At 59.2% G+C, this 115,343-nt stretch carries 94 protein-coding genes and 6 pseudogenes (2 of these 100 only partly in view); 55 read left to right on the forward strand and 45 right to left on the reverse strand.

Annotated features, from left to right (window positions below; genetic code table 11):
* From L1P09_RS12715 to L1P09_RS12725, 3 genes are all read right to left on the reverse strand, one after another.
* Positions 1-401, reverse strand: the 5' end (the start) of a protein-coding gene (locus L1P09_RS12715; RefSeq protein WP_119369893.1) for a TIR domain-containing protein. 439 nt of this gene lie to the left of the window's left edge; only the first 401 of its 840 coding nucleotides appear in the window; its start codon is at positions 399-401; the stop codon falls past the left edge of the window.
* Between the two features lie 53 nt (positions 402-454).
* Positions 455-895: a TIR domain-containing protein gene (locus tag L1P09_RS12720; protein ID WP_119369894.1), complete on the reverse strand. Its 441-nt coding sequence runs from the start codon at positions 893-895 to the stop codon at positions 455-457.
* A 113-nt stretch (positions 896-1,008) separates the two neighbouring features.
* Positions 1,009-1,506 (reverse strand): toll/interleukin-1 receptor domain-containing protein, encoded by a 498-nt coding sequence (locus tag L1P09_RS12725; protein ID WP_119369895.1) that lies wholly within the window; start codon positions 1,504-1,506, stop codon positions 1,009-1,011.
* Positions 1,507-1,833: 327 nt separating this feature from the next.
* Between L1P09_RS12725 and L1P09_RS12730 the strand changes: the two are divergent.
* From L1P09_RS12730 to L1P09_RS12740, 3 genes and pseudogenes are all read left to right on the forward strand, one after another.
* Positions 1,834-3,739 (forward strand): annotated as a pseudogene (locus L1P09_RS12730) (ATP-dependent nuclease).
* Between the two features lie 44 nt (positions 3,740-3,783).
* Positions 3,784-5,535 (forward strand): UvrD-helicase domain-containing protein, encoded by a 1,752-nt coding sequence (locus L1P09_RS12735; protein ID WP_119370072.1) that lies wholly within the window; start codon positions 3,784-3,786, stop codon positions 5,533-5,535.
* A 144-nt stretch (positions 5,536-5,679) separates the two neighbouring features.
* Positions 5,680-7,098, forward strand: coding sequence for a Shedu immune nuclease family protein (locus L1P09_RS12740; RefSeq protein ID WP_235768919.1), 1,419 nt, complete (start codon positions 5,680-5,682; stop codon positions 7,096-7,098).
* Between the two features lie 304 nt (positions 7,099-7,402).
* Here L1P09_RS12740 and L1P09_RS12745 read toward each other — a convergent pair whose 3' ends face one another.
* Complete coding sequence (locus L1P09_RS12745) at positions 7,403-8,155, reverse strand: SIR2 family NAD-dependent protein deacylase (protein WP_119369898.1); 753 nt, start codon at positions 8,153-8,155, stop codon at positions 7,403-7,405.
* Between the two features lie 407 nt (positions 8,156-8,562).
* On the opposite strand from L1P09_RS12745, the gene L1P09_RS12750 reads away from it, so the two are divergent.
* Together L1P09_RS12750 and L1P09_RS12755 are read left to right on the forward strand one after the other, a co-directional pair.
* Entirely contained in the window at positions 8,563-8,904 is a 342-nt protein-coding gene (locus L1P09_RS12750) for a hypothetical protein (RefSeq protein ID WP_119369899.1), read from the forward strand.
* A 757-nt stretch (positions 8,905-9,661) separates the two neighbouring features.
* Positions 9,662-10,858: pseudogene (locus L1P09_RS12755) on the forward strand (MFS transporter); the annotation flags it as partial.
* 96 nt (positions 10,859-10,954) lie between these two features.
* Here the strand turns inward: L1P09_RS12755 and L1P09_RS12760 are convergent.
* The 4 genes from L1P09_RS12760 to L1P09_RS12775 all read right to left on the reverse strand — a co-directional run bounded on the left by L1P09_RS12760 (position 10,955) and on the right by L1P09_RS12775 (position 18,431).
* Positions 10,955-11,848, reverse strand: a complete 894-nt coding sequence (locus L1P09_RS12760) for an RNase H1/viroplasmin domain-containing protein (RefSeq protein ID WP_119369901.1) — start codon at positions 11,846-11,848, stop codon at positions 10,955-10,957.
* 64 nt (positions 11,849-11,912) lie between these two features.
* A complete protein-coding gene (locus tag L1P09_RS12765; RefSeq protein ID WP_182774209.1) occupies positions 11,913-14,270 on the reverse strand; it encodes an RNaseH domain-containing protein in 2,358 nt (785 codons plus the stop codon).
* Positions 14,248-17,409, reverse strand: coding sequence for a hypothetical protein (locus L1P09_RS12770; RefSeq protein ID WP_119369902.1), 3,162 nt, complete (start codon positions 17,407-17,409; stop codon positions 14,248-14,250). The genes L1P09_RS12765 and L1P09_RS12770 overlap by 23 nt, the downstream gene beginning before the upstream one ends.
* On the reverse strand, positions 17,397-18,431 hold the full coding sequence (locus tag L1P09_RS12775) for a restriction endonuclease-related protein (protein ID WP_119369903.1): 1,035 nt from the start codon (positions 18,429-18,431) through the stop codon (positions 17,397-17,399). The genes L1P09_RS12770 and L1P09_RS12775 overlap by 13 nt, the downstream gene beginning before the upstream one ends.
* A gap of 396 nt (positions 18,432-18,827) precedes the next feature.
* On the opposite strand from L1P09_RS12775, the gene L1P09_RS12780 reads away from it, so the two are divergent.
* The 3 genes from L1P09_RS12780 (at position 18,828) to L1P09_RS12790 (ending at position 24,082) form a co-directional block, all read left to right on the forward strand.
* The gene (locus tag L1P09_RS12780; RefSeq protein WP_119369904.1) at positions 18,828-20,894 is read left to right on the forward strand and encodes an ATP-dependent nuclease; all 2,067 of its coding nucleotides are present in this window, start codon (positions 18,828-18,830) and stop codon (positions 20,892-20,894) included.
* Positions 20,891-22,879 (forward strand): UvrD-helicase domain-containing protein, encoded by a 1,989-nt coding sequence (locus L1P09_RS12785; RefSeq protein ID WP_119369905.1) that lies wholly within the window; start codon positions 20,891-20,893, stop codon positions 22,877-22,879. The genes L1P09_RS12780 and L1P09_RS12785 overlap by 4 nt, the downstream gene beginning before the upstream one ends.
* A 93-nt stretch (positions 22,880-22,972) precedes the next feature.
* On the forward strand, positions 22,973-24,082 hold the full coding sequence (locus tag L1P09_RS12790) for a hypothetical protein (RefSeq protein ID WP_119369906.1): 1,110 nt from the start codon (positions 22,973-22,975) through the stop codon (positions 24,080-24,082).
* A 130-nt stretch (positions 24,083-24,212) separates the two neighbouring features.
* Here L1P09_RS12790 and L1P09_RS12795 read toward each other — a convergent pair whose 3' ends face one another.
* Positions 24,213-25,163: a hypothetical protein gene (locus L1P09_RS12795; protein ID WP_119369907.1), complete on the reverse strand. Its 951-nt coding sequence runs from the start codon at positions 25,161-25,163 to the stop codon at positions 24,213-24,215.
* A 274-nt stretch (positions 25,164-25,437) separates the two neighbouring features.
* Between L1P09_RS12795 and L1P09_RS12800 the strand changes: the two genes are divergently transcribed.
* Entirely contained in the window at positions 25,438-26,130 is a 693-nt protein-coding gene (locus L1P09_RS12800; RefSeq protein WP_119369908.1) for an ImmA/IrrE family metallo-endopeptidase, read from the forward strand.
* Positions 26,131-26,262: 132 nt separating this feature from the next.
* Positions 26,263-26,481 carry an MbcA/ParS/Xre antitoxin family protein gene (locus tag L1P09_RS12805; protein WP_119369909.1) on the forward strand — a complete coding sequence of 73 codons (219 nt, stop codon included), beginning with the start codon at positions 26,263-26,265 and terminating at the stop codon, positions 26,479-26,481.
* A gap of 119 nt (positions 26,482-26,600) precedes the next feature.
* On the opposite strand, the pseudogene L1P09_RS12810 reads toward L1P09_RS12805, so the two are convergent.
* A pseudogene (locus L1P09_RS12810) lies at positions 26,601-26,891 on the reverse strand (DUF7693 family protein); the annotation flags it as partial.
* 568 nt (positions 26,892-27,459) lie between these two features.
* Here L1P09_RS12810 and L1P09_RS26160 point away from each other — a divergent pair.
* The 5 genes from L1P09_RS26160 (at position 27,460) to L1P09_RS12830 (ending at position 30,772) form a co-directional block, all read left to right on the forward strand.
* Positions 27,460-27,591: a hypothetical protein gene (locus tag L1P09_RS26160; protein WP_260779435.1), complete on the forward strand. Its 132-nt coding sequence runs from the start codon at positions 27,460-27,462 to the stop codon at positions 27,589-27,591.
* A 127-nt stretch (positions 27,592-27,718) separates the two neighbouring features.
* Positions 27,719-27,901, forward strand: coding sequence for an AbrB/MazE/SpoVT family DNA-binding domain-containing protein (locus L1P09_RS12815; protein WP_119369911.1), 183 nt, complete (start codon positions 27,719-27,721; stop codon positions 27,899-27,901).
* Between the two features lie 409 nt (positions 27,902-28,310).
* Positions 28,311-28,586 carry a hypothetical protein gene (locus L1P09_RS12820; RefSeq protein WP_119369912.1) on the forward strand — a complete coding sequence of 92 codons (276 nt, stop codon included), beginning with the start codon at positions 28,311-28,313 and terminating at the stop codon, positions 28,584-28,586.
* Between the two features lie 134 nt (positions 28,587-28,720).
* Complete coding sequence (locus L1P09_RS12825) at positions 28,721-29,752, forward strand: tetratricopeptide repeat protein (protein WP_233444360.1); 1,032 nt, start codon at positions 28,721-28,723, stop codon at positions 29,750-29,752.
* Positions 29,753-29,917: 165 nt separating this feature from the next.
* Positions 29,918-30,772: a hypothetical protein gene (locus L1P09_RS12830; RefSeq protein WP_119369913.1), complete on the forward strand. Its 855-nt coding sequence runs from the start codon at positions 29,918-29,920 to the stop codon at positions 30,770-30,772.
* Between the two features lie 125 nt (positions 30,773-30,897).
* Here L1P09_RS12830 and L1P09_RS12835 read toward each other — a convergent pair whose 3' ends face one another.
* Both L1P09_RS12835 and L1P09_RS12840 read right to left on the reverse strand, forming a co-directional pair.
* Positions 30,898-35,223 (reverse strand): PIN domain-containing protein, encoded by a 4,326-nt coding sequence (locus L1P09_RS12835; RefSeq protein WP_235768921.1) that lies wholly within the window; start codon positions 35,221-35,223, stop codon positions 30,898-30,900.
* 3,547 nt (positions 35,224-38,770) lie between these two features.
* A complete protein-coding gene (locus L1P09_RS12840) occupies positions 38,771-39,322 on the reverse strand; it encodes a hypothetical protein (protein ID WP_235768922.1) in 552 nt (183 codons plus the stop codon).
* Positions 39,323-39,590: 268 nt separating this feature from the next.
* Between L1P09_RS12840 and L1P09_RS12845 the strand changes: the two are divergent.
* From L1P09_RS12845 to L1P09_RS12855, 3 genes and pseudogenes are all read left to right on the forward strand, one after another.
* Positions 39,591-40,365: pseudogene (locus L1P09_RS12845) on the forward strand (site-specific integrase); the annotation flags it as partial.
* Between the two features lie 59 nt (positions 40,366-40,424).
* Positions 40,425-40,676, forward strand: coding sequence for a hypothetical protein (locus L1P09_RS12850; RefSeq protein ID WP_235768923.1), 252 nt, complete (start codon positions 40,425-40,427; stop codon positions 40,674-40,676).
* A 410-nt stretch (positions 40,677-41,086) separates the two neighbouring features.
* On the forward strand, positions 41,087-41,647 hold the full coding sequence (locus L1P09_RS12855; protein ID WP_235768924.1) for a TetR/AcrR family transcriptional regulator: 561 nt from the start codon (positions 41,087-41,089) through the stop codon (positions 41,645-41,647).
* Positions 41,648-41,728: 81 nt separating this feature from the next.
* Here the strand turns inward: L1P09_RS12855 and L1P09_RS12860 are convergent, their stop codons facing one another.
* The 3 genes from L1P09_RS12860 to L1P09_RS12870 are packed head-to-tail and all read right to left on the reverse strand — an operon-like array spanning position 41,729 to position 47,418.
* On the reverse strand, positions 41,729-43,132 hold the full coding sequence (locus L1P09_RS12860; RefSeq protein WP_235768925.1) for an efflux transporter outer membrane subunit: 1,404 nt from the start codon (positions 43,130-43,132) through the stop codon (positions 41,729-41,731).
* The gene (locus tag L1P09_RS12865; protein ID WP_235768926.1) at positions 43,132-46,260 is read right to left on the reverse strand and encodes a multidrug efflux RND transporter permease subunit; all 3,129 of its coding nucleotides are present in this window, start codon (positions 46,258-46,260) and stop codon (positions 43,132-43,134) included. The genes L1P09_RS12860 and L1P09_RS12865 overlap by 1 nt, the downstream gene beginning before the upstream one ends.
* Positions 46,261-46,275: 15 nt before the next feature.
* Positions 46,276-47,418 carry a MexC family multidrug efflux RND transporter periplasmic adaptor subunit gene (locus L1P09_RS12870; RefSeq protein WP_235768960.1) on the reverse strand — a complete coding sequence of 381 codons (1,143 nt, stop codon included), beginning with the start codon at positions 47,416-47,418 and terminating at the stop codon, positions 46,276-46,278.
* 261 nt (positions 47,419-47,679) lie between these two features.
* Here L1P09_RS12870 and L1P09_RS12875 point away from each other — a divergent pair, with 261 nt between their 5' ends.
* The 3 genes and pseudogenes from L1P09_RS12875 to L1P09_RS12885 all read left to right on the forward strand — a co-directional run bounded on the left by L1P09_RS12875 (position 47,680) and on the right by L1P09_RS12885 (position 49,027).
* The gene (locus L1P09_RS12875) at positions 47,680-47,838 is read left to right on the forward strand and encodes a hypothetical protein (protein WP_235768961.1); all 159 of its coding nucleotides are present in this window, start codon (positions 47,680-47,682) and stop codon (positions 47,836-47,838) included.
* Positions 47,819-48,142, forward strand: a pseudogene (locus tag L1P09_RS12880) (TolC family protein); the annotation flags it as partial. The gene L1P09_RS12875 and the pseudogene L1P09_RS12880, both read left to right, overlap by 20 nt.
* 279 nt (positions 48,143-48,421) lie before the next feature.
* Positions 48,422-49,027 (forward strand): TetR/AcrR family transcriptional regulator, encoded by a 606-nt coding sequence (locus L1P09_RS12885; RefSeq protein ID WP_235768927.1) that lies wholly within the window; start codon positions 48,422-48,424, stop codon positions 49,025-49,027.
* 98 nt (positions 49,028-49,125) lie between these two features.
* On the opposite strand, the gene L1P09_RS12890 is transcribed toward L1P09_RS12885, so the two are convergent.
* Positions 49,126-49,398, reverse strand: a complete 273-nt coding sequence (locus L1P09_RS12890; protein ID WP_235768928.1) for a hypothetical protein — start codon at positions 49,396-49,398, stop codon at positions 49,126-49,128.
* Positions 49,399-49,776: 378 nt separating this feature from the next.
* Between L1P09_RS12890 and L1P09_RS26230 the strand changes: the two are divergent.
* The 6 genes and pseudogenes from L1P09_RS26230 to L1P09_RS12915 form a co-directional block, all read left to right on the forward strand.
* Positions 49,777-50,115, forward strand: a pseudogene (locus L1P09_RS26230) (amine oxidase); the annotation flags it as partial.
* A 40-nt stretch (positions 50,116-50,155) separates the two neighbouring features.
* Positions 50,156-50,722 carry a c-type cytochrome gene (locus tag L1P09_RS12895; RefSeq protein ID WP_235768929.1) on the forward strand — a complete coding sequence of 189 codons (567 nt, stop codon included), beginning with the start codon at positions 50,156-50,158 and terminating at the stop codon, positions 50,720-50,722.
* A gap of 325 nt (positions 50,723-51,047) precedes the next feature.
* Positions 51,048-52,547, forward strand: coding sequence for a flavin-containing monooxygenase (locus L1P09_RS12900; protein WP_235768930.1), 1,500 nt, complete (start codon positions 51,048-51,050; stop codon positions 52,545-52,547).
* A 75-nt stretch (positions 52,548-52,622) separates the two neighbouring features.
* Positions 52,623-54,254 (forward strand): 3-(methylthio)propionyl-CoA ligase, encoded by a 1,632-nt coding sequence (locus L1P09_RS12905; protein ID WP_290129213.1) that lies wholly within the window; start codon positions 52,623-52,625, stop codon positions 54,252-54,254.
* Entirely contained in the window at positions 54,251-55,210 is a 960-nt protein-coding gene (locus L1P09_RS12910) for an alpha/beta hydrolase (RefSeq protein ID WP_235768932.1), read from the forward strand. The genes L1P09_RS12905 and L1P09_RS12910 overlap by 4 nt, the downstream gene beginning before the upstream one ends.
* 55 nt (positions 55,211-55,265) lie before the next feature.
* Positions 55,266-56,846: a GMC family oxidoreductase gene (locus L1P09_RS12915; RefSeq protein ID WP_235768933.1), complete on the forward strand. Its 1,581-nt coding sequence runs from the start codon at positions 55,266-55,268 to the stop codon at positions 56,844-56,846.
* A gap of 318 nt (positions 56,847-57,164) precedes the next feature.
* Here the strand turns inward: L1P09_RS12915 and L1P09_RS12920 are convergent, their stop codons facing one another.
* From L1P09_RS12920 to L1P09_RS12965, 10 genes are all read right to left on the reverse strand, one after another.
* Positions 57,165-58,589, reverse strand: coding sequence for a coniferyl aldehyde dehydrogenase (locus L1P09_RS12920; RefSeq protein ID WP_235768962.1), 1,425 nt, complete (start codon positions 58,587-58,589; stop codon positions 57,165-57,167).
* An 88-nt stretch (positions 58,590-58,677) separates the two neighbouring features.
* Positions 58,678-59,328 (reverse strand): hypothetical protein, encoded by a 651-nt coding sequence (locus tag L1P09_RS12925; protein ID WP_235767689.1) that lies wholly within the window; start codon positions 59,326-59,328, stop codon positions 58,678-58,680.
* Positions 59,329-59,361: 33 nt separating this feature from the next.
* Positions 59,362-60,015 carry a c-type cytochrome gene (locus tag L1P09_RS12930; protein ID WP_235767690.1) on the reverse strand — a complete coding sequence of 218 codons (654 nt, stop codon included), beginning with the start codon at positions 60,013-60,015 and terminating at the stop codon, positions 59,362-59,364.
* Between the two features lie 9 nt (positions 60,016-60,024).
* Complete coding sequence (locus tag L1P09_RS12935) at positions 60,025-61,494, reverse strand: flavin monoamine oxidase family protein (protein WP_235767691.1); 1,470 nt, start codon at positions 61,492-61,494, stop codon at positions 60,025-60,027.
* 89 nt (positions 61,495-61,583) lie between these two features.
* Positions 61,584-62,348: a hypothetical protein gene (locus L1P09_RS12940; RefSeq protein ID WP_235767692.1), complete on the reverse strand. Its 765-nt coding sequence runs from the start codon at positions 62,346-62,348 to the stop codon at positions 61,584-61,586.
* A gap of 21 nt (positions 62,349-62,369) precedes the next feature.
* Positions 62,370-63,704, reverse strand: coding sequence for an NAD(P)/FAD-dependent oxidoreductase (locus tag L1P09_RS12945; RefSeq protein ID WP_235767693.1), 1,335 nt, complete (start codon positions 63,702-63,704; stop codon positions 62,370-62,372).
* A gap of 171 nt (positions 63,705-63,875) precedes the next feature.
* Positions 63,876-64,853, reverse strand: coding sequence for a WD40/YVTN/BNR-like repeat-containing protein (locus L1P09_RS12950; protein WP_235767694.1), 978 nt, complete (start codon positions 64,851-64,853; stop codon positions 63,876-63,878).
* 10 nt (positions 64,854-64,863) lie between these two features.
* Complete coding sequence (locus tag L1P09_RS12955; protein WP_235767695.1) at positions 64,864-67,266, reverse strand: efflux RND transporter permease subunit; 2,403 nt, start codon at positions 67,264-67,266, stop codon at positions 64,864-64,866.
* A 14-nt stretch (positions 67,267-67,280) separates the two neighbouring features.
* Positions 67,281-68,927 carry a DUF1302 domain-containing protein gene (locus L1P09_RS12960; RefSeq protein ID WP_313903902.1) on the reverse strand — a complete coding sequence of 549 codons (1,647 nt, stop codon included), beginning with the start codon at positions 68,925-68,927 and terminating at the stop codon, positions 67,281-67,283.
* A gap of 23 nt (positions 68,928-68,950) precedes the next feature.
* Positions 68,951-70,375: a DUF1329 domain-containing protein gene (locus tag L1P09_RS12965; RefSeq protein ID WP_235767696.1), complete on the reverse strand. Its 1,425-nt coding sequence runs from the start codon at positions 70,373-70,375 to the stop codon at positions 68,951-68,953.
* Positions 70,376-70,724: 349 nt separating this feature from the next.
* Between L1P09_RS12965 and L1P09_RS12970 the strand changes: the two genes are divergently transcribed.
* Genes L1P09_RS12970 through L1P09_RS12980 form a run of 3 tightly spaced genes read left to right on the forward strand, consistent with a single transcriptional unit; the run spans position 70,725 to position 73,296 of the window.
* Positions 70,725-71,165 carry a hypothetical protein gene (locus L1P09_RS12970; protein ID WP_235767697.1) on the forward strand — a complete coding sequence of 147 codons (441 nt, stop codon included), beginning with the start codon at positions 70,725-70,727 and terminating at the stop codon, positions 71,163-71,165.
* Entirely contained in the window at positions 71,162-72,196 is a 1,035-nt protein-coding gene (locus tag L1P09_RS12975; RefSeq protein ID WP_235767698.1) for an AraC family transcriptional regulator, read from the forward strand. Before L1P09_RS12970 ends, L1P09_RS12975 begins: the two co-directional genes overlap by 4 nt.
* Positions 72,193-73,296 carry an AraC family transcriptional regulator gene (locus L1P09_RS12980; RefSeq protein WP_235767699.1) on the forward strand — a complete coding sequence of 368 codons (1,104 nt, stop codon included), beginning with the start codon at positions 72,193-72,195 and terminating at the stop codon, positions 73,294-73,296. Before L1P09_RS12975 ends, L1P09_RS12980 begins: the two co-directional genes overlap by 4 nt.
* A gap of 35 nt (positions 73,297-73,331) precedes the next feature.
* Here L1P09_RS12980 and L1P09_RS12985 read toward each other — a convergent pair whose 3' ends face one another.
* Positions 73,332-75,110 carry an acyl-CoA dehydrogenase C-terminal domain-containing protein gene (locus L1P09_RS12985; protein WP_235767700.1) on the reverse strand — a complete coding sequence of 593 codons (1,779 nt, stop codon included), beginning with the start codon at positions 75,108-75,110 and terminating at the stop codon, positions 73,332-73,334.
* 619 nt (positions 75,111-75,729) lie between these two features.
* On the opposite strand from L1P09_RS12985, the gene L1P09_RS12990 reads away from it, so the two are divergent.
* The 3 genes from L1P09_RS12990 to L1P09_RS13000 all read left to right on the forward strand — a co-directional run bounded on the left by L1P09_RS12990 (position 75,730) and on the right by L1P09_RS13000 (position 77,395).
* On the forward strand, positions 75,730-76,023 hold the full coding sequence (locus L1P09_RS12990) for a c-type cytochrome (RefSeq protein WP_235767701.1): 294 nt from the start codon (positions 75,730-75,732) through the stop codon (positions 76,021-76,023).
* A gap of 109 nt (positions 76,024-76,132) precedes the next feature.
* Positions 76,133-76,966, forward strand: a complete 834-nt coding sequence (locus L1P09_RS12995) for a phytanoyl-CoA dioxygenase family protein (protein ID WP_235767702.1) — start codon at positions 76,133-76,135, stop codon at positions 76,964-76,966.
* Between the two features lie 12 nt (positions 76,967-76,978).
* Entirely contained in the window at positions 76,979-77,395 is a 417-nt protein-coding gene (locus L1P09_RS13000) for a RidA family protein (protein WP_235767703.1), read from the forward strand.
* Positions 77,396-77,600: 205 nt separating this feature from the next.
* Here L1P09_RS13000 and L1P09_RS13005 read toward each other — a convergent pair whose 3' ends face one another.
* Complete coding sequence (locus L1P09_RS13005) at positions 77,601-77,873, reverse strand: hypothetical protein (protein ID WP_235767704.1); 273 nt, start codon at positions 77,871-77,873, stop codon at positions 77,601-77,603.
* Positions 77,874-78,696: 823 nt separating this feature from the next.
* Here L1P09_RS13005 and L1P09_RS13010 point away from each other — a divergent pair.
* From L1P09_RS13010 to L1P09_RS13035, 6 genes are all read left to right on the forward strand, one after another.
* Entirely contained in the window at positions 78,697-79,908 is a 1,212-nt protein-coding gene (locus L1P09_RS13010; RefSeq protein WP_235767705.1) for an acyl-CoA dehydrogenase family protein, read from the forward strand.
* Between the two features lie 13 nt (positions 79,909-79,921).
* Complete coding sequence (locus L1P09_RS13015; protein WP_235767706.1) at positions 79,922-80,977, forward strand: phosphotransferase; 1,056 nt, start codon at positions 79,922-79,924, stop codon at positions 80,975-80,977.
* Positions 80,974-81,117, forward strand: coding sequence for a hypothetical protein (locus L1P09_RS13020; protein ID WP_235767707.1), 144 nt, complete (start codon positions 80,974-80,976; stop codon positions 81,115-81,117). The genes L1P09_RS13015 and L1P09_RS13020 overlap by 4 nt, the downstream gene beginning before the upstream one ends.
* A 447-nt stretch (positions 81,118-81,564) precedes the next feature.
* Entirely contained in the window at positions 81,565-82,092 is a 528-nt protein-coding gene (locus L1P09_RS13025; protein WP_054904686.1) for a (2Fe-2S)-binding protein, read from the forward strand.
* Entirely contained in the window at positions 82,089-83,084 is a 996-nt protein-coding gene (locus L1P09_RS13030; RefSeq protein ID WP_054904687.1) for an FAD binding domain-containing protein, read from the forward strand. The genes L1P09_RS13025 and L1P09_RS13030 overlap by 4 nt, the downstream gene beginning before the upstream one ends.
* Complete coding sequence (locus L1P09_RS13035; protein ID WP_390898614.1) at positions 83,081-85,285, forward strand: xanthine dehydrogenase family protein molybdopterin-binding subunit; 2,205 nt, start codon at positions 83,081-83,083, stop codon at positions 85,283-85,285. The genes L1P09_RS13030 and L1P09_RS13035 overlap by 4 nt, the downstream gene beginning before the upstream one ends.
* A 121-nt stretch (positions 85,286-85,406) precedes the next feature.
* Here L1P09_RS13035 and L1P09_RS13040 read toward each other — a convergent pair whose 3' ends face one another.
* Together L1P09_RS13040 and L1P09_RS13045 are read right to left on the reverse strand one after the other, a co-directional pair.
* Entirely contained in the window at positions 85,407-85,682 is a 276-nt protein-coding gene (locus L1P09_RS13040; protein ID WP_235767708.1) for a DUF6555 family protein, read from the reverse strand.
* A gap of 141 nt (positions 85,683-85,823) precedes the next feature.
* The gene (locus L1P09_RS13045; RefSeq protein ID WP_054904688.1) at positions 85,824-86,030 is read right to left on the reverse strand and encodes a con-10 family general stress protein; all 207 of its coding nucleotides are present in this window, start codon (positions 86,028-86,030) and stop codon (positions 85,824-85,826) included.
* A gap of 308 nt (positions 86,031-86,338) precedes the next feature.
* Between L1P09_RS13045 and L1P09_RS13050 the strand changes: the two genes are divergently transcribed.
* Positions 86,339-90,118, forward strand: coding sequence for a CheR family methyltransferase (locus L1P09_RS13050; protein WP_235767709.1), 3,780 nt, complete (start codon positions 86,339-86,341; stop codon positions 90,116-90,118).
* Positions 90,119-90,137: 19 nt separating this feature from the next.
* On the opposite strand, the gene L1P09_RS13055 is transcribed toward L1P09_RS13050, so the two are convergent.
* Positions 90,138-90,689 (reverse strand): ATP-dependent Clp protease proteolytic subunit, encoded by a 552-nt coding sequence (locus L1P09_RS13055; protein ID WP_054904690.1) that lies wholly within the window; start codon positions 90,687-90,689, stop codon positions 90,138-90,140.
* 195 nt (positions 90,690-90,884) lie between these two features.
* Here L1P09_RS13055 and L1P09_RS13060 point away from each other — a divergent pair, with 195 nt between their 5' ends.
* From L1P09_RS13060 to L1P09_RS13075, 4 genes are read left to right on the forward strand one after another with little or no spacing between them, the layout of a single operon-like run.
* Positions 90,885-91,802, forward strand: coding sequence for a DUF72 domain-containing protein (locus L1P09_RS13060; RefSeq protein WP_054904691.1), 918 nt, complete (start codon positions 90,885-90,887; stop codon positions 91,800-91,802).
* An 8-nt stretch (positions 91,803-91,810) separates the two neighbouring features.
* Entirely contained in the window at positions 91,811-92,584 is a 774-nt protein-coding gene (locus L1P09_RS13065) for an endonuclease/exonuclease/phosphatase family protein (RefSeq protein WP_033691360.1), read from the forward strand.
* Positions 92,581-93,786: a cardiolipin synthase ClsB gene (gene clsB / locus L1P09_RS13070; protein ID WP_235767710.1), complete on the forward strand. Its 1,206-nt coding sequence runs from the start codon at positions 92,581-92,583 to the stop codon at positions 93,784-93,786. The genes L1P09_RS13065 and clsB overlap by 4 nt, the downstream gene beginning before the upstream one ends.
* The gene (locus tag L1P09_RS13075; protein ID WP_197879207.1) at positions 93,786-94,739 is read left to right on the forward strand and encodes a lysylphosphatidylglycerol synthase domain-containing protein; all 954 of its coding nucleotides are present in this window, start codon (positions 93,786-93,788) and stop codon (positions 94,737-94,739) included. The genes clsB and L1P09_RS13075 overlap by 1 nt, the downstream gene beginning before the upstream one ends.
* Before the next feature lie 60 nt (positions 94,740-94,799).
* Here L1P09_RS13075 and L1P09_RS13080 read toward each other — a convergent pair whose 3' ends face one another.
* Positions 94,800-95,024, reverse strand: coding sequence for a metallothionein (locus tag L1P09_RS13080; RefSeq protein ID WP_009686889.1), 225 nt, complete (start codon positions 95,022-95,024; stop codon positions 94,800-94,802).
* Positions 95,021-95,485, reverse strand: a complete 465-nt coding sequence (locus tag L1P09_RS13085) for a phosphotransferase system, HPr-related protein (RefSeq protein ID WP_192440071.1) — start codon at positions 95,483-95,485, stop codon at positions 95,021-95,023. Before L1P09_RS13085 ends, L1P09_RS13080 begins: the two co-directional genes overlap by 4 nt.
* Positions 95,486-95,613: 128 nt before the next feature.
* Here L1P09_RS13085 and ligD point away from each other — a divergent pair, with 128 nt between their 5' ends.
* Genes ligD through L1P09_RS13110 form a run of 5 tightly spaced genes read left to right on the forward strand, consistent with a single transcriptional unit; the run spans position 95,614 to position 101,203 of the window.
* Positions 95,614-98,115, forward strand: coding sequence for a DNA ligase D (gene ligD / locus L1P09_RS13090; protein ID WP_235767711.1), 2,502 nt, complete (start codon positions 95,614-95,616; stop codon positions 98,113-98,115).
* Between the two features lie 25 nt (positions 98,116-98,140).
* Positions 98,141-99,184: an acyl-CoA dehydrogenase family protein gene (locus tag L1P09_RS13095; protein ID WP_235767712.1), complete on the forward strand. Its 1,044-nt coding sequence runs from the start codon at positions 98,141-98,143 to the stop codon at positions 99,182-99,184.
* Entirely contained in the window at positions 99,181-99,936 is a 756-nt protein-coding gene (locus L1P09_RS13100; RefSeq protein WP_235767713.1) for a PIG-L deacetylase family protein, read from the forward strand. Before L1P09_RS13095 ends, L1P09_RS13100 begins: the two co-directional genes overlap by 4 nt.
* Positions 99,937-99,947: 11 nt before the next feature.
* A complete protein-coding gene (locus tag L1P09_RS13105) occupies positions 99,948-100,547 on the forward strand; it encodes a class I SAM-dependent methyltransferase (RefSeq protein ID WP_054904697.1) in 600 nt (199 codons plus the stop codon).
* Entirely contained in the window at positions 100,544-101,203 is a 660-nt protein-coding gene (locus L1P09_RS13110) for a glycosyltransferase (protein ID WP_054904698.1), read from the forward strand. Before L1P09_RS13105 ends, L1P09_RS13110 begins: the two co-directional genes overlap by 4 nt.
* A 23-nt stretch (positions 101,204-101,226) precedes the next feature.
* Here the strand turns inward: L1P09_RS13110 and ku are convergent, their stop codons facing one another.
* The 9 genes from ku to L1P09_RS13155 all read right to left on the reverse strand — a co-directional run bounded on the left by ku (position 101,227) and on the right by L1P09_RS13155 (position 108,847).
* Complete coding sequence (ku, locus tag L1P09_RS13115) at positions 101,227-102,048, reverse strand: non-homologous end joining protein Ku (RefSeq protein ID WP_235767714.1); 822 nt, start codon at positions 102,046-102,048, stop codon at positions 101,227-101,229.
* Between the two features lie 95 nt (positions 102,049-102,143).
* Positions 102,144-102,731: a 5'-methylthioadenosine/S-adenosylhomocysteine nucleosidase family protein gene (locus tag L1P09_RS13120; protein ID WP_029886193.1), complete on the reverse strand. Its 588-nt coding sequence runs from the start codon at positions 102,729-102,731 to the stop codon at positions 102,144-102,146.
* Positions 102,732-102,811: 80 nt separating this feature from the next.
* On the reverse strand, positions 102,812-103,765 hold the full coding sequence (locus tag L1P09_RS13125) for a methyltransferase (protein WP_192440073.1): 954 nt from the start codon (positions 103,763-103,765) through the stop codon (positions 102,812-102,814).
* Entirely contained in the window at positions 103,765-105,096 is a 1,332-nt protein-coding gene (locus L1P09_RS13130) for an iron-containing redox enzyme family protein (RefSeq protein ID WP_192440074.1), read from the reverse strand. Before L1P09_RS13130 ends, L1P09_RS13125 begins: the two co-directional genes overlap by 1 nt.
* Positions 105,097-105,116: 20 nt before the next feature.
* Positions 105,117-105,317: a hypothetical protein gene (locus tag L1P09_RS13135; protein ID WP_009686901.1), complete on the reverse strand. Its 201-nt coding sequence runs from the start codon at positions 105,315-105,317 to the stop codon at positions 105,117-105,119.
* A gap of 58 nt (positions 105,318-105,375) precedes the next feature.
* The gene (locus tag L1P09_RS13140) at positions 105,376-105,552 is read right to left on the reverse strand and encodes a con-10 family general stress protein (RefSeq protein ID WP_009686902.1); all 177 of its coding nucleotides are present in this window, start codon (positions 105,550-105,552) and stop codon (positions 105,376-105,378) included.
* Between the two features lie 147 nt (positions 105,553-105,699).
* Complete coding sequence (locus L1P09_RS13145; protein ID WP_235767715.1) at positions 105,700-106,983, reverse strand: NTP/NDP exchange transporter; 1,284 nt, start codon at positions 106,981-106,983, stop codon at positions 105,700-105,702.
* Between the two features lie 4 nt (positions 106,984-106,987).
* Positions 106,988-107,896, reverse strand: a complete 909-nt coding sequence (locus tag L1P09_RS13150; protein WP_192440076.1) for an aldo/keto reductase — start codon at positions 107,894-107,896, stop codon at positions 106,988-106,990.
* 84 nt (positions 107,897-107,980) lie between these two features.
* Entirely contained in the window at positions 107,981-108,847 is an 867-nt protein-coding gene (locus tag L1P09_RS13155; RefSeq protein WP_054904704.1) for a Dyp-type peroxidase, read from the reverse strand.
* A 183-nt stretch (positions 108,848-109,030) separates the two neighbouring features.
* On the opposite strand from L1P09_RS13155, the gene L1P09_RS13160 reads away from it, so the two are divergent.
* Entirely contained in the window at positions 109,031-109,924 is an 894-nt protein-coding gene (locus L1P09_RS13160) for a bile acid:sodium symporter family protein (RefSeq protein WP_154211342.1), read from the forward strand.
* A gap of 11 nt (positions 109,925-109,935) precedes the next feature.
* Here L1P09_RS13160 and L1P09_RS13165 read toward each other — a convergent pair whose 3' ends face one another.
* Complete coding sequence (locus L1P09_RS13165; RefSeq protein ID WP_009686908.1) at positions 109,936-110,403, reverse strand: sterol desaturase family protein; 468 nt, start codon at positions 110,401-110,403, stop codon at positions 109,936-109,938.
* Positions 110,404-110,799: 396 nt separating this feature from the next.
* On the opposite strand from L1P09_RS13165, the gene L1P09_RS13170 reads away from it, so the two are divergent.
* The 3 genes from L1P09_RS13170 (at position 110,800) to L1P09_RS13180 (ending at position 112,387) form a co-directional block, all read left to right on the forward strand.
* A complete protein-coding gene (locus L1P09_RS13170) occupies positions 110,800-111,513 on the forward strand; it encodes an MgtC/SapB family protein (protein ID WP_009686909.1) in 714 nt (237 codons plus the stop codon).
* 107 nt (positions 111,514-111,620) lie between these two features.
* Positions 111,621-112,121: a DUF4142 domain-containing protein gene (locus tag L1P09_RS13175; RefSeq protein WP_054904706.1), complete on the forward strand. Its 501-nt coding sequence runs from the start codon at positions 111,621-111,623 to the stop codon at positions 112,119-112,121.
* 14 nt (positions 112,122-112,135) lie between these two features.
* The gene (locus tag L1P09_RS13180) at positions 112,136-112,387 is read left to right on the forward strand and encodes a hypothetical protein (RefSeq protein WP_054904707.1); all 252 of its coding nucleotides are present in this window, start codon (positions 112,136-112,138) and stop codon (positions 112,385-112,387) included.
* Between the two features lie 98 nt (positions 112,388-112,485).
* On the opposite strand, the gene L1P09_RS13185 is transcribed toward L1P09_RS13180, so the two are convergent.
* Both L1P09_RS13185 and L1P09_RS13190 read right to left on the reverse strand, forming a co-directional pair.
* The gene (locus L1P09_RS13185; RefSeq protein WP_235767716.1) at positions 112,486-112,647 is read right to left on the reverse strand and encodes a DUF6021 family protein; all 162 of its coding nucleotides are present in this window, start codon (positions 112,645-112,647) and stop codon (positions 112,486-112,488) included.
* A gap of 55 nt (positions 112,648-112,702) precedes the next feature.
* Positions 112,703-113,689 (reverse strand): DNA-binding protein, encoded by a 987-nt coding sequence (locus tag L1P09_RS13190; RefSeq protein ID WP_235767717.1) that lies wholly within the window; start codon positions 113,687-113,689, stop codon positions 112,703-112,705.
* 252 nt (positions 113,690-113,941) lie between these two features.
* Here L1P09_RS13190 and L1P09_RS13195 point away from each other — a divergent pair, with 252 nt between their 5' ends.
* Positions 113,942-114,550 (forward strand): helix-turn-helix transcriptional regulator, encoded by a 609-nt coding sequence (locus L1P09_RS13195; RefSeq protein WP_192440080.1) that lies wholly within the window; start codon positions 113,942-113,944, stop codon positions 114,548-114,550.
* A gap of 117 nt (positions 114,551-114,667) precedes the next feature.
* Positions 114,668-115,343, forward strand: the 5' portion of a protein-coding gene (locus L1P09_RS13200) for a threonine/serine dehydratase (protein WP_235767718.1). 326 nt of this gene lie beyond the right edge of the window; the window shows 676 of its 1,002 coding nt (coding positions 1-676); it begins with the start codon at positions 114,668-114,670; its stop codon lies off the right edge, out of view.

Genomic DNA, 115,343 nt, shown 5'->3' on the forward strand with positions numbered 1-115,343 from the left:
ATATGCACATCAGCGTGAATGCGGTGGACATGACTCTCCTTCGTTTCGTACGGCTGTGGGCGTGTCTGCGCAATGATTCGGCTGACCAAGTCGCCGTAGAAACCCCAGACGGTGGAGTCGACGAAAACCTTCAGCCCGTGCTTGCCTAAAGCAAGAGCAAGGTCGATAGCGTTGCGCTGATCGCCGTGAGAGTGAGAAAGGAACACATCATAATCGCCCTCTGGAAAGATCGCCTTCGACAAGGCTTCTGCATCCAAGATGGTGCCTTGGTTGTACGTTCCGATCACATACTGAGTGAGGTCGTCGATCCGCTTTTCAGCTACTTTAAGGTAGCAATGGGAGTTGAGGTTAGGATAATCACTAACCAGCTGGTAGCGTTCTATTTCCAAGCCTATGTACATCTGGCAATCCCTGTTCAGAAAGAAAAGGCGCCATTCGGCGCCTAATCGAATTACTATTTGCCTGCGGCCTTCGCAGCCGCCTCTACCCACTTTCCAAGATTTTCACGCCCGTCATCTTTGTTCCAAAGATAGTGAGTGGCACCCGGGACGCGCAGACTGCAGCAATCTGTGGTGTTGCCTTCGAAGTCGGCGATTTTGCTGATGTCAATTGTTAGAATTCCATTACCACGCGCAATGCTTTGATCGATTTCATACTTCACGTACTTGCTCTGGCTGGTGGTTGCTCCGACCAGAACTACCGTAACGCTCGTGCCGTAGAGCTGGTCGTCGATCCATTTCTTGATAGCGGCATCGCCCTTACGCTCAACCTCTTCAAAATCAGCCTTGTCGATGAAACCCACCTTCTGATCCGAGGCGATGACGTTGCTGTTACGCACGTTCATCGCGCGTTGCACGTCCTCGTACTGAAAGCTGAAAAATACCTTTCTTGCCATGGTTATCTTCCTTAGATGTGGCGCCACAGGTTCGGGAAGACGTCGTGCGCAGAGGAAAGGTTGTTACCTTCCACGCCCAACCCCTGCAGCAAGGGGAGTGAATTGCTTCTGCGCTAGAGGTTCCGTACCCAAGTGCCATTGCCCCTGGTATCAAAGAGCGCAAGACCATAGCCGTGGCTATCGAAATCTATTTTGTTGTAAAGGCTTAGGTACTCGTTGCCATGAAAGTGGCCCTGGTTGTCCGAGGTAGGAATGATGGCAATGCGGTCATGAGCTTTTTTCCCGTCAGCGAAACCGATTTCCCAAGGGCACCATCTCGACGCCATGGAGTTCTGGGTCGCCAGGAAAAGAAACCAGTCAGCCTGAACGATTGCGACCTTGATGTTGAACGCGGTTTCACCATCCGGGATTGCAGGCATCGTGTTGTCCTGCCAATCGATGTAAACGTCCCACCCCGCTTTCTTGAGCATTTCCTGCAGTCCCAAGGCAAGCTGTGCGTCCTGATGGCTGTGGCTCAGGAATGCAGTAGGTTGCCCAGGACGCCGGCTGGAGTAACCTTGGGCAGAGCGATTAAAGCTTGTATTGCGCAAATCTGACTGGCGAATCGGCATAGGGCTTTCCTTGCAGTTGGCCAGCAAAATGCCATCTTTCTGGAGTTGCCTCAAGCATATGCAGTGGGTGGATCAGCACTTGGCGAGGCTGTAACTGGCAAGTAAGCACTGAGGAAAGCCATACGCTTCGCGGGTTGGCGGCGAGGCCATCATTTGCGGTGATAATCGTCCTGCGACCAAAGTATTAGTGCCCCGTTATCCGCTAGCCTGATGGGGGCACACTGATGCATTCCCCAAATTGATGAACGTAGGCTACATTGCCTCCCTCATATCTGTGTCAATTCAACAATCTACCGCCATGCGACCTCCCACTTTGAAAGGACTCACATGTACCTGCGTAGGCTAGACGTCAGCGGTTTTAAATGTTTCGGCGAGCCGTTCACCATCGAGTTCAACGACGGGTTGAACGTCCTCGTCGGCGAAAACGGGGCAGGGAAGACAGGCGTTATCAGCGCCGTAAGGCAGCTGTTCAACGACTCTGAGTCTGGCAAGCGGATGATCAGTGAGCGTGATTTCCATTGCAGCTTTGAGGCTGGTGCCGTTGCATCTGAGCAGATCCACATCCAGGCCACTTTTAGCGATCTGGACGCGACTGATGCGGTGGCGTTCGAAGATTGGTGTGGACACCATGACGAAGCAAGGCTGACGTTCGAAGCTCGAAACCAGGAATCAAGGGGGCGTTTCAAGCATCACTCGTACGGTGGCCATGAATACACCAACCCATTACAAACCGAGACCCTCGACCTCATACACTGCATATACCTGCCACCGCTGCGTGAACGCCGAAACCAAGCTTAGAGAGGGCCGACAGTCCCGGCTGGCCCGGCTTCTCAAAGCCCTGTGTCGCAAGGATCTGGAAACAGCCCGCAAATCGCGTGAACCTCATGCCTTGGAAAAAAGAGTGGGTGAGTTCAACCGCGAGCTTGCGGAAAGCGACGAATTTGCCATCAAGCTTGCAAATCAGCGCATCGGGGAAAGCCTGAAGGCTGCCCTCGGCCTGCACCTGTCCCAGGGCACGGTAATACAGTTTTCGGAGGTGAGCTTCTCGCGGATCGTGGAAGGGTTGCGGCTGTTGTACTTCCCGGATCTCACCCAGGCGGATCCTGCGCAGTTCCGTTCGCTTGAGGAAAATAGCCTCGGTTACAACAACCTTCTGTACATCGCGTCGATTCTGGCAGAGCTGATACTCGAAGAGGACGAGGGGCAGGGCGAAAAGACCTTCCTGCGGTTGTTACTGATCGAGGAGCCAGAGGCGCATTTGCATCCGCAACTCCAGCTGCGTCTGCTTCGACATCTCAAAACCGTCGCAGAGAGAAGGGGCATCCAGGTAATCATCACCACCCACTCGACTGTGCTTTCGGCTGCCGTCTCCATCAATCACATACTCCACATTTCGAATGAGGGCAGACCTCGGGCAGTCTCGCTGCAGGGCTGTGGCCTGCCCGATCCCAGTCGGCGCTTTGTCGATCGGTGGCTGGATGCAACCAAGTCAAATCTGCTTTTCTCCAAAGGCGCGATTCTGGTTGAGGGCATTGCCGAAGCGATTGTCGTGCCAGAGCTCGCACGCATCGTTCTGCGCCAATACGGCGAAGGCAAGGACTCGCTGGACGATTACGGAGTCTCCGTGATCAACCTCGGCGGTATCTATTTCAAGCATTTCATGCAGCTCTTCTGCGACGTCACTGGTGAGCAACCTGGCGAAAACGTGCCCATCAGGTGTGCCGGGCTGACGGACAATGATCCGCCAAAATCCATTGAGTCGATTGATGACGGTAAGGGAGGGAAAAAGGATGTGCCTTACCAGCCACATGCTGATAAATACCAGCTTGGCGAGAATCCTGCGTTAGCACTCCAAGAAGCCATCAACCATTCCGAATTCGCTCGTCTGTTTGCCGGCAAGTACAAAACGTTTGAGTACGACATTGCCCTGGAGGGCAACAACCTCCGATCGATGATGCCCGTTGCAGCCAACCTGTGGCCGGCACAGCACGGCCCATTGGTCAGGAAGCTCAACAGGGACGCTGAGCTTGATTTCGAATCGATGAAGCCAGAAGCGAAGGCGTCGTATGCGCACGCTCTACTGGAGCGGATTGACACGGATCAAATCGGTAAGGGTGTCTACGCGCAAGCCTTCGCCGACAAGCTTGAAACCCTCGAAGGTGAGTTCGTAGTACCGGATTACATTCGCCAGGCTGTTCTCTGGGCCTGCGGCCTGCAGGAAAGGGCAGAGTAATGACTGTGATCGATGATGGGAGAAAGGCCGCAGCTGCTGATCAATTGGATTTAACGCGGGAGCAGCTGGATTACCTCGACGCCCCTCTCGATCAACACGTTTACCTGAAAGCCTGCCCTGGTAGCGGTAAGACCGAGGTGGTTGCCGCCATGGTGTCCAAGGTCGTGAGTGAATGGCCCCACTTCCCCTCAGGTATCGCGGTACTGACTTTTTCGAACAGCGCAACGGACGAGCTCAAAGCTAGGGTACACAAGCACCTACGCGAGCCCATTGGCTACCCGCATAGCATTTCTACTTTTGACAGCTTTGTGTTCACTCGGCTCGTAGGGAAGATCGCACGCGACCTCACTGGCTACAAAGGGAAGAATGGGGATTACCGGATCCGTATCCTTGAAAAATCAGCGAAAATTTTCCCCACGCGTAATCCCATCTGCGGTCGGCGAATCCCTGCGTGCCGGTACAACTATGACCTGGACTCAGCTCGGTTTGTTTTCTCAACCGGGGAGCGGTCGCTAGATCAGAAGCTCAACGACGCCATCATCGACGAAGCTACCAGGCAAGACCTCATAGCTACCAAGAAAAGGCTATGGGAGGCTGGCTTCGCTACCTACGGTGATATCGACATGCTCGCCCTGATGGCGTTCAGGGAAGCCAAGTACGACGCCTACTTCACCCGGGTGGCCCGCCGGTTCCAGCTGGTGATAGTGGATGAGTGCCAGGATCTCTCAGAGGAACAGCTCAGGATCGTCGAAAAGCTCCACGATCGAGGGGTCAAATTTCATTTTGTCGGGGATCTGAATCAGTCGATTTATGGCTTTCGGAGATCAAACCCGGAAAGGGTCGAGAAGCTGATGGCCAAGCTCGATTTCAGGCCATACGAATTGACGGCGAATTGGCGAAGCGGGCAGGCGATCGTTGACTTATGCAGTAACTTACTTGGGATCGGCCGAATCGAAGGCAACCCTAAGATAGCTTCAGTACCTCCGCAAATTCTCGAATATCAGCAGTGTCCGTCGGAGCTGCTGCCCACCATTCGCGACTTGACCCGGCAGTACCAGAGAGTCGTGCTGGTTGCCCGCGGGCATACCACCCTACAGCGTTTACGCAGTGGCGATGCCTTTGAAGGTATCGAGGTACTCGCAGTCGCGTTCATTAGCGCCCGCACCGGCTCGCTCAAGGACATTAAGGAGAGCCTTCGGGCGTTCGCCAAATGGCTTACCGGGAAACTGAAGATGCAGGTAAGCCGAGCAGGGCCTTACTGCCCGGTCGCAATGGAGTCCAAGCTTGCGTGGCGGCAGTTCATCTACGAAAGCCTTAAGTTCATGGCTGCCAATGGAGCAGCAGATCCGGCTATGACTTGGTCTGCATGGGCACGGAATGCCAAGCTTGCGCTGCGCCAGTTACCTGATCAGGCATTCGTTCCCCCAGAGATTCGCGAAGATCTTGAAGACCTACGTGAGCTGAACATAAGTGCCCGGGCCGGAGAGGGACAGAACCAGGTCTCAGTTCGCCTTATGAGTCACGATCGCCAGCAGTACCGCCCGGACAGCCTACGTTACGAGACCATCCACCAGGTGAAAGGCGAAACCCACGATGTCACGGTTCTCGTTTCATCGCAGCAGCCAGGCGTTCATCTCTCGCATTGGCGTGACTGGTTGCGCGATCGCAGTACGGAGGCCGCGCGGTTCGCCTACGTTGCCAGTTCACGGCCACAACACAAATTGTTCTGGGCTGTGAAAAAACTAAAACCCAAGGAGCGAGAAGTGCTGGCACAACTGGGGTTTGAACTCCCATAGCCGGAGCGACTGCCGCTTAGGAGGGAATGGTTCCGAAAGCTTAGGCCAGATAACAGAAGGAGTACAAATGTGCTCTAGCGTCTCGAAGCAAGGGATCACCCCGGAGGGCACGATCCTTCCAGACACCAATATGAGGAAATAACAATGGCGGACGGTGAGCAGCAGCACGACACCCGCTGGACTGATGATGATGTCCTGACTCCCTCCTTCTATCTCGCCCGACTCCCCAACGAGAATGGTTTCTCGGCCAACCTCTATCTCCAAATCTTTGAGCAGGTTGAAGCAGGATCATGGCAATCCCTGCCAGAGGAGCAATGGCATCTGTTGGCCTCAATCGATCCTGGCTGGATCACCATGTACCCGATTTACACGAATCCGCATACTCAGCGCTACCGAAGCCCCAGGCATGGCAACGTAGCATGCATCATCTATGAGACCCGTCTTGTTCATGATGTACCAGACAACGCTGAGGATGCCCTGCTTCATATCGATCTCAACCTCCCTGGCAAGCTGTTCAACTCATGTGATGAGGGCTTAGGGCTAGTAAAGCAACTAGCTCCATTGTGGCGGGGCTTGAGGTTGATTCCCCACGCCCACACCCTCGTTATTTGCAGTGATGGGGGCACATCCGAGGAAGGGGGTGCCGTGTTTGTGCGGGAGGCCGAGGTCGATCAGTGCCGAAGGGCGTGCATGAGGATTTCTAGGGCCAAGCGCAGAAGTGAAACCTCGGCTCAGCTTCACTGGGTCATGCAGGAGGTCTTTGCTGGCCTTGTCCCCAATCTGATCTTCACCGGCCAGCGTATCGAATCACCGAGCAAAGGAGCCAAGACGGTGAGAAGCGCTGTGACGTACGCAGCCAGGCAAGAGCGACGTAGCCAGCTCAACCAGGTCAAGACCAGCGTAGGATTGCTGGCGCAGGAGGCGCCTCGGGAGCTGTATGAGTTACATGCCCAGATTGAGCGGGTAACCCTGGCCAAGATGATCGAGCGCTATCAGCAAATGCTTGGGCAAGAATTGCCCGAGAGCCATTGGCAGCGTTTCTTCGAAGACAACATGTTCATCCTGAGCATGGTGTTCGCACGTCCTGTTTCGCTTTTGCACACGCAATTTCATGCCCGCGGCTCCATGATTCACGGTGCTGGCGCTCACATTGGTGACCTGCTGTTTGCGCAAGGCCGGGAACTGGCGATTGTGGAAATCAAAAAGCCCTCAACACCTCTCATGCAAAGCAGGCCATACCGCAACCAGGACGTGTACGGGCCGCATTTGCAGCTCAGCGGCGCCATCACTCAGGTACTACACCAACAGGGCCTCATGCGCTCGAATTGGCTCTCACACCTTCAAGATAAAGCCATGCGCGACCTGCATCCTGATACCGCCAGGTGTGTCGTGATTGCTGGTACCAAACCCACTGAGGAAAGTCGCCGGCACAGCTTCGAGCTGTTCCGCAATGCCTGTAAGGATGTGGAAGTGGTGACATTTGATGAGCTGCTGGGCAAGCTGCAACTGCTCGCTGAGCACCTTACTCCCGCGGAGCCCAAACCAGTCCCAGATGTGTTCTGAACGGCGAGGGATGAGTGCTAACGCCCAGCCCTGGGTTTCAACGCGACGCAGTCCTTTGTATGAACTCATCCATGGCCTTCAACCTGGGCGGGAGATGTAGCTCTAAGAATTCCACCCACGTCTTGATCTTGGCATCCAGGTACAGCCGGTCGACCTGCTATCTGGAGCTCATACGCATGTCGCTGGAAAAATTCGAATGGCAGTGGTGATGCGCCTATGTCATGACTGGCGTGCGGAGCACGGGAGATACAATGTCTGGGCTGCCGGCTCCACATCGTTGGTGCTCACCCCTAGGCAGCCTTGATCAACCAAACGCTTCTGTAATCAAAGACTGCAGGATGCGAGTGGCTGGCCCCTGCAGGAAGTACTCATCGATACTGACTTCAAACGCTACCGGGTTGATGTGCACCACCGTCGCACCATTACTCAGAGCGCGCAGCGGGAGCTCCGCCGCGGGAAACACCATGCCGGACGTGCCAATGGACAGGAACAGGTCGCAGCCCTCAGCAGCCGCAAGCCCTTCGCTCCAGGCGTGTTCAGGGAGCATCTCACCAAACCACACGACACCAGGACGAATAAGGCCGTTACACGCGCCGCACCGCGGAGGTTCAATGCGACGTCCGTCCTGAGGCAGCTCGCAAACAGGCTGGGCTGGGGCGTAAGCGACGGCGCAGTCGATACACCGTGGAGTATGCAGACTCCCATGAAGGTGGATCACACCCTCACTTCCGGCACGCACGTGAAGATCGTCGACATTTTGAGTAACGATAGTCAGCTTTGGAACGTGATTCGCAAGCTCAGCGATAGCCAGGTGTGCCGCATTCGGGATGGCCTGAAGAACCTTCGCTCGGCGCCATTCGTACCATCCCCAGCAGAGGCTCGGATCGGTTCGATACGCTTCTGCAGTCGCCAGTCGGGCAGGATCGAAGCGCTCCCATAGTCCGGTTAACGCGTCACGGAAGGTGGGGATACCGCTCTCGGCTGATACGCCAGCGCCGGTGAAGACGGTTACATGGTTCGCCTGGCGCAACCGCTCTGCAACGGAATTGACTGGCATGAAGTATCTCCTATCAAGCCATTTGTGCTGTTCAAGTGAACTGGAAGGGTGGCCCTAGCCTGGTCATCCCTATTGCCGCTTTTGGGCTATGAGCCGCAAGAGTACAAATGTACCCCTAGGCCGTTACCCCAATACTAGGCCTGAGTGAAATCAGGTTGCGAGGCATGTTCCAGGGCGTTAGCGAGTGTTTCCAAGGCGTCGGCCAAACGACCATCCTCCCGCGCGTCCCCGCTGGTTGGCGCAAACTCCCGGCAATGCCGGAGCAGGGCGTCGAGGTCGTTGTGGTTCAGATCCAGCTCTACGTACATAAGACGTCCAAAAGGGAGAGAGAGGGCAGCGAAGCTACTGGTATCCAAACACGCTTTAGCCGAATATTGCGCCCGGTTCGGAGAGTCTGGAGTCTAGTGATGAAGGTTGAGCAGGAGACGCAGATCTGGCATTGCGCTGCTGCACATTATGGTGACTCTCTCATCTCTATCGTGAATGGTGCACTGAAAAGCTTTCGCCGGGTTCCCGGCCTGGATGTGCTGACCCGGATCCACAAGGTGGATGTCGGCGCAGCGGCATTTACGATACTTGACCTCGCTATACCCAAAACGGGAATGCCATGGTCAGACGGCAGCTTTATCCATGCTCGGGAGCAGCTCAGATCGCACCTGAGCCGTTATGTGCTGAAAAGGCTGGTCGACGACAACGCGGCGCCCCCTGAGCTCCGGGACAGACTGCTCGCCATCGATCTTGGGCTCTGAGCCCCCCCTGATCCCCCAGTTCCCTCATTCTGGGCCGAAAACCAGGTCGCGAGAAAACTCAATTTACGGGCATTTTTCTTGGAAAAATTGACCTTTACAGGTTGTTTCACTGTATTTTCATTTTTCTAAAGGTGGCACCCTTGAAATTTTTTCGCGAGACGGAGTTCTATATTTGAGGACAAGAAAAAAGCGAGTAGGGAGGCCACTGCCGCTGACCGGCAGGCCATCCACGGTTTTTCCGGATAAGCTTTTTCGCTTTGACGGTCTCTCGATCCTACCTCGTACCTAAGGCTGCCATCTGATCGGCCCCGGAGGGGCTAAAGGGGAATCGCCTTCTTCGCAGCCTTTGGCTGCGCCTATGCTTTGAATACAAACAAACACGTCATTTTTTTAAAAAAATGTGTTTTACATACAAGACTTGGCCAAAGAAAAATTTATTAACCTGCGCTTAAGCAAGTTGCGAGCGAGGTTAATGAAAGAGCCAATCCTATTATATGTGCGGCCCTTATTCACCAATGATTTAGCGAAAGTCTGACTCTACCTTTCTTGACTTAATGGAAACAGGCGTTTGCAATTCCTAAATGGGGCTATTAGCAAATGCAAACGATCCGCCGTAGATATGAATAGGGGTGAGTAATATATTGGGAGCTACATTTTAATGGCTGTATCATTTCAGCCATGCTTGGTTCTGAAGCTTTTGAGGTCTTGCTGTGAAATCTGCACCTGCTGCACCTGAGGGGCTCCCTCCGCGTCCCCACTGTTCATTGAGAAGGGGACGTCAGAATTTGTACGTACGGCGCTGGCGCTGTTTGCGGGTGGTTTCGCCACCTTTGCCTTGCTTTATTGCGTTCAGCCCCTGATGCCCATCCTCTCCCATGATTTTTCCCTCAACGCAGCTCAAGCGAGCCTCTCGCTTTCCATTTCAACAGGCCTGATGGCAATTGGGATGCTGGTCACGGGGCCAATCTCGGACGCTATCGGACGCAAGCCAGTAATGGTCACTGCGCTTTTCAGTGCCGCTCTCTGCACCCTCGTTAGTGCTGTAGTCCCGAGCTGGACGGCGATCCTCATCATGCGCGGGTTGGTCGGCTTGTCTCTGTCCGGCCTGGCCGCTGTGGGCATGGCATATCTCAGCGAGGAAATTCACCCCAAACACATTGGCCTAGCGATGGGGCTGTACATCGGAGGCAATGCCATTGGCGGCATGAGCGGTCGGCTTATCAGTGGAGTACTTGTCGACTTCACCAGCTGGCATGTGGCAGTTCTTGCCATAGGTGCGATAGCACTGGCAGCGGCCATCCTCTTCACTAGATTTCTACCACCGTCTCGTAATTTCCGGCCTACTCAACTGAACACTAGGGCGTTGATCGAGGGATTCACGGTTCACTTCAGGGACGCTGGGCTCCCCTGGCTGTTCCTGGCAGCATTCCTGCTCATGGGCAGCTTCGTCACCCTGTTCAACTACATTGGTTACCGCTTGCTAGCTGAGCCGTACCACATGAGCCAAGCTGTCGTGGCGTTGCTGTCGGTGGTGTATCTGGCAGGTATCTACAGCTCGGCTCAAGTTGGTGCACTGGCTGACAAGTACGGTCGCCGGCCTACCTTCGTGGTGTCTATTCTCGTCATGGCGGCAGGGCTGGCGCTGACGATGGCACCACCGGTTGCCGTCATACTGCCGGGAATGGTGCTCTTCACGTTTGGCTTCTTCGGTGCTCACTCTGTCGCAAGCAGCTGGATTGGCCGTCGTACCGTCCGTGCCAAAGGCCAAGCTTCATCCCTGTACCTTTTTGCCTACTACGCCGGATCCAGCGTCGTCGGCACCCTAGGTGGTTTCGCATACCACGCCGGGGGCTGGAGTGGCGTCGGGTTGTACATGGGGGCTTTCCTTTTGGCCGCCTTGCTGGTCGCGCTTAAGCTGAAGAGATTGCCGACTACTTCGACCGACGCTGGGTAAGTAGCGATGCCGCAATGATGGGGCTATTACTGCCCCATCATCTTCGGCACAGTCAAAACCTACCTTTCCTCAACTCCGACGCAACCAATTTGATGCTCAAGGCAGCCGATCAATCGCGTTGGCGTAATCGAAATCAATGCTGGTGCCGCTGACTAAGTTGGCTTGCAGTCGTGGGCCTTCTTCCGTCGCCTCCGCATAGAAGCTGAGAGCTTCGAGGTCGGCGTGCGTTGCCGCCCAGAGGAGAGCTAGATACTCCTTGGCTTGCGAATTCGACACCAGCCCTGGTGCTTTGAGGCTCAAGTGATCCTTCACGCGACGCTTCAAATGTTCACGGGACGGCTGAAGGTGAGGGCCTAGGTAGACGGGGCCATCGCCAATGGGGGCCGTCAACGGGACTGCCGGCACGTGGTACAACTGATGTATCTCTCGGTGCTCCAGCGTCCGGTTGTACAGCGTCAGCCCCCTCTGGACGTAGAGCTTGTACAGTCTACTCTTGGCGTCCAACGCAGCCTCTTTAGAGTCGACACGTTCAACTACCTGGAACACTGGGGTAATCCCTTGGGCGAGGAGTTCTGCAATTTTCACGCAGACACCTTTGCGTTTTCGGCTGACGGAACCCAGGTAGTGGGCTTCACGGCGCTCAAGGTCTATGGTTTCGCCGACGTAGAAGGGCTCATTGGTCTCAGGGTGGCATATGGTGAAGACGACATGCTGACCAGATGCCATGCCGTCTAGCGATGTCTGGAGCGCCTGGTGCGGCGCCTCAGGCACAATATCGCTTGTTTCGAAATGAATGACGGGGGAGGCGTAGCGTGCCCCATCAGGTACCCTCTGCCGGTACCATTCCAGGGCAAGCTCCAAGGTCGCGAAAGATGCGTGGTCGGCACCAGGAATCCCTTGGGTCGCTTGTGCAGCACCACCTTCCCATGTGTTGAAAATCCCGGTTGGTTTGCCGGACACAACTGCGTAGTAGCGGGTTCTCTTGGCCATCCGTGTAACGCCTTGAAGCTCAACTTATCCGATGGCCAAGTCTACCTACTCAGAAGCATCGCTATCAAAACCTACCTTTCCTCAGTTTCTCGGCAACCGGATGATCCTCTGCGATCTGGCGGGCGGCATGAAGCGGGGAGGGAAGCCGCAAATAGCCGTCCCACAGTGGCGCATTCTTGCACCAGTACCCAGCCTGCAGCGCCACCTGATCTTTGTTCGCAAAGTTTCCTTCCTGGATCATCACAAACTCCGTCACGCCCAATTGCTGCCACGAATCCTTGAGCTGCGCCTGACTGACGTCGTAGCGCGTGTGGTAGCGATGAGACCGCACTTTGTTGAAGGTCTTGGAGTACGACGTGAAGTAGTACACCAGATCCTGGTGCTCGGCCTGATGGACGCCGATGCGGTTACCTATGTACATCGGTGCCAGGGGCGAGAGGGAATGTACGCCTGTCATTTGAGCCGTTTGGTAATCAGAGCGCGTACGGATCAACCAGGCGTTCTTCGGTACAGGGGGCAAGCCGTCGCCGGCGCCGTCATTCATGCCGGGATACAGTCGCTTCGCACCGGCGTTGATATAGACAATCAACGGGCTGTCAGCCACCGCGGTCGGGGCCAGGAGTGCCTGCCTGATCATCAGCTTCGCAGCGTCCCCATCCAGCAGTTTCGGGCTTGCATGGATAGCGCAGAGCCCTTCGCTGTAAGTTTTCCACTGCCCCGGTTGACCTCCGTGCCCATCCACGTAGACCTGCATCTCGCGCGTGCTCACCAAGGTACGCGTGATCACGGGTAGAAAGACGTTGAGCCTGCTGAGGTAATCGACATAAATCGAAACCACGGTGGTGCCAACGGGGATACCTGCCGTGCGCTCCAGCGGTAACGGTACAAATCCGGTACCTCGGATCGCATCGATGAGTCCATTGATGGCAGGGTAATCCTCAGGCGGATCAGACTCCTCCATCTTAGCCTTCCGCAGACGGCCCTTCAGTCCAGCAGCAATGCCCTTAGAGGGCGCGCCATCGCCTTGAGGCGGCAGATGAAAAATGAACTGGGTAGAGATTCCGTGCTTGGCGCAAAGTGCCCGCAAGACATGTTTCGGATCATCATCGTCCTTGGTGGCCACCTCTGGGGTGGTCTCGATGATTGCCGCATCCGGCGCCAAGGCGCTCAGCCGTGGCAGCAATTCGTGAGAAAACCAGCTCTGAATATCGGCCGAGGATGTCTTGGTAGTCAGCACCCGCTGGGCATCTTTGCATTGGATCTGTTGCAGCAGCACTTCGGGCTTCGGTTTCTCCTTGAATACTGGAGACGCTGATTCCAGATTCTCGTAGGCCTTGTTGATGCGCATCATGACGTCTGTGTGCGCAGTAACTACGGCGATCCTAATCGGCCGAGCCGGCTCTTGCGGCGTTCTATCCCGCTGACCGATGAGCCGGCCGACATAGCGAGTTAGCATGGGCTTGGCAGAGGTCACGGTTTTCTGGACGTGGAAGCTTGCCTGGTCGAGGATGACCGTACCGACACCGCTCCCGATAGGTGAGCCGATCGGTGTATGGGCATGGATTGGTCGAACAGGCCCAGCTAGCGAAACCTCGTCCCCACCCAGCGCCGGCAAATGACCTTCGCCCATGTGCTGGATGAGTTCAGCAGCCGGACTGGTGTACACGGTTTGGAATTGCCCTTCGTCCGTACGCAGGGTGCGGATCTGGAATTTTGAAATCCCACGTTCTGTTTTGATCCAGGTCGCGTGTGTGGTGTGGCGCCACTCGGACAGGATATGGCTCAGGTGAACTGTAACTGAGGCGTACTGGCTGGGTACCTTGTGCAACAGCAGCAAACCCGTCGAGACAGAATGCATGGCCACTGCGCGTCGATCACCACGTTCGTAGAACAACGGGTTGTCCCACGCAAGCAGGGAGCCGTCACTGCAAACCGAGAGGTTCAACGGGACAGATGACTCCATCGGTTTGCTCGATAATTGCTGCGCGAGCATCCACGGGACGACCTTGTACGCCACCACGGACTGTCGAGGATCGTGCATGACGTCAGAGGCATAGAGAGGAGCAGGGCCTTCGGGGATGAGCAGATCGATAAAGTCCTGTTGGCCCGGCGCTGCTTTACGCAGGATGTGCTGGGCCCAGACGTTGATTGCTCGGTTCAGTTTGTCTGGCTCGATTGGATTCAGCGCCACAATGACCGGCGTTTGCTGGTTTTTGAGCATTTGCGCGTTTACCCATACCGGGCCACCTGACAGGTAGCTGAGGATCTCTTCGAGTGACTCAGTCGGCAGATAAGGCTTACCGAAATGATTGGCGAGCAACTGCCATCCATTTAAAAACTCTCGCGATGCGCGATACTGCATGACGGAAGGCAGCTCATCTGGATCAAAGCGGAACAGGTTAGTCCTCAGGGAAATCGTCATCAGGTAGCCCCTCATTCTCTTGAGTGCCTGCGGTGGTCTGCGGGCCTGCCGCTTCGATATACAGCGTCATAGCCTCCACGAGTCCCGCATGGTGCGTTGAAAACTCGTTCCAGTGACCATCCTGCTTCAGCTTCTCGATCGTCCGCTCCAATAGCATCGCCCACGTGAAACGGGTGTCAAAGAATGCCGCGTCTGCCAGGTAACAGGTGACTGGCGTGCCGCCACGCCTGGCACGGCCCACCAGTTGGGTGAGTGTGACCAGGACGTTCATGATGGTGTAGAACCGGATATCTTTGGGCTGGCTGTAAAAGTAGGGGGGAGCCAGCCGAATGCCATTGAGTATGCGGTTTGCCTTGGCACGCTCTTTCAGGAGTGCCAGACCTGGCGTTGCAGACGGTTCAATACTCTCGCCAACGCTGTAGCAAAGATGTGCAAGGTTGTTACCTGGTTGATCTGAAGAGGGCAGTGGCCGCACGCACACAACCACACCACCCAGCGCTGACTTACCGTCCGCAGTCACTATGTTGTGACCACGCGCCATTGGATAGATGGAGCTCACCAGCAACTGCACATCCGCATTGGGGCCGTCAGCGAACTCGACGAGATCGTCGTAGGTGAGCCTGTTCGCCAGTGGCAACCGTTCCTGCCGATCCGATTTCTTGCCTCCCCGAATCCAGGCAACCTTCCGTTGCCCCCCTGAAATTTCATAGAGCGTCGAAGCAAGTTGCTCTGCCTCGGCATCGCTTCCCGTCACCAGCAGCAAGCGCGCTCGATGACACGTGTCCTGATCTTGCTCCAACGCTGCCAGGCGACTGACAAGCCATGGCCATAGTTCATACGCCAGATCCCTTATGTGGATTAGGCGAGAATCGAGGGCAGCCCCCGATACATGGACAGAGACATTCACATTCTCGAAGCGGATGTTTCCCTTGGCATCCGGCACATCGATCAGCGTCTTGGCACTCAAGTCGAAGCAGCTAGCGCCAGGGAAAAATGCGGTGGCACTGAAGCCGATGAAGGTTCGATTCACCCCGGCGTGGATCTTCGACGTGAGGTTAGGCAGATATTGAAGCGTCCGGTGAGGGTCGCCGGACATCGCTACGACCTGGAGCGACCACGTATCACGTCCCTCGTGTTTGCGTTTGAAGCCGTAAACGACGCGCTGAAGCGGCCCAAGTGGGGTAGGGCTGAAGGGCGCAGAGCCTGCGAGATCCTGCTGTACCCTCAATGCCGCGGCGACCTTGGCGCGCGCAAGAACAGGGACATCTGCATAAAGGGTGCGAAGGCTGGTCTCAATAAAATGCAAACTCGTTCTGATGACCAATGACGACTTGAGCTTTTCGAGTTTCTTGTCGTTCTTCTCGCTCTTCTTCTCATTGAGCCGTAGCCCCAACTTTTTCCGTCTCGCCAGGCTATCGAGCAGCGAACCGATGCTGACCACGACCTCCGTCGGACTCGGCAGCGGGTCGTTGTGCGAGAAAGCCTGCAGGAGCTCTCGAAGCGGTACCAGGTGAGGAGGGATAGCCTGTTCACCGTAGCCGCAGACGCCGTCGAGCACCAATGGGTCGAGGCCCAGGTACTCAGCAATCATCTTGTCTTCAGCACGTTCCCACACAGTCTCGCGATCGGGCCATGTCAGGTGCTTGAGGGCTAACTGGAGGAGGCGTGTGGTATGAAGGATCACCGCGTTGCAGGCTCGTTGAGCACGGTACAAGGTCGAGGCATCGACGTCTGGAATGGAGTCCCGCCCGAAAATCTCCATATGCAGCTCGGCAAGGCTACTGTGCTCAATGTGGTTACTCAACGGAAGCTCGAAGACGCTGGTATCAACCGCACTCAGCAGTAGCCCATCGATCTCGTCCACCATAAACAGCGAAGCCGATCGGAGCAGTAGCTCAAGCAGACTCCTCGATTCACCGCCACCCCCTTCGACAGCGATACGGGTGGTTCCGGATATCAGGGCATGGTGATTGACCACCACAATGTCGGCCGCCAGGGCCTGTTCAAGCATGGTGCGTTTCCCACACTGATTCAGAAACGGGCAACTACGAATGCGCTTGAACGTCTCCCGCCCCCGGCGCTCTCCTGGAATTTGCAGATTGAAGCAGGGTTCTACATCGCTCTGGCTCACGCTCCCGTCAGTAGCACAGGCATCCAGCAGGCATCGATAGTCGTAAGGATGATCCTCGCGTCCACGTGCGATGTAGTAATCGCCCGCTTTAGCTATCCGGCGTTGGGAATGCAGTGGGGCGATATTCAAGTGAGGTGCCACGATACGAACCGCGCGCTTCAATGCCTCCACCATGTTGCGTACGTCAGTGAGGTTGGGTACCGCGATCACCACGCGGTGCCCTTGCAAGGCCGTATGGATGCCCATCAACTCCATCACCACGGTCTTGCCCGTTCCCGTCGGAGCGTTGACCCGATAGAACTTCCCAGCCTGAGCGTCGACGCAACCGTCGTTGCGCACGATCGAGTTCAAGGAGCTGCAATGGCTTTGGTGCAAATGGTTGTCGGGGTCTCGTCCAGCTTCGTCCAGTGCCTTGGCGATCTCGTGAAGCGAAGCCTTCTCCCAGGAAAAAATCGGGGTGTTTGGTGCCTCCAACAGGGGCAGAGGGGTATCGTCCAACACCAGCCTGGATCGCTGTTCCTCGGAAATCACGAAAGTGCGGTAGCCATCAGACTGAGTCTCACGGAGGAGAATCTGCCCTTCTGCGGGCCATTTGGTGCATGACGCAAGGGTCGGATCGCTTTTGACAGCGCAGAGCTTTTCCTCAATCAGCCCATCCAGGTCGAAGCCTGGCTGCAGATAGTAGACATCAGTCTCCTTGAGGCGTGGCGTGGTACCCAGCTCCGTCAGAAGATCATCACCCGCTACCCTGAACGGCGCGCCACCACCGAACATGATTCGTCCTGCCTCCTCAAGAAATCGCCCTGTCTGATTCAGATCTACCGGGCGATACTTGATGAGCGTGATAATTTGTTCGCGAACCCTGTCAGAAGCGCCTTCCCAGCCCATCCAGAGATGAGGCCTCCCCACCAGGAACACTTCCGCATCAGCAAGAGTGGGCTCCTTGCTGATGTACTTGATAGCCAGCCCAAGCGCCAGAGCGGCCGCATTTTCAGTTAGCGTTGGCATAGTTTTTTCACCCAACGCAGGCACTGGGACTCAGACATGATCTGCTTGGGCCAGCACTGCTCATTCAGCGTGTCCAGGAACTGCGCCTGGTAATCCGGGATGACAATGACCGTGTCCGCATGTGGAGTGCTGGCCAAGTGCAGCCCAAGGTTCTTGGTCGAATGCCAAACTTTGGCATCAAGCGAATAGGTTCGATCAACGAGGGTGAACCGCAGGTCAGCCTGATCAACCTCGGGCCAAAGCTCTGCAGAGACGCCCATCCGACTGATGCCATCAAGCAAACGCATTTCCAGCAGCCCCGGGATCAAGGTAAATGTCCACAGAGGCGGGGTAAGGCGGTACTTGTTTTTGGCGGGGTGAGGCTGGATTACCTTGGCAGTTCTGACACTCACCAGCTCATGCTCCATCCACTGGAATATGCCAACCGTCTGCTCACACCAGTGTGCGCCACAAGACACAGCCCGACGGTGAATCTCCATTGGCCATCCGCAACTCGGGCACAGGTAGACCTGTCCCATACGGATCAGGTGCTGTGGAATAGGCTCGTACAGCGAGTTGAAGCTCACTTGCAGCGGTATCAGAAAGTCGAGGCTTCGATCAGCATCAACCACACCATGCTCAATCAGAAACATCCGAAACAACCGGTACTCATCATCCCCGTGGGAGCGCGTTCGGCAGAGGTCTCGGACGTTCTTCACTATTTGCTGAACACGCTCCCATCCAGCACGAGGATTCGTCTCCAACGCTATGGCGTTACACAGCATCGTGGGCTCGTCGGCGAACTGGAGCGCGCCTTGATACCCCTGCCTGAAACGGTTATCCAGCCACTGCTCAAGCGGCAGGCTGAGGCAGGAGAGTAGGTTGGCGATTGTGCGGGGAGGAGATCCAGGCTCCAGCCACCAGAGCAAAGCACTGGCCTGTCGTAAAAGATCGTGCCGCTCGGTATGTTGATGGGCATCGAGCTGAGCGGCCCTTACGATCAGGCCAAGTAGGTGTTGGGCGTCGCTATCCACCGAGTCCATAAGCCCCCCCTTAGTCGGAAGCATGTGTCTCTGCGGAGCATCGTGCTCTGCACGTCGATTCACCGGATCAAAGAGGCTGGTTCAATATATCGATTACCGCAAGACAACTGGTCGGGTTAAGCAATGCATGCTGGTGCCGGCGCTTCGATGGAACGCCCATACAACCTGGCTTGCTGCGTTGTTTTGCCTCCATACGACCCGGGCCAGGTTCCGATAAATGGCTCGAGTCTGGGTATGAAGGTATTTAACGGCTGGGCTTTGCAGTTCATCCACATCGAGTAGCCTTAGGCAGGCTTTCGTGGCATATAGCTACCATACCCAGGGAGGGATGATTGTAGCCAAGCTGGCGCTGGACGAAGCCTCTCCCTGCCACTGAACCAGGATAGGGGCAGCGCTGTGTACCTTTCGGCTTTGAAAATCGAAAATTTCCGCCAATTCGGCCATGGCGACCATGCGTTGAACATCCGCTTCAACGAAGGCGTGACCGCTCTCGTCGGTGAAAACGATGCTGGCAAGACCGCGGTGATCGACGCGATCCGTTACGTGCTGCAAACCCGGGATGCTGAATACCTTCGCTTGCAGATCGAGGATTTTCACATCACCAGCAGCGGCACCCAGGCGGAAAACATCACGCTCAGGTGCACCCTGGAAGGACTTAGCCCCGCGGAACTGGGTGCTTTCGCCGAGTATGTGACCTACACCGGTGGCGTGGGGCGCCTCTATGTACACTGGTCAGCTCGCCGTGTTGTTGCCTCAGCCTCAACCCGCAAATGGGTCGACATTTCGGTTCGCTCGGGTGAACAGGGAGAGGGGCCATCTCTGGACGTGGGCGTACGACAGCTGCTTGCCACTGCATACCTGAAACCGCTGCGCGATGCCGAGCGAGAAATGTCACCAGGCCGGAATTCCCGGCTGTCCCAGGTATTGAGCAGCTTCCCTAATATTGATGCGGGTAACGCGTTTGATCCCGCGGCACTCCCGACCGACCTCACCGATGCAGAAGCCCTCAGCATTGCCGGCATGGGTGATTTTCTTCGCCACTTGGTGAACCGTCACGGCGCTATCGTCTCCGCGCAGAAAGAGATCAACGATACGTACCTTCGGCCGCTATCGCTGGCGGGCCAGCCGCTAACCAGTCGCATCGGCTTTGGGGAAGCTGGGACGGATCCCGCCAAGCTCAAGCAAATCCTGGAACGACTGGAGCTCGGACTGCTGGATCATGCCACCGGAGAGGCGCGTGGTATCTACGGGCTGGGTTCCAACAACGTGTTGTTCATGGCTTGTGAACTCCTGCTTCTAGGCAAAGAGCCTGACGGACTTCCGCTGCTCCTCATCGAAGAACCGGAGGCCCACCTGCACCCGCAACGTCAGCTCCAATTGATGGAGTTCCTCGAAGCTGCGGCAAAGCCCTCCACGGGCTTAAGACCGGTTCAGGTCATCCTGAGCACCCATAGCCCGAACCTGAGTTCGAAGATACCGCTGCAGAACCTGGTGCTGATGCAGCGGCAACGCGCGTTCTCGCTCGCCGAGAGTGAAACCTGCCTGGCACCGGATGATTATCGCTTCCTCAGCCGGTTCCTTGATGTGACCAAGGCGGGGCTGTTCTTCGCGAAGGGCTTGCTCGTCGTTGAGGGTGATGCGGAAGCGATCCTCCTGCCGTCACTGGCACGTCGGTTGGGCAAGGATCTCACCAAGCACGGGGTTTCGATCATCAACGTGGGTGGTGTTGGCCTGCGGCGCTATTCGAAAATCCTGCAGCGCAAGGACACGTCCAAGGGCGAGATCACCGTGCCCACGGCCTGCATTACCGACATGGACGTCATGCCCGATTGCGCGCCTGAGATTCGGGGCCTGAAGGGGGTCAAGGGGACGGTGTGGCCAGACATCGCCAAGCGGCGCTGGCGCGCTGAAAAAGACTTCGGCTCCACACCGGAGGACATTGCAAAGGGCCTGAAGGAACATCGCGAGAAGCGCGGAGAGAGTGATGGACAGTGTGTGCGGACGTTCGTTGCCGATCACTGGACGCTCGAATACGACCTGGCGTTCAAGGGGCTCTCGAAGGAAGTCCATCACGCCGCATACCTGGCCATTTATGAGGAAAAGATCGACGACGGCACGGAAACCAAGGCCAGCCTGCTGAAGAAGGCGCAGACAGCCTTCGAAAAGATCCAAACCACCCATACCTCCGAGGAAGCCCGCTGCTCTGCGATCTACAAACTGTTCAATAGGGCGTCAAAAGCGATCGCAGCCCAGCACCTGATCGACTTCATTGACCAAGGTTTCGAAAACGGTTCCTTAGATGCCACGAAATTGCGGGGTTTTTTGCCAACCTATGTTGTCCATGCGATCGAGTACGCAACCGGAGGTTCAGCCCTGGCTACCACACCAGGCCCAGCTCACCCCCTCATGGCGCCGGCAGCACCGGCAGGTTCTACTGATCCGCTGGAAGAGGCCGCCGAATGACGCTCAGGCAACTGGTTGCCCCCATTACTGACGCAGATGTGGACTGGGTCATCGAGCTTATGGGGCTAGATACGCTGGACGAGCCCCGCCGTGATTTCTTGAAGTCCATGGACACTGTCGATGTGGCAGCCTGTCCTGGGAGCGGGAAGACGACCCTGGTCGTCGCCAAACTTGCCATCCTGGCTCGCCATTGGAAGAGCCGTATGCAGGGTATTTGCGTGCTTTCGCACACCAACGCGGCCAGAGAAGAGATCGAGAAACGCCTTGGTGGCACCGAGGTGGGCCAACGACTGCTGCGCTTTCCACACTACATCGACACTATCCATGGCTTCACCGGCCGATTTCTGGCGTCACCATGGTTACGCTCGCAGGGCATTGCACTGCAGGCCATCGATGATGAGGCCACTCACAAAGCTCGCCGAAGGGAGCTGACATATCGTGAGCACTTAGGTGCACAGGCTGCCTTCGAAAAAAAATTTAAAAGCCTTCACAACTTGCGAGTCCGGTCTGCCGATTTCGATGATCCACTCGGCGATGAAGACATTGGTTTTGCGCCACACACGGCGACCTACAAGAGTGTGGTGAAATCATTGAGCGGCGCGGCGAAGGCCGGTTACTTCTGCTTCGATGAGGTATTCGTTTTAGGGCACGCCTTACTCGACCAGGAGCCGGCCGTGGGCGGTGCATTGCGCCTGCGCTTCCCATGCGTGTTGATCGATGAAATGCAGGACACCCAACCTGACCAGGCGGGTGTTCTTCAACGGGTCTTTCCTCATGATGACCCAGATGTGCGTGTCATTCGTGTCGGCGATCCCAACCAAGAGATCTTCGAGAAAAAGACGCCCTTGCAGGATCCTTTCCCTGATCCAGGGCGTCAGTTGGAGATTTCCAGCAGCTTCCGGTTTGATCAGGCCATCGCATCGATCGCCAATCCGTTCGCGTATGTCCCAATCACGAATGGACTGATCGGACTTCGTGCTCCGCGGGAGCCAGGCAGTATCCCCAACACGATCATCGTCTTCCCTGATAGCGATGCAACGGGTGTATTGGACGAATTCGGGAAGCTGGTGCTGAAGCACTTGCCGAAGGATTTCCGCAAGGATGGCGTATTCGCGGTGGGGGCGGTGCACCGGCTTGAAAACTTCAAGGCAAACCAGTACCCGAAAGCCCTAGAGCATTACTGGCCATCCTACCGGTCTGACACGACGAAGACATCGTTCAAGCCTCGCACATTCGCGGAAGGCGCACACGTTGCCAGGCGTACCGCGATGAGAGAAGCCACAGCTGCTTCCGCGGTTGAGTTGTTGGCTTCTTGCCTGATAAACCTTGGCACATTGGCGTTCCCGGGCAGCCTGATGCAACTGAGAGGTCGACACCACGCTGCAGTGGAGGAGAAGCTCACCGCGAAGCCGCATGCATTCGCACAGTATCGAGAGTGCCTTCAGTTGATCCTATTCGGGCCGGCTGAAATGACCGAACAGGGCTGGCTCACGACCATTGCTCCGAGAGTGCTGCTGGTGGCAACCGCGCTTCATGATGCCGAAGGCGTGACTGTAGATCTGGAGGCTCACCAGTATCTTGCTTGGGTGACAGCTCCAGTTGCCAATGAGGCCAGCGAAAGTGGTGGCTCACTGATCAACACCTACCGGTTCCAGGATGGTACCGATGGCGTCGACATTCGTATGTCGTCCATCCATTCGGAAAAGGGCAAAACTCACGCGGCCACGCTGATCCTGGAGACCTTCCGGAAGACCCACTTTATTCAGAAGCTCATGCCATGGCTCGAATGTCAAAAGGCAGCGGCCAAGCGACCACCGGACAGCGCCAAGAAGGACATGATGCTGATGTATGTGGGGATGACTCGACCATCTCAAATGCTGTGCCTGGCTGTCCGCAAAAGCAGCATGGGCGAGGGGACAACGGGAGAAAAACGAAGGGCTGCGCTAGAGGCCGCAGGATGGTCGATTCTGGAACTTGCGACCTGAGGCAAACCACCGCACCGCGGTTACGCGCTTTGTAGCGCGAACACCATGGAACAAATACTTACAGATCTGACTGTGCACTAGAAAGGAAGACTAATGCTGATCACCTCCGCAACGCCCCAAGAGCTCGTAGACTGGTTCCACACCAGGCAAGAAGACCAGCGGATCATGTGCGTCATGCTGGCGCCGGAATTGGAAGACCAGCAGAAGCTGAAGGAGTTGACTCTCCGCTTTGCAGCGGCAGACGCTTGGCTCGGCAGCGAAGTAGCTTTCATCTTGCTTGATCCCAACGGAGATTCAGCTGTGGGGCTCAACCGTGGCATGGGGGAGGTAGGGGCGTTTTCAGGCACCGCTTTTCCGCTGCGCGACACCACGGGTTTTCGAGATCTGACAGATGACTGGGCACACCATAGAGAACATGTGGCGCAGACATCAGCACGTGGGATGGCAAGGTTCGTCCCGGAATTCATGGAGATTTTTGGGGTAAACCCCCAAGACCTGCCTTGCCTATCATTGGTCGTTCAGGGGGTGGACGAATCCATTGTCCTCTCGCTAGGAGAGGACTGGACTGTCGACGACCTAAAAGCGCATCTGCAAAAAATCCGCAAGATTGTGGATGGCGCCCCGAATTTCAAAAATGAAATTTCGAGTATGGCAGGCTTGCTACCCCAATCCTTGGAGCGAATCCAAGATCTCGTCAACAGCATCAGTGCAAAGGTAGCTCAGGCATCCAAAATCTTGGATCAAGTGCTTCGTCGGCATAATGGGAACGATGACGATCGTAAAATGGTGGCGTCGTATGTAGGTCAAGGCTGTCAAGGACGTGTGATTCTTGAAAGCGTCCTCGCGCGGTTCTCCTTCAAGGATTCTGAGAAATTCCTCAGGGACGAACAGATCACGCGCTTGTTGAAGCTGGCGGATGAACTGGATAGCCGTCGAGCACCACTGATTGAGCTGCAACGGGGTGGGCTTTTTATCCCATCAGTGGCGGAGCTGGCCCAGCATTGGGTTGAAAGCCGTGACAAGTTGTTCGAAGAACTCCAAGGCCTTCTACCAGCTAAGCAGGTCGCCACTACCCGGATCAACCGCAGCCAGCTGACCCGGCTCAAGTCAGTCCTGGAATTTGTGAATACCTCGGGAGATGTAGTGAGCAAGGCGGTAGCTGCGTATGACTGGATCACCAAGCTGACGGGGAAGGGCGGCTAGCCTGAACACCACGACAGGTGCGCCTTGCAGGTAACGCTTACCAGTGTGCCTTGAGCGCGTTGGGGCTGGCTTAGCAGCACAGCCCCGAACACTTTCAACCGAATTGCTCGGGAGCGGGCTGAGGTTCTCGCTACTTGTCATACTTGGTAGGCAATGGGCAGTCGTAATTGACGTCAATCATGTCCAAGTTCTGCAACTCGAAATTGGCATAGCTTGTTCCATTTGACGTACGGACTTTGGGCTGCCCGTACACAAACACGAACGCGGTCGGCTTGGACTCCTGGGAGATCTTTGAAAGCCTGGTCGCCATGAGGTTCTTGAGCTTGTAGCGTTCAACGAGCTTGTCCGAAACGAAGCTTGAGGTCGTCAGGCTTTCGGCTCCGCGCATCAAGCATTTCTTGAACTTGATCCGGTATGCATCGTTTTTTCTGGTGCGGTCAATGTAGGCCCAGCCATAGTAGATGACAGGGTGGTCGGGGAGGTCATTCAGATCCTGCTCCCAAATGCATTTGAAAATGCTGTCGTACGCCACGTCCTGCCCGGCAATGTTGATGCGGCGAAACTCCAAGGTGTTGTCGGATCGGTAGCGAATGTACCGACTGACCACCGAGCGGACGGAGTAGATGGGGCCTACCAACCCCGACTCACCCAGCTTGGCGGTGTAAGGCCTCGTGCTCTTAGCGCGCTTTTTCGCTACATGTACATCGGCCGCGGGATCCTGGGTAGGTTCGTCATAGTACGAGTCAGGACGCTCAAGCTTGAACACGTCCACGATGGACTGATCGACCGTTCTGCGCTCCTGCCCGTCAGGGCCGTTCGCCTCAACCTCCAGGTCAATCCCCTTACCGTTCACGATCCCGCATGCCTCACTATGGTCTCCGTAGACCTTGAAGTGTGGCACCACCCGCATGCTCTGCACGTCCTTATCCAGATTCGCACAGGTCACCTGGGCTGAGCAGTCTGCACCAGGGCAAACGAAAGCTCGTTTATTGGTGATGACACCCGCCCAGAACAGGTCATAGGCTCGGTCAGGATCGACAAAATCTCCAGCCTCAACGCTAAACGCAACATCCAAAGCCATGTTTCCAGTAAACCTCCTGTAATCCACCCATCGCCACTACGGGGCATCCAGCCACGGTCTAGCCCCCTCGACGACCATCGCCGTGACCGAATCCTCGCACACTATGTGAAGCTCGGCGATCTGTAGCGGTGGCAAAATGCGATCAGCTGGATTTCGACTTAGAAGGCTCATTCAACCGTTCATCGGCAAAACCTATATGTTGGGTTAGCCAGATATTGAAAACACTACATATTGGGCTAGATTGTGCTTGAGAGCCTATATCTGGTGTTTTGCCATGAATGAAGCGCATATCGAGAAAGCAGCGACCGATCTGCTCATGCAGATTTACCGTGATCGCCGGTACCTGTGGCCGGATCAAGATATTCCGCCGATGATGATGCGCAGCCCCCGGATCGCTGCCATGGTTTGTGGCTACGACTATCATGAGCATCCCACCCTGGGAGATACCCAGTTCAACCGACACAACACCGGCACTCGCATCGCAGGCCTGATTGATCGTCAATCGAACAAGATCGCCGTCGCGACTGAGTTTGGTGACAAAGTCCAGCGATTCACCGGCGCGCATGAGGTCGGCCATCTTGTGCTCCACGAAGACACTGTCATGCACCGCGACCGCGCTTTTGACGGCAGTCCTCTGCAAACACCACGTGCACCAGCAGAGCGGCAAGCAGATCGCTTTGCCGCCTGCTTCCTCATGCCTCAGAAGCTGTTGAGGGAACGGTTCGAGTTCATGTTCTGCTGCAAGGAGCAATTGCGCTTCAGCGACGTGATCGCGTATCACCTCGATCCCATCAATCCTGATCGACTGCTTTACGCGTCGAAAGATTCCGGTGAGCGCGAGCTGGCGCTGGCGCGGTGCACCCGGTTCAACAACCAAAACCTGGTGTCATTGGCCCAGCAATTCGGTGTGTCGGATTCGGCCATGGCCATCCGTATCAAAGAGCTGGACTTGGTGCGGTGGCCCTAGGACGCCCCGTTGCCCAAGTCTTGGGGTTTCAGATCATCCAGGGCATTCGAATCACGTTCTTGATCCTCCTGGCCGGGTGTAAGCTGAATGGGGTGTGCTCCTAACTACGTAAAGCGCGGAAGGATTTTACGCATGACTACCATGCCACCTGACCACCAGGCCCGTTATCTTGAAGTGCTCGACGCAGCACAACGCCTTTATAAGGGCGACCCTGAAGCAGCGCAGCGTTGGATGACATGTCCGTGCCGAGCGTTTGGCGGAAAGGCGCCTGCCAGCATGATCACAACCAGAATTGAAACTGACACGGTTATCGATTTTGCCAGACGCGTTGAGCATGGGTTTGGGGCGTGACTCGCCGTGGGTGGCACCTTGAGCTACATCAGATGTCGGGCCAGTTGCCCATAGGGATTATGCTCATGGCGAGCGCTTTAATAGCCCACGTAGATCCCAGCTAATTGTGCTGTGGCTGCCTAGGCATCGCTCAGCATCTTTTCCAACTGCGCGCGCTCCCAGTTACTCATAAGCTCAATAGGATCGGTGCTGTACGACTGCATCGAATCGAAAACGTAGGCGCGGCCGTCTGGGCTGTAACAGCTGTCACAGTAGTCCAGCGTGTCGCAGTCGTTACAGAACGTGAGCACCCAGCCATCGCTCTCAATGGTCATCAGGCCACAGTAGATCTCAACCCACGACTGCTGGCCATTGCGCCGTATGGTTCGAACCCCTAGGGCAATGTCGCGCAGGATTTGATAGGCCTCCCGTTAGTGATTTTGCTGCCAAACGAAAGGTACCTCTGTGTTTTGGGGCTTTAGGCCTGCTCGTACCTAGCCTGGGTCGACAGCATGGTAAATGAAACTTGACGACTTGGGCGGGTTACGCGGCCGTCTTTCGGCGTTGAAAATCGAAACTTCCGCCAGTTCGGCCAAGGCGGTCATGCGTTGAAAATCCAGTTCAACGAATGGGTGACTGCTTTTGTTGGTGATAACGATGCGGGTAGAACCGCGGTTATCGATTGGGCCCTGGACTCCAGCTGCGGTCTTGAAGGGCTCCCCACGACCGAGCAAACGTCAATTCTGTTGGGTAACCCACTGCATAGGATCGGGATCTAAAATCTAAGGTTTACCTTAGTTTTTGCGGTTTATGTCTCGGCTGGCTAGAAAATCTAAGCTATAGCTTAGTTTTCCGCCGACTCTACCAAGGCGATGTCCCGCAGCGGACGCGATGCCGGTCTGAAAATCACGTATTCTGCTCCCGACCGGTTCGCTGCTTGGAGGGGCACTTTTGAGGCCAGATATTCCCAGAGCTCTGACTGAAAAAGAGTTCATCGACATGATGCAAGAATTCAAATTGGCCGGGCAGTGGATGCAAGAGCAGTTGGCGCTAAATCGTGCCGCTCAGAACGCTGCCGACCCGAAGCAGGCCAGTATGAGTTCTTCGGAACGACAGGATGCTGCAGATTAGCGCAACGCAACCGTCGCCAATGGTCGACTCGCCCTGCCAGGCTGGGCCTGGGTGCCCTCTGCTACCAGTTGTAGGCATGTGGGCGTAGGATGGAGGCTCCCCATCAGCCCAACAAGAGCCGCTCCTTATGAAAGAATCCGTGCGGACAGTGAAATGCCAAGATCCAGGTGATGGTTCTGGGGATGTCATCATTGACCTACCCGACGATGTCCTCGAACGCATGGGCCTGCAAATCGGTGATTCCCTGACCCTTGAGTTGATAGGGGGGAGCATCGTGCTCAAGCCAATTCGCGATGTAGCCCAGCCCTAAGACAGCTATCGACCCATTGCTCTCGTTAGATAAGTCTACAAAACAAGGGGCGATTCACATCTTAATGGGCTGCTCAAGCTTGCCGCACGCAAGAGTGCAGGGCGGAGGTCTTCCGGGCGGGTACAGACCTCGCGACTGCCTTTGGGGGACTTGAATGTGGCTTTTGGCATGGGATGCACTCCTTCCTGTTCTTATCGTTCTGGGTCTTTCCAGGATACGAATGGAGCAAACGGGCGTAGCTAGACTTAAATCGCGGATCCGATCAGGGTAAGGCGCGATTTACGCAGGACGAATCGACGGGCACCTACTGTTAAGCGAGAAGTCCTCGCTTCATTAGTTAAATCCAACCTTTGCCCGGGGCGCCGACACCTCTATACTGGCCTTTTGCCGCAAGATGCTAAGGAACACCATGTCACTCGTTTGGAAGCCATGCGATCAGGAAACTGCACCGGAAGGCTTGTATTGGTTCCACGTCTCTACCAATGAGTCAGAAGAATACGTGGATGAAGACGGTGAGATTGCCATGCGATCCACGGGGAAGGTCATCAACGAAGTGGTGCTGGCCGACCACTCCAAAAATGGATCACGCCATTCGTTTCAAGGTTTCAATGCTGAGAAACATGGAGCAATGTCGTTCGACAACATCCATCACTACGCTGAAGTAGAAAGGCCCGACGCACCTTAAGCGTTTGATGGGGAGGCCTGCCTCCCCCTCAACAGCCCGCTTCAACCTCATCCCCGTCAGCTTCTAAAGTCGCAGATGTATTGCTTGGAATGTACTTCCATCCCAGTGCGCTCAAATTTCTAAAGGAGTAGGAGATGAGCATTTTCAGCTGGCTGTTCAACAGGCCCAAAGCCGTTAAGTCCGACACCGCAGTTAAGCACCAACCTGCTCAGCCCCAATCCCGGGACGCTCCAGCAGAGCTCCGGGCTACCCCTCAGATACGACGTGACAAGCATTTTCTCCGAGTCGAGTCGCTTGGTTTCTCAGGTGTCTATCAGCTGTCCGAGTCCAAGAAGTGGGCGATTGCCTGGCGAGATTCCGATCCGTCGACGGGGCGTGGAGGACATAGAGAATCGGGGCAGGGGGCCTACCTGCTCGCAGACCTATCTAGCGGCACTGTTAGCTGTCACGGAAGCATGCCAAGACCCAACGACGGCTGGGTCTGCGACACTGGCGCTTTCAGCCTGATCGATCGACATTTTGGGGATAGTCTTTCAGGGACGTTCAGCGTGTTCGATCCTACTGGTGCAGTGATCCTATCCAGAGAGCTGACGGCCAATATCCTCACCAGCGGCATTTCTAGGCACGGGAAATACGCATTCTGCGCCACCGCCAACAGCCCAACGGATCATGGCAACAAGGTCTTCCTGTTCGACCTGGTCAATCGGATCGAAACGTACTGCGTCTCTCCAGAAGCTGGATGGCCTGATAGTTACGAAGTGGACGAGGGCACTGAGGAGCTCATGGCTGTCTTCGCAGAAATGGGAAGCTTCCGGTACGACATCGACGGTCGATTCTTAGATGCCGACCGACTGGGTAATGCCAAGCTCAACTCATCACGCTATGACCGCATCATTCTTGCAGCAGAAAGCCTTCTAGGGGAGGTCGGCCTGACGGATGAGCGCGCCCGAGAAGTATTGGCGGCGGTGCAGCGTGCCCGCTCGCTCGGCGCAGATGAAAACCCAGCTTGGAAGCCTACAGCGCTGAAAGTCCAGGGGCTCGCACACGAGCAGTTGGGCCAGTACCCCGAAGCAGCCCGGGTCTATGAGGAGGCATTGGCTTTGAATCCAAAAATTGGGGTTAAGCGCAGGCTGGCTGCGGTGAGTAAGCTGATGAAGGCTGAGTAATCAGGAGGGTCATTTCTTCTGAGACACAATTTCTCCAAATGCAACCGGCCTGGCTAGTCCAATTTCACATCGAAAATGGCGTCAGCATAGCTTGAGCTCTTCCAAGAGTGGCCACTGCTGCCGGTGCAATTCTCACCCCCCCCAAACAAGAAAGGCTAAACAGCATTGAGCAGTTATAACACCAATCTTTCTGATGAAAATAAACTCAAAGACTCCGCCATCCGGGCTCTGTTCTGCGTGACCTTATTGATCGTCGTCATGCTTTTCCTTGCAGCCTCATACAATAATGGCACCGACCCTGACCCCGAAAAATTTGCCATTTTTATGTGTGGCGTTCTGCTAGGCTCGATTTATGTGTTCCTGGGCTTGGTAGAGGTTTTCTTAATGACCCGCCTCTTCAACCTGAAATCCAGTTTATTGTTATGGGCATTCTTTGTAGCGTGCCTAGGCTACGTCGCCAAGGCGAAGGCGTCAGTGGATATCAACACCATATTCCACATGGATGCCAGCGCGTTCCCGATGACCTTGATAGCAGCAACTTTTCTGCACATGATTAACTTTCTTTTTTTATTTTTTGTGGTCTCGGGACTTGGGTGTCTCGGCCTGGCGATGATCTTAGTCGCGCAAGGACTTCATCGCGGCAAAGGGTTCATGCTAATTTCTTGCCACGTCGTTACAGGGCTCGCATTCATAGTCATAGCGTTATTTGCGCACTTCAAGACTGGCAAAGATAGCCAGAGGTTTCAGATGATCTACAGAATCTCACACTCTGTAGACTTCAATGCACACTCCCCCTGCGCAAATATCGATAGCTCCACAACAAATATGGTCTTTTTGGACGCCGATAAGCGCTTCGCTCTAGTTGCGCCAACCCTCGATGATTTTGCAGGGTTCGAGTGGAGAAAGGTGCCTTACCTGCGCTCAGTTCCTATCCCAGAAAATTTCAAGACCGTTACGTGTGAATATTCGATCTCAAGCGAAAACCCAACATCGGTTGGGGGCAATGAACGGCATCCGTAAAGTACTTTTTTGACTTAAACCTAACCCTGCAGAGCCGTTCCCGGTTGAAGCATCAATCTGGAACGGCTTTGGCTGGATGAAAATCGGCGACCAGTGAGATCTACGACCAGCGCACAGAAGGCAGGTCATGCGCCACGCTCCTCAGTTTGCTGCCCATCCGAACCTAACGCAGGTACTTCACTTCTTGTCTCTACTTGAGTGGCAGTCAATATGGATGGGGCTACTTCTGACCAGAATGGGACTACGAAGGCGTAGGTGATCTCCGCATTCAGCTTAACCAGCTTGCAAGGACGCTCCGCTCGCTGTTCAGCCGCTTGCAGGCTTCGCTCTATGGCTCGACGAGCCGCGGGACTGATTCTGTATGTGTGGAATTTTAGGAAGACCTGCTCAATGGCCAACTGACGGAAGCCTTCTGGACAGTACGGGTGCCTGAACAGCGGCTCGAAGCAGAACTCAATCAATTGGAGCATCACACCTAGGTTGCAGCGACCCTGCATGAACATTCCACACACAAAATCTAAGAGCACGGGTACTGCAGTGTGGAACGCGAGGTGTTCTTCAGCTAGGTAGCTACGCAGGCGGTTTATGCCGAAATTCGCAAATGTCTCCCCCTGATTCATCATGATGATGAGATCCACCGCCCGAACCGAAACAAAGCTTCGCCTGGTCATGACGAGTCGCATTACGGCTCGTGAATACTCCTCCTGCGTCAACCCGTCTGCCCGTAGAGCTTCCCTCAGCAGCATTTGAGTGGACGCGCCAACGATACCCAGCATGCTGGCAAGATCGCGTAACCGAGCATCTATCGACAACAGCCCTGCACCATACTCTTGGCAAGCGAGCAGAGCTGCATGGTCTTCATCGCCCAGGATGTCCTCAAGCATCTGCAACTGCTCGGACGCCTCTGGTGGCCCGTATGCCGGCACCACCTGGCAGAACGCTTCGATGGCTGTTTCGATTGATTCGAGATACTCACGATCCTTGCGCCAGGCGTCCTCAGTAATCTCCTGCATGGCAAGTTGGCCATCGTGGGAAAAGAGAGTGCCGCTCTTTCGATAGTGGGCCGATTTCTCTAACTTTACGTCCAGGAGCTGCTTGGTGGCAGCTGTGATGTACAAACGAGGGAAAAGCTCCAGGACATCGAGCAACCCGAGGGTTGCAAGTTCCACCAGCATCGACAGGTCAATGAGCCATGCCTGATCCTGGGATGTGCCAGTTGGGAAGACGTCGTGGGGGCCTAACCCCGTCGAAACCTGGAGAAGCGCCCCTTCATCAGGCCAGCCCCTCACCAGTTCAATGACATCCGTACCCAGCAGACGGGCGAGCAGGGCAAGGGTGGCATGACGTTGACCGTACAGGCTGATGGTATTGAGGGTCTGAGATTTCTTTTGCTCTAGTTGATCGACGAAGAAAGAAGCATCGATCTCGCCGTCTTCTCGCGTTGGAATACTCATCGCCACGACTGTCTTGCTCGGGACAACCGAATTGGACACACGCTCGTAAGAGAGGTCGATCAGGCGTCGATGGAGGGTGATGATCCGCTTCACCGTGAGCGTCTGCTCACCCACCACACTGGTGACGGTTGTGGTATCACCAACTTTCAAACCAAGCAGCTGAGCGGCCCGTGGAGAGTCCGCAGCAACGAACTCACCCGCAGTTGCCAGTGGCTGCTCGGAGGAAAAATCGATTGAGACATATCCAGTCTTGCCAGTGCTGTCTTCAAGTTCGACAGCGGTACCTTCCTCAACTGTGGAGGGAAGGGCATGAACGGCCTCAATCTCTTTCGATGCGAGGAACATGAGAGAAATGTGGCCGGCTGCGGCTTCAACGTCCTCCCCACTCAACCGCATCGCACGGTAGATACGGTCAAGACCACGCTCCTGCAGACCTCTGCTGAGCTCTGCGTTGGCCAGCTTCAAGTGTTCTTGAGCGGAGCCGGTTAGCTGTACAGGTAATCTGGCCAGAGCTTCATCCATTCTGCCAGGGCTGTCGTTCGCCAGAACCTGAATGAGCAGTAGCCAACCGGCGGCCTCACCAGGGCTTTCAGCGACGAGCAACTCAGCCATTTCGTGCATTCTTGGCCAGTCACAGGCCTCGCCGTAAACACTCAATGCCACCTGACGGGCATCTGCTGAGTGTCGCCATTCCCCTGGAAGCGATTCCAAAAGGTCTCGAACCTTCGCTCTCTGACCACTGAGCGCGTAGCAGTGCAGCAAATCAACGTGCATGGGACTGAACGAGTCTCTTGGAAGGAGGCGTTCAAACATCGCGATGGCGTCACTGTAACGTCGCACATGAAGCATCCATTGGGATGCCATGGATAGATCCAGAAGGTCATTGCTATGCGGCGCGAGCCCAACGATGCGATCTTCGTATGCCTGACGCATCGCCTCGTTACCCGCATACGCCCGGGCAGCAAACACGCCATCACAGATGCTGCTGTTTTGCGGGGTGATACCCAGATGGGCGAGCTCACCACGTACAGCCTCGTGCTGGTCTTGGCGTAGGAGCAACTCCCAGTGCATATGCCGCAGCATGCGGGTCGCTTTGCGAGAGTCATCCGAATCAGGCTGACTGATCTGAGCACTGTAAGCCGCGGCTAGCATCTCCGGATTGTTGGCGATCAGGCAGGCTTGCCCAAAGATCACCCGCGCTTCATTCGGGAGCTGTTGGATTTGGTCAGCGCAGCAGGCAACAGCATCACTGTGACGCTGGAGATCGCAGAGCGCCTCTAACTCCACCCTGACCGTTAATTCATCCTCTGGAACGCCACGCTGTCTGCCAGCTTCGATCATGCTCAGCGCTTCAGCTGGCTCCCCCAGTAACAAATGCGCATAAGCCAGGTGGAAGACGATTACGGATTTTGTCCTGTGGCTCTGCTCAGCCCATAACACACCCTCGCGGTCATCGAACTTCGACATGGCGTCGAGGATCAGCGCACGCCTATCTTGGGGCTGCGATCGCGTGTTCACGTGGAAGGGGTTGGCAGTGGCCAATCGAAGGACAAACCGGAGATAGTTTTCGAGTATGAAAATGGAACTGTCTGACTGCTCCATTGCTGTCCGGATGGCATCCACAGCGCCTTCATCATCTCCGGCTCCAGCCATTGAACTGGCGAGCAACTGCCAAGCTCCCGACTTGTCACGGAATGCCTCAGGTATCTCCTCGGCCGTCAGCTGCTCTCTGTTCAGAAGCCTTGCATTGGTCAGCGCAACCCAGACCGAGTACGAGTCCGGGAAACGCGCGATGGCCTCCTGTCCAACCTGGATCGCAGTCTGCACGTCATCCTTGAGCATCGATGCCCGGACAAGGCCGGCTGCGATACGCTCATCATCCTGGTAAAGGCTGGCAGCCATTTCCAGATCTGCCGCGGCTTTCACGTCCTCCGCCAAATGCCAGAAGCACATCCCTCGCAGGAAATACCAGCGGGCCTGTTGGTGCGCATCGTAACTAGGGAGACCGTCTTCGAGCACCTCCAACTGCGCCAGCGCATCCCGGTAACGATGATCGTTGTGGAATTGGCTGACGCGATCAAGCTGGCGAGAGGCGAGGGTGTTATCTGAGGCCGGGCTCACCGGCGGAAGTTTATCCGCGAGGAGGGTACTCGTGGCAGGGCGGCTGCTTGAGAACAGGGGCTCCAAGTACTCCGCTAACGGGGCAAGCTGTGTGCGACGCTCTTGGCTAACAACTACGGTGCCCAAGCTCAGGTCTTTGATAGCGTCACGCACAAGCCGCGACCTGTGAAAATCTTGAGCTAGCCCTTCCAAGTGCAAATGGATTGAGGTCAGGTCGATTTCTGCGCCACTACCATTCAGCTCAGCACAAACGCCGACCAGCTTCGCCCACACAGCGCCACTGTCCTTATGCGGCAACGCGTACTGGATCAGTTGCTTCTGCAATCCAACGTCTTGGCTACGATCCGAATCCAGGTCGTGAGGGAAGAACTTCAGGTGAAGCGCAAACTGTAGCAAGTCATCGTCGGCGACAGGCGCGTCACTGTAGTGCTCAACAGCGGCTTTAATGGCCGCGTACGCAGCCCTGTTTCGATCATTGCTCCCTTCTGCATGAACGCGGGTGTACCAGGTATCGTGTGACAGCGAGCCCAGCGCAAGCCTCACAACCTCCACAGCGCTTTCCATGTGCGATGAGCTGGCAACGTGATAAACGATCAGGTTGTCGTCTACACCGCGTTGGAATGTTGGCCCTTTGAAGTCGAGCCACGCGAGCCCCACGGATTCTCTGAATGCTTCGTTACTGGCAGTCGCCCTGGGCGATCGCTTCATCTGCATCCTGATGGTTGCTTTCTGGCCGGTGCCGGGAGATACAGCCTGGATCACCAGATCGTCGGTGTTATGGCCGAACGTCCTGCCTTGGAACAGCAAGCCCTCGATGAAAAAGCCCTCGCGCAACCCTGCACAGTGATCGCCAAGGCACATGGCGAGTAGGCGCACCGCCTGGACACGATGTTCGAACGCAACGCCTCGCGCGCCCGTAGAAATAGGGCTTGCGACCTGTTTCTGCCGGCTCTTCGATTTAGAAGCGGGAGCTTTTGCTGCCTTTGTCCTTGGAGGCCGTGCCATACCTGGTTCGCGCAAATGAGATGCTGGCCATCTTATCATCTGGTGATTAGGTGGAGTGCACTGGCATCGAGATCCGGAATGCTCCTAGGCTTCGACCGGCGCCGGCGAGGGGAGGCGGGGTGAAAGCTCGCTATCAAGGTCAGCTAGGATGAGCCTTGATAGCTGTATATCTATACAGCTATCTTGTCCCCCCCGGGTTTTGCTGGCCTTTTTAGTATCCAAGGGTAGGGCGCCAAAAACCCTAAGCGACCACACATCCGTTCAATGAAGAGGGCTGGGAGCCCTATATTTCGGGCACTAAAGGCTTAATTACCTCTGGCTTAATGCCTCGCAAAGGAGGCAGGTTGTCGTTTTTTCGGGCTTTAGCATTATGCTGTATATACATACAGCATATCGAGCCACGGGTACTGATACCCACATCAAGGGCAAGCGTTGGTAGGTAGCCGTAGTTTTTTACGTCGTGTACGGTAACCATTCTTTCGATCACGCTCCGCCGTGACCAGGTCATTTTTGGGAGACCAGTGGATGAGAAGGAATGGACGCCGACGCCGGGCAAGACTTGCCATCGCACGGATGATTGCAAGAGTTGAGCGACTGGAGAAACTGGGCCAAGCAGCGAAGCAAAGTCTGCGGCAACGCCTTTGGGAGAGCCTGACCGTCTTCCTCCGTGGGGTTAGCCGGAGCCAGGCCCGCTAGTGATCTGAGGTTGCAAGACCAGCCTTAAGTATCCATTTCAACCATCCAATGCCACTGGACGGGGACTATGTATCTTTCGGACAACGATCGGAAAGATGATAACCATGATTGTGAGCAGGCTGGGGTAGATCTGCATCCGGCTCTGGGGGCGTTTGGCTGGTCTGCCTCGCGGTAGGTCTGGCGCTGATCGACTCTACCAAGCCCAGTGAAGACGCTGAAGCTACAGCAGCAATGGTGAGCGTTGATGGGGGTAGGGCGCTGAGTAGGAATCAAGTAATTGTCGTTCAAGCCCTTTGAAGCTTAGTTTATGTGTTTGTTAAAATCTGAAAACGGATTCTCACGCAAGTGGCCAGCTCTCACAAGAGTAACAAAGCATGAATTACACCACCCTACTATCCGACTCGCACGCGCTACCTGGCTCGATTTATCTGGGTGCAGTTGATAAAATGGACGCCAGTTCTGATTGATCCTGAATTCGGGTTCCTCAAATAATCCGTTGTCCCTGAACGCACGCCCTTGAACCACCCATTCGGTTGATGGGTTCATACAGAACACGTAAAATTTCTCCACTTCATGCACCAAGATATCTGCTGGTGTTTTTTTCAGAATCAACAGAGACCAAAGCGTCAGCTTTTCGAAGGCCATGAGCTTCAGTCGGCTTGAGTCTAGCCCAGCTAGTAGATCAAAAAATAATACGCCAGCCCTACAGACGTCAATATCTAGAAACTTATTTATCTCCACCAGCATATTAACCCTAAGTGAAACACTCAAAGGCCTGTAACTTCGAGAAGACATACCAAAAAGGGGCGTAGGAGCTATCGGAAGGTTGGAGGAGTTACTCTTTGAGAGTAAGAACATGTCGTCAATCACTCGATGAGTAAGCTGCTTATTACTAACTCGCTTCCTAAATCGAGCAGATGACTCTCTTCTTGACGCTTCTCTATCTTCGACAATTCTATTGCAATTCGCGCACCTTAGCAGTAGCGACTTGAGAATCTGTGTTGGTGAATACCCATCAGAGCAGAGATCAGGAAGCTCACAGGTAAAATTCACTAAGGCTCTTCGAGTGAATATTGGATTCCGCTCTGTGGGTTGTGGGCACTTAGATAGCCCTAGATACTGCCGCCAACGAAAGAAAAACCTCATGTACCCACAGGGCAGTTCCCGTTCCAGCATGCCTGTATTCGTGGCAAGTCTAAACGAGCCACCGGCATCCGCCCTTAGAACAAAGCACTGCATGCTGAATTCATTACAATATTTTGCTAAGTCAACGTGGCTTATACGCAGATACACCGATGTTGCAAACAAAAAAAGACCGCGCTCGCTAGCAGCTCTGCCTGGTCGATATTTTTCTAGTGTTTTTAAGTAATCTAAAGCTATTTTTTCTGCATTTTGACAGCAGCACTGCCGGATTGAGGTGCTCCTAGGTAAAGGAGGGCATATGACAAGACCGACGACTTTGGAACTAAACTTGAGAAATCTATTAAGAGTAAAGCGTACACGCTCAGGATCTAATATTGGGGCAAAACACGGGCGCCACTTTGGGTTGAGTTTCGAAATACCCCGCTCCACTATAAATCGCTTAGCTCCTATTGTACCTAACCATTTTTCCGGGGGAGCCCTCAAAAAATCAATGAATTCTGAAATCTCTTTGCCAGTAAGCATGGTAAGAGGAGTCTTCTTTATAGAAAAGCACCACAGAAGCAGCCGCTCAATTACATACAGCTCTTGTCTAACGTTCACGCGCTTCGACAAAGTCTTATTAAAGTAATCAACCAATAGCTTATGAGCATCTTCAGCAAGCAGTGTGGAGGGAAGCGATCGCACATATTCTCGTACTAAGCAGATTTCGACTACGGAACCCTCCGAGCCAACCACCGTCGGTAGCCCCTGGTTTGTCAGCAAAGGGTGAAATGAGATTCCCATTCTATGCCGCCAGCATAAGTAGTCACTCGCTGAAATGTACGTAATACCGCGAGATACGGCAATCATCACGTCCAGCGCTGGATCAAACCCAAATTTTCTTCCGATTAAGTCGCGACAGCGCGAACCATGCGCATGTCTCAGTCACTCGCAAAAGCATAGGACTTCGTTAGAGAAATCAAGAAGATGTAGGATTTCGAGGAGGCTGGCTTTTCGTTTTTCCGATTAACAATCGGACGAAGCCGCGATGACGAGGCTGCTTGCCTTTTTTTCTAGCGGATCATCGATGTGATTCGAAGAGTCGAAAAATCAGTGGGTTAGGTAACACTGGCTCCGATTATTGATTGGACGGTGGGCGAGGAGGATTCTAAGGAATCTTAGGTGAGCAACGCATGTACGCGACCTGAAAGGCTTTCCGCGAAACCGGTGGTGGTTTCCGATTAACTGGTAGAGCTCACACTTGGAATTCCGACCGGGGACTGGTGGAAGTGGACAGACCAATAAACGCTTATGACGCAGCATAACATTTAACATAATATGCATTATGCGCACCTTGGTATGGAGCTACCGGGGCCGTGGGTGGACGGATTGGAAGCCAGGACGGCCAACTCAGCACGTTCACACTGGCCATGAACGGCCACAGCGTCGTGCAAACGGATAGCTACTGTGATGAGCTGCATTGCAAAGAACGCGGCTCTGAACGCTCGGGATTTTTTAGGCATTTCATTTCCTCTGACTGTGCCGAACCGGCGACTGGTCAAATGTTCCCAAGATCGAATCCCGCCGTGTCGTGGTGAAATCAGGGCATTTTGTTGCTCGGATGCATTCGTTGATCGAGCGCCCGAATCTCTCGATGGAGCCCGTCAATACTCGGTGGAAACTGAAGAAGCCGGGTTAAAGAGGAAATGAAATCATGCAGCGGGCCGGTATGATCGCTGTGCTTGTCGGTTTGTCGGCCATAGCTAACAGAGCTGCAGCCCTCATGGCAGATCAGCCACACATGCCGGATAGCATTTATGAGAGCGTACCGTGCGCCGCCGGGACCACGTTCAGGTACCTCGAAATGTTGCCGGCGGAGATCCCTTGCTAGAGCTATTTTCTGGCTCAGTCCCTCATCGTTCGGAGCATCTTTTAAAGCCTGATCCTCCCGCCAATACGCCTCATCTGACGGTCTATGCAAAGCATCACGAACGCGTTTCTGTCGACGTAAATCGTACTCAGCCAATGCATTTGCCAGATATCGAGCACCGGCTCGAAGCTCTCCAGGGCTGCAAATAGAACCAGTAGCAGTGACTTTTTTGGTCAAAATCAGTGCGGTTTCCGGAAAGATCGACATGACCAGGTCATGCATTTCTGCACTGTGCCGAAGCGTCATACGAGCATTACGGGCTCTCTGAGGGGACGGCATTCAATGATTTCTCCAAAAAAGACTAGGCAAGAGGCTTCAAGCGTTGGAAAAGTTGCAGTACCCTACCCCTTAAATCATTCGTTTCAGTTATAACTATGCTAAATATTCATTTAGTTGAGTTGAATGGAGGCTAATTAAGGCTGAGCTAAATACACAAAGCCTCCTGCATATCCGATAATTGCCAGACCCGGATATCGCCCAATTCTATATCATGGGGTTCTGCCTGCGGCCTCCCGAGTCGTGGTTCGGGCCAATGGTGAAATCCCGCTTCGTGCGTGCCCAGTCGCTCTCAATGAGCCCGCTGCGGGCGTTCTGCGCCAATCCGGCCTGGCGGCCGTTCAGCCAGACCTGGCCGAAACGCGAAAAGCACCGACGAGGGACTAACGGAAGTCAACCCGTTCCGGGCGGTGAAACAGAAGTCGGTCTACAAGCAACGGCACATCCAGGATGCCAGCTCGCGGGCACTGACGCATCTGCAATGGGATTACGTGATCGAGACCGCCGAAGGCATGGCCGACGAAGACCCTGCCCACGAGCGGACCTTGTTCGTGCTGACCACCCTGTTTGCCATGTACTTGCGCATTTCTGACCTGGTTGGCCGGGACAACTGGGAACCAAGCATGGGCGATTTTCGCCGCGATACTCTGGGCAACTGGTGGTTTCACGTGGTGGGTAAAGGCAACAAGTCGGCAAAAATCAGCGTACGGCATGAGTATGTGCAGACCTACCTGATGCGCTACCGGTTGTACCTGGGCTTGACTCCCCTGCCCTCGCCCCATGACTCGCACCCGTTGCTGCTGACGCTGAGCGGCCGAGGCGGCTTATCGAGCCGGCATGTGCGACTGCTGCTGCAAAAGGTCTTCGACCGGGCGTTGCTGAGGATGACGGCGGAGGACCGCAGCGAGAATGAAATCGACAACCTGCGCTCGGCTTCGCTGCACTGGCTGCGACACACCTCGGCGACCTTCGATGCGCCCTATCGTGAGTCGAGTACGATGGCCTAACGCTATCGCACTAGTTACTCACCTCGGATGGACGTTCGTTTATGGAAATTGCTGAACAAAAAGTAGTCGCGCTTCAAGATTATCCTGCGCTGAGGAAGCTGGCAGGCGTATTGTGGCGACAGGATGCGTCGTATCGAGGTGCTGCGGTGATGGTCGGTGCCGGGTTTAGCCGATGCGCAGCACAAAGTGGCGACAGCACACGCCTGATGCCGCTTTGGATGGATTTCTCACGATCAATGAGGGTTAGACCAATCAGACAGAACATCCACAATACAAAGTTGGATGGTGCGTAGGCCATCGGTGACGTTTTCAGCGTCGGAAAAGTATCCAGTAAGACGTATGAAGTGGGCAGTGGCATGAGCTTGATGGGCGGCACGATGGTTCGCGAATGTTACCTGACCATTCCATATGCGTATTTCAAAGCGGACGAGCGTTACTTGCTAGAGGCTTGCTCGATGGCGCTGACACCTGAGGCACGCTTGTACGATGCCAAGCACGAGGTGGTGGGTGGCACTGGCTGTGCTCGCGAGTAAACCTACCCTAGACAAACTGCTGTTTGGTTGACAGCAGGTTCAAAGCTGCCAATTCACGAAAGATTTTCGAGAGGTTAGAATCCGGTCACCTATGATTCTCGAACAGCTCAAATGCTGCGGTTTTGATTCAATTGCTGCACAATGATCTAACTCAAGTAAGAGCCCCATCAATGAACCTCTCAGCAACCGACGAACGTCTGCTCAAGGCCCTGGCGGCAGCAATCGTCATCCACCCCAGAGCCACGCTGAAAGAGCTGGCGGAAACGGCTGGCGTCAGCAAGGCGACCCTGCATCGATTCTGTGGGACTCGAGACAATCTGGTTAGCTTGTTGGAAAGTTACGGCGAGCAAGTTCTGCGTCAAGTGATCGCCGATGCCGATCTGAAAAACATCGAACCGCCGGCGGCGTTGCGACGATTGATCGCCGAGCATCTCAAGCACCGCGAAATGATGGTGTTCCTGCTCTTCCAGTACCGCCCGGACACTTTTGACGGCAGTGAAGCCAATCAAGGTTGGCAAGCCTACGCCGATGCGCTGGACGACTATTTCCTGCGGGGGCAGCAGACCGGGTTTTTCCGCATCGATATCAGCGCTGCAATGTTCACCGAGATGTTCCTGAGCCTGGTCTACGGAATTGTCGATGCCGAACGCCGCGGTCGCGCGGCCAGTGCAACATCTGCATTGACGCTTGAGAGTCTGTTCCTCAATGGCGCCGTGACGGCATCTCGCTAGTTTACCGATGCCCGGATAAAAAAAGCCCCTGATCACTCAGGGGCAAAAGCGGTTGGCCAGACCAACCAAAGGATCGATGAGTTATCCCCGCGTAGACCAGCCACCACCAAGGGCGCGGAACAGGTCGACGAGTGATTTTTGCCGCTCGATGCTCGCCTCGATCGCGGCCGCTTCGTTCAAGTAGGTGTTGCGCTGCGCATCCAGATACCGCAGATGGCTGTCCACGCCACCCTCGTAGCGAGCCTTCGCCAGTGCCAAGCTCACCCGGCTGGTTTCGGCCAACGCTTGGCGTGCAATTTCCTCACGCCGCAAAGTATCGCTGGCAGCGAGTGCATCGGCCACTTCCCGAAAAGCGGTTTGGATCGTACCTTCGTAGGCTGCAACCGCCGAGTCCTTGCGCGCCTCGGACAGGCTCAGCGCAGCCTTGTTACGCCCGGCGTCGAACAGCGGCAACGACAGCTGTGGCATGAAGCCCCAATTGCGCGAGCCACCCTCGAACAGCCCGGACATCTGCGCGCTGGAGGTACCGAAGCTGCCGGTCAGGCTGATCCGTGGAAAGAACGCCGCCCGTGCCGCACCGATATCGGCGTTACGTGCGCGCAACCGATGCTCGGCGGCAAGAATGTCCGGACGCCGCTCGATCAGCGCCGATGGTGTCCCTGGCGCGATGTCCGGCAGCACCATCGGCGCCTCGGGTCGTTCGGCAGGGATCACATTGGCCGCGCTGGCGCTACCGAGCAGCAGCACCAGGGCGTTGTAAGCCTGCTGCTGCTCGCGCAGGATTGACTCCAGCTCCGCCCGCGATTGCTCTACCAGCCCCAATGCTTCCTGATGATCCAGCGCCGTCGCGGTGCCTACTGCGCGGCGCTGGCCGACCAGGGCCAGGGAGTCTTTGCGACTGCCCAAGGTCTGGCGGGTCAACGCCAGGCGACGCTCAGCGCCATCGAGTGTCAGGTAAGCTTGGCTGACCTCGGCGATCAGGGCAATGTGTGCAGCCCGGCTGACCTCCTCGGTTGCCAGATATTGCTCGAGCGCTGCGTCGCTTAGGCTTTTTACGCGGCCGAACAAGTCGATTTCGTACTCCGGCAGCGATAGCCCTACTTGATAAGTGCTGTTGACACCCTCGCGGCCATCGCTGGAGAGGTCCGACGGCAAATGCTGGCGATTACCCGAAGCGCCAGCGTTCAACCCGGGCACGCGGTCGGCACGACTGATACCATATAGCGCACGGGCCTGCTCGATATCGAGCAGGGCCTGGCGCAGGGAACGGTTGTTGCCCAGTGCGGTGCCGATCAACTGACGCAGCGTAGGGTCAACGATGAACGCGTGCCAGTCCAGCTGCGCCACGGCCTGGCCCTGCTGCCCGGTGGCATTGCCCCACTGCGCCGGCACCGGTGCCTCGGGGCGCTGGTAAGTCGGTGCCAGCGAGCAGCCAGTCAGGGCACAGGCCAACGCGAGTGGTATTGCAAGATTACCCACGACCATTACTTCTCCACCTCGACAGCGTGTTGCAGGGGTGCCGGCTCGCGCTTGAGCAGCTTGAGCACCCAGACGAAACAGATCGGCACGAACACCACACCCAGCAAGGTTGCGCTAAGCATGCCGCCGATCACTCCGGTACCAATGGCGCGTTGGCTGGCTGCGCCAGCGCCGGTGGCGATGGCCAGCGGCACCACGCCGAGGATGAAGGCCATGGAGGTCATCACGATCGGGCGGAAGCGCAGGCGCGCAGCCTCGATGGCGGCGTCGCTCAAGCTGTAGCCCTTCTCCCATAGTTCCTTGGCGAACTCGACGATCAGGATTGCGTTCTTCGCCGCAAGGCCGATGATGGTGATCAGCCCGACCTTGAAGTACACGTCGTTGGGCAGGCCGGTGAGCAGTACCGCCCACACCGCACCCAGCGCACCGATCGGCACGATCAGCATCACCGTCAGCGGGATCGCCCAGCTCTCGTACAGCGCCACCAGCAGCAGGAACACTACCAGGATGGCCAGGGCGAACAGGCCGGCGGCTTGGCCGCTAGAGACCTGCTCTTGGTACGACAGGCCGGTCCAGGCATAGCCAATCCCCGGTGGCAGCTCACTGACCAGGCGCTCCATCTCGGCCATGGCCTGGCCGGTACTGTGGCCTGGCGACGCGTCGCCAGCGATGCGGATCGATGGGTAGCCGTTGTAGCGCACCAGTTGCACTGGCCCTTCTTCCCACTGTGTGGTGATGAAGGCACTGAACGGCACCTGTTCGCCCTGGGCGTTCGGCGCATACAGGCGCATCACACTTTCTGGGGTCATGCGCGCGCCCTGCTCGGCTTGCACCACTACGCGCTGCTGCCGCCCAGCGTTGCTGAAGTCGTTGACCACCGCAGAACCAAAGGCAGTGGCCAAGGTGTTGTTGATCGACTCGAAGTTCACGCCCAGGGCGCTGGCCTTCTCGCGGTCGATGTGCACGCGCAACTGCGGTGCCTCGGCCAGGCCTTCCATCATTGCGTAGAGGATCACCGGGTTTTCATTGGCGCGGGCTAGCAGTTGGTCGCGGGCGGCCAGCAATGCCTCGCGCCCTAGGCCACCACGGTCCATCAGCCGAAGGGCAAAGCCACCGGAGTTGCCCAGGCCGTCGATCGGCGGTGGCATGACCGCAGTGATGGCACCGTCGCCGTTGGCGGCGAACTGCTCATTGACCACGGCAGTTTCAACTACTGCGGATTGTTCCTTGCCACGCAACGACCAGTCTTTGTAGGTTGGGAATGCCAGCGCGGCATTCTCGCCCTGGCCCGAGAAGCTGAAACCAGTCACAACAATGGTATTGGCGACAGCTTCCCGGGACATCAGGAAAGCTTCCAGTGCCTCTGCAGTGTGATCAGTACGCACCCGGCTGGCACCCGGTGGCAACTGCACGTCGACGATGCCATAGCCCAGGTCCTCGGCGGGGACAAAAGCCTCTGGTACTCGCACATAGGAGTAACCGAGGACCACAAGGATGCCGACATAGGCCAGCATCCAACGCCCGGCACTCGCCACCAAGGCACTGTTCATTACCGAGTAACGTTCGGTAATGCGGGCGAATGTGCGGTTGAACGCCCCAAAGAAACCGCCCTTTTCATGATGCCCATGTGCTACCGGCTTGAGCAGTGTGGCGCACAGCGCCGGGGTGAAGGTCAGGGCCAGGAAGCCTGAGAACAGGATCGACACTGCCAGCGACACCGAAAACTGCTGATAGATCACGCCCACCGAGCCGGACATGAACGCCAGCGGCAGAAACACCGCCGCAAGCACCATGGTGATACCGATGATCGCCCCGGACACCTGCCCCATCGCCTTGATGGTTGCGTCTACCGGCGACAACCCTTCCTCGGCCATCAGGCGCTCGACGTTCTCCACAACCACGATGGCATCGTCCACCAGGATGCCGATAGCCAGCACCATGCCGAACATGGTCATCATGTTCACCGAGAAACCGAGCAGTTTCATGATCATCAATGTGCCGAGCAAGCACACCGGCACCACGATCGACGGAATCAGGGTATAGCGCACGTTCTGCAGGAACAGGAACATCACCAGGAACACCAGCACCATAGCTTCGATCAGGGTGTGGACCACCTTCTCGATGGCCACGTCTACGAAGCGCGAGGTGTCGTAGGGAACCGAATACTCGACGCCGTCGGGGAAGAACTGCGCAAGCTCCCCCAGGCGCTCCTTGACCAGCTTCGCGGTCTCGATAGCGTTGGCTCCGGGCGCCAGTTGCACTGCTGCTACCACTGCGGGTTTACCGTCCAGTCGCGCAGACAGGTTGTAGTTTTCGCTGCCGATGGCCATGCGCGCGACATCACCCAAGCGCACGCTGGAACCGTCGGATTTAGCACGTAGAACGATACCGGCGAACGCTTCGATGGAGTCCAGGGTACCTTGCACGGCCAAAGTCGCGGTCAATTCCTGCTCGCTGGCGCCCGGCGTGCTGCCGAAGCTGCCGGCCGGAACTTGGACGTTCTGACCTCTGATGGCGTTGCTGATGTCGTCGATGGAAAGGCCGTAGCCCACTAGTTTCTGCGGATCGACCCAGACGCGCATAGCCGCTTCGGAGGCGAAGAACTGCAGCTTGCCCACTCCGGGTACGCGCAGTAGTTCGTTGTTGATATTACGCGCCGCATAGTCTGCTAACGCCGTTACACCGTCGCGCCCACCTGTCGCACTCGTCAGGGCATACATCAGCAGGAAGCCCGAACTGGCCTGCTCCACCTTCAGCCCCTGGGTCAGCACAGCCTGGGGCATGCGCGCCTCGGCCTTCTTCAGGCGGTTCTGCACATCGACCTGGGCCATGTCTGGCTGGGTACCTGGCTGAAAAGTCACCATCACTTCGGCGACACCGTTAGAGTTGTTGGTGGACTCGTAGTACAGCAGGCCCTTGGCGCCGTTGAGCGATTCCTCGATGATGCTGGTCACCGACTCCACCAGCACCTTGGCCGAAGCACCCGGGTAGGTGGCAGTGATGGAAATTTGTGGCGGCGCCACACTTGGATACTGGGCCACCGGCAGCGCCGGGATCACCAGCAAGCCCGCCAGGGAAATGAACAACGCCACGACCCAGGCGAAATTCGGCCGAGTGATGAAGAACTTGGACATCTCGCTAACCTCGCCTTAGTGCGCCGCGGCCTGTTGCGCGTGAGCCAGCGCCACGGCCATGCCAGGTGCCAATCCGGCCGGGCTGCCGACAATGACCTGGTCACCGGCACGCAGGCCTTCGCTGATCTGCCAGCGGGAGCCTTGCATTACGCCGGTACGTACGCTGCGCACCTCGGCCAGGTTGTCGGCCCCCACGACCATTACCCGTGCCCTACCGTCGCTGCCACGCTGCACCGCCCGTTGCGGCACCAGGATGGCCTGCTGGTCGGTGCCCTGCGGGGTGCGCACACGCACATACATGCCAGGCAGGAGGATGCCGTCGCGGTTGTCGAAGCGCCCGCGCAGGGTGACCTGGCCAGTGCCACGGTCAACTGCCACATCGGTGAACATCAGCGCGCCTTGGCGCTGGTAGTCGGTGCCTTCCACCTGGGCGCTCAGGGACTGGTCTTCGCCACCAGTCAGGGCACCCTCCTTGAGGGCCTGACGCAGACGCAGGGCATCGGCGGCAGACTGCGTGAAGTCTACGTAGATCGGATCAAGCTGCTGAATGCGCGCCATCAACGTGGCGTCACCCTGCCCCACCAGCGCACCCTCGGTGGTCAGGGCACGGCCGATGCGGCCGGAAATGGGCGCGGTTACGGTGGCATAACCAAGATTCAGCCGTGCGGTCTGCACGTCGGCCTGAGCCGTGCGCACAGCGGCCTGAGCACTGCGCAGCTCGGCGGTGGCGCTATCGAAATCTTGCTGACTGACAGCTTCGATCTTGACCAGGGGTTCGTAGCGCTTGACCCGTGCCTGAGCCTCTTGCTGTACCGCCTGTGCACGCGCCGAGTCGCCTTCGGCGCGTGCCAGGGCCACCTTGAATGGCTCGGGGTCAATCTGGAACAGCACGTCGCCGGCCTTGACATCGGCACCTTCTTCAAAGCGCTTGTGCAAGACGATACCGGCCACACGGGCACGCACCTCTGCTACCCGCATTGGCTCGACCCGGCCAGGAAGCGTCGAGGCTAGCGACAACTGTTCGGTTGTCACCGTCACGGTCTCCACGGGCATAGCCGCTGCAGAGGCGGCCTGTGGCTCCTCGCCCACTCCGCAACCGGCCAACGCCACCGCAGCGGCGAACAGCCCACCCATCCCTATCGCATTTATCTTGCCCATCATTCACCACAGCCTTGATTGAAAACGACCCGGATGATACGTTTTCAACTTACATGAGTCAATAATGCCTCATTAGAGCCAATAGTGATCATGCGTCATCTGGTCTCGGCCGTGCCATGTTGCATCGCTTTTACGACACTGGTCGCGATCTGAATAACTGGCTTCCTTGAAGCCTACAGAGCACTGCAAACACAACAGAGGTGTTCGATGAACAACCTGTTTAGAGGCGATGTTGTCACCATCAAAAGCGGTGGCCCGAGGATGACCATCACGAACATCAGGCAACAGCGTTCCATCTCCGGCTTTCCCGGAACGGCATTTGCGTTATGTCAGTGGTTTGAAAATGACGCCTTGATGGAGAAATGGTTTGACGTCATCGTTCTGGAATCCGCGAAAGAAACAGTCCAACGAACGGTTTGACGTCGGCCTGTCCGACAAGACCGACGTGCTGCAATCCCTGGCCAGCTACGATACCGCACGGGCCAACCGGATCATCGCCGAGCGCCAGGTGCAGGATGCCTTCGAGGCCCTCATCGCCCTGACCAACCGCGAGTACAGCTCGATCCAGGGCGTGGTCCACACGCTGCCGGTGGAGGTGCCGACGCCCAACGACGCCAAGGCCTAGGTGAAAACCGCCGGCCGCCAGAACCTCAAATTGCAAGGCGCTGCTGGCGCACGGGAAGACTGGACTGCACAGCCAAACCTTGACCAGATCATGACCTTCAGTCACTATTTTACATAACTCACGTTGTCACATATTCGACTGGTTGCTAGTCTCCTCGATACCCTTTTGCCCGGATCAAGAATTCCTATCTTCCGACAGGTGTAATCCACGCTCGACTTCACTATGCTGGGCCAACCGTGGAAGCCAACCACTTGATCCAGAAACGCTCTTATCCTGAAATCCTGAGACCTCATGCCTGAATCCAAACCCCCTTCCAGAACCGCCTCCACTTCTGCCGGTCCGAGCGCACCTCGCAGCTTGGCGCGTAGGGGGCGGCCCGTGGGCGACCGCGACGCCAAACGTTTAGAACTGCTGGAGGCAGCCATTAGCGTGATCGCGCGGGATGGCTACGCCGGTGCGTCGATGCGCAATGTCGCAAAACATGCAGGTTGCACCACAGGCGCAGTAACATATTACTTCGCCAACAAGGAAGAGATGATCACTGAGGTCGCCCAAAGCTTGTTCGACCAGGTCGACACGATGTTGGCAGCGAACCAGGCGGAGATGAACATTCCCTCGTTGCTCCGGCAGTGGATGGAGTGGGTCAACGACGGTGAGTCGACGATCTGGCTTTCCTGGTTGCAATTGCTGAGCCATGCTCGGCATGAGCAGGCGTTCGCGCATGTCATCAAGCAGCGGTACGCCAGGTTTCGTCAGGTGTTTACCATGGTGATCGAAAAAGAGCAGCGTCAGGGCAAAGTCCGCGACGACATACCACCCGATGTGCTGGCCGACCAGATCAGCACCATCTGTGACGGCTGGCTGATGATGATGCCGATCGAGCCCGAGCGCTTCAGCGCCGAGCGCGGGAATGCCCTGCTCGAGGCGCTCATCACGTTGATTTCACCACTCGCGAAGCGCAGTGGCACGCGCAAGGCCAAGTGACCGCCCCTGATCTATAGCCCATCCCATGGGCCGGACGAGAAGTCGTCCGGCCCTCGCAAACCTGGAACGGGCCTTGGCGTTGAAACGCCCTACGCTTCCTACTTGGATGCGGTCTTGTACAAGCTCAGCGCCTTGTTGGTCGCAGTCAGGCAGCCTTCCCCATCACCTTTTTCCCGAGCCTCCTTGGCCTGCGCAATCAGTTTGCGAATGTCCGTTGCCACACCTCCATGAACGCCGCTGCCTTCGGAACGCTCGATGGAGTCGAGCTGGTTGATCTTGGCTGTGCAGTGGTCGGCATCGGTCTTATCCCCGGCGTACACAGCCGGCGCGCAGATGATCGATGCAACGGCTATCACTCTCAATAGTTTCATGGGTAGCTCCTTCGGTTGTTTGCAGCAGGTTTAGATAACTACTAAATCTAGGAAGCGTCCCGTTCAGGGTCGTTTTTTGAGTCCTGAAACGATGACGCCCGCCTCCCCTTGGCACGATGATCGCGCTGCGCTATTTTACATAACTATAGTTATTTGAATACAACAACAGCGTGCCGAGGCAAACATGAACACTGAAGACAAGTCTTCACCGGCCTACCGCCGGCGCCTGCTTATGCAGGCTCTTGCTGGCGTGGTGCTGGTAGGTGGTACGGGACTCGCCGGGAGCGCCCTGGCCCAGACGGTAGAGGCAACCCTGAGCGATGTACGGAAGACCTTAGCGCCGCCCACAGCAACCCTGTCACTGCAACGCTCAATCAACTCGCGCGACAGGTTCCGAGCAAGGAGCCCTGGAATGCGGCTGATGCACCTGAAATCGACAAGCTATCGGTAGCCCAATGGCTCAAGAGTCAAGGCATCGACAACTCCAGCCGGTTTAGCTTCGAGACCTCTATAGGGTTGACCACTGGTACGCCACCAGCCAGCCTGGCCCTGCTGCACTACCTCTCGCTGATCAATTCCGCCGACTGCAGCATGGAGAAGCTGGAAGGCTTCAATGGCGGCGCTCAGGAGACTCGCTTCGTGGGCGGATCCCAAGTGTTGAGCCCGCGTATGGCTGAGTCGTTGGGCGATCGCCTGAGGCTTTCCAGCCCAGTGCGCAAGATCGCCAACCCCGCAATTGCTGGCGGGCTATCGACTCATGAATGCACTAGACAGCCACTATGCCCGCTACGACGCCGATGTCGGAAATTGGCCGCAACCCCAGGATACCTGCAACGCCTGCCATGGTACCTCCGAAAAGTCGCAGAACGAGCAGTACCCATCACTCGTCGGGCAAAAGGCCGATTATCTGCAGGCGCAACTTCACGCATTCGCCGAGGGCAAACGGCACAGTGCGCAGATGGAGCCGCTGGCCGCCACATTGACCGACGATCAGATCGTGTTTCTGGCGCAGTACTTTGCCCGGCAAACGCCACTCAGCACCGACATTTCAACGGCGGATGAGCAACTGTCGGCCAAGGGCAAGGTGAGTGCCGCGGAGCGGGGTTGTAGTGCCTGTCACGGCAGCGATTTCGTGGGCGGAGCAGTTGGCCCCCGCCTCGCGGGCCAGGGAAAAGCTTATCTGCTAAGCCAGCTCCTGGCGTTCAAGGAGGGCACGCAAACGGACCCGAGTGGCGCCATGAACGCGACCGCAGGTCTGCTTTCGCAAACCGAGGCGCAGGCGCTGGCGCACTACCTCGCCGATCTCGACCCCGCCAGGCACTGAATCTTCGACGGGCGGATGCACAGCCTCCGCCCCATGTCCCATGGTTGGATCAAGCGGGCTTTACCCGGCTGCCACATGGCTTAGAATTTAAACATAACAGACGTTGCGTAAAATTCGGTAGCGGATTACATTGCAGTAAAACAAAAACAATCACCTGAGCTCATCGTATGCACGACTCCACTGCCCCATCCGCTGCCGGCCACCCTCCTCCGGGCCTCAGCCCTGCCGTCTCGCGCCTGCCGAAAAACTGCCGCGTGATCGCGTGCGCGCTGATGCCCAACCCTCAATCAACCACTCGGTCATACCCCGAAGGCGCGGAGATTCCATGAGCAACCTCCATTTCGATACCTTGATCATCGGTGCCGGCCTGTCCGGAATCGGCACGGCTTGCCATCTAATGGACGAGTTTCCCAATCGCAGTCTCGCCATTCTGGAACGGCGCGAGTGCATGGGCGGAACGTGGGACCTCTTCCGCTATCCAGGCATTCGCTCCGACTCCGACATGCTGAGCTACGGCTACAAGTTCCGCCTGTGGGACAACCCCAAGATATTGGCCGACGGCGCCTCGATCCGGCGCTACATCCAGGATACGGCAAAGCAGTACGGTCTTGCTGACAAGATCCAGTACGGCCTAAAGACCCTCAGTGCGAACTGGTGCAGCCAGCAGCGTCTGTGGCAATTGACGGCGCGGCACGAAGCCAGCGGCGATATCCGGCATTACACCTGCCGATTTCTGCTCTGCTGCACTGGCTACTACAACCACGACGAGGGTTTCCTGCCTTCTTTCCCGGGGGAGGACGACTTCAAAGGCGTACGGATTCATCCACAGCATTGGCCCGAAGACCTGGACTACCGCGACAAGAATGTCGTAGTCATTGGCAGCGGTGCCACCGCAGCTACGCTGATTCCGGCGATGGCTGACAAGACCCGCCACATCACCATGCTGCAGCGCTCCCCCTCGTATATCTACTCGCTACCTTCCACCGACAAGCTCACGGGAGCGCTCTCCCGCATAATGCCCGCGAGCTGGGCCCTCGGCCTGGCTCGCAAGCGCAATATCGTGCTGTACCGCGCCGCTTACATTGCCTGCCGGCAATGGCCGCGCCTGATGCGTAGGATCATCCTGGCGCACGTGCGCCGCCAGGTAGGCCCTAACGCCGACATGCGCCACTTCACCCCGAACTACATGCCTTGGGACGAGCGCCTATGCGCAGTCCCCGACGGCGACCTGTTCAAGGCCATTCGCAACGGCCAGGCATCGGTGGAAACGGACCATATCGAACGCTTCACCGAGCATGGCATTCGTTTGAAGTCGGGCAAGGAACTGCCAGCCGACATCATCATCACTGCTACAGGGCTGCGCTTGCAGTTGCTGGGCGGCATGACCGTCTCGGTCGATGGCACGCCTTACCCAGTGGGCGAGCAGATGACCTACAAGGGAGTGCTGCTGGAAAACCTGCCGAACATGGCATGGATCTTCGGCTACACCAACGTGTCGTGGACGCTCAAGGTCGGCTTGGCCGCCACTTACCTGTGCCGCCTGTTCCGCTATATGGAACAGCGCAACTTAGATGTTGTGACTCCTTACGACAACGCCAACAACGCGTTGAGCGACGGGATCATGAACTCGATGAAGTCCGGCTACATCCAGCGTGACCAGCACTTCCTGCCCCGTCAGGGCCGGTCGTACCCCTGGTTCGTCTTCATGCACTACGGTCGCGACAAGAAGATGCTGCTGAAGGACCCGATCGAAGACCACCACCTGGAGTTCCAGCGCGCTCAGCAACAAGCGCTCACCCCACGGCCCGCCAAGGTCACCGGTTGAACCACAACGCCCACGGCCTCGCCGCCGGTGCGTGAAAACAATAAAGGTAAAAGGCTGAATACCATGCTAGGTCAAATGATGACGCTCCCCCTTACCATTCCTTCGCTGCTGGAGCATGCGCAGCGGTATCACGGCGATACCGAAATCGTTTCCTGCCTGCCTGGCGGCGCCCTGCACCGCTACACCTATGCCGACGCTCATCAGCGTGCGAGGCAAGCGGCCAACGCACTGACCCGTCTAGGCGTCAAGCCTGGCGACCGAGTGGGCACTCTGGCCTGGAATGGCTACCGTCATTTCGAACTCTACTATGCGATCTCGGGCATGGGGGCGATCACCCACACCATCAACCCGCGCCTGTTCCCGGAGCAAGTCGCGTGGATCATCAGCCACGCTGAGGACGAGGTGGTTTGTTTTGACGAAAGCTTCGCCCCGCTAGTCGCCGAAATCGCGGCTCAGTGCCCACGCGTGAAGCATTGGGTCGCCTTGTCGGATGCTGAGCAGATGCCAACTGCGGGCCAGACCCCTTTGCTGTGCTACGAGACGCTGGTGGCTGCAGAACCTGCGACATTCGCCTGGCCCCCAATCGATGAGCATGCGGCGGCGGCGCTGTGCTACACCTCCGGTACCACCGGCAACCCCAAGGGCGTGCTCTACTCCCACCGCGCCACGCTGTTGCACGCGCTGTCCAGCGCCTTGCCGGACTCACTCTCGCTGTCGGCCCGCGAGGTTGTCGCGCCGATCGTGCCTATGTTCCATGTTAATGCCTGGGGGCTACCGTACTCGGCGGCCCTGGTGGGCGCCAAGCTGGTGCTGCCCGGTGCTGGTCTGGATGGCGAAAGTGTCTTCAAACTGTTCGATCAGGAAGGTGTCACCTTCTCGGCCGGTGTTCCCACCGTGTGGCTGAGCCTGCAGCAGTACATGCAGCAGACCGGTAAACGCCTGCCCAGCCTGCGGCGCGTGGTGGTCGGCGGCGCCGCTTGTCCACCGGCACTGATGCGCAGCTTCGAGCAGGCGTTCGGCATCCGTATCCAGCACGCCTGGGGCATGACTGAAATGTCACCGACGGGCACCGTGAATACATTGAAAGCGTCGCACCTGGGTTTGGACGAAGAGGCGCGCTTCGCCATCAGTATCAAGCAAGGCCGGCCACCGTTCGGCATTGACCTGAGAACCGTGGACGATGACGGCAATGAAGTCGCGCGTGACGGCAAAACTTCGGGGGCTCTGCTCGTGCGTGGCCACTGGGTGGTTGATCGCTACTACCGCGGCGACGAAACCCCGCTGGTGAACGGCTGGTTCCCGACCGGCGACGTCGCCAGTCTCGACCAGGATGGGTTCATGCAGATCACCGACCGGGCCAAGGATGTCATCAAATCGGGCGGCGAATGGATCAGTTCCATTGAGCTGGAAAATATCGCCATGGGCCACCCGGCTGTCGCTGAAGCGGCCGCGCTGGGAATCGCCCACCCGAAATGGGACGAACGCCCGCTGTTGGTAGTGGTTGCCAAACACGGGGAGGTCCCCCCCCGTGAAGCGATTCTCGCGCTTTATACAGGCAAGGTCGCACGTTTCTGTACCCCTGATGATGTGGTGTTCGTCGAGGCACTGCCCCACACTGCCACTGGCCAGGTCAGCAAGGTCCAGTTGCGCCAAGAGCTGCGCGACTACCGATGGCCAGGCTCGCCGCCAGTCGAGGTGGCATCATGAACGCCCCTGCCAGGGCACGGGCCGATATCCGAGTCATCGACCCGAGCGAAGGTCGCTGGAAGCGCAGGCTGATCAACCTGCTGTTGCGCCTGTCGGTGAAGTCCCGCCACGGCATGGGTATCGATATCCAGCAGTTGCGTAAGCAGTTCGCGCAACTGGATCGGCAAGGCAAGGCGCTGCCAACGGACGTGCTTCGCACGAGAGTCACGTGCAACGGCACGCCTGCGCACTGGTTGTCGCCGGCCAATTGCAGGCCGGAGCGCGTGCTCCTGTACATTCACGGCGGTGCCTTCGTCGCGTACACCCCGCAGGTATACGCGGCGATGGTGGCGAGCTGGTGCAAACCGCTCAAGGCCAGAGCGCTGATGGTGGATTACAGCCTCGCACCCGAATGCCCCTTCTCCACGGCGCTTGACCAGGCCCACGCCACCTACCGATGGCTGCTCGAACAGGGGACCAAGCCCGAACACATCGTGATTGCTGGCGACTCCGCCGGCGGCAACCTCGCGTTGGCGCTGTTGCAGCGACTCAGGGACGAGGAAACGCCACTCCCAAGCTGCGCGGTACTGCTATCCCCGTTCCTCGATTTCACCCTCAGTGGTGCAAGCGCGCTCGGCAATGCCCGTCTCGACCCGATCTTCACCCTGCCTTTCGCGGTGGCTATCCGTGGTTTCTACACATCGGCCGAGAAGTACACGTCGCCTGAAGTGTCGCCATTGTTCGGCTCATTCGCCAGCTTGCCACCGCTGCTGTTGCAGGTAGGCAGCACCGAAATGCTGCTGGACGACTCCGTGCGCGCCGCCTCCCGCGCGGCGGCGGCCGGCGTGCCGGTTCGTCTGGAAATCTGGCAACACCTGCCGCACGTGTTCCAGATGATTGAGGCGCTTCCGCAAGCCCTCCAGGCACAGCGCCATATCCTGGACTTCGTCAATGTTCATACGAACTGGGATGGCTAGCGAACCTGTTCCTGTCCTGTCCAGAACTCCCAATGATTCCCTCGAGAACAACAACATGGAATTCGATTATCTGATCGTGGGTGCCGGCTCTGCCGGCTGTGTCCTTGCCAATCGCCTCAGTACCGATCCCGGTGTCACCGTTTGCCTGCTTGAGGCGGGGCCGGAGGACCGATCACCGCTTATCCATACGCCTCTGGGCCTAGCTGCCATCCTGCCAACGCGCCACGCCAACTGGGCGTTCAAGACCACGCCTCAGCCTGGTCTTGGAGGGCGAGTAGGTTACCAGCCACGGGGCAAGGTCCTCGGCGGCAGCAGTTCGATCAACGGCATGATCTACATTCGCGGTCACCATGACGATTTCAACGACTGGCAGGCGCTGGGCAACGAAGGCTGGGGCTTCAACGATGTTCTGCCGTACTTTCGCAAAAGCGAAATGCACCACGGCGGCGGCAGCGAGTATCACGGAGGTGACGGTGAGCTCTACGTCAGCCCGGCCAATCGCCACGCGGCCAGCGAAGCCTTCGTGGAGTCCGCGCTGCGTGCCGGGCACAGCTATAACCCCGACTTCAACGGCGCCACTCAGGAAGGCGCAGGCTACTACGATGTGACGATTCGCGACGGCCGCCGCTGGAGCACCGCGACGGCTTTCCTCAAGCCGGTCCGCCATCGCAGCAACCTTACCGTGCTCACCCGGACCCATGTCGAAAGTATTGTCCTACAGGGCAACCAGGCGACCGGGGTACAGGCACTGATCAAGGGCTCGCGCGTGCATCTGAGGGCACGCAAGGAGGTCATACTGTCGGCAGGCGCCTTTGGCAGCCCGCACTTGCTGATGCTCTCCGGCATTGGTTCGGCAGCCGAACTCGAGCCTCAAGGTATCGCCCTTCGCCATGAGCTCCCGGGCGTGGGCCAGAACCTGCAGGACCACGCCGACGTCGTGCTGTGCTACAAGAGCAACGACACTTCGCTGCTGGGCTTCTCCCTGAGCGGCGGCGTGAAGATGGGCAAGGCCATGTTCGATTATGCTCGCCATCGCAATGGCCCGTTTGCGAGCAACTGCGCCGAGGCCGGCGCGTTTCTCAAGACCGATCCAGGCCTGGAGCGTCCGGACATCCAGTTGCATTCGGTGATCGGCACGGTGGATGACCATAACCGCAAGCTTCACTTGGGCCATGGCTTCAGTTGCCATGTGTGCGTGCTACGCCCCAAGAGCATCGGCAGTGTCGGCCTGGCTTCCCCAGACCCGCGCAAGGCGCCGCGTATCGACCCCAACTTCCTTGCCCACGACGACGATGTCGCGACATTGCTCAAAGGCTACCGCATCACCCGAGACATCATTGCCCAGACGCCCATGGCCAGCTTCGGGCTCCGGGATCTGTACAGCGCCGGCCTGCACAACGACGAGCAGTTGATCGAACTGCTGCGCAAGCGCACCGACACCATCTACCACCCGATCGGCACCTGTAAGATGGGGCAGGACGAGATGGCCGTGGTAGATAGCCGGTTAAGGGTCCATGGTATCGAGGGGCTTCGCGTGGTCGACGCTTCGATCATGCCGACATTGGTTGGCGGCAATACCAACGCGGCGGCGATCATGATCGCCGAACGCGCCGCCGAGTGGATTGCCCAAGCCTGACACACTCCCCCGGGCTGAAAACCGCCTGCAAAGGGCGGTTTTCAGCCCCCCCCAAGGTCTACCCTCCTCCCGCACATCCTGCTCCCAAAACTGCACATGACTGACTCAAATGGCAGCGATCTTTCGGGAGCAATCGTCTTATTTAAATCTGAAATCTTGCCCAGGGATGTGTGAGCGGACGAGCCCGCGACCACCGGCAAAGGCGACTCCGCCATCCAATCATCATAAAAAAAGCGCCCCGAAGGGCGCTAAAAGGGGCATGACGATCGTAGCGTCAACTCGATGTAGCCTCGTCAGCCCTGCTCAGCAAACCATGCCTCAACGCAGCATCAGGCGCAAAAGGCCTTGAGTGAAGCGGCCATAAGGCGGTTTGAGCAAGAAACTGCCATTGAACTTCGCCTGGTAGAACACCGGACGCATCTTGCTGAACGTCTGGAACCCTTCCTCGGCGTGATAATGCCCGAGCCCTGAATTGCCCACTCCACCAAAAGGCAGGTTTTCCTGTAGCACATGCAACATCACGCTGTTGACCGAAACGCCTCCAGACAATGTCTCACGCAGCACCGTTTCGACCCGGCCGGCATTGTCGTCGAACAGGTAGAGCGCCAAGGGCCGCTCGTGGGCGTTGATGTAGTCGATCGCTTCCTCGAGTTTGCGGTAAGCCAGCACCGGCAACACTGGCCCGAAGATCTCCTCCTGCATGATCAGCATGTCGTCGCGCACATCGAACACCAGGTGCGGTGTAAGCTTGCCCGCCCGGCGCGCGCCATCCACATCCGCGAGCGCCACTACGCGCGCGCCCTTGTCCCGAGCGTCCGCCAGCAGCGCATCGACGCGCGCCAACTGGCGCGCATTGATCATGCAGCTGTAGTCGGGGTTATCGGCCAACGGTTGCGGGTAGTTTCGCGCCACCGCCGCTCTGGCATGGGCGAGGAAGTCTTCCTCGCTGCCAGCAGGCAGGAACAAGTAGTCAGGCGCGACACAGGTCTGCCCGGCATTCAGGCATTTGCCCCAAAGAACGGTCTCGGCAGCCTGTTTCAATGGGTAACCCGGCGCGACAACGGTAGGCGACTTACCACCGAGCTCCAGCGTCAACGGGGTAAGATTCTCGCTGCAATTGCGCATGATCTGCCGGCCGACCGCCGGCGAGCCAGTGAAGATCAGGTGATCGAAGGGTAGCCGGGAGAAACCGTCGTTGATACCCGCACCAGGCTGTATCACCGCTACCAGGTCCGGGTCGAAGCGCTTGCCCAGCAATTCGGCGAGCAAGCGACCATAATGGCTGGAGTCGCTGGCAACCTTAATCATCGCCCGGTTACCGGCAGCCAGGGCGCCGCATAGCGGGCCCAACGTCAAGTAAAGTGGGTAATTCCACGGCGCGGCGATACCGATAACCCCGAGCGGTTGGGCCAGCACCGCTGCACGCGCTGGCTTGAACCAGAGCCCGACTCCGCGCTTGCTTGGTTTCATCCAGCGCTTCAGGCACCGGACGGCATGATTGATTTCACTGACCAGACCGAAGATATCGAGCATCTTGGTCTCGTGCTCCGACCGGTGTCCGAAATCGCTGGAGATGGCGGCTGCGATCCGCTCAGCGTTTTCCAAAACCAGCGCCTTGAGCGCCAACAGGTTGGCCCGCCGGGTCTCATAGGATGGATAGCGTTCCTCGGCGAATGCCTGGCGCTGAAGCGCAAAAACCTCACGCATCCGCTCTACTGCCGGCGCGACTTGCTCGATGGACATTGTGTAAGCACTCCTGGTGGATCTCTTGGATCGCTGCGACTGCAAACTGCGGCCGCGCGAACGACCTCGGCATGTAAAACAAGGCGTGTCAGTGCGCTGGCACCGCTTGGCGTTTTGCCCGCTGCAAAGCGAAGAGCGCGTAGTACAACTGGATCATCATGAACGACCAACTGGCGAGTGCTATCGACATGAACACTGCCTTCGTGTCGTCCCCAGGTATGGGGTAGAAGTCATAGATGCAGGCCACCAGCAGCCCCAGCATCGCCGCCACCGTGACCCCGAATGCATGCAGGTACTCGCCGACCATCGCCAGACGGCTGATGAAGTACGCCAGGTAGACCGTGTAGCCAGCCCACATGATGACGTAGAAGTAGGGAAGCGGCTTGACCATGAAATCAGCCTTGATCATCACGAACGTGCAGGCAAAAGTGATGGCGAAAATCAGCGCGTCCTTGCCTGCCGAAGGCCGGAAGCCATGGGTGACGGCCATCAGGCCGAGCACTGTGACGATCGGGATGCCGAAGCCGCGGGAGAAAGCATCGCAGAAATACGAAATAGCGTAGGGGATGTGCGACTGGGTCAGCAGATAGATCAGGAAGTTGGTGCCGGAAAATGCCACGATCAACCATTCCAGGCCCAGCAGGAAGTTCCCTCTGCGCAGGAACTTGATGCCGTAGGTGCTCCCGGATACCACCAGGAGGACGCAAGTGAGCAACGCAAGAACATCTTTGGTTTCCATAGCTCAAGTCTCTTTCTTGTAGGTATGAAGGCTTTATTTCGGGGTAGCCGCCAAGGCGGCAAGGTAGTGCGCCAGCGCCTTGCGGTCCTGCGCCGAGAGGGTCTGGGTAACCGCCGTCATCGCACCGGTTGGATCGATCCGTCTGCCCTGGGCAAAGGCGTCCAGCTGTACTAGCAAGTAGTCGGCGCCTTGGCCTGCCAGGCGCGGGAATGCGCTCTGACCCATCAGTTTCTCGCCATGGCAGGCAGCACATGCACCCGCCTTGGCCAGTTTCTCGCCTTGCTGGCGCAGGCCAGGATCAGGCTGGAACGTGTGGTTATTCATGGGCGTCTGGCGGGCGTAGTAGTTGGCCAGTTGGTCGACTTCAGCGTCACTGAGGCTCATCGCCAGCGGCTGCATGTTCGGGAAATGACGAGTGCCATTGGCAAAGCTGTGCAACTGCGCCTTCAGGTAATCGGCGGGCTGCCCCGCCAGGCTGGGGTAACGCTGGTGCTGCGAGCTCCCGCGCTGCCCATGACAGCTGTAGCAGGTATCGGCCGTCTGGGGCCAAGGACCGTCCGCTTCATAGGCCTGGGTAGTGCTGTCGATGTAGGTGACCAGGTGGTAGAAGCCCAGCAGGTCACGGCCGAACAATGCCAGCAGGGCGACCAGCAACACCGCCACACCCCACAACAATTTCTTTTTCATCGCTGTTCCCTATGCCCGACGTAGCGAAGCAAGCGCCTGCAGTGCACTTTGATGACCTGAACGCACAGCGCCATCCATGTACCCGGCCCAGATATCGGCAGTTTCAGTGCCCGACCAGATGAGGTTGCCGCACGGCGGACGCAACGATTCGCCATGGGCGCTCCAGAAGCCGGGAGGAATCGCCGACACGCAGGTGAGGCTCCAAGGGTCTGCCAGCCCCCAGTCATGATCGTGGTAGCCGACCGGTTGCAAGGCTTCCTCACCCAAGGAACGGGCGTAGATTTCTGTCAAGACCTGCTGCGCAGCCTGGTGGTCGGAGGGCAGCATTGCATTGACGACGAAGGCGTTGATCACACCGATTTCACCGGTGGGTGGGGAGTTGTCCCAGGCCCAAAGCAGTGGCCCCTTGACCTGCATGGTGTGGCCGTTCAGCCCCTTGTCGCGCCAGAATGGCCGCTTGTAGACCATCGCCGTCTTGCGCGCCGGGCTGTGGGCCGGCCAGGCACGCTGCAGCGCCGCTCGCCCTTCTGGCAGCGCGGGTTCGAAGCGTACTTGATTGCACAGGGCCGGATGGATCGCAACGATGACCCGCCGGGCCCGGATCAACCCTTGGTCAGTGTGCAACGTGACGATGTCGCGGTCCCACTCGCTGATCGCTCGCACCGGGCATGCCAGGCGCACCCGGTCGCCCAACTGCTCGGCCATGCGGGTGCACAGTATCTGCGAACCGCCAACGAAACGAGTGCCTTGGGCGCTGTCCTTGATCGAGTCCAGCTTCATGTAATCGGAGTTTGCCGAATTGATCATCGATAGGAAGTGCAGCAGCCCCATCTTGGCCGGCGCGACGCCACAGGTGAGCATGAAGCTGGTGTCCCAGCCAGACCTGTCTTCAGGCTTGATATCCTGTTGCGCAAGCCACTCCCCTGCGGAGAGCTTGTCCAGTTCATTGACCTTGGAGGAAGTCCAAGGTTTACCAGATGGCACCGATCTGGACAGCTCGCTGAGCTTGGCGCCGATGCGTTCATCTGTACCGAAGGTGCCTTGCAGGTCGATCTCCACCCGCCCTTCCCCACCAAGAACCACGGTCTTTCCCTGGTAGTAGGTCGGGAATGTGTCGACCTGAAGTTCACGGGCCAGGTCGGCGACGGCCGTCTGGCCGGGCCCGATCCACTGCCCACCGACTTCAGAGATGTAACCCGAGCCCAGGTCGTAGTTGAGCACCCGACCGCCGACCCGCTCACGGGCTTCCAGCACCTGGAATGAGCGACACCCGGCGTTCAGCAGATCGCGGGCCGCCGTGAGCCCGGCCATGCCGGCGCCTATGATGGCGATATCCAGAATGTCCTCATCGTCGCCCTGCGCAGCTCTGGCCAGGCCAACATGCAGCCCAAGGCCGCCGACGGCTGCGGTGGCGCCAGCGAACTTCAGCAACTGCCGGCGCTTGAGATCCATTGATTTGGAGGTAGGCTTTTCAGCCATAAAGGGAGCCTCACACTATTGTTGTTCGATTGTGCTGCGCCACTGCGTGGCGCTTCAGATCCAGCAAGCAAGGGATGGAGCGTTAGCGTTCAGGCGCCCAGTGGCAGGCGCAGTGCCCGACGTCGCAACTGCAACCCGAACAACACCATCCAGAACGGGAAGATCAGTACTACGAGCACCAGCAAGGCATTGGTCAACGGATCCAAGGCTGCAAAAAAGCCGGATACGAAATACAAGCCGAAGCACCAGCCCACCACCTTTAGCGGCAGCAGAACCGAGCTGCCCCACGCGGCATTCTTCAAATGGCGCCCCAAGACAATTCCCCAGAACAGGACCACAGGGCCTTCGCACCACCACAGCCCACGCTGGCTACCCACTGCAATGGTGGTCCAGGCCGCCTCGGCGCCAGCCTGCAGGGCCTCGCTTCCGGTCAGGTGCAACTCGGCCAGAGGGTTGAGCACCGAAAGCTGAAGACCCGCACCCGTTACGCCAAGCACCACATAGGTGTCGATGGCCAACGCAGCCATGTCCCCGAGCGCACCTGCCTCATCGCGAAATTCACGCCAGAAATAGGCCCCTAACGCCAACAGTGGCAGGTAGAAACCCAGGATGTCGGCGAACATCGACAACCGGAAATACTGCCTGGCCTCCGCCGGCAGGGTCAGCATGGTCGCACCCTGCAGCGTCACGGCCATATCGCCCTTGGTCACCATCAGCATGAATCCGACGTTGAGGTAGGCAAACAGTCCGCCGATGATTGAGGCCCAGGCTGTGAAACGCGCGGCCCCATTTGAATAGTTGTTCATTGCTTCTCCGCAAAGGCACAGAAAAATCGGCGAGGCGCCGCGCAGCAAGCGGCAGGCGCCTGGCATCAATTACGACGCGCGCGCCCGCCGGTTCAGAGCGTTGTCGAGCAGGTTTACACCCGCCAGGGCTGCCTTCACCGCGCACCACTGCAAAGGTTCGGGAAGCGTCGAGGGGGTCTTGTGGCGCAGTGCCGTGAGCAAGGGCTGCTCGATGCCCCCGATACGTTCCGCCAGCAGGAAGCCAATCAGCGATTGGGTGCCAACGCCATGCCCCGAGCAACCCGCCGTGTAGTAGATATTGCGGTGCGGCCCGGTTTCGCCCACCACGGGCAATGCGTCGTACGCCAGGCTGATGTAACCGCTCCAGCACTTATCGACACCCACGTCGCGCAAAGACGGAAAACGGTCGTTCAGGGCTTGTTTCAAAGCCGCATACGCGGCCCCATCAGGCTCGTTCGGGGTCTGCGAGCCATAGGCGTAACCCAGTTGTTTGGTGGTTATCAGGAGGGTGTTGCGCGCGGTGAGGCGGTGGCTTTCCATGGTCCAGTGGGGGGTCACGATGCCCTCCCTGCCTTGCCAACCCAAAGTGTCCAGCTGCGCAGCGGTGAGCGGCTGCGTCTCGATGGCCGAGACCCGCAGCGGCGTGACCTTGTCACGCAGCAAACCCAGTTGAGGCGTATAGGCATTGGTGGCCAGGACCATGACCGGCGCGCTTACCGAGCCTTTCTCGGTTCGGCAGGTAATGATTGGGCCGTCACTGTAGGACAACAGCTTGGTCTGTTCGAACAAGCGAACACCTGCCTGCAAAGCCGCCCGGCGCAAGCCCATGACGTATTTCCCAGGATCGAGCGTGCCACCATGCTGAACACAACCGAAAAGAAACGCAGGCGGGATACCGCGAGCGCGCATTTCGTCACGATCCACGAACCGTGTAACCGAACCCAGCTCCTGGCCCAGCGCCATGCTGTGGCGCAGCCTCTTTTCCTGGGAGGGATGGATCACCGCACGGATGACACCGCTGGGAAGGTAGTCGCAATCGATGGCCAGCTCACGCAGCCGTCGTTCAACGTAAACCACCCCTTCATCGTAAAAAGACACGACTTTGGTGGCCTGATCCACGCCGAGCCGCTTGTGGAACAGTTCGAACTCGACGCCCATGCTGCCGGCAAGATATCCGGCATTGCGACCACTGGCTCCAAAGCCCGCAAATACCTGTTCAAGGACCACGACGCTGGCACCGAGTGCGGTGAGTTCCAGGGCAGTGGACAGCCCGGCGAAGCCTGCGCCGACGATGATCACATCGGCATTGATGTCACCTTCGAGCTCTGGCTGCAGGTCGTTCGGTTGTTCGACCCACCCACCAAGAAGGCGGAACTTGTCAACGTTGCTGCTGGGCTCGGACATGGTTTGCCTCCGAAATTTGTTGTTGTTTGGTCAGACTCTACTGCTGCGCCCTATTTAACGCAACAGTTGTTATGTTGATTTTTACACGTATTCGTCATCAGGTGCTGATCAGTAGCTGCAGGCTTGAACAAGCGCGGCCGCACCGATTGAGAACGGTGCGGCCAGGCGGGATCAGCGAGCTTTTTGACCTGAAGACATTTCGCTCACGCCATGGCGGGAAAACAACAAGGTGCGGCCGTCGCCCTGCATCAGAGCAGCAGTCAGCGAAACGCCATCGTCGCTGTGCGCCTCGTCGAAGGTAGCGCCGCCGTCCTGGCTGGTTACCAGCAACCCGTCAAGACCCGCCACCAGTACGTGCTTGCCCTCTGCCTGTATGGCAGTAATGGAGCTACGACTGGTCAGAGGTATACGTTGCCACGCACTTGCGTCCGGCGTGCCCAGCAACAAGGTACCGCGCTGTCCGCCCACCAGCAGGCGGCCATCAGGCAGCACGGCACCACTCCACAGCGAGCCTTGGTAACCAGTTTCCAGATAACGCCAGGTCTTGCCCTGGTCATCCGAGCGCAGCAACTTGCCATGTTCGGCGGTGGCATAGACGCCCCCCCGCCTATCGCTGAACAGGCTCAGCAGGTTGAGGTCGGCGCGACTGCTACCGGGCTGGGGCTGCAAGGGGCGTTCGGTCCAGGTGCGCCCACCGTCGTCGGTCGTCAGTATCAGCGACCACAGCCCCACCGCTACGCCTTGCTGGCGATCGAAAAAATGTACGGCGAACAGCGGGCGGTCGACATCACTGTCGACGCGCTGCATCGTCCAGTTGTCACCGCCATCTTCGCTGGCCAGAATCGTGCCCCAGTGGCCAACGGCCCAGCCGTGCTCGGCATCGACGAAGCTAACAGCGGTCAACGTGCTTGACAACGGTACGCCGCCGGCCTGCCGGTAGCTGCGCCCCTGGTCGTTAGAAAGCAGCACCATGCCATGGTCACCAACGGCCACCACCCGCTCCCCCGCTTTGCCCGCACCCAGCATCATGGCCTGCGCGGCATTGGCAGCAGGTGCCGCCGGCACCGCTTCCAATCCCGCAGCCCAAGGCGCGACCATAGGCATGGCCGCTAGCAGGGCGATGCCCATGACCCGTTTCAGGTAGTGCATGTCATTCTCCTCAATGGGTCAGCGCGCCGACCATGCGCACCGGGCGCTTGCGTGGGAACACCCGCTCCAGCCAGACGGCGAACGCGGGTAGCACCGTCATGGCCATGACCATGTTGACCATGAACATGAAGGCCAGCAGCTTGCCCATGTCGGCCTGGAACTTGAGCTCGGAGAACGACCAGGTCGCCACGCCGACTGCGAGCGTGAGTGCGGTAAAGATGGTCGCGATCCCGACTTCGCGCAGGGCGCTGGCAACTGCGGTGGTGATGGCCACGCCATGGGCCTGGTGCAGTTGGATGCGGTTGTAAATGTAGAACGCGTAGTCGACACCGATGCCCACTGCCAGGACCATCACCGGCAGAGTGGCGATGGTCAGACCGATCTGCAGCTCCTTCATGAACCAGTAACCGATGAAGGTGCCGAGCGTAAGCGGCAAACAGCACACCAGCACCGCTCTCAGGTCGCGGTAGACGATGAACACCAACAAGGCGATCGCGGCATACACATAGAGCAGCATCGGCGTTTCACTCTTTTCGACCTCCTCGTTGATCGCCGCGATTACCCCAGCATTGCCTGACGCCAGGCGCACGGCAATGCCAGGGTATGGGTAGGCACTGCGAAATGCCTTCGCTGCATCGATCACCCGGGAGATGGTGGTGGCCTTGTGGTCAGCCAGATACAGGTGTACCGCGGTCATGCTGCAATCGGTGCGCATCAGGCCAGGCAGGCGCCCCACCTCGGCGGCCAGAGACGAATAGTTCATCGGGTCGATGGGCACCGCGCTCATCTTCGGGTTGCCTTCGTTGTAGCCTTCGTTGAACTGGCGCATCGCTGACGAGAACGACGCCACGGAGAGCACTCCGGGCACCCCTTCCATGGCCCAGACGAAGCGGTCCTGGTATTGCCCGAGCGCAACATCCTCGCAAGCGTTGGCGCTGCCATCCGGCCCTGGCCGTACCTCGAAGACCACGCTCAGCCAGTCAAGGCCGATGTCATAGTTGCCGGCGATGGCCACCGCATCGCGATTGAAGCGTGAATCCTCCCGCAGTTCGGGCGCCCCGGCCTGAAGCGAACCGACCACCCGGTCATGGCTTTGCCACACAGCCATGACGAATACGGCCACGGCAACCACCAAAACCCAGCGGGCATTGCGCCACTGCGCCAGCCTCGCCAGGCCTTCCAGCCAGCGCGACCGCCGTTGGCGCGACACTTCCTCCGCGGCGGCATAGCGTGCATCGACCTTCAGCATCGAAGCCACCAACGGCAGCATCACCAGGTTAGTGACAATCTTGTAGGCGACGCCGAGCGAGGCGGTGATCGCCAGTTCGCGTACCATGGGGATCGGGATCAGCAGCAAGGTGACGAAGGACACCAGGGCGGTAACCAGCGCCAAGGTGCCGGGGATCAGCAACCCGCGGAAGCTTGAGCGTGCGGCCTGTGAGGCGGGCTTGCCATCGGCGATCTCGCGGACGATGTAGTTGATCTGTTGTACACCATGGGAAACGCCAATGGCGAAGACCAGAAACGGCACCAGCACCGCTAGTGGATCGAGGCCGTAACCCAGCAGGCGTAAGCTACCAAACTGCCAGACCAGCGAGGTCAACGAGCAACCCAGCGCCAGCAGCGTGAAGCGCAGCGAGTGGCAGTACCAGTACACCGCCGCCGCCGTCAGCAACAAGGCCAGCAAGCAGAAATCCAGCACCGCCGCCGCTCCATCGGCGATATCGCCAATCTGCTTGGCAAAACCGATCATCTGGATTTCGAAATCGGCATCCTCGAACGGCTGCCGTAACTGTTGCTCCAGTACACGGTTGTAGGCCACATAGTCCAGGTGATGGCCATCGGCATCGTACTCGTTGAGCTCGGCAGTGATCATCGCGCTGGTCTGGTCTCGGGAAACCAGGGTGCCGATGAACCCGCCCTGAGCGGTGGAGTCAGCAATGCGCCCAATGATGGTGGCATCCAGCCGCTCGGGAGTCACCGTTCCCGGCACCAGCGGATCGGCACGAAAGCCCTCCTCCGTGATTTCGTTGACAAAGGCATTCGGCGTCCAGAGCGAACGCACGCTGCTGCGCGAAACGCTGGGCAGGAAGGTGACTGCCTGGGTCACATCGGCCAGCCGCCGCAAGCCTGCTTCAGTCCATATGGTCCCATTGCGCGCCTTGACCACGATGGTGAGACGGTTTGCGCCGAGCAGGTCAGCACGATACTGCTTGAATGTCTCGACGTATTCATGGCCAATCGGCAACTGCTTCTCGAAGCCCGCGTCCATGCGTAGTTGCACGGCGAACCAGGCCATTCCCAGGGTGAACAACGCGAGCATCGCCAGCACCCAGCCGCGATGCCCGAACAGCCATACCTCGATGCGCGCCAACAGGCCGCGTGGTGGTGATTCCTTGATCTGAATAGACATGTTCACAGCAGGCCTCACAGGGTGCGCGAAACGACGACACCTACGTAGTCGCGATCACGGAACAACTGGTCATACGGCGTGTCGCCGCCCATGAATTTGGCGTAGTTGAACGACACCTGCCAACTGGCGGGGTTACGCACGAAATTGAGGTAGAGGTTCATGCTGCTGGCATCTTCGGTGAATGTCGCCGACAGGTTGGGCGTTCGCCCACCGAGGGAACGCGAGTAGAAGATCCCAGGCGTCACCTGCCAGCCTGGCACCAAGGTGCCGTCATAGGTCAGGCTGAAGTCCAGGTTGATCCCAGATGAGGTCTTGTCACCCCGAGCCTTCGGCGCCGTCTCCGGGTCCAGCTGCCAGGTGTTGCCACCCGCGGCGATGATTTCGCCGTCGTAACTACGGTGCAGCCCCGGGTACTTGATGACCACCAACTCGGTCAGCAACGTACCCGTGCTGGCGCCGGTGAAATCGAGCAGCGTGGGCGAGTTGGACGGCGTCATGCTGTAAAGCCCGGTGAGGTGCCACTGGAGCTTCTTCTCGTCCTTCCAGCACTTGCCGCCATTGTTGCTGCACAAATCCAGCACCGGGTTGAGTGGCACGGCGTCCTTGGGCCGGTAGGACAGCTCGGTCCCCACCGCCCAGTCGCCGATCGGCATGTTCGCGCTGATGCCGTACAGCATGCGGTCTTCCGGATACTCCCACTTCTGCGACAAGGCGAAGGTGTCCGGATCCAGCAAACGCATGGTCAACGAGGGCAGCTTGTCGTGGTAGCGCAATACGTACAGGCCGACGTTCAGGTCGCTGTCCTGTGGCTGCCAACGGAGCGAAACGCCCCATTGCCCACTGTCACGGGCATCCTTGTCGTCGAACCCGTAAGTCTTCATCCCTCTGCCCAGCGCCGAGGTGTAAGACCAGTAGCTGCCCACGGGTGGCACCTCGCTCTTGTTCCAGGCGAACTGGTAATAGGCCTCGATGTTGACCCCGCTACCGAGACCCGATGCCAGGCTCAGCATCGGCGCCGGGAGTACCGCTTCCTTCAATTGCACGCCCGGGCGCGAGAGCGCCTGGATGTCATAGGCATTGGTGTTGTTGATACCGCCTTGCACGAACAGACTCTCACCCCAGTTGATCACCTGGTTACCCAGGCGGGCGCGAACCCGCTGCTCGCCGACATCGAAGCCCTTGCTCACCCAAAGGTCGAGCAGGCGAGCCTTGAATTCCATCTCATCGCGAGCGGCACTGGTCAGCCCGTCCTTGCCGACGCCATCAGGGGTGTTGAACGACAAGGCGCCACTGGTATCGGTGGCTGCGAAGTCGCGGATCCAGCTTCCGCGAGCCATGAAAGTGAAGTCTTCCGGCATCTTCAGCAGCAGTTCATGGGTGCCTTTTAGGTAATGGGTGAACAGGTCGCCCTTGTCGTAGTTGAGGTCGCCCTGGTCACCAATACCCGAGGTCTGTGCCAGGCAACCGCTGGGCGGATGATGCCCGCTGGCACCCTGGTTGATCAGGTTGCAACCCTGGGACTCGGTGCGGATACCCATGCCGTAGGAGATTGTCGAATCGAACGAGCCTCGAATGGACTCGGTCTCGAAGGTGAACCCCATTGCCAGGGGAGTCATGCACGCAATAGCAAAGCCTGAAGCTTTTGTGATTGTTGTTTTCATGTCGGCGCTCGAAGTAGGAAAGTTCAACGTTCGCTGATGGCGCGCAAGTTGTCCGAGGTGTAGAAGTCACGCTTCAGGCGTGGGTTGCCGGCATCCTCGGTGAGCCAGCGATGGTCTTTCTTGCCGACGCCGATGGAGGTCATGTCGTAGAGGTAGCGACCGTCCACCAGGTTGTATTGGACCTGGGCTTCCATATCGCAGGTGCCGGTCTCGTAGACAGGGATGGGGTAGCCCTCGCGGACTTTCCAGATCTGCCCCTGCTTGTCGTAGTCGACCGCCACCAGACCGTTCCAGCTATCTTCGTCGATATAGAACATACGTTTGGGCGCCTGGTGGCGCATGCCTTGGCGCACGGTCGCCTCGACGACCCAGACCCGGTGCAGTTCGTAGCGGCGATACTGCGGCGCAAAGGCGTTCTGCTGCGCAACGTCCTCGATACGGGCCGATGCGTCATAGGCACCGAACGAGTTGTAGGGCACCAGCAGCTCCTGCTTGCCGATCAGTTTCCAGTCGAAGCGGTCCATTGGGCCGAAGAAGATGTTCGACTCGTCGATGGTGTACTGGTTGTCCAGGCCGATCTGGGGCGCGTCATAGGAATAGGACGGCATGCGACGGACCCGGCGCTGGCCAGGGAAGTAGTAGAAGGTGCTCGCCTGTTCGCCCGCTTTGGTCGTGACCACCCCGGCCTGACCAGCCAATGCGGCGGGCTCGTTGTAGGAGAAATAGGTGGCAACCTCGAGTCGGTCGAACGAGGAGAACAGCGCACTGCCCTTTTGCCCCCAAGGGGTGTACATGAACCAGTCGGTCGAGGTGCGCAACCAGCTCCCGGCACCGGGACGTGGCGAAAGACCGGAAACTGTCTTGGACATGTCGAAGCCGACACCGCGGTAGCGCATTTTCATGTTCCACATAACCTCGGCGCCGGTTGTCGGCATGGGGAACGGAATGCCGGGAACATGAGCGTCCTGCAGCGCAACTCCGTCGCCGTCGAGCGTGGCGAAACCGACATTCTTGCGCGTGTTGTCCACGACGAAGTCCGGTGCACCGCAGGTACGTCGGGTCGGATAGACATCCATGCGGTAATCGGGAATTTTCTTGAACAGCTCCAACTGCCCCGGAGAAAGCTGCTTGGCGTACTGCGCCACGTTTGCTGCCGTGATGCTGTAAAGCGGCTTGTCATCCTTGAACTTCCAGGCCTGCCCACGCACCTGCCCATAGCTCCAGCCTGTGTCCTGCTTGCCCGGTGACGCCCAGGCGGGAATCACGCCATTGGCACTGGCGGCAACTTCAGCGCCCAGTGGCGTCAGTTTCGTGCCCAACTGCGAAGCATCGTTCTGCGCAGCCTGTACTGCGCCGCAGGCGGCCAGCGCCGCAAGCGCCAGTGTCAAAGACCGCCCCCTGCAGACAATGGAAGTTGCAACATCAAGGCGCTGAATCACATCTTTCATGCGAGGTTCCTCACGTGCTCTTGGCGACCGCTCGGCTTGCCCCGTTCGAGGCAAAATTCACGGCTGGTTTTTTTCGAAATCATGGTCAGATGGCAACCACAAAATGGTAGAAAGCAAATTTTTTGCCAAAATTTTTTTATCAATTAATTCAGTAGCTTATAATTCTTATAACAGTTGATATGTGCTACCTGTCCACCCAGATGCCCTCCACTGAAGCACGCCTGGCAGCAACGTGTGCAATTACGGAACACTTGTTACTTTAATTCCGCAGGAGATCGCTCCGCCCCTCTAGCCCCGAGCGATTCCGAGCGGTGGCAGGTATGCGTTTTCGAGCAAAGGAGATAGGCGGATGGCCACAATGGGCGCTGAATTACGTAGACAGGCTTTGCTCAAGGCAACACTTAGTCAGCCTGTTGCCCTAATGCCGAAAAACATCCCCGATTCCGGCAACTGGATAAACGTGAGGGGTGATGCCAGGGCTCGCAGAAGCGCCCATGGTCGACAGGTAGACACTACCTGCACCAAGCACAGCGAACACAATGACGATAAGCACTCGAGTCATGACGATCTCCGTAATCAGCGCTTTGCCGCAGCAGAGTTTGTTTTTGTTTGTGCGTCGCCTTCGAGTCTGACGGGCGACATTCCTGAGTGCTTCACATATCGCGCCACAAAACAGGCTTGTCATGACACCCTGGAAAGCCATGTTCCTGGGTGGTGGACAGCTGTTACGATGACCCATCACTACCTCAGGCGCTGCATGCGCATCGCCAGGCCAGAATCTTCGACATGACTTCTTTCGTCCTCGACATCGCCCTGCTCGGTTTCGACGAGTTCTCGACCCGCCAGGGCCTGGACGCCCGCGCGCTGCTTGAAGAGGCAGGTGTGATGGAAGGCCGGACCGACTTGCCGCTCAGCGGTGAGTGCTTTGTCGCACTTCTGGAACTGGCGTCGCACAGGTCCGGCAATGCGCTGTTCGGCCTGCAGCTTGGTTTGCAGCAAGGGCTCTCGGCGCTAGGCACGCTGCACTATGTGATAAGCAGCGCTCACACCGTCGGCGATGCGTTGCAGGCACTGATCCGCTATTTCCCTACACACAGCAACGGCGCAGAACTGAGGCTTGAGCAGCGGGGTAACCAAGCCTGGTTGCTCTATGACGTGATAGACTCAAACGTGTCGGTCACCCGGCAGACCGTCGAACTTGCCATGGCACTCGGCACCAGGATCATGGAAAGCCTCTTAGGACGAGCCTGGAAACCACAGGAGCTTCTGCTTCGCCATGCTGCGGGCGCCCGACTGAACACTTACCGAGCCTTGCTGGACATCACTCCGCGCTTCGACAGCACGGTCAATGCCTGGGTCTTCGATCACGCCCTGCTGGCCCATGCGCTCGGTGAGCGTGATGCTGGACTGCAGGTGTTACTGAAGAACCACTATGACGACCTTGCGAATCTCACCCTGAGCGAACTGCCCGCCCATGTGCAACGGTTAATGCGCCATGGCCTTTGCGACAGGCAGACCAGCCTTGAACAGGTAGCCGGGCAGCTTGCGCTCAGCCCGCGGACCCTGCAGCGTTACCTGCAAGCTGAGGGCACCCACTTCCAGGCTTTGCTGGACGACACCCGACAAGCTATGGCCAAGCGTTATCTCTGTGACACCTCCGTGAACCTGACACAGCTTTCCGAGATGCTTGGCTATACCAGCTTAGGCGCTTTCTCCCGGGCGTTTACCCGCTGGCACGGCGTCAGCCCGCAAAAATGGCGGCAACTGAAACGGACAGGGCAACTGGCTGCGCTGGATGTCCACGAGGTATCCCCGCCATGAAAGCGGTATCCGCCACCACCAGCGAGCGCAGCACGACCACTGGCTCATTCATACGTGCGCTGGCGCTCAGCAAATTTACCGAATTCGCCAGTAATGAAGGACTAAGGCCGGCGGCAATGCTGCGGCTGCTGTCTTTACCTGCGGATGTGGAACAATCCCCCCAGCAGATCCTCGCCTACCAACGTTACTGCAGCTTACTGGATCTGTGCGCACAACATGCCGAGCATGCCCTGTTCGGTTTACGGTTCGGGATGCACCAAGGGCTAGCGGTATTCGGTGACATGCTCTATCTGATTGGTAGCAGCCAATCGGTAGGCGAAGCACTGCTGGAGCTCAAGGACAACTACGCGGTCTTCAATGGTGCGGTCAGTATGGAACTCCTGCCCGCACGCGAGCTGGTCTGCCTTGAGTTTTCAACGCCCGGGCAATACGGCCCCGGGCAGTTCCAGGCCGCAGAGCTGATGTGCGCGGTCGCCCTGAAACTGTTACGTGCGATGATTGGTGACGAATGGCAACCTGATCATGTGGCTTTTACTCATGCGCCACTTGGCTGCGAGCAGGACTACAAGAGCATCCTTGGCTCACGTCCGATGTTTTCGTCGTCCTACACTGGCCTGGTCTTTCCACGGGATGTCTTGTCGTTGCCACTGAACGCCAAGGACACTGCATTGCACCAGTTACTGGAAAAACACATAGGTCGGATGGAGCGGTTGTCCAGCGCGGCACTCCCTGGTTCCATCAAGCAACTGCTACGCCACCTGCTTCCCAGCGGCCGTGCGACTGTGGACAAGGCCGCCAGCTGGATGGTTATGAATCCACGGTCCTTGCAACGCCAACTCTTTGCCGAAGGCACTTCCTTCCAGCAGCTTCTGGATGAAGTGCGCCAGGAAATAGCCCAGCACTATCTGAATGACCCTGCCATCAGCATGAGCAGGCTGGCGACGCTTCTGGGATATGCAGACTCAAGTGGTTTCAGCAGAGCCTTTCATCGCTGGTTTGGCCTCACCCCGCTCCAGTGGCAACGAAAAACCGGGCTGGCCAGGCAACCGCGCTTGCTCCGAGATCGAAAAAACTACAACGGCCTTGCCGCTGCAGAGTAAAGGCGGCCTGGCAACGTTGTTGCCAGGCGCATGGCTCAGAACTGCGTACTGTCCAGCAGATACAGCGATTCACTCCCGGCTTTCACGGAGGCTATCAATGAATGGATCCGTGGTAGCAGGCGGGCAAAATAGAAGCGCGCGGTACCCAACTTGCTTGCGTAGAAGTCGTCTTGACCCACTTTTGGCAGCGCCGCATGAGCCATTCGCGCCCACATGTAGGCGTAGACGGTGTATCCAAAGACATGCAGATACTCGACCGAGGCTGCACCGACTTCATTTGAATCGCTCTTGGCGCGATCCATGACCCAGGCCGTCAACTCCTCGAGATTGAGCACCGCAGCTTTCAATGGTGCGGTAAATTCGGCCAGTGTCGGTGGCGCCGAATGGATGAAGTCCAACACCTCGTCGATCAAGGTTTTCGCGGCGGTGCCACCCGTTCCCAGAATCTTGCGGCCGAGCAGATCCAACGCCTGAATGCCATTCGTACCCTCATAGATCTGGGTGATACGGCAGTCACGCACCAATTGCTCCTGGCCCCATTCACGAATATAGCCATGCCCGCCAAACACTTGTTGCCCGTGTAAGGTGGCTTCCAGTCCCATATCGGTCAGGAATGCCTTGGCGACCGGCGTCAGCAATGCGACAAGCGCTTCTGCGCGCTTGCGCACCTCGGCGTCTTCGCTGTACTTGGACGTGTCCAGTTGCATGGCGACAAAGCTGGAGAATGCACGCCCGCCTTCGTTCAAGGCTTTCATGGTGAGCAGCATGCGGCGTACATCGGCGTGGACGATAATCGGATCGGCAATCTGCTGCCCGTCGACAGGCCCACTCGAGGCCCGGCCCTGGATACGATCACGGGCATAGCTGATCGCACTTTGATAGGAACGCTCGCCGGTTGCCAGGCCTTGAACGCCCACGCCCAGGCGTTCGTAGTTCATCATGGTGAACATCGCAGCCAGGCCTTTGTTGGGCTCGCCGACCAACCACCCTTGGGCGCCATCGAAGTTCATCACACAGGTCGCGGACGCCTTGATGCCCATCTTGTGCTCAAGAGATCCACAGCTCAGGTTGTTCTTCTCGGTCAATGAGCCGTCATCATTGCTCAATACCTTGGGTACCAGGAACAGCGAGATACCCTTCGGACCGGCAGGAGCATCAGGCAGCCGAGCCAATACCAGATGCACGATATTGTCGGTCAGGTCCTGCTCACCACCGGTAATGAAGATTTTGGTACCGCTTATAGCGAAGCTGCCATCCGCTCGCGGCTCGGCGCGAGTACGGATGATGCCCAGGTCTGTTCCCGCATGCGGTTCGGTCAGGCACATGGAGCCTGCCCACTCACCGCTGTACATCCTTGAAAGGTACTGACCCTTCAGCGTCTCGCTAGCGTGCGCATTGATTGCCAAACAGGCGCCAGCGGTCAGCATGGGGTACAAACCGAATGACAGATTGGCTGCATTGACAATTTCATCGACCAGTGTCGAGAGCATCTTCGGCATGCCCATTCCGCCATGGCTGGCATCCCCTGCAACTCCGCCCCATCCGCCCTCGGAAAAGGCCTTATAGGCTGCTACAAACCCTTCAGGTGTCGTTACCAGCCCGTCTTTCCACTGACAGCCTTGCTCATCACCGGATCGATTCAGCGGTGCCAGTACCTCAGATGCGAATTTGCCTGCCTCGTTCAGGATCGCTTCGGCTGTGTCCGCGTCGATAAAGTCGTGCAGAGCAGGAAACTGACCCCAAAGTTTACTGGCCTTGAATACTTCGTTGAGGATGAATTGCATATCCCGCAATGGTGCTTGGTAATCAGACATGGCATTTCTCGAAAATGACTTGGGTGATGCGCATCCCGGGAACGAAGCGCTCACGGGGCAACCGGATTACTGTTATCGCTGGAACGGGCGCCGATTAAAGACAACCACTGTTATGCTAATTTGTGGAAATGCTTGTTGGCAATGCCCTTTCGGCTACGCGTTAGCCGTCTCCAGCGATTTATCGGCTCGCCACCCCTCGTAGAAATCTGCCGTCAGCCGGCTGAGCACCGCAATGGGTGCCGGGATTCAAGTGCGCATCACGCACGGCAAAATCGAGAGCAACAAAGCCTAAAGCCTTGGGCACGTCGGATTGTCAGAGGCTGCATAGCAACGGCTGGCAGGCCTGTCCGCGCCGACCGCAGCCGACCACCCACTCGATTGCGTCCTCTGTCACCAGACTGACGAGGCCTTGCGGCTTCAAGCAGCAGCGCAAAGCTCGCGGCATGATTTTATGGATGCGCCCCTGCGACTGGATCTGCAGTTAGGTCAGGGATAGCGCTCCTCGCGCAGGAGGTGGGTGTGCAGAGGGATCACAGAGCTGCGTCAAGATGTTGCAGGTGAAGCACCTTCAATTTAAAATAACAGCTGATATCTAAAAGCAGCGCCTGAGAGCATGACAATGAAAAAAGCCTTGGTATTTTCCGTCTGTCTGACACTGACGTCCCTTGTCCACGCAGCACAGTCGCCGGAGAGCGTGTTCAATCGCAGTTGCCAGATGTGCCACAACGGCCAGCTACCCATGGCCCCCAAGAAAGGTGATGCCGAAGCCTGGAAGCCAAGGCTGGCTCAAGGCAAGGATGTGCTGGTCAAACATGTCACTGAGGGCTTCAGCTCAATGCCGCCCCGTGGATTGTGCATGGACTGCACGGCGGAGGATTACGCAGCGGTGATCGACTGGATGTCCAAACCTTGATCCAGCCATTTCTCGCAGTAAACACATATTTGCATAACTCCCGTTGTCATAAATCTGAGTGATTGCTAGCCTCCCTGGTACCTACAAAAAAAGTCCCGGGAGGACGCTCATGCAAGACTCGATACGCAAGGCTTTCCATGACGACGGTGCAGTGTTGGTCAAAGGTCTCCTGAACGAGGAGCAATTGGCCCGCTGTCGAGAGGCTTATGACTGGTCGGTTGAGAATCATGGCCCGCACGCCACCCGGATGTTCTCCGGAACAACTCAGCAGTCTCATGTGGACAACGCCAACCCACAGGCCAAGCAAAGGCTAGAAGCGCTTGTCGATTCGCTTCCCCTGGGCAGCCTCTTCTCTCAGATCTGGGGCTCAAGAAATGTCTGGTACTTCGCTGAGGAGGTGTTTCTCAAAGCGGGGGGACAAGGTTCACGCACTCTCTGGCACCAAGACACATCCTACTTGCCTTGGGCAGGTGAGCACTGGGGAAATGCCTGGATCAGCTTCGAATCAGTCCCGCAGCGCAATGCGTTGGAAATCATCCGCGGCTCACATAGAGGGCCACGCTACGATGGCACTACGTTTACCGATCCAGATGATCCGACGCAACCACTGCATGACAACGGCGTCCTTCCTCGGCTGCCAGATATAGAGGCTGAGCGGAAGCTTAATCCAAGGGCTTACGACATTCTCTCGTGGGCTACCGAACCTGGTGACGTGATCTTGCTGCACCCAGGCTCTCTGCATGGCGGCGCCCCCGTAGATAGTGACTTCCCCAGCCGTCATACCTTCGTTTTCCGCTTCTTTGGCGACGATGCCACTTTCAAGCCGTTGCCAAGCGATAGCAAAGCGGGGTACCCGGAGCAAGGCGTGTTGTTCACTGAAGAGTTGAAACACCTCTCTGCTGGCACCCCTTTCCGTCATCCCACGTTCCGCAAAGTTGTCTGAGCAGGAGTCACCATGAGCACTCAACACCTCAAGCGCCAGTCCATCAATCCGCCGCCAACCCAAGCGTTCTACGATCAGTTTCACTTCTCCCAGGCCACCCGCGTGGGGGACCTGATATGGGTATCGGGGCAGGTCGGTATAGACAGCGAGATGAAACCGGGGAGCGACGTGGCAGTACAAACGCATCTCGCTTTCAAGTCACTGGCCACAGTATTGGAAGCCGCCGGAGCGAGTCTGGGCGATGTCGTTGAACTGACAACCTTCCATACGAAATTGCGCGATGACATGCCGATATTTGCCAGCATCAAGGATCAGTACTTTCCCTCGCGTTATCCTTCCTGGACGGCAGTCGGCATTACAGAGTTGGCACTGCCAGAATTGGTAGTGGAAATTCGCGCTGTGGCAGTGGCAGGTTGTGGCGAAGCGTAGGTACAGCACTGATGCCTGGTTGAAACGGGCGTGGAATGCTCTGCTTGTCGCCAAGCAGATGTAATCCACGCTCGATTTCTCTGAGCTGGCTGCAGCCCAGCCGCATGAACACATCCAAGTCAGTCATCCAGACGCTTAGCCGTCCAAGCCGGACCAATAACCGTCCGGCTCGGGCTAGGTGCGCCTGAGCTGCTGCCAGGTAAATTCACTCCGACGCCGTGTTATACAGCTTCAGCGCTCTGTTGGCGGCGCTCATGCAAGCTTTCTCATCACCCTTGGCATTGGCTTCCTTCGCCTGCTTGATGAGCCTGCGAATATCGGAAGCAACGCCACTCTGTTGCCCTGTCCCTTCTGAGCGCTCGATGGATTCGAGTTGAGTGATTTTCGCCGAACAGCTGGTCGAAGCAGGCTTATCTTCGGCGTAAACAACCGGTGCGAAGATGATTGATGCAACGGCAATCACTTTCAGTATGCTCATGGGTAGCACCTCATGTTGCGTGGGGGAAATTTTAAATAACAAATGAAATTTTATATGGTTTAACCAATACGGCAATGTTCAACAACTCTCCTCGAGCCTGACTCACCAGGCTGAACGCCTCCGGCAACCTGCTGAGCATCTCCTGCGACGGTTTTCGACCGTTGGACGCTCAGTCAGAACCTGTCCGTTAGCAATAATCCAGCCAGTTGCTGTGATCCCTCGACGCCTTCTGGCATCCGCTAGGAACACGACTGTGGTTCGACGCAATCTGCGTATTTGCGATGGCCTCTGAGGGATGCAGCCCAAATTCAGATACGAGGGTCAAAGGTAGCTTTGACCCTCGCTAGTGATCGTTCGTGAATTGCCTAATTTTTGGCGTGATCGGTTAAGTATTCGCGCTACCACTCCATTTAGACTCTTGCGACTCATAAAAAAACAGCAGCCAGCCGTTTGCTGAGCTCGGAGACGTCAATGCGTCGAATCGCGTTTATCGGTGTCGTCACGCTATTGATCACAGGCACTCTGTATTCGTCAGGCCAGGTCGTGCGTAACAGTCCAATTTATCCATGGCCGATCTATTTGATTTCCAGTCTCGCCGACATCCTCAAACCCATTACTGATGGCATTGAGATCTAGCCCGAGCCGACGCCTGCGCCAAATACTTTCTTAGCCAAACACATTGGCGGGCTAAGAGACAGATAATGAATTCAGAACATTAATGGACCTGCATTCATAAAGATCTCGTGCCTTAGAACTTCGCCAGACCCGTTAATTATCGATGTGATTATCCCACGTCAGCTTGTCCCCCTTGAGGAATAGCGGTATGCATTTTGAATACAGTCAAAAGGTCCAGGATCTCATCAACCGGCTCGAGAGGTTCATGGAGGAACACGTCTATCCGGCGGAGCACGAGTACCACGACTACATTGACCGCTCAGTTAACCGCTGGGTTATTCCACCAGTAATGGAGGAACTCAAGACTCGGGCTCGGAGTGCAGGGCTGTGGAACCTGTTTTTAGCGGAGTTCGATGATTACGGTTCTGGATTGACCAACCTGGAATATGCTCCGCTGGCCGAAATCATGGGGCGCTCGCTGATCGGTCCGGAAGTTTTCAATTGCAATGCGCCGGATACCGGCAATATGGAATTGCTGGCCCGCTACGGGACCGAGGCACAGAAGCGTCAGTGGCTGCAGCCGTTGCTCAATGGCGAAATACGATCTGCTTTCGCGATGACTGAGCCTGCCGTCGCCTCCTCCGATGCAACCAACATCGAATGCCGCATTGAGCAGGATGGTGACGACTATGTCATCAACGGTCACAAGTGGTGGACCACCGGCGCGCCAGATCCTCGCTGCGCATTCCTGATCGTTATGGGTAAGACTGACCCGCACGCTCCACCGCATCGTCAGCAGACGCAAGTCATCGTGCCCATGGATACCCCTGGCCTTAAGACCCTCCCCCCGCTACGGGTATTCGGTGACGACGATGCACCCCATGGGCATGCTGAAATCCTCTTTGACAACGTGCGCGTCCCGGTCAGCAACAGAATTGGCGAAGCCGGACAGGGTTTCGAGATTGCGCAGAGTCGCTTGGGCCCCGGCCGTATCCACCACTGCATGCGCCTCATCGGTTGCGCTCAGCGGGCCTTGGAACTGATGTGTTCCCGGGTGGAGCAGCGGGTCGCGTTCGGTAAGAAACTTTCTGAGCAAGGATCGATTCGCGAAGATATCGCGCGGTCGCTGTGTGATATCGAACAAGCGCGCCTCCTGACTTTGAAAGCTGCCGACAAGATGGACCGTACAAGCTACAAGGACGCTCGGGATCTGATCTCGATGATCAAGATCGTCGCGCCGACCATGGCCCAGCAGGTTATCGACAGAGCCATTCAGGCGCATGGCGCCCTGGGTGTTTGCCAAGACAGCTTCCTCCCGCGCGCCTTCGCTTATGCCCGGACCGTCCGCTTGGCCGATGGTCCTGACCAGGTGCACATGGCTGCTTTGGGTAAAGCTGTCATCAAACGCTACACGGCTTGAGGAATTGAACACCATGACCCAAATCGCAGACATCGACAGCGAGCGCCTCTGTGCTTACCTAGAATCCGTCTTGCCCGGTTTCAACGGGCCAGTCACCTTGGAAAAGTTTGCCGGAGGCCAATCGAACCCGACATACCGGTTGCGCACAAGCGGCGTCGATTACGTGCTGCGTAGTAAGCCATGGGGAGAGCTGCTGAAGTCCGCTCACGCCATCGACCGCGAGTTCCGAGTGATGCAAGCACTCAAACATACCGATGTGCCGGTAGCCGATGCCTACCACCTCTGCGAGGACGCGAGCATCATCGGCAGTGACTTCTACCTCATGTCATATGTTGAAGCACGAATTTTCTGGAACCCAGCACTGCCTGAGATCGAGCCCGATCAACGGGCTGCTTACTACGACGAAATGAACCGCGTCTTGGCAGCAATGCACCGCCTGGACGTCGACGTAATCGGGCTGCGTGATTATGGCCGGGCCGGAAACTACTTCGAACGGCAAATCGTGCGCTGGACACAGCAATACCAGGCAAGCGAAACCGACATCAACCCGGCCATGGACCAGTTGATTGAGCAGTTACCCCTGTTGGTACCTCCAGAAGACGGCCGCATAAGTCTGGTGCATGGCGACTATCGCATAGACAATTTGCTGTTCCATCCCACCGAACCACGGATCCTGGCAGTGGTCGATTGGGAGCTGTCCACATTGGGCCACCCCTTTGCCGACTTGGCCTATCAGTGCATGCAGTGGCGCATGCCGAATAACGGCCTAATCCAAGGATTGGGCGGCCTCGACCGTGAAGTCTTGGGCGTACCAAGCGAGGCGACCTATGTTGCGAACTATTGTGCGCGCATGGGATTGGAGGGGATTGAAAACTGGAACTTCTACCTGGCATTCAGTTTCTTCCGACTTGCCGCTATCGCCCAAGGTGTAAAAAAACGCGCCGTCGGGGGCAATGCATCCAGTAGCCGGGCACTCGAGATTGGTGAGTTGGCTCGTCCACTATCAGAAATGGGGCTGGCCCTTATTACCTCGAGCGACTGCACGTCTCGTCAGTTGGAGAAGGCATGATGGGTAGTGAACTCATGCAGTGTTTTGATGATCGGCGCCGCTACTTCCTGTCGTATTCGCCAGCGGTTTCGGTACCGGCGCGCATGTCCATCGGCTCGGTGACCAGCCAGATCGCATCGACGCGGATCATTGGGCCATAGCCCGGGTAAATTGCGCGCAGCCCTCGGGATCTACAGATTGGCACCGTACAGATGGTTAGTACACATACTAAGCGACCATCTCAGCTAGAACCCCGTGGTTACTAGGCCAGGCGCTTTAGTACAGTGATCAGATCTTATCTCTGACTATTAGTTGAGTTAATGGTGTAGATCGCTAATATCTCGGCCCTTTCCCGTCAATGATTCAGCCACGGTTCGTATCCAGGTGGTCACGCACCCTCGCCCGCTGATGCCTTCTTGGTTACCGGCCAGCACTCCCGAACTTCGCACTCAGTCCCGCGGCTCACCACCATAACGCCTGCACGCCGTCACGCCATGCCCGCAACCACCTTTCCACGCCTGGCAAACCGGTGGAACGTTTTCGCAACCTCCCGGGTCGCACAACAAAGACGCAGCCAACTGCGTGAACCCTGACCGTGAGGACCTTCCATGAGCGCGCTCTCTTCCAATGGGGCTGCAGAACACCCCATCTGCCTGACCCTCAATGGTCAGCCACGAACACTGGCAGTCCACCCGTGGACCACCCTGCTCGACCTGTTGCGTGAACAGCTGGACCTGGTAGGTACCAAAAAAGGCTGCGACCACGGCCAATGTGGCGCCTGCACGGTGTTGCGCGACGGCAAGCGCGTCAATGCTTGCCTGACCCTGGCCATCATGTGCGACGGCGCAGACTTGGTGACCATCGAGGGGCTGGCCAGCGGCGACGTGCTGCACCCTATGCAACGGGCTTTCATCACCCACGATGCGTTTCAGTGCGGGTACTGCACACCTGGGCAGATCTGCTCTGCCGTCGGGCTTGTGGGTGAAGGACGTGCCGACTGCCGCGAGGCCATTCGCGAGCAGATGAGCGGCAACCTTTGCCGCTGTGGCGCCTATGGCAACATCGTCGCAGCAATCGAAGAAGCCCAGCCGCTGATGGCACACCCGGATCAACCACAACGGGGGGCGAAGCCATGATGCCCTTCAGCTACCACAAGCCTGCGTCAGTCAGCGAAGCCGTGAGCCTGGCTGGCGACAGCGCGCGCTTTATTGCCGGGGGCACCAACCTGGTCGACCTGATGAAGGAAAACGTGGTCCGCCCCGAGCGCCTGATCGATATCTCAGGCTTGGCGCTGGATGGGCTGCACCCCACTGCCAACGGTGGCGTCATGATCGGTGCCCTGGTCAGCAATGCCGACCTGGCCTGGCACCCGATGATCGAGCAACAATACCCGTTGCTGTCACAGGCTATCCTGGCGGGCGCTTCACCGCAGTTGAGAAACATGGCCAGTACCGGCGGCAACTTGCTCCAGCGCACACGCTGTTACTACTTCTACGATACCGGCACCCCCTGCAACAAACGTGAACCCGGCAGCGGATGCCCTGCTCGTAGCGGCCGCAACCGCATACACGCCATTCTTGGCGCCAGTGAAGCCTGTGTGGCCACTCATCCGTCCGACATGTGCGTAGCACTGGCAGCACTCGAAGCCGTGGTGCACGTAGAGGGACCGGCTGGTAAACGCCAGATCCCGTTCGCAGATTTCCATCGCCTGCCGGAGAACAATCCGGAGCGTGATAACCAGCTGGCAGCCGATGAACTGGTAACGGCCGTAGAGCTGCCGCCACCGCTGTTCGAACAGCATTACCGCTACCTGAAAATTCGAGACCGAGCCTCCTACGCGTTTGCGCTGGTGTCGGTCGCTGCGGCCTTGCGCTTGGATGGCGATGTGATTCAGCACGCCCGCCTGGCGCTGGGCGGTGTAGCGCACAAACCATGGCGCGACCCGGCGGTGGAAAGCCTGCTGGTTGGCCAGGTGCCTTCCGAGGCGCTGTTCGATAACGCCGCACAGGCGCTGCTCCAAGGCGCACAGCCGCTGAGCCACAACGGTTTCAAAGTAACACTGGCGCAGCGTGCAATCGTGCGTGCATTGACTGACGCGGCGCACCGTGCCGCTGGTGTGGGGGCATGACCATGGTCAACAACAAATCGGTAGTCGGTACCCCTCTGGATCGCGTGGATGGCGTGGCTAAAGTCACCGGCCAGGCACGCTATGCGGGCGAATACCCAAAAGACGGCCTGCTCCATGGCAGCGTGGTGTCCAGTACCATCGCCCGCGGCCGTGTACTGCGCATCGACGCTACCGAGGCGCTGGGCGTACCCGGCGTTGTCGCGGTGCTCGACCATGGGCACCGTCCGCATATTTCCAGTTATGACGATGACTACAGCGACGCCGATGCAGCTGAGGGCGCGCCCTTTCGGCCCCTGTTCAACGATCGAGTGCTGTATAGCGGGCAACCCCTGGCGCTGGTGGTGGCGCACACCCTGGAGGTGGCCCGGTATGCAGGCTCATTGATCCGGATCGAATACGCCGAGGAACCTCACGAGACAGACCTGGGCGCTACCAAGGCGTCGCATGTGGCGCCGGCAGAAACACCGGCCCCGCGTGGCGACTTCGCTGGCAGTTTCGCTGGGGCACCCGTGCAGGTCGATGCTACCTACCTGACTGCCAACGAGCACCACAACCCGATGGAGCCCCACGCCTCCACCGTGCACTACAAGCCCGACGGCAGCCTGGAAATTCATGACAAGACCCAAGGCACGCAGAACTGCCAGGACTACCTGCACAAGGTGTTCGGCCTGCCCAAGGCCCAGATCCGTGTGCACGCAGCCTTCGTCGGCGGTGCCTTCGGCTCGGGCCTGCGCCCGCAGTACCAGCTGCCCCTGGCAGTAATGGCGGCGCTGCATCTTCAGCGCTCTGTGCGCGTCACCCTGACGCGCCAGCAAATGTTCACGTTCGGCTACCGGCCCCGCACCGAGCAGCGTTTGCGCCTGGGGGCAGCTGCAGATGGGCGCTTGCTGGCGGTCGGTCACGATGGGCTGGGGCAGACCTCGCGCTTCGAAGACTTCACCGAGCACCTGGTGGAATGGAGCGGCATGCTCTACCAGTGCGACAACGTTGAACTCAACTACCGCCTGGCCTCGCTGGATGTGTACACGCCCCTGGACATGCGTGCCCCTGGGGCCGGTTCAGGCGTGGTTGCGCTTGAGTGCGCGATGGATGAGCTTGCCTGTGCCGCTGATATCGACCCGGTAGAGCTGCGCCGGCGTAATTTTGCCGCCAACAACGGCAACGAGGGCAAGCCCTACTCCAGCAAGGAACTGCTGGCGTGCTACCAGCAAGGCAGTGAGCGTTTCGGTTGGCAGCACCGCAACCCGCAACCGCGCAGCATGCGCACTGGCAACCAGTTGGTCGGTTGGGGAATGGCGGGCGGCGTCTGGGAGGCCATGCAAATGAAGGCCAGCGCGAAAGCGCGCCTGGATGCCAAAGGCCACCTCACCGTCAGCAGCGCCACCACCGATATCGGCACCGGCACCTACACCGTCATGACCCAGATTGCAGCCGACGCTGCGGGCGTCAGCGTGGAGGATGTCACCTTCGTGCTAGGTGACTCGTCCCTGCCCACCGCGCCCCTGCAGGGCGGGTCGTTCACGGTATCGTCGGTTGGCTCGGCCGTGCGCCAGGCTTGCCAGGTGTTGCGTACCAAGGTGCTGGAGCATGCCCGCAAGGTGCATCCGCAAGTGGCGAGCGCAGCGCGGGAGGACATCGTCTTCGCGGATGGTTACCTGCACGCGGGTAGTTTTCGCGTGGCCTTGGCAGATATCGTCGCCAGTGCCCCCGGCGCGCAGTTCGAAGTGCAAATCGACGCTGAGCCTGGTGCAAGGCGCCAACCGTTTTCCACGGCGACCCACTCGGCGGTGTTCGTCGAAGTCCAGGTCGACGAAGACCTTGGCATGATCAAGGTCACCCGAGTGGTCAGCGCCGTGGCGGCGGGCCGCGTGGTCAACCCGAAAACGGCCCGCAGCCAGATCCTGGGCGGCGTGGTATGGGGTATCGGCATGGCACTGCATGAAGAGGCCTTGACCGACCATGGCCTGGGTCGCATCGTCAATCACAACCTTGCGGAGTACCACATCCCGGTGAACGCGGACTGTGGTGATATCGACGTGTTCTTTGTTGAAGAGCACGACGATGTCGTCAATGAGCTGGGGTCCAAGGGTGTGGGCGAAATCGGCGTGGTCGGCGTGGCTGCCGCAGTGGCGAACGCCATCTACCACGCAACCGGCAAACGCGTGAGGGAGTTCCCGATCACACTCGACAAGGTGCTGTAACGCGAAAGTTGTCAGAAGCATGCGAGGGGAGCGGCTGCAGGCCGCTCCCCTCATTTCTCAGCAAATCGGTACTCGGAACTGGGGCTATCTGGGGGCGGAGGGAACCGCAGCAGCCCCTGCGCTACCGCTTGACAATGGCCGCAGGGTCGCCCACCGACTGATTCGGTTTGCTCCCCGACAGGCGCCAGCTCACCGCAGTAATCCCATACCGTTCAGCCATCGGGCGGCTGACCTTCCTGATCTTTTCCCGCCCGAATTTGGGGATGATCCCAATGCCCGCATCGCAACTTGCCCAATGCCAGGCTTCGGCATTGTCCAGGCGGTCCAGGCGAATGATGAAACTGCGCGGCTGACCATGCAGTTGGTAATCGATGATGAACAGCTGTGGGGCAGGCATCGCAGGGGCCTCCTCTTCTCCGTGGATGACTCCCTGATTGATCGGGGCAGCAGCAGAAGATTCAAAAAATATCGATCGACAGGCACCGGCGGCGCCCGAGCGGTGCACGCCTACAGGCACACTACCGCTCGCGCAGTACCTTCACTCGCTGCGTGTGCCGTGGCTGTTCCGGCCACCTTTGCGTCCGGCTTCCGATGCCCGCTGGCGATCATTGGCGAAGTTGCCGCCCGACGCCTGGCCGCCTTTGTGCCCAGCGCGCGATGCCCGCTCACGGTCGTTGGCGAAATTGCCCGGGTTGGTTTCTTTGGTTCCGCCGCGCTGGCGGGTACTTTCCTGATCTTGTGCCATGTAGTTTCTCCTTGCGATGAATAGGCGGTCGCACAACCTGTGCGTTCATACAGTGCACGCACCCCAGGTTGCCATGTTCAGATTCCGAACCTGTAATTGCCCGCTTGGCTCACACGTTTTGACGGCAGCTGACCGGTGGCCCGAAACACGTGCAGGCCAACTATTTGCGCCCCGTTTGCAGGCGGGGCGCACTTTATCGCTCATGCAGCAGTCACAACTGCAGGGTAGCGGCCTATAATCGCCCCACTATCCAGGTGTGACTGCACAGTCACGCACCGCCCGTAAGGCTCTTGTACAAGGCTCCGTCGATGAAGTCCTCGCCCAAGCAACCCGCCGCGCCGCAAAACCCTGCACTCAGCCCAAGCCACTTGGACTTTCCGGTGGTGGGCATCGGTGCCTCCGCGGGTGGCCTGGAGGCCATCTGCACGCTGTTCCGGCATATGCCAAGCGACTGCGGCATGGCGTTCGTGGTGGTGCTGCACTTGTCGCCGGATCATCAGAGCGTGGCCGACCGGATCATCCAGGCCACCACGCAGATGCCCGTGCGCCAAGTCACCGAGCCGGTGCCGATCGAGCGTAACCATGTGTATGTCATCTCCCCGGCCAATCGCCTCTCGACCAATGACGGCTACCTGCGCGTGACCCCCGCCAATCGCCGCCGTGGCGACCACGTGGCCATTGACCTGTTCTTCCGCGACCTGGCCGACGTGCACAAGGACCATGCATTCTGCGTGGTGTTGTCGGGCACCGGCGCCGACGGTGCCGTGGGGCTGTCGCGGATCAAGGAGCAAGGCGGCGTGACCCTGGTTCAGACCCCGGACGATGCCCAGTACGACAGCATGCCCCGGGCTGCCATCGAAACCGGCATGGTCGACCTGGTGCTGCCCGTGGCCGAGATGCCACAAAAGCTGCTGGAGCTGTGGCGTAACGCCCGCCAGGTCAGGTTGCCGGAAATCGAGGATGACACCCTGCCCCCGGCGCTGGGCACCCGCGTAGGCGACGCGCAGGCCAGCGAGCCGCTGCTGGAGGAGATCCTCCTGCAGTTGCGCAGCAACACGGGGCACGATTTCCAGCACTACAAGCGCGCCACCGTGCTGCGGCGCATTGAACGCCGCCTGCACGTGACCGGGCAAAGCAACCTCGCCGGCTACTTGCACTACCTCGAGCAGAACCCCGCCGAGTCCACGGCGTTGCTGGCAGACATGCTGATCGGCGTGACCAACTTCTTCCGCGACCGCGAAGCCTTCGAGGCCCTGGAGCGGCACGTGCTGCCCCAGCTGGCCAGCGAGCATGACCCCGTCGACGGCCATGACGAGATCCGCGTCTGGTCGGCCGGCTGCTCCACCGGCGAAGAGGCCTACAGCCTGGCCATGCTGATCTGTGAGCAACTTGCGCTGGAGCAGCGCAACCGCAAGGTCCAGGTGTTTGCCACCGACCTCGATGAGCGGGCCATCGGCATCGCCCGTACCGGCTTTTACTCCGAAGCGATCGTGACCGATGTGCCGCCCAGCCGGCTGCGCCAGTTCTTCGTCAAGGAAGACCAGCATTACCGGGTGCGCAAGGAAGTGCGCGAAAAAGTGTTGTTCGCGCGCCACAACCTGCTGTCGGACCCACCCTTTTCGCAAATTGACCTCATTGTCTGCCGCAACCTGCTGATCTACCTCGACCGCGAAGTGCAACGCGACATCCTGTTGATGTTCCACTTTGCCTTGCGCCCTGGCGGCCATCTGTTCCTGGGCTCGTCCGAGTCAGCCGACGTGGTGGGTGAACTGTTCGCGCCGGTGGACAAGCGTAACCGTATCTTCCGCGCCCGTGACGTCAGCAATGCCGGGCGCCGCGCCGAGCGGCAGGTGCCTGGCAGCACTGGCGCCAGCCTGCCATTGGACCCGTTGGCCAAGGTCAAGCCCGGGCGCAAGCCCTCCTATGCCGAACTGCACCACCGCGCGCTGGCCCTGCGCATGCCGGCCAGCCTGATCGCGGATGTGGACGGCAATATCCTGCACATGAGCGAGGGTGTCGGGCGCTTCCTGCAACTGGGCGGCGGCGAGCCCAGCCGCAATCTGCTCGGCCTGGTGCTGCCGAGCCTGCGCCTGGCGCTGCGCAGTACGCTGTTCCAGGCGCGCCAAGGCACCGAAGCGGTCACCTCCCGGCCGGTCGACCTGGGCGATGGCCAACAGCCGTTGCAGGTGGAAATCACCGTGCAGCCTTACAAGGACGACGTGCACAACGGCGATTGCCTGCTGGTGGTGTTCGAGCAGCGGGTGCCCGACCCTTCCCTGCCACTGCCGGGCGTCATCCGCCAGACCGACAGCATGGTCCTGCACAACCTGGAGCGTGAACTCCAGCGTACCCGCCTGCAGCTGCAGGAAACCATCGAGCAGTCGCAGGTATCCAGCGAGGAACTCACGGCCTCCAACGAAGAAATGCAGGCAATCAACGAAGAGCTGCGTTCGGCCAGCGAAGAGCTGGAAACCAGCAAGGAGGAGCTGCAGTCCATCAACGAGGAGTTGCTCACCGTCAACTACGAGTTGAAGAACAAGGTGGAAGAGACCGACAAGGTCAACGACTACCTGAGCAACCTGATCGCCTGCACCGAAATCGCCACCGTGTTCGTCGACCGCAACCTGCATATCCGCTGGTTCACGCCGCGCGCCGCCGACCTGTTCAACATTTTACCGGTCGATACCGGCCGCTCATTGCTCGACATCACGCACCGCCTGGACTACCCGGCCATGGCTGATGATGCCCGCGCCGTGGCCCAGGGTGAGGCCGTTATCGAGCGGGAAGTTGGCGGCCAGCGCGACCACTGGTACCTGGCACGCCTGCTGCCCTACCGCTCCAGCGAGCAGAAAATCGACGGCACCGTCCTGACCTTCATCGACATCAGCAGCAGCCACGCTGCCGAAGAGCATGTGCGCCTGGGCGAAGAACGCTTGAGCAAGCAACTGGCGGAATCGCAAACCACCAGCCACATGAAGGATGAGTTCTTCGCCATCATGTCGCATGAACTGAAGCACCCACTGAACCTGATTCAGCTGAATGCGGAAATGCTCCGCCGCCTGCCCTCGATCAAGCAGATCGGCAACGCCAGCAAGGCCGTTGCCACCATCTGCGAGGCGGTTGGCAGCCAGGCCAGGATCATCGATGACCTGCTGGATGTGGCACGCATCCGTACCGGCAAGCTCAAGCTCAAGACCGAGCCGGTAGACCTTGGCGCCATCCTGCGCGGCATCCACGCTGTGGTGGTGGCTGAGCAACACCCCTGTCTGGTGCGCCTGGAGCTGCCTGCCGACGGCTTGCCAGTGATGATCGAAGGCGATGTCACGCGCCTGGAGCAGATCATCTGGAACCTGCTGAACAATGCCCTGAAATTCAGCCCGGCAGGCAGTGAGATACGCCTGGTGTTGAGCCGTGACGATCAACAGGCACGCCTGCAGGTGATTGACCAGGGCGTAGGCTTGAGCCCCGACAGCCTGGAGCACATCTTCGACCTGTTCAGCCAGGCTCCCCAGCTGGCCAATCAGAACCGTGAAGGCCTGGGCATCGGCCTTTCGTTGGTACGCCAGTTGGTCGAAGCCCAGGGCGGCACCGTGCAGGCCAGTTCGGCCGGCTTGGGCTTGGGCTGCACCTTCTCCGTTTGCCTGCCCCTGTGCAACGTGCAGTCGCCGCCTTGCGCCAATCCTGCAGAGCAGTCCCGGGAGGGCCGGCTGCACGGCGTGCGCGTGTTGCTGGTGGATGACTCGGTAGAGGTATTGGAGATCATGCAAGAGCTGCTGGAAATGGAAAACGCCAGCGTGCGCGCCTTCAGCCGCCCCCGCGAGGCGCTGGAGGTGGCCTCCGGTGAGGCGTTCGACATCATCCTCTCCGACATCGGCATGCCGGTGCTGGATGGCCATGCCTTGATCAAGGCGCTGCGCAGCCACGCCCATCTGCGCCACACCCCGGCCATTGCCCTCACCGGCTACGGTGCCAGCGCAGACCAGCACAAGTCACGCCAGTCCGGCTTCGACCGGCACCTGAACAAGCCGGTCGGCTACGACGAACTGGTGGAGGCCATCGAAACCTTGATCGGCACGGTGCCTTACTGATGGTCGGCCGGCATGAACCTCAGGCGTGCACGCTCCACTGGTTCATGTCCAGCGTAATCGGCATCTCGTCGATGGCATGGATCACGCCGCTTTGCAGTGCTTCCTGCGGCCCCAGAATTCGCGGGTACGCCATGAGGTAGCGCGGCACGTCCAGCACCTCGGGCGCACCTTCTGTGCGCTCGGCCACAATCTGCGCGTACAGCTGCAGGTCGTAATCCAGGCTCATCGCATATTCGGCCATGCGTGAATGGTCGACCGAGCCGTGCAAGGTCCAGTGGAACGGGTGGAACAGGAACTTGCTGTAGCTGCATGCCGTGCGCCACTCCCCGGCCAGGAACAGGATATTACCCATGGACTCGACGGTGCCCAGGTTGTGCGTATGCACCGGCACCGGCAGCGCCCGCAGGAAGTTGTACAAGGTAAAGCCGTAGCTGCACTCGCCGCCCATGGTAGCGATGTTCAGTTGCAGCACCTCGGCGCCCTGCTGCAATGCCTTTGAGCAGGTATTGATCAGGTTGCCACAGGTCGACGAATTGATCGGCCCGGTGAAATGAATGATGTGTCTGGCCATGCTTGCCTCCAGGGTTGGCAGGTCAATTCCTGGGCTCGCGCGCCTGGGGCGCTTACCCGGTGGAATCGTCTGCGCGGGCAAAGTTCAACCTGTCAGTGGCCGTTCCCGTTGATCACACGCGGTGAACCCTTGGCCCTCTGCGCCAGTCGCAATACCACAGTAACCGAACAAGGAACCGGTGATGAGGACGACGGCGTGAGCGATATCCGCATCGGCATTTCCGGGTGGCGCTATGGCCCCTGGCGCAAGGACTTCTACCCCAAGGGCCTGCGCCAGGACGATGAACTGGCGTTCGCCTCGCGGGCCGTGAACAGCATCGAGATAAACGGCTCGTTCTACAGCTTGCAAACCCCAGAGCGCTACCTGCGCTGGCGTGATGAAACGCCGGATGGCTTCGTTTTCGCGGTCAAGGGGCCACGTTACATCACCCATGTGCTGCGCCTGAAGGAGGTTGAAGAGCCAGTGGCCAACTTCTTCGCCTCTGGCCCGCTACTGCTAGGCGACAAGCTGGGGCCGTTCCTGTGGCAGTTCCCACCGAACATGAAGTTTGACGAAGAGCGTTTTGCCCGGTTCCTGCAGTTGCTGCCACGTGACCGCAAAGCTGCGCGCGCATGCGCACAGGGCTGTGCCGAACGCCTGCGGGACAGTGGCGGCCTTGCAATCACCGGTAATGTACGTTTGCGCCACGCGGTGGAGGTCCGCCACGAGAGTTTTCTTTGCGAGGCGTTCATCAAGCTGCTGCGCAAGCACCGTGTTGCGCTGGTGGTTGCGGACAGTGCCGGCAAGTGGCCGCATGCCGAAGATGTCACCGCAGACTTCGTGTACATGCGCCTGCACGGCGACGTGGAGCTCTATAGCAGTGGCTACACCGCGCGTGCGTTACGCCGCTGGAAACAGCGCATCCTGCACTGGAGCCAGGGCGGCCAGGCAGACGACGCGCGCCTGATCGTGCCGGGGCCGCCACCTCGGCGCGCGGCGCGTGACGTGTACTGTTACTTCGACAATGACCAGAAGGTCCATGCGCCCTACGACGCCCGCCGTTTGCTGCAGAAGCTGTCGCTGGACCACGAACTGATGACCGAACCGGGCGTGGTGCCGGAGGTGGCCTTGTGAACGAACCCATGACTGCTTTGCCGCGCAGCACCGATCAGTCCACCGCCGTGCGCCGCTTGAACGTGCTCACGCTGAACGTGCACAAGGGGTTCACCTTCTTCAATCGCCGCTTCATCCTGCCTGAGCTGCGTGAAGCGGTTCGTGCCACCGGCGCAGACCTGGTGTTCCTGCAGGAAGTGCATGGCAGCCATCAGCAACATGCCTTGCGCCACCCGGCCTGGCCTGATACCCCGCAATATGAATTCCTTGCCGACAGCATGTGGCCCCAGTTCGCCTATGGCCGGAATGCCGTGTATCCGCAGGGTGACCACGGCAACGCCTTGCTGTCCAAATTTCCCATCCAGCGCTTCAACAACCTCGATGTGTCGGTGCAAGGCAAGGAACAACGCGGCCTGCTGCATTGCCAACTCGAGGTGCCAGGGCACGACCAGGTGCACGCCATTTGTGTGCACCTGGGCCTGCGCGAAGCGCATCGGCAAAGCCAGATCCAACTCTTGCTCGACCTGCTGGCCAGCCTGCCGCCGCAAGCACCGGTCATCGTCGCCGGCGATTTCAACGACTGGCGCCTGAAGGCAGATGCCGTGTTGGGCGAGCACCTGGTAGAGGCCTTCGGCGAGCGCTTCGGCACTCCGGCACGCAGCTTCCCGGCGCGTCTGCCGCTGCTGCGCCTTGACCGCATCTACCTGCGCAACGCCATGCCGAGCGCTGCCCAGGTACTGTCGAATTACCCGTGGTCGCACCTTTCCGACCACGCACCATTGGCCGCGGAGATTCATCTGTGAACAGACCTTGGGTAGAGGGCAACAATATCAAGTTGCTGATCAACGGCGAGCAATATTACCCCTGTGTGTTCGAGGCCATGGCCCGTGCCCAGGAGGAAATCCTGCTGGAAACCTTCATCATTTTCGACGACAAGGTCGGCCGACAACTGCAGCAGGCGCTGATCGACGCGGCCCGCCGCGGCGTGCGTGTCGAAGTGGTGGTGGACGGCTACGGTACCGGCGACCTGCCCGCGCCGTTCATCGCGGCCATGACAGATGCCGGCGTGAGTTTCCACGCCTTCGACCCGCAGCCGCGCCTGGTGGGCATGCGTACCAACCTGTTCCGGCGCCTGCACCGCAAGATCGTGGTCATCGATGGCGAGCGGGCCTTCATTGGCGGCATCAACTACAGCGCCGATCACCTGGGCGACTTCGGCCCCATGGCCAAGCAGGACTATGCCGTCGAGGTAACCGGCCCAGTGGTGGCACAGGTGCATGCCGCCAGCAAGCGCCTGATGTCGCCGGTGCTGCAGGAACCAAGCGCCGTGCGGCCGTTGACCGAGCCCGCCGGGTCCACCACCGCCGTGCTGGTAGAGCGTGACAATGGCGTGCGCAGGACAGCCATCGAAAGCCAGTACCTGCAGGCGTTTCGCGGTGCCAAAGAACGTATCGTAGTGGCCAATGCCTACTTCTTCCCCGGCTACCGGCTGCTGCGCGAGTTGCGCAACGCTGCCCGCCGCGGGGTGGCTGTGCACCTGATCCTGCAGGGGCAGCCAGACATGCGCTGGGTCCGTGCACTGTCGCGGTTGCTGTACAACTACCTGCTGCGTGATGGCGTGGTCATTCATGAATACTGCAAGCGGCCCTTGCACGGCAAAGTGGCGCTGGTGGACGACGAGTGGGCGACCGTGGGTTCCAGCAACCTCGACCCGCTGAGCCTGTCGCTGAACCTGGAAGCCAACCTGTTCATCCGCGACCGCGCTTTCAACCAATTGCTCGGGGAGCACCTGCAGTCACTTGCGCACGAGCAGTGCAAGCCGGTGACTCTGGAACGCATGATCCGTGGCTACTGGTGGCGGGCACCGCTGATCTTCGCCTGCTTCCATGCGGCGCGCCTTTTCCCGCGCATCGCCGGCTGGTTGCCCGCACACCGCCAACGGCTGCGTTCGCTGCAGCCAGACGTCGAGGCCCCGGCCGGCGACCTGCACGAGGGCAATACCTGATGGCACGGACAACCTGGCAAACCTGGGCCAAGCGCGTATTGACGGTAGCGTTCCTGATCCTGATCCCTGTGCTGCTGTACCAATTGGCGCGCAACCTGGACTGGAACGAAGTGCGCCAGTCGCTGCTCGCCTACAAGCCTGGAACGCTGGTGATCGGCCTGGCAATTGCGGTGTGCAGTTACCTGACGTTCGCCAGCTACGACCTGCTGGCCCGCGCCTACACCGGTCATCAGCTGCCCGCCCGGCAAGTGCTGCCGGTCGCCTTCGTGTGCTACGCGTTCAACCTCAACTTCACCACCTGGGTCGGCGGGGTTGCCTTGCGCTACCGCCTGTATGGGCGCCTTGGGCTCGATACCCCCACCATCACGCGCATTCTCACGCTGGGCCTGCTCACCAACTGGATGGGCTATATGCTGCTGGCCGGCAGTGTGTTCGCCCTGGGTCTGGTCGAACTGCCGGGCAACTGGGCTGTGGGCACCACAGGGCTGCGCCTGATCGGCGTGCTGTTGCTGGCAATCACCGCGGCGTATCTGCTGGCCTGTGGCCTGGCCAAGAAGCGCACGTGGCGCTGGCGCGAGCACGAAGTCACTTTGCCAACCCTGCGCCTTGCGCTCTGCCAGGTAGCGCTGGGGGCCAGCAACTGGGCATTGATGGCGCTGCTGATTTACTGGTTGCTGCCGGGCGACGCCTTCTACCCCGCCATCCTCGGAATCCTGTTGATCAGTTGCGTGGCAGGCGTGGTTGCACATATCCCGGCGGGCCTGGGTGTGCTGGAAGCGGTGTTCCTCGCCCTGCTGCACGGGCAGATGGCGCAGGGCACGCTGGTAGCCGCGCTCTTGGGCTATCGCACCCTGTACTACCTGATACCGCTGGTGGTTGCGATCGTGACTTATCTGGTGCTTGAGAAGCGCGCCAAGGCCATGCGCCAGCGCGACAATTCGGTGCAAACCTGATGGTGCGGGGCAGGCGCGCTTAACGTCGGCGCGGCGTGGTGCCGCGCCAACAAGGCGAGCTCAAGGGGAAATCGGGTCGCTCGCCGGGAAGGTCTCATCCAGCGCATTGTCTACGGCATTTTCGTCCGGTTTTTCGCTGCAATGGCAGGCTTGCATCCTGCAGCCCTCGCCATGGCTATGGCCGTTGGCGCAGGCCTCACAGCAATAGGCCTTGCCGTCACGCTGCAAGGCATTGGCATCCACGGTGCAGGAACAGTCGGTACAGGCACAACGTTGCTGGTTCATGATCTGCTCTCCTCGTCATCGATCACATCATCGGTCCAGGGTTCCCCGTCAAGCGGTGCGGAACGTGCCAGCTCGGCTTCATCCAGCCCAAAGCCGCCACCAATTTCGTCGGCATCCACTTCGCGCAGGTCCATGTCAGCCGGGCCGACGCCGCCGCCGGGCTCGTGGGGGTCACGGGCGCCGGTTTCATCCAGCAGCGTATCCGGGCTCAGGTCGTCGTAGGTGACGTTGTCTTCATGCAGGCTGTCGCTCAGCGCTTCGCCACCCGTCATGCCGCTTTCGGCAACACGCTCTGGTGGAAATTCGCGCTCGATCTCGCTCGCCGGGCGCTCGTCCCCTACTCGCCCCTGGCGTTCGTCAAGGCGCTCATCGAAGTCCAGTTCGTGCACGCTGCCCATGCGGTCCTCGGTGTCGTCGATCTCGGTTGGGGTGTAGGGCTTAGGATCTTCTGTTCGGGCCATGTACGTTCTCCGTCAGTTGGCTGCATTCGGTCGACTGCATCGGGTGGCCGAAGATTCAGAGTTTTTTGAACTCCCTGCCTGCCCGGCGCCTCCCACCTCTACAGAGTGCGATTTGCCCGGAGCCGGACATGGCCAAGCCCCTGCAGGAATACGCGCGCAAGCGCGACTTCAACGCAACGCCCGAGCCCAGTGGCAAACGCAGCCGTGGCAAAAAAGCCCATGCGCTGCAGTTCTGCATTCAGAAACACGACGCCAGCCACCTGCATTATGATTTCCGCCTGGAGTTGGACGGTACGTTGAAGAGCTGGGCGATCCCCAAAGGCCCGTCGCTGGACCCGAACGTGCGCCGCCTGGCCGTGCACGTCGAGGACCACCCGCTGGACTATGCCGATTTCGAGGGCCACATCCCTGAAGGCCACTACGGGGCTGGCGATGTCATCGTCTGGGATCGCGGCATCTGGGAGCCGGAGGGCGACGCCCATGAGGGCTATGCCAAGGGCAAGCTCAAGTTTCGTTTGCAAGGCGAAAAACTGTCCGGGGTGTGGAACCTGTTCCGCACCCACCTGGCGGGCAAGAAAGAACAATGGATGCTGGTCAAATCCCACGATGCCCAGGCCCGTAGCGAAGCCGAGTACAGCATCGTCGACGCGCAGCCCGACAGTGTGCTCAGTGACCGCACCCTGATCCCCCGCAAGCCGGCAGCCAGGCAAGCCGCCACCAAGCCGCGGGCTACGCGCAAGCGCCCCGGCAAGGTTCGCCAAGCCGCATTGCCGAACCAGTTGCAGCCACAGCTGGCCACCTTGGTGGACACGCCGCCCCAGGGCGACTGGCGCTATGAGGTCAAGTTCGATGGCTATCGCATCCTGGCTCGTATCGACGGCGACGATGTGCGGCTATTCACCCGCAACGGCCATGACTGGAGCAGCAAGATGCCCCGCCAAGTCGCAGCATTGCGCGCCCTGGGCATCGATTCGGCCTGGCTGGATGGCGAAATGGTAGTGGCTGACGAAAATGGCGCAGCGGACTTCCAGGCGTTACAGAACGCCTTCGACACCGAGCAGGACGAGCACATCACTTACTACGTATTCGACCTGCCCTTTCTGGGTGGCCAGGACCTGCGTCACGCACCGCTACAGGATCGCCGCGAAACGCTGAAAACCCTCCTCGATCACGACGCGTCAGACGTACTCAAATATTCCGCCGACTTCGACGAACCGGTCGACGCCCTGCTGGCCAGCGCCTGCCGCCTGGAACTCGAAGGGCTGATCGGTAAACGTGCAGACAGCCCCTACAGCGGCCGCCGCAGCGCGGACTGGATCAAGCTCAAATGCAAGCGCCGCCAGGAGTTCGTGCTGGTTGGCTACACCGACCCCAAAGGCAGCCGCAGCGGCTTCGGGGCCCTGCTGCTGGCCCTGCACGACCCGGACAATGGCGAGCTGCGCTATGCCGGCAAGGTCGGTACCGGCTTCACGGCTGCCACCCTGGCCAGCATCCATACGCGCCTGCAGCCACTTGAAATTGCCAAGCCCGCCGTGGCCCGCCCGCCCAGCGGCGCAGAAGCCCGCGGTGTGCACTGGCTGAAGCCGCAGCTGCTGGCTGAAGTGGCGTATGCCCAGATGACCCGGGACGGCATTGTGCGCCATTCGGTCTTCCATGGCCTGCGCGATGACAAGCCCGCCACCGCCATCGACCTGGAACGCCCCATGCCCACCAACACAACGCCCCGCCGCAAACGCGGCAAAGCAGCGCCACTTTCGGAGGACCTGCACCTTACCCACCCTGACCGGGTGATCGACGCTACCACGGGCGTGACCAAGCGCGATGTGGCCGAGTATTACGCCGCCGTCAGCCAGTGGTTGCTACCCCAGATCCAGCACCGCCCGGTGGCATTGGTGCGGGCACCCGATGGCCTGGCCGGTGAGCTTTTCTTCCAGAAGAACGCCAGCCAGCTGCACCTGCCCAATGTGCTCGAATACGACAAGGCCCAGGCCGGCCAGGCGGCCATGGTCATCAACCGCGCCGATACCCTGCTGGGCGCGGTGCAGATGAACATGCTCGAGCTGCACAGCTGGAATGCCACTGACAAGGACTTCGACAAGCCCGACCGCTTCGTGCTCGACCTCGACCCTGACCCCGCGCTGCCCTGGAAGGCTATGCTGGAAGCCACTCAACTCACCCTCACCCTGCTCGACGAGCTTGGCCTGAAAGTGTTCATCAAGACCAGCGGCGGCAAGGGCATACACTTGGTGGTACCGCTGACCCGCCGCGCGGGTTGGGACGAGGTCAAAGCCTTCAGCCATGCCATCGTCGAGTACCTGGCCAAGCTGTTTCCGGACCGCCTCAGCGCTGTTTCAGGGCCCAAGAACCGCATCGGGCGCATCTTCATCGACTATCTGCGCAACGCCAGGGGGGCAACAACCGCGTGTGCCTATTCCCTGCGTGCACGGGAAGGCCTGCCGGTGTCGGTGCCCATCTGGCGTGAGGAACTGACCGCGCTCAAAGCCGCCAACCAATGGAACATCGCCAACCTGCCCGCGCGCCTGGCAGAGGTCGACGACCCGTGGGCGGACCTGGGCAAGGTCCGCCAATCCATTACGGCGCGCATGCGCAAACAGCTGGGGCTTGCCTAGTGGCCACGCATCAGGAGACCCGCCCATGAGCATCGTCCAGGACTTCAACCTGACCCATTTCGACCGCCTACTGCGTACATTTGGTGATCGTCAACAGCCCCTCAACCTCGACACTCAGTTGCCTCAGCTGATGCAGGCGCTGCAGGCCGACCACCTGGACCTGCTGCCGTTGCCAGGCCAGGGCAATACCTTGCGCCGTTGGCAGACGTTGGCCCGCGTGGCGGGTTGCGACCTGGCCCTGGCCAAGCTGTATGAAGGGCACACCGATGCTTTGGCGATTCTGGCGGAGTGCGCAGCTGCACATCACGTGGCAGAGGGCATTTGGGGCGTGTGGGCCGCCGAGCCACCTGATGCCCGCGCGGTCATAACCTCCCTCGACGGCGACAGGGTACGTTTGCAAGGCACCAAAGCCTGGTGTTCCGGGGCGTTGCAGATCGACCGGGCATTGCTCACGGCCTGGGATGAGCAGGGTCAGCAGCAGTTGGTCGCCATCGAACTGTCGCAGCCTGACCAGGGGCTGAACATCGAGCATTGGCAAGCCGTGGGCATGGCTACCACGGCCAGCGTCGAGGTCACCTTCGACAACACCCCGGCGACGCTCATCGGCAAACCTGGCCAGTACCTGGCGCGCCCTGGTTTCTGGCACGGCGGCGGCGGTATCGCCGCGTGCTGGTATGGTGCGGCCGAGGCCCTGGCCGACTACTTGCGCGAATATTGCCGCAAGCCGCGGCCCGACCCGCATGCCGATGCCCACCTCGGGGCGGTGGACGCCGCTTTGTATGGTGCGCGTGCGGCGCTGCGTGAATGCGCCGCCTGGATCGACCGGCAGCCGGGTGCAGATGCCAGTTTTGAAGTGCGGCGCACCCGTGCCCAGGTCGAGCAGGCCGTGAACCAGGTCATCAGCCATGTCGGGCGGGCCTTGGGTGCCACACCGTTCTGCCGCAACAGCCACTTCGCCCGTTTGAGCGCCGATTTACCAGTGTATCTGCGCCAGAGCCACGCGGAGCGTGACCTGGCAGCGCTGGGCCAACAGCTGGCGCAGGTGCCGGCAGGAGCGTGGCAGCTATGAGTGAGAACTTGATCCAGGCCAGCAGCGGCACCCCTTGGGTCGACTGGCAGCAGGCGGCCCACCTCGCCCGGGCCACATGGCTCGACCCCGCCCGGCTCTGCCCTCCTGGGCGCCGCCTGGTGATGATTGCGCCCCACCCGGATGATGAAATCCTCATGGCAGGCGGCCTGCTGAGCAGCTTCAAAGGCCGTGAAGCCGACCTGGTGCTGATTTCCGCAACCGATGGTGAAGGCAGCCACCCTGGCTCAACCCAGTGGAGCGAGCATCGCCTGCGTCGCCAACGCCCCCAGGAAAGTCGCCTGGCATTGCAGCAGCTTGACCTGGACCCGAACCGCGTGGACTGGCGCCGGCTCAACCTCAAGGACGGCCAATTGCCGCGAGAGGAAGCGTTCCTCGTCAGCCATCTGACTCAATTGTTGCACCCGGACGACCTGTTGATGGCTACCTGGCGCAATGACGGTCATTGCGACCACGAGGCCGTCGGGCGCGCCGCCGCCCACGCGGCATTGGCGCGGCAAGTGCAACTGGCCGAGGTCCCGGTCTGGGCCTGGCACTGGGCGCAACCCGACGACCCTCGCCTGCCCTGGCCCCGTGCCCACCGCCTGCAGCTGGATGAAGCCCGGTTGGCGCGCAAGCGCAAGGCCCTCGCCGCCCATGCCAGCCAGTTGCAGGCAGACGGTGAGCGGCCGCCGGTGCTACCGGCAAACCTGCTGGATTGCCTGCTGCAACCTTTCGAACTGGTGTTCCTTTGACTGGAGTTGTCATGAGCCTCGACCCACAGTATTTCGCCGACTTGTATGCGACCAATGAAGACCCGTGGGCTTTTCGCACCCGTTGGTACGAGAAGCGCAAGCGCGAGCTGGTCATGGCCAGCCTGCCCCGTCAATGCTACCAGCGGGTATTCGAGCCAGCCTGTGCCAACGGCGAGTTAAGTGCACTGCTGGCCGAACGCAGCGGGGAACTGCTATGCCAGGACCTCGATCCCACCGCCGTGGGGCTGGCCCGCGAACGCTTGGCTCAGGTGCACAATGCGTCTGTGGAACTGGCGCGGCTCCCGGCAGACTGGCCTGGTGGGCGCTTCGACCTGATCGTGCTGAGCGAGGTGGGCTACTACCTGGACCCCACCGACTGGCTGCAAGTCATCGAACAAGCGGTCGCCAGCCTGTCTTACGACGGCGGCCTGCTGGCATGCCACTGGAAGCACCCCATTGTCGGTTGCCCGCAGGATGGGCGTGAAGTGCATCGCATGCTGGCCCGCCACCTGCCCCTGTACAAACTGTTCCAGCATGATGAAGCGGACTTCGTGCTCGAGTACTGGTCAGCCCAGCCCAGTGTGGTCGACCTTGACGAGACTTGCCCATGATCGCCGTCGTGATTCCGGCCCACAACGAAGCCCGCCGCCTCGGCCGTTGCCTGCGTGCGGTGCTGATTGCCGCCGTGCAGGCACAGCAGGCTGGCCATCGGGTCGAGGTGCTGGTCGTGCTCGACCGCTGCAGCGATGGCAGCGCCGCCGTGGCGCGGCGTTTTGGTGTACAGGTGCTGGAGGTGGAGGCTGGCAGTGTTGGTATGGCCCGGCGGGTGGGCGCGGCGCACATGGTCGACCGTGGTGCGCGGTGGCTGGCCTGTACCGATGCCGACAGCCGGGTACCGGGGCACTGGTTGTTGTCGCAGCTGGCCTGCAGTGCCGAGGTTGTCTGTGGCACGGTACACGTCGAATACTGGCAGCCGTGGCAGACGGCCGCCCTGCGCCAGCTCTATCAAAGCCGCTACGAACAGCGCGAGGGCCACCGGCACATTCATGGCGCCAACCTGGGCGTGTGCGCCGACGCCTATGCGCGAGTCGGCGGCTTCCAGGCTTTGGCCGCCCATGAAGACGTGCAACTGGTCAGCGACCTGCAAGCCAGTGGCGCGCAGATCGTCTGGACGGCCAGGCACAGCGTGGCCACCAGCAGCCGCCGTGACAGCCGCGCCCGGGAAGGCTTTGGCGATTACCTGGCGGGGCTGCAGGCTCTGGTTTGATCGAAGCGCTTGCGGGGCTTCGCTCAGGAAGCCTTGCGCGGCTTCTTCGCCGGCTTCTTGCCGCCGAGGCTGCGTTTCAGCAGCTCGGTAAGGTCGAGGATGTCCGCACCTTTCTCGGCGCTGGCGGCCTTGCCTTTCTCAACTGTAGCGATCTTGCCTTTGCTGGCCTTTTCTTCCACCAGGTCCAGAATGGTCTGGCGGAAGGCGTCATGGTAGTCCTCGGGCTTCCACGGCCCGCTCATGTCTTCGACCAGCCGCTTGGCCATGTCCAGTTCGCGCTTGTCGACCTTGGTATCGGTCACACTGCTGTCCAGCTCCAGGGTCTCCAGCCCGCGTACTTCCTCGGGCCAGCGCAAAGTGATCATCACCAGCGCGTCATCCAGAGGGCGCAGCAGCGCCAGGTGCTGGCGGGTGTGCAGTACCACCGTGGCCAGCGCCACCTTGCCGGTTTTTTCCAGCGTCTCGCGCAGCAATGCATAGACTTTGCCGCCGCGCCGGTCGGGGGTGAGGTAATACGGGGTATCGAAGTGCTGCAGGGGTATTTCGCCAGCCTCGACAAACGAGAAGATATCGATCGTCTGGGTGGCATCAGGGCGAGCCTTGCGGATTTCCTCCTCGCTGATCACCACATAGCGGCCCTTTTCATACTCCACGCCTTTGACGATGTTGTCCTTGTCGATTTCCTTGCCGGTGACCTTGTTCACGCGCTTGTAGCCCACAGGCTCCATGCTGCGCTTGTCCAACCAGTCGAAGTCTACCCGCTCGGTGCGCACCGCAGTGTTGAGGGCCACGGGGATATGCACGAGCCCGAAGCTGATAGCGCCTTTCCAGATTGCCCGAGCCATGACACTGCTCCAAAGTTGGCTGCCGATACCAACAGTGACTGCGCTGGGTGACGAAGGTTTAATGGCATTGCCCCACGGCCACCAATGGTCGGCAATCAGAGCGCGCTGAAAAGCACACGCTTGAACGCTTCGGCCGCCAGGTGAACCTGTACGGCCCAGTCACCGGCAGCCTCGCTGCCCGCGTCATCGGAGATGTACTTCAGGCACACGAACGGAATACCTTCGCTGCGGGCGATCAAGGCCAGCACGTAGGCTTCCATGTCGACCACATCGTAAGGCGCATCGCCGTGGTTGGTTTCGAAGCTGTCGCCACTGCCGCAGGTTTCCAGGGCCAGGCCGGGTATGGCCGCACCGTGTTCGAGTAGCACCGGGGTATTCGCCAGTGGCGTCTCGTAACGGGCGAAACCCAACGGCGTCACGTCCATGTCGCGCTGCACGAAACGGTTGCAGCACACGACAGCGCCTTTGCCGTGGCGCTGGCTGCCAGCAGAACCCAGGTTGACGATCAGCCTGGGGCGGCGCACAGCGATAGCCTTGGTCAGGGCGATAGCGGCATTGACCTTGCCGATACCGGTGAACACGGTGTTCATTTCGCGGAACACCTCGCCCGCTTCGGCTTCAAGGGCGAAGACGAACAAGGTGTCCTCCAGGGAGATATCAGGGAATTGCGTGGTCAGCATCATGGTGCGGGTGGTCCGTGTGGCGGCAAGGGGCGCGCCATTGTCGGGCAACCCCGGCCAATTGCAAGTGCGCCGTACCACTTCTACAGGCGGGTAACCGTCAGGGCTACGGCGGCTATCCGCTCCACGGCTTCATAACCCGGCTCAGCCAGCTGTTCTCCGAACACATCAGGGTCGATTTCCCGATACACCCAAGAGCACGTGGTGCCGGCCAGACGCAGGCGAACAGCCTCGAGCAAGGGATCATGGCCGTCCACAATCGCCACACCGGTATACAACAGCAACGAGCCGCCCGGGGTCAGCCGCTCACGAGCCTGCTCGACAATCCGCAACGACAACGCGGCCCCCAGGGCGCCACCGCCATGCCGGTAGGTCCGCTCGCCCACATCGAGCATGTAGGGCGGGTTGGCAACGATCAGGTCGAAGTTGCCGGGCACATCGTCCAGCAGGTCACTGTGCTTCACCGAAATATTGCTGACGTCAGCCAACGCTGCATTCACGGCGGTGTAGCGCAGGGCAAGCGGGTTGATATCCACCGCAGAAACCTGCGCATGGTGCGCCGCCCGCGCGATCAGCAAGGCGCCAATGCCGGTTCCACAGCCAATGTCTACGGCATGCTCAACCCGGTTGGGGGTGTGTCGCAGGTGGTCATGGATAACCTGGGCGAAGCGGTAGCTGTCTGGGCCGAAGAACACCGCGTCCGCGGCCTCGGTCGGGTACGCGGAGTGGACCAGTATCAGGTCATCCAGCGTGGACCAGCGTATGGTGCTACGCCACACATCACCAGAAGCAGCAGTGAGGACGCCCGCGTGCTCCAGCTGGGCCATTTGATCGCCACTGAGCAGTCCGGCGCTGAACGGCCTGCTCCAGCCGAACACATCCCGCAGCGTTCGTCCCTGCTCGCCTGCGCAGCGGGCCATGACCCGCGCGTGGGTGGCCGGTGTCACGCAGGTAAACCGATAGCCATCGGCGCGCAGGCGCCGGCCCAATTGCAATAATGCACCGTCACTGGCCAGGCGTTGAGGGTCGCTGACCATTAGCGCGGTGCCTCCTGGATCATCCCTGTGGCCTGCAGATAGGCACGGGTGGCCCGCAGCCCTTCAGGCGTGGCGTGGTGGTTGCCGGCCATGCGTGCGATCAGCGCATCAATATCATGCGCGTCGACATCCACGGCCGCATCATCGGCGCATGCCGGCAACTGCCAGCTTCCGGGTAGCACGCGACGAACCCGCGACTGCCAACCTGCTGCGATCCAGTCGTGCCACAACTGCTTTTCATAGGCGGTGAACACACCGTACATAGGTGCTGACGGCCCATCCACGAGTGCCCACCAGCGGCTTTGCGCGGGTTCTTCACCGCGGCGAATCCAGCCCTGCGCCTGCAGCGCCTGCAGAAAGTGCGGCATTGCGCCAGGTTCCGCCAGCCATTGGTTGATGGTGCGCCCCTGCAGCCGGCACCGGTCTGAATGCATGAACTGGCCAAACTGGCGCTTCTGTTCCAAGGCCTGCACCAATTCCGCTTCAAGGTCGAAAAGGCTGACCAGGGTGGGTGTATCCACGCCAAGGTCATTCAGGCGGTAGCCGTGCCGTACTCGCTGGTAGAACCCGGAGGGGTCACTGCGCGGGCTGAGTTGGCGCAAGGCCTGGATTGACAGGTGGGCGTGACCGCTGGCGGCGTTGTCGATCGTGACATGCAATTGGAAATACTGGCCGTCGATGCCCAATTCGGCGAGTTCATAGGTGGTAATGAGCAAATGCAGCGGTGGTTGTTCGTAGCCGAGGTTGTAACCGATCAGCTCAGGGAGGAAGTCCTCACCGTAGCGACCCAGTGCCAGCTGCAGTGCACCCTGCAAATAGCGTTCGTCTTCAAGTTGCAACGGTTCCAGGCAACCCAGGCGGCTCATCAGCCGCTGATAGATCGCCACATGGTTCCAGCGCACATCACCGCTGCCCAATTCTTCCAGGTAGGTCCGGATCAACCCGTGGTAGCGTGGGTCTGCCCAATGCCGCAAGGTACTGTGCAACCACGCACCATCCACCGCCTTGGTCGGTGCCACCTGTTGCAGGAACCATAGCGCTTGCGCGCGCGTGGCAAAATAGCGGCGTGGCCCACCTTGCTGGCGTTGTGCCAAGTAGGCGGCAAAACCTTGAGCTACTTGCCCGGCGTGGCGCGCGCCCCAGGCTTCAAGCTCCACGGGGTCGGCTGGCAGGTCATCCGGCAAGTGCCGGGCACGCTCCAGTTGCTCATTCAACCATTGCGCGCCAGCGTTATCAGTGCCTGCCAGCAAGGCTTCGTAACGCTGTTGCAGGCTGGTTGTGGCCAGTGAGGCCGGAACTGTCGCGGCGGTCTTGCGTGTCATGACCGTCATGCCGTTTTCCTCATGCGCGTTTATTGGCTGGGTTTCTGACCTGGCATCGGTTCAGGATCGGGCGCAGGTTGGGGGGCGGGCTTTTCACTGGGTTGTTGCATTTGCAGGGACGGCTTGGTGGTGTCGGCGTCGTCTTTGCCGGGGTGGCCATTGTCTCGGTCGAAACAGCCGCCAACCAGCAACAGGGCGCCCGACAGGGCCGCCACAGGTAACCATTGCATAACGACCTCCAGGGCTACTCGATGGCAGTGCCGGTTCCCCGGCACTGCAGGGCCTCGTTTACGAGCGGCCGCCTTTGCGGCCCGATTCACTGGTTTGGCCGCCGCTGGAATGCTGCCCGCCCTTGCGGCCTGCCTCGGAGGCTTTTTCGCGGTCATTGGCGAAGTTGCCCGAGTTCTTGTTACCGCCCTGGCTGCCTTGTTGGTTGCCGGTACGGCTATTGTCTTTAGTGGCCATGGTCTGAAACCTCATATGATTTCGGGATGCACGGCTTCAGCGCCGTACATGAATTCGGAGTACAGGCTCGGGTCGGGATTCGTTTCAATTGGCAGGCTTCGGACCGGTGGCGTTAAATAAGCGGCAAGTCCTTATTTGGCGCGCCTTTCAGTCGCGCGGCGGGTTATCCATATTGGCCTGACGGCGGCCAAGCCAAGCGCCGGTGGCCGCCCAGGCCACGGCCATTACTGCCCCAATCAGCATGGCCAGTTGCGGGTGTTCGCCCATCACGTCCAGGGCACGCTTGAGCCAGCCACTGAGGGCGTCGCCACCCCGGTACACCACGGTGTCGATGAAGTTCTTGGCCTTGTACTTGTCCTCGGCCGGCAACACGGTGAACAGCATCTCGCGCCCCGGTCGTACCAGCGCATACTCCCCTGCACGGCGCACCACCATGACCATTACGAACACCGCGAACACCGGTGCCAGCGCCAGCCACAAGAAGCCCACTGCCATCACCAGCGGCACGGCCATCAGCAATATGCCTACCCCCAGGCGACGTGCCAGCCGCCCGGTGAGGAAGACTTGCGTGAGGATGGCCAAGGCTTGCACAACGCTGTCGATCAAGCCGAACACCTGGGTTTGCCGGGTAGGGTCGGTGAAAGTCTGGCTGACGATGCGTGCCTGCTCGAAGTACAGGAAGGTACTGACACTTGCCAGTAACACCACGAACAGCGCAATGCCCAACAGATAAGGCGAGCGCAGTACCGCAGTGGCACCGGCCAGTGGGTTGCCGCCCAGCGGCCTTGCGGCGCTGCGCTCGGCATGCGCTGGCAACGGATGCCGCTGTCGCCAGCGCTGCAGAAACAGGCTTGCCCCGACGCTGCCGAGCAGGAATACCGCCGCCAGCAGCAGCAACCCGGCATGGCCCAGCGGCGCCACCAGTAGCGCGCCCAGGATCGGCCCGCTGAGGCCACCCAGGCTGGCCCCGGCGGCCAACAGGCCGAACAGGCGCTTGCCTTGGGCCGTAGAAAACAGGTCGGCGAGCACGCTCCAGGCCAGCGAGATGGTCAGCAGGTTGAACACCGAAAGCCAGATGTAGAACGCCCTCGCCGCCCACAGGTTGCCTGGCGTGCGGGTAAACAACACGGCGAACAGCAGCAGGTTGCTGACAAAAAAACCATAGGTACAAGGCAGGATGAACCGGCGTTGCACGCCACTGGCCAGCCAGCCGAACACCGGCAGGCATGCCAAGCTGGCGATGAAGGTTCCGGTGAACAACCACTGCAGGTTGTCAACGCCACCGGCAACGCCCATGGTTTCGCGCACAGGGCGCAGCATGAAGTAACCGGTAAACAGGCAATAGAACAGCAGCAAGCCGGCGATAACCGCCGGGCCTTCGCCGGGCTGTATGTTCAGCCCTTGATCCAGGCGCCGCCGCCAGGCAGTCATACGCTCAGGTGAATTGCCTGATCAGCGCCTGTTGCTGCGCCTGGGTAAGCAGTGGGCCGTGGCCAGCCTTGAGCTGGTCGAGCTGGCGATCTGGCCGACCCGTGGCGGGAATTACCGTCGTCACCGCCGGGTGGCTGATGGCGAACTTGAGAAACAGCTGCGCCCAGCTGCCGATGCCCGCTTCAGCGGCCCAGCCGGGCAACGGCTGGTCTTTGACGCGGGTGAACAGGCGCCCATCGTCGAACGCGCGGTTGATCAGCACCGCCACACCCCGCTCCTGGCACAACGGCAGCAATTCACGGGCCGCCTGGGGGGCACTGACCGAGTAGTTGATCTGGATGAAATCCAGCGCCTCGCTGCGCACCAGCTCGGCGACCTCGGCGTGGCCACTGTTCAGGTAATGGGTGATCCCCACATAGCGGGTTTTGCCCTGCTGCTTGAGTTCGCGCGCGTAGGGCAGTTGGGTTCGCCAGTCACGCAGGTTGTGCACCTGCAACAGGTCGACCTTGTCGGTACGCAGCCGCTTCAGGCTGTCAGCCCATTGCGCTTGGGCTTCTGCGCGGCTGTCGGCGGCAATCTTGGTGGCAATGAAACAGCGTGAATGCCAACCCCCCTCCTCCAGCAATTGGCCAAGAATGCTGTCGGCGCCACCGTAATTGGGCGAGGTGTCGATCACCCGCCCGCCACCGTCGAAAAAGGCCTTGAGCACTGCCCGCAGTTGCTGGTAGGCAGCCGAACCGGCTTCAACCTCGAAACTGCCGGAAGTCCCGGCGCCAATGACCGGCAGCGCTTCACCGCTGGACGGTACGGCGCGGGTCAACATGCCTGCCGGCGTGGCCGCGTGCAACCAAGGGGCGCTGGCCAATAGGCCTAACGTAGCACCCGCGCGTAGGACATCACGACGTGCATACATGGAAAAGCTCCCGTCATGCCAGGGAAAATTGCAAGGCTAGTCGCTCTACCCGGCGCGCGTGGGCGTTTCTGTGTCCGGATGTTTTTACCTGCCCTGCAGCAGCGGGCTCAGGTCGACACCGGTGGCGCTGATTGGCGGGCACCAGTAGTAGCCGCCGCTCAGGGGCCGGCTGAAGCGGTACAGGCCGTCGATGATGCCGTCCTCCAGGCCACTCATGCGCCGCAGTTGCACTTCGAAGGCATCGAAGCTGCGGCCCAGGGCAACGAAGGCCAGGCCGGCGCCGCGCTGATCGGCCCAGGATACCGAGCGGCGCACCATGAAGGCCTCGGGCTCGTAGCTTTCCTGGGCAGTACGCTTGACGTGTGCCGACTCGGGCGCGTCGTCGAGTTCTTCGTTGTCACTGAGGCGGCGGCCCATGATGTTGTCCTGGTCGGCCTGGGGCAGCGACTTGAAGTACGCCAGGTCGTGCTTCCACAGCTGAAACGCAGCAAAGCTGGAACCATCGGCAGCGATCGCTGCCTGCACCGCATCCTCGTCCACCGGGTTCTCAGTGCCGTCTTCGTACCCGGTCAGGTCCAGCCCACCTCGGTGCAGGAAACCGTCAACGCTGTCGGCCAGGCGCAGGGCCGGCGCCAACGCCTGCTCCAGTGCCTGGGCCCGCAGCAGCAGGTCGCCCCGCTCATTGCCACGCAGCCACAGCCACAACGCATGCTGGGTGCTGGGGTTCTCTACCGCCGCATCCAGCAGCGGGAAAGGACGCAGGCCAGGTACTTCACGCCCCAGGGCTTTGGCCATGGGCGCGCCTACGCCCAGAATCACCTGCACGCCATCGACCTGCGGTAGCAAGGCATCGAGGGCGGCAGGCAACGCCTCGGGCGATTGCAGGGTGAAGAACAGGTGGCGGGCGTGGGCCGGCACCGGGGTGGCAAGCAGACCTTGCTGGAACGGCATGACAGGCTAATCCTCGAAAAAGGCGGCATGCTACTGCGCCTGCGGGCTTGCTGCAACGCGCCATACAGCGCCGATGAGGGATGTCTCTGGTAACAAATGGTTACCAAGAGCTGGCTCTTTGCAATTACCTATCCACCCCGGCCCACCTAGACTGCTTCGGATCCTTCGCCCGAGAGACTACCGATGACCGCCTCGCCCCTGCTCACCGCCGTTCTGCCCCTGGCCCTGGGCATCATCATGCTGGGCCTTGGCCTGTCGTTGACCTTGGCCGACTTCGCACGGGTAGTGAAATACCCCAAGCCCGTGGTGGTGGGCCTGGCCTGCCAGATTCTGCTGTTACCGCTGGTGTGCTTCCTGATCGCCAACGGTTTTGGCCTGGAGTCGGCGCTGGCGGTGGGGTTGATGTTGCTGGCCGCTTCGCCGGGCGGCACCACGGCGAACCTGTTCAGCCACCTGGCACATGGCGATGTGGCGTTGAATATCACCCTCACAGCGGTCAACTCATTGATCGCGATTCTCACCATGCCGCTGCTGGTCAACCTGTCGTTGAGCTGGTTCATGGCGTCGGACCAGGCCATACCGCTGCAGTTCGCCAAGGTCATGCAGGTGTTCGCCATTGTTCTGCTGCCGGTGGCGCTGGGTATGCTGATTCGCCGCTTTGCCCCCGCGTTTGCCGCGGGCATGCAAAAGCCGATGAAGCTGGTGGCGGCATTGTTTCTGGCATTCACCATTGTCCTGGCGCTGGCCAAGGACTGGCAGACGGTGGTCGAGTACGCACCGGTCGTGGGCCTGGCGGCGCTGCTGTTCAACATCTTGAGCCTGGCGGTGGGCTACTGGGTGCCGCGCCTGCTCAACATCCCCAAGCGCCAGGCCATCGCCATCGGCATGGAAATCGGCATACACAACGGCACGTTGGCCATTGCCCTGGCGCTGAGCCCGTCGCTGCTGAACAACCCGACCATGGCAGTGCCGGCAGCACTGTACAGCCTGATCATGTTCTTCACCGCCGCCGGTTTCGGCTGGTGGGTGAGCCGTGGGCACGCCGTGGCGCAGCCTGAAGGCGGCACCGCCGGGTAACGGCCAGGCAGTCAGCGCCGGTTGCGCTTGCCCCGCAGTTGCTGTTTCAACACCTTCAACGGCGGCGCGTAGAAGAAACCGAACGACACCCCTCCGGTGCGCCCCTTCACTGCATGGTGCAGCCGGTGCGCCCGGTACAGGCGTTTGAGGTAGCGGTTGACCGGCCGTGGCCGGCGCGGCCAGTGCCGATGAAAGAAACCATCATGGGCCAGTACATAAAGTACGCCATAGCCCGCCACGCCACCGCCCACCCACTGCAGCGGCGCATGGCCGCCCTTGCCCAGGGCGATCAGGGCGGCGGCTATCAGCGCCAGCGCCAGCAGGTAGAGGTCATTGGTTTCGAGCATGCCCAGCTGTGGCTCATGGTGCGAGCGGTGCAAGCACCAGCCCCAGCCATGCATGATGTACTTGTGGGCCAGCGTGCCTACGCCCTCCATGGCCACCAGGGTGCCGAACAGCACGGTCAGATTGAGCAGCATGGAACGGTCCGGGTGATCGCATAGGGTGGCGCAAGGTTACCGGCTGATGGTTTTTTTTTCCATGTGGCAGGCGCTGCCGCAGGGCATGTGCCGATTAAGCCATTGTCATCTTTGCACCCTTGACCGGCTTTGCCGCGGGGCGTATGGTCCGCGTCGCAATTTAGCCATCCCAACAGGAGACCCGCTTTGGACAGTAGCCCCAGTCGCTTGCGACAGGCCCACGTGGCGCGCTAGCCCGGCAGTGTCCTCTACTGTCTGGCCAGCCTGGCAAGACGGTGGTTTCGTGTAACCCCCGCTTCACCTCCCTCCCCCCGTGGTCCTGCGCATCTTTCTGGTTTTTCAACCGCGCCCAGTGATGGCGCTCATGCGGGCCTGTGCCCGTGGAAGAGGTGAGCTATGGATTGGAACGTTTTTCTGCTGCGCGTCAGTGTCGCGTTGCTGCTAGGGGCGCTGATCGGCGCCGAACGCCAGTTGCGCCAGCGCCTGACCGGGCTGCGCACCAATGCACTGGTCAGTACCGGGGCCTGCCTGTTCGTGCTGATGACCCAGGCAGTGCCCGGCATGGCCGCTGCCGATGCCTCACGCGTTGCCGCTTATGTGGTCTCGGGCATTGGTTTTCTCGGCGGCGGGGTGATCATGCGCGACGGCTTCAATGTGCGCGGCCTGAATACCGCCGCCACCCTGTGGTGCACGGCAGCGGTCGGTGTCTTGTGCAGCCTGGGGCTGTTGCTGGAGGCCGCGCTGGGCAGCCTGGTGGTGCTGTGCGCGAATATCCTGCTGCGCGACATCGCCCAACGCCTTGACCGCCAGGGCGTGGTGCCCGCCAGCGAGCACGAACAGCATTTCGAAGTGCGCATCGTCTGCCGCGCCGAGGACGAGATCCAAGTGCGCAGCCTGATGCTGCACAGCCTGGCCGAACCGCAGCTACGCCTGCAGTCGCTGCAAAGTGCCGACCTGGACAACCCGGCCAGGCTTGAGGTGCGTGCAGAGCTGTTGGGCACCGCCCAGGCACCGGCGCAGTTGGAGCGCCTGGTCAGCCGGGTCAGCCTGGAAAAGGGCGTGAGTTCGGTGCGTTGGCAACTCCAGCAACAGGTGCTGGCCGTGGATTGAGCGCCACCGGGTTCGCTGCCGGTGGTGAAAAAGATTAAACCTTTGCCCTGCCCCGCCCCTCAACCGTACGCGACACTGAGGTCGCGCCAAGGTTTAAGGAGTGAAGCATGAGCAGTCTTTTCATCAAGCGGGTCGGGTTATCGATGGTGCTGGGCCTGGTATCGGCCCACACGCTGGCAGCCAGCTCCAATGATTTCGTCGATGCAGCGGTCGAATCCGGCATCGCCGAAGTGGTTACCGGCAACCTGGCCCAGGAGAAAAGCCAGAACGCAGAGATCAAGAGCTTCGCCCAGCAAATGGTCACCGACCATACCCAGGCCAACCAGAAGCTCGGCGACATCGCCCGTAAACTGGATATTTCGGTACCCGACGACGCGGCGATGACCGACAAGGTCAAGAAGATGATCCTGGAATGGCGTGACGAGTCGTTCGACAAGTCTTACCTCAACAACCAGGTCGATGCGCACGAGAAAGCGGTCGAGCTGTTCAAGAAAGAAGCTGCGTCCTCCGACAAGGCTGAGCTGAAGGCCTTCGCCAGCGAAACCTTGCCCAAGCTGGAACAGCACCTGGAGCACGCCAAGGCACTACAGGCCAAACACGCTAAGTGAACGTGAGGTTCGACATGAGTAACGATGCACTGAAAAGCGAAGTACTCACCCGCCTGCTGCATGCTCACCCACAGGGGCTGGGCAAGGAAGTGCTGGACAACTATCGTGGCGAGAAGGCCGTTGCAGGCATGCTCAAGACCCTACAGGACGACGGCCTGATTCATGATGGCAGCGTGGTGGTCAGCAGTGACCACCAAATCAGCGTCCAGTACCCCATCAAGCTGTCGGCGGCCGGTGTGGACGCCGCCAGGCGGGCCGAGGGCTAAGCGCTGGCAAACCGGGGATTTGCGCCGCCTGGCCTCACAGCCCGGGCAAATCCCTCGGTAAACTCGCCAGCCCATTTCGCTGAGCTGGCGGGCATTCCCTATTTCTTCTCCACATCCCTGGGTGGTTTAGCGGGGCCCTGCGGGTCAATCTGCGGATCGTCGAGGTCCGGCGAATCCGGGTCGAAACCCAGGTCACTCTGCTTGTCCGCCTGCTCCGACGAGTGCGGCCCCTGTTTGTGCGGTGATTGTTTATCAGGCATGGCGCTATCTCCTTGAGGTGTTTAGGGAAGAAAGCGCTGCCACGAAAAAGTTTGATTAACCTGCTGCTTCGGCCACCAGCGCCCGGCACTGCGCCAACGCCTCGTCACGCTCGCGCAGTTGTTCCTCGAAGTGTTTCAGCTGCCGTGCTTGCTCGGTACACAGCTCGCGCCGTTGTTCCAGGCTCTGTGCCTGGGTCTCCAGTTGCCGGCGCATTTCCTCACTGGCGCCCTGCGCCTGCGCCAGGATCGTGCGCAAACCCTGGATCTGCGCATCACGTTGCTCCAGCAATTCCCCCTGCGCCCGGCATTCGCTGGCCACTTGGCGCTGCTCACCGAGCAAGCGCTCGTTATCGCGGTGCAGGCGGGTCAGTTCGTCCTGCTTGACGATCATGCCCTGCTGCAATTGGCGCACTTCCACCTGCAACTGCTGCAATTGCGCCTCGTGCCGGCGTTGTTCCTGCTCGCGCTGCTCACGGCTGGCGCTGCGGTAATGCTCGAGGGCGTCGCGGGCATGGCGGTGCTTGTCTTCCAGTGACTGGATCTGTTCGTCCTTGTCTGCCAGGCGCAGCTGGAGTTCGCCCAGCGACTGGTTGAGGCTCGCACTGCGTAGCTGTTCGGCCTGCAACGTGCTTTGCGTGGTCAGCAGCCGCTCGGATTCGGCAGCCAGTGCCGCGGCATCGATCTGGTGCTGCTGATGCGCTGCGGCCAGGGCTTGCTGCGCGCTTTCGAGCTGCGCCTGCAGCTGTTCACGCTGCTGGGTAAACGTGCTTTCGGCCTGCTCGATGGTCAGATCGGCCTCGTCCTGCAACTGGGTCGCCAATTGCCCAACCATGCGGGCCAGCACCTCACTCAATGCAACGCCACCTTCCGAGGCAACCGGCTGCTGGCCGTTCAGCTCCTTGAGGTAGCGATGAATGGTGGTCTTCGAACCGGTATTGCCCAGTTCGATACGAATGGCATCGATGCTGGGGTTTTCGCCCCGGGCTATCAGCGCCTGGCGTGCCTGCTGCACCACCACCTTGTTTATGCCGCCCCGGGCCATGAGTGCTCCTACAATTTCGTACTGTGTTATGTAGCATGTAATTACGTACTGATTATGCCAATGACGGCCTTGGTCAGTAAAGTTTTTCTCACATGGAATAATCGCGGCTTATCGCATGTGAGGGGTGAATTTGTGTGTTTGGTAGTGCTGGCAGCGGTACGAGGCTCTGCAACCACCCGCCTTGTGTCCCAGTTGCTTTGCCGCCACCATGAAGGTCCGGTTCCTGCCCCTGCGAAAAAGCACCCGAAACAAATGACCCTGGATAACTACAAGGCAATTGCCGACAGCATCGCGCTGTTGCTGTACCCGCACGCGGAAGTCATCGTCCACGACCTGCGCAGCCAGACAGTGGTGCACATCGCCAACAACTTCTCCCAACGCACCTTGGGTGACGACTCGGCGATCGATCATGAACTGGGCGACTTGCTCCAGGGCACGAACCTTGGCCCTTACGAGAAACTCAACTGGAACGGCCAGAAGGTCCGTTCGATCAGCACCGTGCTGCGCAATGCCCAGGGCGAAGCCGAGCACCTGATGTGCATCAACCTGAACGTGTCGGTACTGGAGCAGGCCCGTGTTGCGCTGGATGCGTTTTTCCAGATGAGCCGGCTGGTGCCGCAACCGGACGCATTGTTCCGCAATGACTGGCAGGAACGCATCAACACTTTCCTGCATGGCTGGCTGCAGGCGCGCAACCTGTCACTGCAAACGCTGCGCATGAAGGACAAGCGCAGCCTGGTGCAGGCGCTGCATGCCGAGGGCGCGTTCCAAGGCCGCAGTGGCGTGGACTATGTGGCCAACGTACTGAGCATGGGGCGCGCGACCGTGTACAAGTACCTGAAAGAGCTCAAGGCCCTTTAAACCCGCTATCGCCGGCTTGCTGGGATGAGCACCGCGACGCATGTGCACGCCTGCTTGTCTCGAATAGAATAAACGTCTACGGTAGACGAATATTCCATCTCTATGTAGGTTTACAGCATGGCAGCCACTCCCGCTCTTGCGCCCATTATCGATGCCACCCAGTTGGATGGGCTTTTTCGGTCCATAAAGGATGCCCATGCGGCACTGCGCCCTGCCGTCAGTGTGACGCCACTGACCCGCAGCGCCCGCCTCTCGGAGCAGACCGGTTGCGATGTGCTGCTTAAATGCGAACACCTGCAGCACACCGGTTCGTTCAAGTTTCGCGGCGCCAGCAACAAGATCCGCCTGCTGCCAACCCAACAGCGGGCTGCCGGTGTGATCGCCGCGTCTTCGGGCAACCACGGGCAGGCGTTGGCAATGGCCGGCAACGCCGCTGGGGTGCCGGTGACGGTGTACAGCGCCGCTTCAGCGTCGGCCTACAAGCTGGCAGCGATGCGTGCCTTGGGCGCCGAAGTCATCTGCCTGCCCACCGACCCATTGGGTGCAGAACTGGAGGCCGCCAGGCAAGCGCGGCTGCGGGGTGTGCCGTTCGTGTCGCCGTACAACGACCTGCAGGTCATCGCAGGCCAAGGCACCCTCGCAATGGAGTTGTTCGAGCAGGCACCCGACCTGGACGCGGTATTCGTCGCGGTGGGCGGCGGCGGGCTGATTGCCGGTATCGGCGCCGCCCTGCGCGTGCTCAAGCCGGGCACCGAAATCATTGGTTGCTGGCCCGAAAATGACCCCGCATTGG

The organism is Pseudomonas juntendi (genome assembly GCF_021560075.1).
Taxonomy (GTDB): domain Bacteria; phylum Pseudomonadota; class Gammaproteobacteria; order Pseudomonadales; family Pseudomonadaceae; genus Aquipseudomonas; species Aquipseudomonas juntendi.

What these genes read in the sequence shown, in the direction of transcription:
- L1P09_RS12995 (WP_235767702.1), top strand. Translation starts at nt 76,133, where the DNA reads ATGCAAGACTCGATACGCAAGGCTTTCCATGACGACGGTGCAGTGTTG.
- ku (WP_235767714.1), bottom strand. Translation starts at nt 102,048, where the DNA reads ATGGCTCGGGCAATCTGGAAAGGCGCTATCAGCTTCGGGCTCGTGCAT.
- L1P09_RS13150 (WP_192440076.1), bottom strand. Translation starts at nt 107,896, where the DNA reads ATGTATGCACGTCGTGATGTCCTACGCGCGGGTGCTACGTTAGGCCTA.
- L1P09_RS12740 (WP_235768919.1), top strand. Translation starts at nt 5,680, where the DNA reads ATGGCGGACGGTGAGCAGCAGCACGACACCCGCTGGACTGATGATGAT.
- L1P09_RS13000 (WP_235767703.1), top strand. Translation starts at nt 76,979, where the DNA reads ATGAGCACTCAACACCTCAAGCGCCAGTCCATCAATCCGCCGCCAACC.
- L1P09_RS12770 (WP_119369902.1), bottom strand. Translation starts at nt 17,409, where the DNA reads ATGCCAACGCTAACTGAAAATGCGGCCGCTCTGGCGCTTGGGCTGGCT.
- L1P09_RS13180 (WP_054904707.1), top strand. Translation starts at nt 112,136, where the DNA reads ATGAGTAACGATGCACTGAAAAGCGAAGTACTCACCCGCCTGCTGCAT.
- L1P09_RS13030 (WP_054904687.1), top strand. Translation starts at nt 82,089, where the DNA reads ATGATGCCCTTCAGCTACCACAAGCCTGCGTCAGTCAGCGAAGCCGTG.
- L1P09_RS12745 (WP_119369898.1), bottom strand. Translation starts at nt 8,155, where the DNA reads ATGCCAGTCAATTCCGTTGCAGAGCGGTTGCGCCAGGCGAACCATGTA.
- L1P09_RS13155 (WP_054904704.1), bottom strand. Translation starts at nt 108,847, where the DNA reads ATGCCGTTCCAGCAAGGTCTGCTTGCCACCCCGGTGCCGGCCCACGCC.
- L1P09_RS12955 (WP_235767695.1), bottom strand. Translation starts at nt 67,266, where the DNA reads ATGTCTATTCAGATCAAGGAATCACCACCACGCGGCCTGTTGGCGCGC.
- L1P09_RS13130 (WP_192440074.1), bottom strand. Translation starts at nt 105,096, where the DNA reads ATGACGGTCATGACACGCAAGACCGCCGCGACAGTTCCGGCCTCACTG.
- L1P09_RS13005 (WP_235767704.1), bottom strand. Translation starts at nt 77,873, where the DNA reads ATGAGCATACTGAAAGTGATTGCCGTTGCATCAATCATCTTCGCACCG.
- L1P09_RS12815 (WP_119369911.1), top strand. Translation starts at nt 27,719, where the DNA reads ATGAAAGAATCCGTGCGGACAGTGAAATGCCAAGATCCAGGTGATGGT.
- L1P09_RS13125 (WP_192440073.1), bottom strand. Translation starts at nt 103,765, where the DNA reads ATGGTCAGCGACCCTCAACGCCTGGCCAGTGACGGTGCATTATTGCAA.
- L1P09_RS12915 (WP_235768933.1), top strand. Translation starts at nt 55,266, where the DNA reads ATGGAATTCGATTATCTGATCGTGGGTGCCGGCTCTGCCGGCTGTGTC.
- L1P09_RS13075 (WP_197879207.1), top strand. Translation starts at nt 93,786, where the DNA reads ATGGCACGGACAACCTGGCAAACCTGGGCCAAGCGCGTATTGACGGTA.
- L1P09_RS12775 (WP_119369903.1), bottom strand. Translation starts at nt 18,431, where the DNA reads ATGGACTCGGTGGATAGCGACGCCCAACACCTACTTGGCCTGATCGTA.
- L1P09_RS12905 (WP_290129213.1), top strand. Translation starts at nt 52,623, where the DNA reads ATGATGACGCTCCCCCTTACCATTCCTTCGCTGCTGGAGCATGCGCAG.
- L1P09_RS13165 (WP_009686908.1), bottom strand. Translation starts at nt 110,403, where the DNA reads ATGCTGCTCAATCTGACCGTGCTGTTCGGCACCCTGGTGGCCATGGAG.
- ligD (WP_235767711.1), top strand. Translation starts at nt 95,614, where the DNA reads ATGGCCAAGCCCCTGCAGGAATACGCGCGCAAGCGCGACTTCAACGCA.
- L1P09_RS12720 (WP_119369894.1), bottom strand. Translation starts at nt 895, where the DNA reads ATGGCAAGAAAGGTATTTTTCAGCTTTCAGTACGAGGACGTGCAACGC.
- L1P09_RS12930 (WP_235767690.1), bottom strand. Translation starts at nt 60,015, where the DNA reads ATGAAAAAGAAATTGTTGTGGGGTGTGGCGGTGTTGCTGGTCGCCCTG.
- L1P09_RS13160 (WP_154211342.1), top strand. Translation starts at nt 109,031, where the DNA reads ATGACCGCCTCGCCCCTGCTCACCGCCGTTCTGCCCCTGGCCCTGGGC.
- L1P09_RS13195 (WP_192440080.1), top strand. Translation starts at nt 113,942, where the DNA reads ATGACCCTGGATAACTACAAGGCAATTGCCGACAGCATCGCGCTGTTG.
- L1P09_RS13140 (WP_009686902.1), bottom strand. Translation starts at nt 105,552, where the DNA reads ATGGCCACTAAAGACAATAGCCGTACCGGCAACCAACAAGGCAGCCAG.
- L1P09_RS12975 (WP_235767698.1), top strand. Translation starts at nt 71,162, where the DNA reads ATGACTTCTTTCGTCCTCGACATCGCCCTGCTCGGTTTCGACGAGTTC.
- L1P09_RS12910 (WP_235768932.1), top strand. Translation starts at nt 54,251, where the DNA reads ATGAACGCCCCTGCCAGGGCACGGGCCGATATCCGAGTCATCGACCCG.
- L1P09_RS13145 (WP_235767715.1), bottom strand. Translation starts at nt 106,983, where the DNA reads ATGACTGCCTGGCGGCGGCGCCTGGATCAAGGGCTGAACATACAGCCC.
- L1P09_RS13190 (WP_235767717.1), bottom strand. Translation starts at nt 113,689, where the DNA reads ATGGCCCGGGGCGGCATAAACAAGGTGGTGGTGCAGCAGGCACGCCAG.
- L1P09_RS12820 (WP_119369912.1), top strand. Translation starts at nt 28,311, where the DNA reads ATGTCACTCGTTTGGAAGCCATGCGATCAGGAAACTGCACCGGAAGGC.
- L1P09_RS12800 (WP_119369908.1), top strand. Translation starts at nt 25,438, where the DNA reads ATGAATGAAGCGCATATCGAGAAAGCAGCGACCGATCTGCTCATGCAG.
- L1P09_RS12790 (WP_119369906.1), top strand. Translation starts at nt 22,973, where the DNA reads ATGCTGATCACCTCCGCAACGCCCCAAGAGCTCGTAGACTGGTTCCAC.
- L1P09_RS12825 (WP_233444360.1), top strand. Translation starts at nt 28,721, where the DNA reads ATGAGCATTTTCAGCTGGCTGTTCAACAGGCCCAAAGCCGTTAAGTCC.
- L1P09_RS12870 (WP_235768960.1), bottom strand. Translation starts at nt 47,418, where the DNA reads ATGGGCAAGATAAATGCGATAGGGATGGGTGGGCTGTTCGCCGCTGCG.
- L1P09_RS12795 (WP_119369907.1), bottom strand. Translation starts at nt 25,163, where the DNA reads ATGGCTTTGGATGTTGCGTTTAGCGTTGAGGCTGGAGATTTTGTCGAT.
- L1P09_RS12840 (WP_235768922.1), bottom strand. Translation starts at nt 39,322, where the DNA reads ATGCATGACCTGGTCATGTCGATCTTTCCGGAAACCGCACTGATTTTG.
- L1P09_RS12850 (WP_235768923.1), top strand. Translation starts at nt 40,425, where the DNA reads ATGGAAATTGCTGAACAAAAAGTAGTCGCGCTTCAAGATTATCCTGCG.
- L1P09_RS13185 (WP_235767716.1), bottom strand. Translation starts at nt 112,647, where the DNA reads ATGCCTGATAAACAATCACCGCACAAACAGGGGCCGCACTCGTCGGAG.
- L1P09_RS13035 (WP_390898614.1), top strand. Translation starts at nt 83,081, where the DNA reads ATGACCATGGTCAACAACAAATCGGTAGTCGGTACCCCTCTGGATCGC.
- L1P09_RS12805 (WP_119369909.1), top strand. Translation starts at nt 26,263, where the DNA reads ATGACTACCATGCCACCTGACCACCAGGCCCGTTATCTTGAAGTGCTC.
- L1P09_RS12750 (WP_119369899.1), top strand. Translation starts at nt 8,563, where the DNA reads ATGAAGGTTGAGCAGGAGACGCAGATCTGGCATTGCGCTGCTGCACAT.
- L1P09_RS13175 (WP_054904706.1), top strand. Translation starts at nt 111,621, where the DNA reads ATGAGCAGTCTTTTCATCAAGCGGGTCGGGTTATCGATGGTGCTGGGC.
- L1P09_RS13105 (WP_054904697.1), top strand. Translation starts at nt 99,948, where the DNA reads ATGAGCCTCGACCCACAGTATTTCGCCGACTTGTATGCGACCAATGAA.
- L1P09_RS13010 (WP_235767705.1), top strand. Translation starts at nt 78,697, where the DNA reads ATGCATTTTGAATACAGTCAAAAGGTCCAGGATCTCATCAACCGGCTC.
- L1P09_RS13170 (WP_009686909.1), top strand. Translation starts at nt 110,800, where the DNA reads ATGGATTGGAACGTTTTTCTGCTGCGCGTCAGTGTCGCGTTGCTGCTA.
- L1P09_RS13100 (WP_235767713.1), top strand. Translation starts at nt 99,181, where the DNA reads ATGAGTGAGAACTTGATCCAGGCCAGCAGCGGCACCCCTTGGGTCGAC.
- L1P09_RS12855 (WP_235768924.1), top strand. Translation starts at nt 41,087, where the DNA reads ATGAACCTCTCAGCAACCGACGAACGTCTGCTCAAGGCCCTGGCGGCA.
- L1P09_RS12990 (WP_235767701.1), top strand. Translation starts at nt 75,730, where the DNA reads ATGAAAAAAGCCTTGGTATTTTCCGTCTGTCTGACACTGACGTCCCTT.
- L1P09_RS12960 (WP_313903902.1), bottom strand. Translation starts at nt 68,927, where the DNA reads ATGAAAACAACAATCACAAAAGCTTCAGGCTTTGCTATTGCGTGCATG.
- L1P09_RS12935 (WP_235767691.1), bottom strand. Translation starts at nt 61,494, where the DNA reads ATGGCTGAAAAGCCTACCTCCAAATCAATGGATCTCAAGCGCCGGCAG.
- L1P09_RS13025 (WP_054904686.1), top strand. Translation starts at nt 81,565, where the DNA reads ATGAGCGCGCTCTCTTCCAATGGGGCTGCAGAACACCCCATCTGCCTG.
- L1P09_RS12900 (WP_235768930.1), top strand. Translation starts at nt 51,048, where the DNA reads ATGAGCAACCTCCATTTCGATACCTTGATCATCGGTGCCGGCCTGTCC.
- L1P09_RS12895 (WP_235768929.1), top strand. Translation starts at nt 50,156, where the DNA reads ATGAATGCACTAGACAGCCACTATGCCCGCTACGACGCCGATGTCGGA.
- L1P09_RS12865 (WP_235768926.1), bottom strand. Translation starts at nt 46,260, where the DNA reads ATGTCCAAGTTCTTCATCACTCGGCCGAATTTCGCCTGGGTCGTGGCG.
- L1P09_RS12765 (WP_182774209.1), bottom strand. Translation starts at nt 14,270, where the DNA reads ATGACGATTTCCCTGAGGACTAACCTGTTCCGCTTTGATCCAGATGAG.
- L1P09_RS13080 (WP_009686889.1), bottom strand. Translation starts at nt 95,024, where the DNA reads ATGAACCAGCAACGTTGTGCCTGTACCGACTGTTCCTGCACCGTGGAT.
- L1P09_RS13050 (WP_235767709.1), top strand. Translation starts at nt 86,339, where the DNA reads ATGAAGTCCTCGCCCAAGCAACCCGCCGCGCCGCAAAACCCTGCACTC.
- L1P09_RS13015 (WP_235767706.1), top strand. Translation starts at nt 79,922, where the DNA reads ATGACCCAAATCGCAGACATCGACAGCGAGCGCCTCTGTGCTTACCTA.
- L1P09_RS12945 (WP_235767693.1), bottom strand. Translation starts at nt 63,704, where the DNA reads ATGTCCGAGCCCAGCAGCAACGTTGACAAGTTCCGCCTTCTTGGTGGG.
- L1P09_RS12970 (WP_235767697.1), top strand. Translation starts at nt 70,725, where the DNA reads ATGGCCACAATGGGCGCTGAATTACGTAGACAGGCTTTGCTCAAGGCA.
- L1P09_RS12985 (WP_235767700.1), bottom strand. Translation starts at nt 75,110, where the DNA reads ATGTCTGATTACCAAGCACCATTGCGGGATATGCAATTCATCCTCAAC.
- L1P09_RS13135 (WP_009686901.1), bottom strand. Translation starts at nt 105,317, where the DNA reads ATGCAATGGTTACCTGTGGCGGCCCTGTCGGGCGCCCTGTTGCTGGTT.
- L1P09_RS12965 (WP_235767696.1), bottom strand. Translation starts at nt 70,375, where the DNA reads ATGAAAGATGTGATTCAGCGCCTTGATGTTGCAACTTCCATTGTCTGC.
- L1P09_RS13055 (WP_054904690.1), bottom strand. Translation starts at nt 90,689, where the DNA reads ATGGCCAGACACATCATTCATTTCACCGGGCCGATCAATTCGTCGACC.
- L1P09_RS13110 (WP_054904698.1), top strand. Translation starts at nt 100,544, where the DNA reads ATGATCGCCGTCGTGATTCCGGCCCACAACGAAGCCCGCCGCCTCGGC.
- L1P09_RS12860 (WP_235768925.1), bottom strand. Translation starts at nt 43,132, where the DNA reads ATGGTCGTGGGTAATCTTGCAATACCACTCGCGTTGGCCTGTGCCCTG.
- L1P09_RS13065 (WP_033691360.1), top strand. Translation starts at nt 91,811, where the DNA reads ATGACTGCTTTGCCGCGCAGCACCGATCAGTCCACCGCCGTGCGCCGC.
- L1P09_RS12920 (WP_235768962.1), bottom strand. Translation starts at nt 58,589, where the DNA reads ATGTCCATCGAGCAAGTCGCGCCGGCAGTAGAGCGGATGCGTGAGGTT.
- L1P09_RS12890 (WP_235768928.1), bottom strand. Translation starts at nt 49,398, where the DNA reads ATGAAACTATTGAGAGTGATAGCCGTTGCATCGATCATCTGCGCGCCG.
- L1P09_RS12725 (WP_119369895.1), bottom strand. Translation starts at nt 1,506, where the DNA reads ATGCCGATTCGCCAGTCAGATTTGCGCAATACAAGCTTTAATCGCTCT.
- L1P09_RS12760 (WP_119369901.1), bottom strand. Translation starts at nt 11,848, where the DNA reads ATGGCCAAGAGAACCCGCTACTACGCAGTTGTGTCCGGCAAACCAACC.
- L1P09_RS13020 (WP_235767707.1), top strand. Translation starts at nt 80,974, where the DNA reads ATGATGGGTAGTGAACTCATGCAGTGTTTTGATGATCGGCGCCGCTAC.
- L1P09_RS12980 (WP_235767699.1), top strand. Translation starts at nt 72,193, where the DNA reads ATGAAAGCGGTATCCGCCACCACCAGCGAGCGCAGCACGACCACTGGC.
- L1P09_RS12785 (WP_119369905.1), top strand. Translation starts at nt 20,891, where the DNA reads ATGACGCTCAGGCAACTGGTTGCCCCCATTACTGACGCAGATGTGGAC.
- L1P09_RS12925 (WP_235767689.1), bottom strand. Translation starts at nt 59,328, where the DNA reads ATGGAAACCAAAGATGTTCTTGCGTTGCTCACTTGCGTCCTCCTGGTG.
- L1P09_RS13045 (WP_054904688.1), bottom strand. Translation starts at nt 86,030, where the DNA reads ATGGCACAAGATCAGGAAAGTACCCGCCAGCGCGGCGGAACCAAAGAA.
- L1P09_RS13085 (WP_192440071.1), bottom strand. Translation starts at nt 95,485, where the DNA reads ATGGCCCGAACAGAAGATCCTAAGCCCTACACCCCAACCGAGATCGAC.
- L1P09_RS13040 (WP_235767708.1), bottom strand. Translation starts at nt 85,682, where the DNA reads ATGCCTGCCCCACAGCTGTTCATCATCGATTACCAACTGCATGGTCAG.
- L1P09_RS13120 (WP_029886193.1), bottom strand. Translation starts at nt 102,731, where the DNA reads ATGATGCTGACCACGCAATTCCCTGATATCTCCCTGGAGGACACCTTG.
- L1P09_RS26160 (WP_260779435.1), top strand. Translation starts at nt 27,460, where the DNA reads ATGATGCAAGAATTCAAATTGGCCGGGCAGTGGATGCAAGAGCAGTTG.
- L1P09_RS12950 (WP_235767694.1), bottom strand. Translation starts at nt 64,853, where the DNA reads ATGCACTACCTGAAACGGGTCATGGGCATCGCCCTGCTAGCGGCCATG.
- L1P09_RS13095 (WP_235767712.1), top strand. Translation starts at nt 98,141, where the DNA reads ATGAGCATCGTCCAGGACTTCAACCTGACCCATTTCGACCGCCTACTG.
- L1P09_RS12875 (WP_235768961.1), top strand. Translation starts at nt 47,680, where the DNA reads ATGACCATCACGAACATCAGGCAACAGCGTTCCATCTCCGGCTTTCCC.